Annotated in this window: 88 protein-coding genes and 1 riboswitch (1 of these 89 cut by a window edge); of the genes, 62 read left to right on the top strand and 26 right to left on the bottom strand. The window is 52.7% G+C overall.

Annotated elements, in window-relative coordinates; translation table 11 throughout:
• From ACMHXI_RS21300 to ACMHXI_RS21285, 4 genes are all read left to right on the top strand, one after another.
• A partial coding sequence (locus tag ACMHXI_RS21300; RefSeq protein WP_413734348.1) for a transposase occupies nt 1-543 on the top strand: 543 nt, incomplete at its 5' end.
• A 227-nt stretch (nt 544-770) separates the two neighbouring features.
• Nucleotides 771-1,277 (top strand): hypothetical protein, encoded by a 507-nt coding sequence (locus ACMHXI_RS21295; RefSeq protein ID WP_413736108.1) that lies wholly within the window; start codon nt 771-773, stop codon nt 1,275-1,277.
• 749 nt (nt 1,278-2,026) lie between these two features.
• Complete coding sequence (locus ACMHXI_RS21290) at nt 2,027-3,322, top strand: motility associated factor glycosyltransferase family protein (protein ID WP_413736106.1); 1,296 nt, start codon at nt 2,027-2,029, stop codon at nt 3,320-3,322.
• Nucleotides 3,319-3,576 (top strand): hypothetical protein, encoded by a 258-nt coding sequence (locus ACMHXI_RS21285; RefSeq protein WP_413736104.1) that lies wholly within the window; start codon nt 3,319-3,321, stop codon nt 3,574-3,576. The genes ACMHXI_RS21290 and ACMHXI_RS21285 overlap by 4 nt, the downstream gene beginning before the upstream one ends.
• On the opposite strand, the gene ACMHXI_RS21280 is transcribed toward ACMHXI_RS21285, so the two are convergent.
• Nucleotides 3,568-4,587: a ketoacyl-ACP synthase III gene (locus tag ACMHXI_RS21280; protein ID WP_413736102.1), complete on the bottom strand. Its 1,020-nt coding sequence runs from the start codon at nt 4,585-4,587 to the stop codon at nt 3,568-3,570. The genes ACMHXI_RS21285 and ACMHXI_RS21280 overlap by 9 nt on opposite strands.
• A 132-nt stretch (nt 4,588-4,719) precedes the next feature.
• Between ACMHXI_RS21280 and ACMHXI_RS21275 the strand changes: the two genes are divergently transcribed.
• From ACMHXI_RS21275 to ACMHXI_RS21210, 14 genes are all read left to right on the top strand, one after another.
• Nucleotides 4,720-5,811 carry a 3-oxoacyl-ACP synthase III family protein gene (locus ACMHXI_RS21275; RefSeq protein ID WP_413736100.1) on the top strand — a complete coding sequence of 364 codons (1,092 nt, stop codon included), beginning with the start codon at nt 4,720-4,722 and terminating at the stop codon, nt 5,809-5,811.
• Nucleotides 5,811-6,563 carry an SDR family NAD(P)-dependent oxidoreductase gene (locus ACMHXI_RS21270; protein WP_413736098.1) on the top strand — a complete coding sequence of 251 codons (753 nt, stop codon included), beginning with the start codon at nt 5,811-5,813 and terminating at the stop codon, nt 6,561-6,563. The genes ACMHXI_RS21275 and ACMHXI_RS21270 overlap by 1 nt, the downstream gene beginning before the upstream one ends.
• Complete coding sequence (locus ACMHXI_RS21265) at nt 6,553-7,611, top strand: PseG/SpsG family protein (RefSeq protein WP_413736096.1); 1,059 nt, start codon at nt 6,553-6,555, stop codon at nt 7,609-7,611. The genes ACMHXI_RS21270 and ACMHXI_RS21265 overlap by 11 nt, the downstream gene beginning before the upstream one ends.
• On the top strand, nt 7,608-8,717 hold the full coding sequence (locus tag ACMHXI_RS21260; RefSeq protein ID WP_413736094.1) for an aromatic ring-hydroxylating oxygenase subunit alpha: 1,110 nt from the start codon (nt 7,608-7,610) through the stop codon (nt 8,715-8,717). The genes ACMHXI_RS21265 and ACMHXI_RS21260 overlap by 4 nt, the downstream gene beginning before the upstream one ends.
• Before the next feature lies 1 nt (nt 8,718).
• A complete protein-coding gene (gene pseI / locus ACMHXI_RS21255; RefSeq protein WP_413736092.1) occupies nt 8,719-9,795 on the top strand; it encodes a pseudaminic acid synthase in 1,077 nt (358 codons plus the stop codon).
• The gene (locus ACMHXI_RS21250; RefSeq protein ID WP_413736090.1) at nt 9,796-10,533 is read left to right on the top strand and encodes a cytidylyltransferase domain-containing protein; all 738 of its coding nucleotides are present in this window, start codon (nt 9,796-9,798) and stop codon (nt 10,531-10,533) included.
• Nucleotides 10,534-10,615: 82 nt separating this feature from the next.
• Nucleotides 10,616-10,849, top strand: coding sequence for an acyl carrier protein (locus ACMHXI_RS21245; protein ID WP_413736088.1), 234 nt, complete (start codon nt 10,616-10,618; stop codon nt 10,847-10,849).
• 33 nt (nt 10,850-10,882) lie between these two features.
• Nucleotides 10,883-11,629 carry an SDR family NAD(P)-dependent oxidoreductase gene (locus ACMHXI_RS21240; protein ID WP_413736086.1) on the top strand — a complete coding sequence of 249 codons (747 nt, stop codon included), beginning with the start codon at nt 10,883-10,885 and terminating at the stop codon, nt 11,627-11,629.
• Nucleotides 11,630-11,638: 9 nt separating this feature from the next.
• A complete protein-coding gene (pseH, locus tag ACMHXI_RS21235) occupies nt 11,639-12,205 on the top strand; it encodes a UDP-4-amino-4,6-dideoxy-N-acetyl-beta-L-altrosamine N-acetyltransferase (protein WP_413736084.1) in 567 nt (188 codons plus the stop codon).
• The gene (locus ACMHXI_RS21230) at nt 12,202-12,447 is read left to right on the top strand and encodes a hypothetical protein (protein WP_413736082.1); all 246 of its coding nucleotides are present in this window, start codon (nt 12,202-12,204) and stop codon (nt 12,445-12,447) included. The genes pseH and ACMHXI_RS21230 overlap by 4 nt, the downstream gene beginning before the upstream one ends.
• Complete coding sequence (locus tag ACMHXI_RS21225; protein ID WP_413736080.1) at nt 12,447-13,592, top strand: AMP-binding protein; 1,146 nt, start codon at nt 12,447-12,449, stop codon at nt 13,590-13,592. Before ACMHXI_RS21230 ends, ACMHXI_RS21225 begins: the two co-directional genes overlap by 1 nt.
• Nucleotides 13,589-14,317 carry an SDR family NAD(P)-dependent oxidoreductase gene (locus ACMHXI_RS21220; protein WP_413736078.1) on the top strand — a complete coding sequence of 243 codons (729 nt, stop codon included), beginning with the start codon at nt 13,589-13,591 and terminating at the stop codon, nt 14,315-14,317. Before ACMHXI_RS21225 ends, ACMHXI_RS21220 begins: the two co-directional genes overlap by 4 nt.
• 9 nt (nt 14,318-14,326) lie before the next feature.
• Complete coding sequence (locus ACMHXI_RS21215) at nt 14,327-15,517, top strand: class I SAM-dependent methyltransferase (RefSeq protein ID WP_413736076.1); 1,191 nt, start codon at nt 14,327-14,329, stop codon at nt 15,515-15,517.
• Nucleotides 15,518-16,744 carry a class I SAM-dependent methyltransferase gene (locus ACMHXI_RS21210; RefSeq protein WP_413736074.1) on the top strand — a complete coding sequence of 409 codons (1,227 nt, stop codon included), beginning with the start codon at nt 15,518-15,520 and terminating at the stop codon, nt 16,742-16,744.
• On the opposite strand, the gene pseC is transcribed toward ACMHXI_RS21210, so the two are convergent.
• Nucleotides 16,733-17,881, bottom strand: a complete 1,149-nt coding sequence (pseC, locus tag ACMHXI_RS21205) for a UDP-4-amino-4,6-dideoxy-N-acetyl-beta-L-altrosamine transaminase (RefSeq protein WP_413736072.1) — start codon at nt 17,879-17,881, stop codon at nt 16,733-16,735. The genes ACMHXI_RS21210 and pseC overlap by 12 nt on opposite strands.
• Nucleotides 17,878-18,873 (bottom strand): UDP-N-acetylglucosamine 4,6-dehydratase (inverting), encoded by a 996-nt coding sequence (gene pseB, locus ACMHXI_RS21200; protein ID WP_413736070.1) that lies wholly within the window; start codon nt 18,871-18,873, stop codon nt 17,878-17,880. The genes pseC and pseB overlap by 4 nt, the downstream gene beginning before the upstream one ends.
• Nucleotides 18,874-19,434: 561 nt before the next feature.
• Between pseB and ACMHXI_RS21195 the strand changes: the two genes are divergently transcribed.
• The 3 genes from ACMHXI_RS21195 (at nt 19,435) to ACMHXI_RS21185 (ending at nt 23,098) form a co-directional block, all read left to right on the top strand.
• Nucleotides 19,435-21,888, top strand: coding sequence for a 6-hydroxymethylpterin diphosphokinase MptE-like protein (locus ACMHXI_RS21195; RefSeq protein ID WP_413736068.1), 2,454 nt, complete (start codon nt 19,435-19,437; stop codon nt 21,886-21,888).
• A 91-nt stretch (nt 21,889-21,979) separates the two neighbouring features.
• Nucleotides 21,980-22,459: a DUF2947 domain-containing protein gene (locus tag ACMHXI_RS21190; protein WP_413736066.1), complete on the top strand. Its 480-nt coding sequence runs from the start codon at nt 21,980-21,982 to the stop codon at nt 22,457-22,459.
• Between the two features lie 75 nt (nt 22,460-22,534).
• On the top strand, nt 22,535-23,098 hold the full coding sequence (locus ACMHXI_RS21185) for a chalcone isomerase family protein (protein WP_413736064.1): 564 nt from the start codon (nt 22,535-22,537) through the stop codon (nt 23,096-23,098).
• Between the two features lie 66 nt (nt 23,099-23,164).
• Here the strand turns inward: ACMHXI_RS21185 and ACMHXI_RS21180 are convergent, their stop codons facing one another.
• Together ACMHXI_RS21180 and ACMHXI_RS21175 are read right to left on the bottom strand one after the other, a co-directional pair.
• Entirely contained in the window at nt 23,165-24,055 is an 891-nt protein-coding gene (locus ACMHXI_RS21180) for a DUF6268 family outer membrane beta-barrel protein (protein WP_413736062.1), read from the bottom strand.
• Between the two features lie 44 nt (nt 24,056-24,099).
• Nucleotides 24,100-24,714, bottom strand: a complete 615-nt coding sequence (locus ACMHXI_RS21175; RefSeq protein ID WP_413736060.1) for a TetR/AcrR family transcriptional regulator — start codon at nt 24,712-24,714, stop codon at nt 24,100-24,102.
• A 236-nt stretch (nt 24,715-24,950) separates the two neighbouring features.
• Here ACMHXI_RS21175 and ACMHXI_RS21170 point away from each other — a divergent pair, with 236 nt between their 5' ends.
• Nucleotides 24,951-26,039, top strand: coding sequence for an efflux RND transporter periplasmic adaptor subunit (locus ACMHXI_RS21170; RefSeq protein ID WP_413736113.1), 1,089 nt, complete (start codon nt 24,951-24,953; stop codon nt 26,037-26,039).
• A complete protein-coding gene (locus ACMHXI_RS21165; protein WP_208184537.1) occupies nt 26,036-29,122 on the top strand; it encodes an efflux RND transporter permease subunit in 3,087 nt (1,028 codons plus the stop codon). The genes ACMHXI_RS21170 and ACMHXI_RS21165 overlap by 4 nt, the downstream gene beginning before the upstream one ends.
• Before the next feature lie 61 nt (nt 29,123-29,183).
• Here the strand turns inward: ACMHXI_RS21165 and ACMHXI_RS21160 are convergent, their stop codons facing one another.
• Nucleotides 29,184-31,901, bottom strand: coding sequence for a TonB-dependent receptor (locus tag ACMHXI_RS21160; protein ID WP_208184536.1), 2,718 nt, complete (start codon nt 31,899-31,901; stop codon nt 29,184-29,186).
• Between the two features lie 291 nt (nt 31,902-32,192).
• Between ACMHXI_RS21160 and ACMHXI_RS21155 the strand changes: the two genes are divergently transcribed.
• Nucleotides 32,193-34,199, top strand: coding sequence for a methyl-accepting chemotaxis protein (locus ACMHXI_RS21155; protein WP_413736058.1), 2,007 nt, complete (start codon nt 32,193-32,195; stop codon nt 34,197-34,199).
• 49 nt (nt 34,200-34,248) lie between these two features.
• Here the strand turns inward: ACMHXI_RS21155 and ACMHXI_RS21150 are convergent, their stop codons facing one another.
• The 3 genes from ACMHXI_RS21150 to ACMHXI_RS21140 form a co-directional block, all read right to left on the bottom strand.
• The gene (locus tag ACMHXI_RS21150; RefSeq protein ID WP_025889849.1) at nt 34,249-34,662 is read right to left on the bottom strand and encodes a YbaY family lipoprotein; all 414 of its coding nucleotides are present in this window, start codon (nt 34,660-34,662) and stop codon (nt 34,249-34,251) included.
• Nucleotides 34,663-34,673: 11 nt separating this feature from the next.
• The gene (tesB, locus tag ACMHXI_RS21145) at nt 34,674-35,537 is read right to left on the bottom strand and encodes an acyl-CoA thioesterase II (RefSeq protein WP_025889848.1); all 864 of its coding nucleotides are present in this window, start codon (nt 35,535-35,537) and stop codon (nt 34,674-34,676) included.
• Nucleotides 35,538-35,607: 70 nt separating this feature from the next.
• The gene (locus tag ACMHXI_RS21140) at nt 35,608-36,492 is read right to left on the bottom strand and encodes an SDR family NAD(P)-dependent oxidoreductase (RefSeq protein ID WP_413736055.1); all 885 of its coding nucleotides are present in this window, start codon (nt 36,490-36,492) and stop codon (nt 35,608-35,610) included.
• Between the two features lie 233 nt (nt 36,493-36,725).
• On the opposite strand from ACMHXI_RS21140, the gene ACMHXI_RS21135 reads away from it, so the two are divergent.
• Nucleotides 36,726-37,601: a 1,4-dihydroxy-2-naphthoate polyprenyltransferase gene (locus ACMHXI_RS21135; protein WP_025009392.1), complete on the top strand. Its 876-nt coding sequence runs from the start codon at nt 36,726-36,728 to the stop codon at nt 37,599-37,601.
• Nucleotides 37,602-37,693: 92 nt separating this feature from the next.
• Here ACMHXI_RS21135 and gndA read toward each other — a convergent pair whose 3' ends face one another.
• The 3 genes from gndA to ACMHXI_RS21120 all read right to left on the bottom strand — a co-directional run bounded on the left by gndA (nt 37,694) and on the right by ACMHXI_RS21120 (nt 41,851).
• A complete protein-coding gene (gene gndA / locus ACMHXI_RS21130) occupies nt 37,694-39,232 on the bottom strand; it encodes an NADP-dependent phosphogluconate dehydrogenase (RefSeq protein WP_413736053.1) in 1,539 nt (512 codons plus the stop codon).
• A gap of 157 nt (nt 39,233-39,389) precedes the next feature.
• Nucleotides 39,390-39,704 (bottom strand): quaternary ammonium compound efflux SMR transporter SugE, encoded by a 315-nt coding sequence (gene sugE, locus ACMHXI_RS21125; RefSeq protein WP_025889847.1) that lies wholly within the window; start codon nt 39,702-39,704, stop codon nt 39,390-39,392.
• Between the two features lie 230 nt (nt 39,705-39,934).
• Nucleotides 39,935-41,851, bottom strand: coding sequence for a propionyl-CoA synthetase (locus ACMHXI_RS21120; protein WP_208184532.1), 1,917 nt, complete (start codon nt 41,849-41,851; stop codon nt 39,935-39,937).
• 395 nt (nt 41,852-42,246) lie between these two features.
• On the opposite strand from ACMHXI_RS21120, the gene ACMHXI_RS21115 reads away from it, so the two are divergent.
• The 21 genes from ACMHXI_RS21115 to ACMHXI_RS21015 all read left to right on the top strand — a co-directional run bounded on the left by ACMHXI_RS21115 (nt 42,247) and on the right by ACMHXI_RS21015 (nt 63,077).
• Nucleotides 42,247-42,654, top strand: a complete 408-nt coding sequence (locus tag ACMHXI_RS21115; protein ID WP_025009395.1) for a MerR family transcriptional regulator — start codon at nt 42,247-42,249, stop codon at nt 42,652-42,654.
• Between the two features lie 60 nt (nt 42,655-42,714).
• Nucleotides 42,715-43,884, top strand: coding sequence for an isovaleryl-CoA dehydrogenase (locus tag ACMHXI_RS21110; RefSeq protein WP_025009396.1), 1,170 nt, complete (start codon nt 42,715-42,717; stop codon nt 43,882-43,884).
• 68 nt (nt 43,885-43,952) lie between these two features.
• Nucleotides 43,953-45,560: a carboxyl transferase domain-containing protein gene (locus ACMHXI_RS21105; RefSeq protein ID WP_107005715.1), complete on the top strand. Its 1,608-nt coding sequence runs from the start codon at nt 43,953-43,955 to the stop codon at nt 45,558-45,560.
• An 11-nt stretch (nt 45,561-45,571) separates the two neighbouring features.
• Complete coding sequence (locus ACMHXI_RS21100) at nt 45,572-46,426, top strand: enoyl-CoA hydratase-related protein (protein ID WP_243891856.1); 855 nt, start codon at nt 45,572-45,574, stop codon at nt 46,424-46,426.
• Between the two features lie 13 nt (nt 46,427-46,439).
• A complete protein-coding gene (locus ACMHXI_RS21095; protein WP_413736049.1) occupies nt 46,440-48,497 on the top strand; it encodes a biotin carboxylase N-terminal domain-containing protein in 2,058 nt (685 codons plus the stop codon).
• 2 nt (nt 48,498-48,499) lie between these two features.
• The gene (locus tag ACMHXI_RS21090; RefSeq protein ID WP_208125677.1) at nt 48,500-49,390 is read left to right on the top strand and encodes a hydroxymethylglutaryl-CoA lyase; all 891 of its coding nucleotides are present in this window, start codon (nt 48,500-48,502) and stop codon (nt 49,388-49,390) included.
• 64 nt (nt 49,391-49,454) lie between these two features.
• A complete protein-coding gene (locus ACMHXI_RS21085) occupies nt 49,455-50,156 on the top strand; it encodes a CoA transferase subunit A (protein ID WP_208183252.1) in 702 nt (233 codons plus the stop codon).
• A gap of 15 nt (nt 50,157-50,171) precedes the next feature.
• Nucleotides 50,172-50,828: a CoA transferase subunit B gene (locus ACMHXI_RS21080; RefSeq protein WP_025009400.1), complete on the top strand. Its 657-nt coding sequence runs from the start codon at nt 50,172-50,174 to the stop codon at nt 50,826-50,828.
• Between the two features lie 765 nt (nt 50,829-51,593).
• On the top strand, nt 51,594-52,769 hold the full coding sequence (locus ACMHXI_RS21075; protein WP_221052702.1) for a DUF5694 domain-containing protein: 1,176 nt from the start codon (nt 51,594-51,596) through the stop codon (nt 52,767-52,769).
• 57 nt (nt 52,770-52,826) lie between these two features.
• Nucleotides 52,827-53,135: a hypothetical protein gene (locus ACMHXI_RS21070; RefSeq protein WP_345850455.1), complete on the top strand. Its 309-nt coding sequence runs from the start codon at nt 52,827-52,829 to the stop codon at nt 53,133-53,135.
• Between the two features lie 18 nt (nt 53,136-53,153).
• Entirely contained in the window at nt 53,154-53,543 is a 390-nt protein-coding gene (locus tag ACMHXI_RS21065; RefSeq protein ID WP_221052701.1) for an NUDIX hydrolase, read from the top strand.
• Nucleotides 53,544-53,643: 100 nt separating this feature from the next.
• The gene (locus ACMHXI_RS21060; protein ID WP_044734032.1) at nt 53,644-54,057 is read left to right on the top strand and encodes a DUF1801 domain-containing protein; all 414 of its coding nucleotides are present in this window, start codon (nt 53,644-53,646) and stop codon (nt 54,055-54,057) included.
• Between the two features lie 65 nt (nt 54,058-54,122).
• Complete coding sequence (locus ACMHXI_RS21055; protein ID WP_109248497.1) at nt 54,123-54,560, top strand: hypothetical protein; 438 nt, start codon at nt 54,123-54,125, stop codon at nt 54,558-54,560.
• 76 nt (nt 54,561-54,636) lie between these two features.
• Nucleotides 54,637-55,677, top strand: coding sequence for a linear amide C-N hydrolase (locus ACMHXI_RS21050; protein ID WP_413736045.1), 1,041 nt, complete (start codon nt 54,637-54,639; stop codon nt 55,675-55,677).
• A 159-nt stretch (nt 55,678-55,836) separates the two neighbouring features.
• Complete coding sequence (locus ACMHXI_RS21045) at nt 55,837-56,415, top strand: hypothetical protein (protein WP_313906573.1); 579 nt, start codon at nt 55,837-55,839, stop codon at nt 56,413-56,415.
• Between the two features lie 266 nt (nt 56,416-56,681).
• The gene (locus ACMHXI_RS21040; protein WP_335900761.1) at nt 56,682-57,794 is read left to right on the top strand and encodes a glycerol dehydrogenase; all 1,113 of its coding nucleotides are present in this window, start codon (nt 56,682-56,684) and stop codon (nt 57,792-57,794) included.
• A 337-nt stretch (nt 57,795-58,131) separates the two neighbouring features.
• Nucleotides 58,132-59,523 (top strand): NAD-dependent succinate-semialdehyde dehydrogenase, encoded by a 1,392-nt coding sequence (locus ACMHXI_RS21035; protein ID WP_208223459.1) that lies wholly within the window; start codon nt 58,132-58,134, stop codon nt 59,521-59,523.
• A 240-nt stretch (nt 59,524-59,763) separates the two neighbouring features.
• Nucleotides 59,764-60,591, top strand: a complete 828-nt coding sequence (locus ACMHXI_RS21030) for a hypothetical protein (RefSeq protein ID WP_413736043.1) — start codon at nt 59,764-59,766, stop codon at nt 60,589-60,591.
• Between the two features lie 257 nt (nt 60,592-60,848).
• Nucleotides 60,849-61,148, top strand: coding sequence for a DUF3861 domain-containing protein (locus ACMHXI_RS21025; protein ID WP_025009408.1), 300 nt, complete (start codon nt 60,849-60,851; stop codon nt 61,146-61,148).
• 137 nt (nt 61,149-61,285) lie between these two features.
• Entirely contained in the window at nt 61,286-61,747 is a 462-nt protein-coding gene (locus ACMHXI_RS21020; protein ID WP_117200463.1) for a methyltransferase family protein, read from the top strand.
• A gap of 214 nt (nt 61,748-61,961) precedes the next feature.
• The gene (locus ACMHXI_RS21015) at nt 61,962-63,077 is read left to right on the top strand and encodes an FUSC family protein (protein WP_413736040.1); all 1,116 of its coding nucleotides are present in this window, start codon (nt 61,962-61,964) and stop codon (nt 63,075-63,077) included.
• Between the two features lie 13 nt (nt 63,078-63,090).
• On the opposite strand, the gene ACMHXI_RS21010 is transcribed toward ACMHXI_RS21015, so the two are convergent.
• Together ACMHXI_RS21010 and ACMHXI_RS21005 are read right to left on the bottom strand one after the other, a co-directional pair.
• A complete protein-coding gene (locus ACMHXI_RS21010; RefSeq protein ID WP_413736039.1) occupies nt 63,091-63,936 on the bottom strand; it encodes a tetratricopeptide repeat protein in 846 nt (281 codons plus the stop codon).
• A 262-nt stretch (nt 63,937-64,198) separates the two neighbouring features.
• Nucleotides 64,199-64,777 carry a thymidine kinase gene (locus tag ACMHXI_RS21005; protein ID WP_025009412.1) on the bottom strand — a complete coding sequence of 193 codons (579 nt, stop codon included), beginning with the start codon at nt 64,775-64,777 and terminating at the stop codon, nt 64,199-64,201.
• A 273-nt stretch (nt 64,778-65,050) separates the two neighbouring features.
• Here ACMHXI_RS21005 and ACMHXI_RS21000 point away from each other — a divergent pair, with 273 nt between their 5' ends.
• The gene (locus ACMHXI_RS21000; RefSeq protein ID WP_144164734.1) at nt 65,051-67,189 is read left to right on the top strand and encodes a M3 family metallopeptidase; all 2,139 of its coding nucleotides are present in this window, start codon (nt 65,051-65,053) and stop codon (nt 67,187-67,189) included.
• Between the two features lie 685 nt (nt 67,190-67,874).
• Nucleotides 67,875-69,197, top strand: coding sequence for a branched-chain amino acid transport system II carrier protein (gene brnQ / locus ACMHXI_RS20995; protein WP_413736036.1), 1,323 nt, complete (start codon nt 67,875-67,877; stop codon nt 69,195-69,197).
• 131 nt (nt 69,198-69,328) lie between these two features.
• On the opposite strand, the gene ACMHXI_RS20990 is transcribed toward brnQ, so the two are convergent.
• The 3 genes from ACMHXI_RS20990 to ACMHXI_RS20980 all read right to left on the bottom strand — a co-directional run bounded on the left by ACMHXI_RS20990 (nt 69,329) and on the right by ACMHXI_RS20980 (nt 72,944).
• Complete coding sequence (locus tag ACMHXI_RS20990; protein ID WP_190535165.1) at nt 69,329-70,900, bottom strand: Na+/H+ antiporter NhaC family protein; 1,572 nt, start codon at nt 70,898-70,900, stop codon at nt 69,329-69,331.
• Nucleotides 70,901-70,981: 81 nt separating this feature from the next.
• Nucleotides 70,982-71,180: riboswitch (Lysine riboswitch) on the bottom strand.
• A gap of 90 nt (nt 71,181-71,270) precedes the next feature.
• The gene (locus ACMHXI_RS20985; RefSeq protein WP_071237876.1) at nt 71,271-72,194 is read right to left on the bottom strand and encodes an electron transfer flavoprotein subunit alpha/FixB family protein; all 924 of its coding nucleotides are present in this window, start codon (nt 72,192-72,194) and stop codon (nt 71,271-71,273) included.
• Nucleotides 72,195-72,944 carry an electron transfer flavoprotein subunit beta/FixA family protein gene (locus ACMHXI_RS20980; RefSeq protein WP_025009414.1) on the bottom strand — a complete coding sequence of 250 codons (750 nt, stop codon included), beginning with the start codon at nt 72,942-72,944 and terminating at the stop codon, nt 72,195-72,197.
• A 319-nt stretch (nt 72,945-73,263) separates the two neighbouring features.
• On the opposite strand from ACMHXI_RS20980, the gene ACMHXI_RS20975 reads away from it, so the two are divergent.
• From ACMHXI_RS20975 to ACMHXI_RS20940, 8 genes are all read left to right on the top strand, one after another.
• Complete coding sequence (locus ACMHXI_RS20975) at nt 73,264-73,659, top strand: H-NS family nucleoid-associated regulatory protein (protein ID WP_025009415.1); 396 nt, start codon at nt 73,264-73,266, stop codon at nt 73,657-73,659.
• 293 nt (nt 73,660-73,952) lie between these two features.
• The gene (locus tag ACMHXI_RS20970; protein WP_413736033.1) at nt 73,953-77,063 is read left to right on the top strand and encodes an amidohydrolase family protein; all 3,111 of its coding nucleotides are present in this window, start codon (nt 73,953-73,955) and stop codon (nt 77,061-77,063) included.
• Nucleotides 77,064-77,095: 32 nt separating this feature from the next.
• The gene (locus ACMHXI_RS20965) at nt 77,096-78,364 is read left to right on the top strand and encodes an amidohydrolase family protein (RefSeq protein WP_413736111.1); all 1,269 of its coding nucleotides are present in this window, start codon (nt 77,096-77,098) and stop codon (nt 78,362-78,364) included.
• Between the two features lie 61 nt (nt 78,365-78,425).
• Entirely contained in the window at nt 78,426-78,806 is a 381-nt protein-coding gene (gene rcsF / locus ACMHXI_RS20960) for an Rcs stress response system protein RcsF (protein WP_025009418.1), read from the top strand.
• Between the two features lie 10 nt (nt 78,807-78,816).
• Nucleotides 78,817-79,551 carry a tRNA (N6-threonylcarbamoyladenosine(37)-N6)-methyltransferase TrmO gene (gene tsaA / locus ACMHXI_RS20955; protein WP_045282522.1) on the top strand — a complete coding sequence of 245 codons (735 nt, stop codon included), beginning with the start codon at nt 78,817-78,819 and terminating at the stop codon, nt 79,549-79,551.
• Entirely contained in the window at nt 79,548-80,201 is a 654-nt protein-coding gene (locus tag ACMHXI_RS20950) for an acyltransferase (protein WP_025887628.1), read from the top strand. Before tsaA ends, ACMHXI_RS20950 begins: the two co-directional genes overlap by 4 nt.
• Nucleotides 80,202-80,217: 16 nt before the next feature.
• Entirely contained in the window at nt 80,218-81,465 is a 1,248-nt protein-coding gene (locus tag ACMHXI_RS20945) for a GGDEF domain-containing protein (RefSeq protein WP_208142620.1), read from the top strand.
• 112 nt (nt 81,466-81,577) lie between these two features.
• Entirely contained in the window at nt 81,578-83,296 is a 1,719-nt protein-coding gene (locus tag ACMHXI_RS20940) for a proline--tRNA ligase (protein ID WP_109248481.1), read from the top strand.
• A gap of 159 nt (nt 83,297-83,455) precedes the next feature.
• Here the strand turns inward: ACMHXI_RS20940 and grpE are convergent, their stop codons facing one another.
• Nucleotides 83,456-84,073 carry a nucleotide exchange factor GrpE gene (gene grpE, locus ACMHXI_RS20935; RefSeq protein WP_025009423.1) on the bottom strand — a complete coding sequence of 206 codons (618 nt, stop codon included), beginning with the start codon at nt 84,071-84,073 and terminating at the stop codon, nt 83,456-83,458.
• Nucleotides 84,074-84,167: 94 nt separating this feature from the next.
• On the opposite strand from grpE, the gene nadK reads away from it, so the two are divergent.
• The 6 genes from nadK (at nt 84,168) to ACMHXI_RS20905 (ending at nt 93,233) form a co-directional block, all read left to right on the top strand.
• The gene (gene nadK / locus ACMHXI_RS20930; protein WP_025887624.1) at nt 84,168-85,046 is read left to right on the top strand and encodes an NAD(+) kinase; all 879 of its coding nucleotides are present in this window, start codon (nt 84,168-84,170) and stop codon (nt 85,044-85,046) included.
• A gap of 638 nt (nt 85,047-85,684) precedes the next feature.
• Nucleotides 85,685-87,331 (top strand): L-lactate permease, encoded by a 1,647-nt coding sequence (locus tag ACMHXI_RS20925; RefSeq protein WP_044734016.1) that lies wholly within the window; start codon nt 85,685-85,687, stop codon nt 87,329-87,331.
• Nucleotides 87,332-87,411: 80 nt separating this feature from the next.
• Nucleotides 87,412-90,216: an FAD-binding and (Fe-S)-binding domain-containing protein gene (locus ACMHXI_RS20920; RefSeq protein WP_107005697.1), complete on the top strand. Its 2,805-nt coding sequence runs from the start codon at nt 87,412-87,414 to the stop codon at nt 90,214-90,216.
• Nucleotides 90,217-90,528: 312 nt separating this feature from the next.
• The gene (locus ACMHXI_RS20915) at nt 90,529-91,272 is read left to right on the top strand and encodes a (Fe-S)-binding protein (RefSeq protein WP_025887618.1); all 744 of its coding nucleotides are present in this window, start codon (nt 90,529-90,531) and stop codon (nt 91,270-91,272) included.
• A gap of 10 nt (nt 91,273-91,282) precedes the next feature.
• Entirely contained in the window at nt 91,283-92,659 is a 1,377-nt protein-coding gene (locus ACMHXI_RS20910; protein WP_413736028.1) for a lactate utilization protein B, read from the top strand.
• A gap of 4 nt (nt 92,660-92,663) precedes the next feature.
• Entirely contained in the window at nt 92,664-93,233 is a 570-nt protein-coding gene (locus ACMHXI_RS20905; protein ID WP_117200455.1) for a LutC/YkgG family protein, read from the top strand.
• 71 nt (nt 93,234-93,304) lie between these two features.
• On the opposite strand, the gene ACMHXI_RS20900 is transcribed toward ACMHXI_RS20905, so the two are convergent.
• The 8 genes from ACMHXI_RS20900 to ribBA form a co-directional block, all read right to left on the bottom strand.
• On the bottom strand, nt 93,305-94,417 hold the full coding sequence (locus tag ACMHXI_RS20900) for an energy transducer TonB (RefSeq protein ID WP_117200454.1): 1,113 nt from the start codon (nt 94,415-94,417) through the stop codon (nt 93,305-93,307).
• 176 nt (nt 94,418-94,593) lie between these two features.
• Complete coding sequence (locus ACMHXI_RS20895) at nt 94,594-95,388, bottom strand: slipin family protein (RefSeq protein WP_413736025.1); 795 nt, start codon at nt 95,386-95,388, stop codon at nt 94,594-94,596.
• A 1-nt stretch (nt 95,389) separates the two neighbouring features.
• Nucleotides 95,390-96,835, bottom strand: coding sequence for an NfeD family protein (locus ACMHXI_RS20890; protein ID WP_413736024.1), 1,446 nt, complete (start codon nt 96,833-96,835; stop codon nt 95,390-95,392).
• Between the two features lie 245 nt (nt 96,836-97,080).
• Nucleotides 97,081-97,575, bottom strand: a complete 495-nt coding sequence (locus tag ACMHXI_RS20885; protein ID WP_144134436.1) for a phosphatidylglycerophosphatase A — start codon at nt 97,573-97,575, stop codon at nt 97,081-97,083.
• The gene (gene thiL, locus ACMHXI_RS20880) at nt 97,576-98,532 is read right to left on the bottom strand and encodes a thiamine-phosphate kinase (protein ID WP_144134508.1); all 957 of its coding nucleotides are present in this window, start codon (nt 98,530-98,532) and stop codon (nt 97,576-97,578) included.
• An 88-nt stretch (nt 98,533-98,620) separates the two neighbouring features.
• Entirely contained in the window at nt 98,621-99,028 is a 408-nt protein-coding gene (gene nusB, locus ACMHXI_RS20875) for a transcription antitermination factor NusB (protein ID WP_025009430.1), read from the bottom strand.
• Nucleotides 99,029-99,041: 13 nt separating this feature from the next.
• On the bottom strand, nt 99,042-99,518 hold the full coding sequence (gene ribE, locus ACMHXI_RS20870; RefSeq protein WP_144191080.1) for a 6,7-dimethyl-8-ribityllumazine synthase: 477 nt from the start codon (nt 99,516-99,518) through the stop codon (nt 99,042-99,044).
• 119 nt (nt 99,519-99,637) lie between these two features.
• Nucleotides 99,638-100,001: the final stretch of a bifunctional 3,4-dihydroxy-2-butanone-4-phosphate synthase/GTP cyclohydrolase II gene (gene ribBA, locus ACMHXI_RS20865; RefSeq protein ID WP_144191079.1), read on the bottom strand. The gene runs 743 nt beyond the window's last position; the window shows 364 of its 1,107 coding nt (coding positions 744-1,107); the start codon falls outside the window, past its right edge; its stop codon occupies nt 99,638-99,640.

Genomic DNA, 100,001 nt, shown 5'->3' with positions numbered 1-100,001 from the left:
AAGTGGCCTATGCTACCTGACAATATTGAAGCTCGCTTACTGACAAAGACGATAAAAGGTAAGTCGGTTTCCATTTTGACCTCATTAACAGACCCATTGCGTTATCCGGGGGCAGAGATAGCGGATTTATATGCCCATCGATGGGAGATAGAAGTGGGCTATCGGGAGATGAAGCAGCATCTTCTGGAGAGTCGCTTTACGTTACGCAGTCAATTGCCAGAGCTGGTTATCCAAGAATTGTGGGGGGTACTATTGGCCTATAACCTCATCAGATACAAGATGGTGTTGATGGCTAAGAGCTTACCGTCGTTACATCCGAACCAATTAAGCTTTAGAGATGCATCGAGTTATATCATTTTTAAACTGACTCAGCTGTCATCTCAAATGCCTGGGAATGTTCCGAGAGAGGTCTTGGATATAGTGCGTAACGCGAGGCAGTTCAAGCTTGATGGGAAACGGGATAGAGCCTATCCACGTGCGTTAAAAATGAGTAAAAACAAGTATCCCATTAAGCCTAAGAAAAATGCCGTTCACACTAAGTGAACGGCATTACGTACTTTCAGCATCTATCAACTGGCGGCGGGCTGTGGTCATAACCAACCTCGACTGAGTTTTGATGGGTATTTCAAAGCCTAGTCAAGGCTGGGCGAAACATCAAAAAGATATGGCTGTCCTGTTTTTTGTCGGGCATGAAGGCTGGCATATGTGCCGCTCCCCAAGCCTTGGGCAATTCTGCAATCAAGGTCAGCTCTCTCAAGGGTTCGACCCCGTTGTCCATCACGGAACTCTGGGTCTCAGCGAATGAAGGAGGGCCGAGTATCCCGGACGTGGACGGCCATGAGAAGGAATACAGTGGTGACGAAGACGTGCGCTCCTGTCTGACCTGCCAGCACCAACTCGACGACCTCGTAGAAAACCTCCGGAACACTTTAAAGCAGCAGGACGATCTCGCCGCCATCGAATCCGAGGTCAACAGAAACAGCATAGAACGCAAGCTGGAGCTGGTCACTATGGAGATTCATCAAATCAATGACGAGGATAGTCGTAGGGTACTTCTGAAACAAGTCACGAACGCGCGGCTACGCTATCCCAAAGCCAAGATCAGAAAATTCTTGCATAAGCAGTTAAGGACAACCGGGGACTTCGACCTGAACACCCTGCCGACCGAATTCATGACGGAGATCGAGGCCGTAATGTTGATACTTCAGCAAACGAGCAAACTTGTCCCTATTGTGCGCAAAAAAGGTCTGCGCCCCCGCCAGCGCTTCAAAAAGTAATAGGCTAAAACAATCCAAGGAAAAGAAAAAATTCACGAAATTTATTTGAAATCCAAGAAAGGCCTATAACAAAAACCAAGCAGCATTCAAATGTATTAGGGAAGGTGCGAATAAGTCCTCGTGGCCTTCTCTTAATGTAGAGAGTGGTTTGCACAGCCATTGGCGTTCAAGGCATCTGACTGAAGGCATGCCTGAGTCGGATAACGCCGAAAGCCGGTTGCAGTGAAAGTCCCGAAAGGCGCGTATGGGACTTGTTCGTATCTTCCTTAGTTCACCCATCCCTGGACAGCGCCAGCTTTTTGGCGTTTACTCTAGCCGGCCACAGCAAGGCGCACAGATAAAATCCCTTCCCCACCGACGCCGAATAACAGCCTTAAAACCCCATACCCAGGGGGATTGCAGCAGGTTGCGGCAAGATGATCCACCTTCCCATTGCAAGCATCATAGCCACCCAATGGCCACCAAAGTGGAAACTGGAACGCGACTTGCTTAGTCTTTGAACCCAAGTTAATCAGTCGCTGGGCAGCTTGCGGGAGGATTTTTGCAACCCTTGCGGCAGGTTAACGCTATTGTTGTCCGGATGATGGCCCTAGGGGCCAAAAGCTTTTTGAGCTTCAGTGTAAAACTTTAAAATCATGGTCTTAGTCACTAGTCTGGTTAGAGGCGAACCAAACGCTCAGTGGCAATGCCGATACGAGTTACCAAACCCGTTTTTAAAATTGAAACATTTCTTCAACGAGGTATTCTCCATGACAGAGCTGTTTGCAGCCAATCTGCAAATTATCCAGTCCAGATGGCCTATTGTGGCTTCAGCGCTTAAACATGCATCTTTTGAGTATCTGGATGCCTGTCTGGTTACCGCTCAAAACCAGACTATCAGTGTCAATGGCATTCAACTCAGTAGCCGATATGACAGGTTGGCAGAGGCTCGACTCCTTATCACTCAACTCCCCGAGCACTGTAAAGAAGTGACTGTGTATGGTATTGGAATGGGGGATGTTCCCAGTTTACTCATCGACAAACCTCAATTTAGCAAAATTATGGTCTGTCCACTGAATATAGACTTGTTTGCACTGCTGCTCTCCTACACGGATCAGAGTGAATGGTTGCTCGATCAGCGTGTTACCTTGGTACACCGACTTGAACCAAATAAACTGGCGCAAGATTATATCGCTATAACCCCAGATTTACTCTTGATTAAAGATGAGAATGCTAAGTTAAGAGACCTCTTGGTGTTGGAAAACAATCGTAAATATGCCAATAAACATCATGGTATCGACAATCCTGAGATTAGACAGAGATTGGATGAAAACCTCACCTTCATTGAGCAAGATCCAGATGCCGCAGCTTTACGCATGACTCACAGTCAACCTCAAGCACACATCATAGGCGCGGGCCCGAGTCTTGAAGAGCATTACCCATACCTGTTGCAACAGCAGAGCCAGCCTTTAAAGCAACTTCCTTTAATGATCGCCGTTGACACTGCGGTAAGGGCATTATTCGCGCAGGGGATAGTACCGGATATAGTCGTTTCCATCGATAGCAAGATCACATTGGCACATTTCCCTGAAGATCTGCCAAATAACCTCACCTTGGTTTACTTTCCAACCTTGTCGAGCGAGGTCATCACGGCCTGGCCAGGTCCAAGGTTCATGGCTTATTCCTCCAGTCCTATTTATGACGAATTGAACCGTAAACACCCCAAATTGAGGCTATATACCAATGGAAGCGTCATTCATCCCGCTATAGATTTAGCCGTACATTTGGGGATCAGGGAAATAATTCTATTCGGCTGCGACTTCTGCTATCCCAATAACAAGACTCACGCTCATTGGCAAGAGGGTCTGTTAGGACCTTCCACTCAGTTAGATAAAAAACATTGGGTGATCAATGGTCATGGAGAACGGGTGGCTACAGATCTGAATTTTAGGGCTTACCTTCGCAACTTGGAGCACTATATCTGTGCCAACCCTAACGTAAAGTTCTATCAATCAAGTTTAGAGAGTGCCAGAATATCAGGTGCCCAATACAAGGAGGTAAAATGATCGCGCGTAAAGCCTCTGTCACCTTAACGGATCAATTCATCACTGCAGCGCACGCCTTTCGGTTGGGCCATGAGGCGGAAGGCTCCCAACTGCTACGCGAATGTTTAGATCAATTAGAGCCTTTGCTCACCGAACTTCCTCATTCAGAGGCAATAATTCAATTACTTCCCCATATGCTGGCGGCACAGGAACGACATGACTGGCTGGGATTGGCTGACTATCTGGAGTATGAACTGAAAGCCCTTCTAAGCTAATTTAAGATCAATAACCTTACAGACTTTCAATTTTGGCAAAGTCAGGGCAACCGTCCCCCATGACCAGCCAACACCAAACCCAGATAACACCAACTTTGTCCTGTCGCTCGAAAGCCTTTTACTGAGGCTAAGACATAAAGCCAAGGGAATAGAGGCAGAGCTGGTATTCCCCACCTCTCCCATGGAGATGATTAGCTGTTCCGGGCTCAGGCAGAGTTTATCCCCTAGTCGTTTGAGCATCATTTCATTGGCTTGATGCAACACACAGTAATCTATATCTTGGATCTGCCATCCCTTTTCAGCCAAGCAAGCCATTATGGATGAAGGGACTTCCCTCAGAGTAAAGACAAAAACCTGCATGCCATCCATAAAGAGTTCAGGCGCAACACCGGGAGCCAGTGCCCCGCCCTGGGGTTGGATCAGATAAGGGGCACCGGCACCATCAGTGCCAAGCGAAAAAACCATCTCTTCACCGTGAGGATCTTTTTCAATCCCTATGGCACTTACCGCATCACCAAAAAGCGAAGAAACGGCACGATTGTTTTTGCTGTACTGATGACTCGTCGTATCGCCAACGACCAAGAGGGCTCGGCCCTTTGATAACCCGCTCAATAACTGCGATACCTGCCATAAACCATAAACAAAACCGGAACACCCAAGGTTGACGTCAAAGGCGATAGTTTCCTTGCTTAGGCCAAGTTTATGCTGCAGCTGCACCGCATTGCCAGGCAATGGATAATCCGGGGTTTGAGTCACAAAGACGATAAGGCCGATATCCGTAGGCTGCCATCCAATCTCTTCAATTAAAGATGCACAAGCTATGTTGCCTAGGGCCAACGCTGTCTGCTGCATAGATGCAATACGTCTTGAGCGTATCCCTGTTGAAGCAACAATTCGAGCCATTTCCTCTCCGGCGCTTACCGAGGATTCATCGACATTTTCACAACAGGTTTCAGGTAAGACAGAAACAATGCCTGTGATAGACACCTTGTTCACGGTAGTTACAGCCATTTCTTATCCCGGATTTTTCACTATAATAGCAAAAGGTTAGCTTACATTAGACATAAGGATGACACTTTCAAGCTATATTATTCAATGTTATAGTCAAAACCAACATTATTCGTTATTTCAACAGGGTTATTTATGGAAGCTGTGATTAAGTCAGTCAAAATTGCAGGTATGCAAGCCGCTGTCCCTCCCCATAGGCATTCATATGTAGAAACGCCCGATATTTTTACCCAGGAAGAAGCGGATAAAATTTACGCCAGTACCGGCATCCACAGTCGACGCATACTTCCCAAACACCTCTGTGCATCCGACATGTGCATCGCTGCTGCACAAAGATTACTCGAACGACTCAATTGGGCACCGGAATCCGTCGATGTGCTTATTTATGTCTCGCAGGATGCTGATTACGCCCTGCCGGCAACAGCTTGCCTGATGCAACACAGACTAGGACTGCCACAGACAGCAGCCTGCCTGGATGTCAGTTTGGGCTGTTCAGGGTTTGTTTATGCGACCTGGATAGCCAGTCAACTTCTTAATGGTTCCAACGGCCAACGAGCCTTGGTTTTATGCGGCGATACTTCCAGTCGTCACTTACTGCCGGACGATCGCGGCACCCTCCCCCTGTTTGGAGATGCGGGTGTCGCCACCGCACTCCAATACGATGAAAACTGGCCAGATTCTTATGCCGTCTTTGGCACTGACGGTACGGGTGGTCAGCATATTGCAGTCAAAGCAGGGGGGCGCCGGGTACCTACCATGCCCGAATTACAACCTCGTTCAAAAGAAGAGGAAGAGCGACTCTACAAAGAATCCCGGCTATATCTCAATGGTGCTGCGGTATTCTCATTTACCCTAAAAGTTGTTCCCAAACTCATCAAGGAAACCTTAGCCTTGGCTCAGCTCGAAGCTGATCGTTTAGATATGGTAGTGATGCATCAGGCTAACCAATTTATTCTCGAACACCTTCGGAAAAAAGCCAAAATTGCTGAGGATAAATACTTGATTGACATGACCGACTTTGGCAACACCTCAAGCGCGTCGGTTCCTTTGGCCATCTGTCATAAACTCACCCACTTTTTCGTTAATGGTCCCAAGAAGGTGATGCTGGGCGGGTTCGGTGTAGGCTGGTCCTGGGGGGCAATCATAACAGATATAGGTCCTATCATAGTGCCTGAGATCATAGAGATCCCGGACGACTTTGCCCCGCTAACCTTGGTGCAGCAGTGATGAGTGTAGCCAATAAACGCTATCTCATTACCGGCGCCGCTGCAGATTCAGATATAGGTTTGGCAATCTGCAAAAAACTGGATGAATGTGGCGCTAGGCTTATTCTCGTCGGACGTCGGGAACAGGCCTTAAATGAAACGCTTAATCAGCTCAAGGGTTCAGACCATGTGGTAAGCCCTTTTGATCTGAGTCATCTCCAAGATATCGCCGCTTGGGTAAAAGAACTGATAAAACAACACGGTGCCCTAGATGGTTTGGTACACAGTGCCAGCTATCAAGGTTACAGCCCGCTCAGAAGCATTAGCCCCAAACAGATTAATCAATATTTTGATATCAATTTCTCTGCCGCCGTGATGCTGACGGCTGCCGTATCGAAGGCTAAACATGTTAATCCGGGAGCCAGCCTTGTCTTTATTGGTTCGGCGGCAGGACAGAGGGGGCTAAAGGCACGTACTCTTTATGCCGCATCAAAGGCAGCACTATCCTCAATGGTACAATCGGCAGCCTTGGAGCTGGCGGCTAAACAGATTCGGGTTAACTGTGTTGCTCCTGCCGTCGTCAGCGGCAAAAAAGCCGAACAACAGTTTGCCACATTGGGCGAAGAACAGAGCCAGAAACTAAAAGATGCACACCCTCTGGGGCTCAGTAAACCACAAGATGTAGCCAACAGTGTTTACTTCCTTTTGAGTGACTTGAGTCGTAATACAACAGGCATCACGCTCGCCGTAGATGGTGGATTCCTTGCAGGCTAAACCCCAAATTGCTTTCTATGGTAATAACTCGGACAAAATTGGCGCTGGTCATATCATGCGCCTCTATGCCTTGGCTCAGGCGGCTGAGGACAGATTCGAAATCAACTTTCTCTATAAAACTTGCAGCGAAACTTTACTGAACAAGCTTAAGCAAGCAAATTTCAATAGCATTCAAGTCTCAAACACTTTAACGGCGAATGAAATAAAACATCATGATTTTAAAGCAATTATCATCGATGACTATGAATTAACGCCCTGTGAGTGGCACCAGCTTTCTGAACTTAACACCTATCTTGTCAAGCTCGATGATGCCCTTGATGATTCACCGATTATAGCCGATTTAATTGTTAATCCTGCGCCAAATTGTACGTCTGCCGATTACCGCTTGAGGGCTCCCCAGGCCAATTACTGTCTGGGACCGCAATTTACCTATTTGAGAAAAGAGTTTGCATTGCCTCAATTCATTCCGGTACTTCAACGCCCTCAGCTATTGCTCACTTTAGGTGGTACAGATGTAAAATCACTGGCACTACCACTATCCCAAGCACTGCTAAGAGTTCTCCCTCAGTGTCAGATTAAGCTACTTTTGGGTACAACCCACCAAGATCAAGCTTCCTTACAGAGGCTCTCCGGACAATATGGGAATTTCACACTTGTATGTGATCCTCCATCAGTTGCCGAAGTCATGATGCAAACGGGTCTAGCCGTATCCGCAGCCGGAGGAACTCTGGGAGAATTGGCCAGCCAAGGCGTTCCAACATTATCACTGGTAACGGTCGACAATCAGGTACCTGCCATGATCTCACCACTGAATAATACCTGGTACCAAACGCTAGATTGTCGGCATTATGCACCGGCAGAGGGGGATACCCAGAGTAATCAAGATATCATCAACACAATAGCCTTAAAGGCCAAGAGTATTTGGCATAATAAATGCTTAAGAGAACAGATGAGTGACCAGGCACGTCAACTGATTGACAGCCATGGATGCCAGAGAATAATAAAGAGACTTGTCATTGGCCTGAAAGAGAAATCGGAACATCAATGATCGCAAAACAATCCATACATCCGGAGCATTACTACCAAACGGCGATCCTGGACATCGAGCACACCCAGGTATTCGAAAAAAACTGGATATTCGTTGGTTTTAAAGATCAGCTTTCTCAACACCATGATTTTATTACTTTGCAAGTAGGCAACACCCCTGTGGTAGTGCAGAACTTTAATGGTGAACTCAGTGCACTACTCAACGTCTGTAGCCATCGCAAGGCAAAACTGCAGTCAGCATCCAGAGGCAATCGGCCCTTGCTTTGCCCATATCACTGCTGGAGTTACAAGAGTAATGGCGCTCTTAGCGGTGTACCACAAAATCGTACCGACTTTGGTTTAGACGATGAAGCCAAGAAAAAACTGGCCTTAAAACAGTTTCAGTTGGCCCATTGTGGGAACTTGCTATTCGTTCGTATCAAGCATCAAGGACCAACATTAGAGGATTTTTTGGGGCCTTACTTCAATATCCTGGAAGAGATCTCCCAAGCATTTCTGGATCCGGTTCAGCAAGGTAGTTTTCACTGGAATACCAATTGGAAATTAGCCTGCGAAACCGTACTCGAAGTTTACCACGTGGCAGGCACCCACCCGGAAACCTTTGCAAAATTTGCCAAGCCTGAAGTCGAAATGGCACATTTTAATGGCCACACAACAGGCCATACTCCACTGCTGGATACACCAAAAAAATGGTGGGCGGGTGCCAGAAAACACTTAAAAATTGAACAACATAAATCTTTTACTGAGTACAACCATTTCTTTATCTATCCGAATTTGGCCATAGGGTTGACCAATGGTTCCCTTATGTCATTGCAAACTTATGAGCCTAAAGGTGCAACCCAATCCCAATTGAATTTTCAACTGCGAATGATGCAAAGACGCGACGGAAGCAGGATCAGCGATGCCGTCAAAGCAGCCATTCAGGCAAACTTTACTGAATTTAACCACACTATCTTAGAAGAGGATCGCATCGTTGCCGAGTCCTGTCAGGCAAATATGCAATACATTGATGAGCCGGGGGTTTTAGGCAGATGCGAAGAAAGGATCCATCACTTTCACAACGCTTGGCGCAGCGATGTTCAACCCCACTTATCAATAAGGGACTAAGATGTTTACGCCCAGTATTTCAATTAACGGACGGTCAATTGGCCCTCAGCAGAAGCCTTATGTGATTGCTGAATTGTCGGGTAACCACAAGGGGAGCCTTCCCCGGGCGTTGAAGATGATTGATGCTGCAGCGGCCACGGGGGTCGATGCCATCAAGATCCAAACATACAGTGCTGACACTATTACGCTTGACCATGACGGCCCTGAGTTTTTGCTGCAAGGGGGATTATGGGCGGGCAGAACCCTGTACGACCTCTATCAAGAGGCGCATACCCCATGGGAATGGCACGAGGCGTTATTTGAAAGGGCAAGGCAAAATAACATCACTCTATTTTCATCACCATTCGATCTGACTGCGATTGATTTGCTTGAATCCCTTAATTGTCCGGCCTATAAAATTGCCTCTTTCGAGATCAATGATATAGGCCTTATCACTGCGGCTGCCAAAACAGGTAAACCGATAATAATCTCCACAGGACTAGCCACCTTGGCCGAGATTGAAGAGGCGGTAGAGACAGTTGCCAATGCAGGAGGGTATCAACTGGCATTGCTCCACTGTATTAGTGGTTATCCGACCCCTATTGAAGATTGTAACCTGCGCACACTGGCAGACCTTCGCCAACGCTTCGATTTCCCAATTGGTCTGAGTGACCATACTCTGGAGACGACAGCGGCAATTGCCGCCGTTGCATTGGGAGCCAGTATTATTGAAAAACACTTCACACTGGATCGAAATGATGGCTCTGTAGATGCAGCCTTCTCTTTAGAACCGGATGCCTTTAGCAAGCTAAAGCAAGAAGCGGACAAAGCTTACCTGGCCTTGGGTACTGCTGGTTATGAAATCAAACCAAGCGAAGTGGGTGGACGTGATTTTCGCCGCTCCCTTTACGTTAGTCGGGCCATTAAGAAAGGTGAAGTTTTCAGCACCGATAATATTCGCTCCGTCAGACCCGCTCACGGATTACATACCCGTTATCTTCCTCAGGTTCTGGGGCAAAAAGCTTCACAGGATATCGCCTTTGGTGAGCCAATGAGAGAAGCATATCTCTCCACGCCTTTGGTAAAACGGGAGGATTGAATGCGCGTAATCTGTATCACCCAAGCACGAATGAACTCCGGTCGCTTACCGGGCAAAGTACTGACACCTATTGCAGGTAAGCCCATGCTTGAATATCACGTTGAGAGGGTTGCCCAATCGACCCTCATTGATACTCATATCATTGCTACCACAGAACAAGAGAGCGATCAGGCAATTGCGGATTATTGTCGAGCCAAGCAGTTAACCTGTTTTAGAGGGGATGAGCAGGATGTCCTGAAGCGCTTCTACCAAGCCGCAATGTCGGTGGGGGCCAAAGATGATGATCTCATCATCCGCCTCACAGGTGACTGTCCACTCATTTGCCCGGAACTAATCGACCAAGCGGTTCGCAAACATCAGGCAGGGGATGCCGAACAATATACTCACATCAGTTTGGCCTATTACCCAAGGGGCTTCGATGTAGAGGTTTTTAGCATGGCCAACCTGAAACGGGCATATCATCAAGCCCATTGTCAAGCCCAGCGCGAACACGTTACGCTTTATCTGTATAGTCAACCCGGTGCAAAAATAGTTCCAATCGAAACAGGCCAAACGTCTTGGGGGGCATTCAGGCTTTGTGTCGATGAAATAGACGATCTAAGGCTGGTAGAGCAGCTTATTTACCTTTTAGGAGAAGATTGGCTCACTGCCGGGCCTGAAAAAATTTGTAATTTACTGATAGAACAACCGCAATTAGCCAACATCAACAAGCATGTAGCACAACGCATTGCACATTAACGTAAACCATTTTCCCCGACTGCCGATACACTGATAACGGCTGATATCATATTAAAAATACAAGTAACTTGAGGTAACTAAGATGAACAGACAAGAATTTTTAAATGCCCTGGAAGAAATCCTTGAGCTGGATGAAAATACTCTCAAAGGCGATGAAGTATTAATGGACATTGAACAATGGGACTCACTGGCTTTTCTGAGTGTCATAGCAATGGCTGACGAGCATTTTGACATTGTGATCCAAGGCGATAAGTTAGAAGAGATCAATACCGTTGGCGATCTGATCAGCCTGGTCGAAGAACATCTAACGGCATAAACAGGTATCGCTATTGTGATAAATGTTAATCCAATGGATCTCAGTGACAAGCGTGTCCTTGTCACTGGTGCATCAGCAGGCATAGGACGGGCATGTGCTGTACTTCTATCCCAACTCGGGGCCAAGGTTATTCTCAATGGTCGTAACCTCGCAGCACTTGAACAGACGGCTGCAGAACTATCGGGTGACGGACATGTATGCGCACCTTTTGACATGGCAGCAACTGACAAGCTTAGCGAGTGGGTCAAAGCACTGGCTAAAGAGCATGGCTATTTAGATGGCTTCGTACACTGCGCCGGCATACAAGTTACCAAACCCATACGTCTTTTCGATCAAGCCTTCTTTGACGAAACCATGCGCATCAATCTCGCCAGTGCCATGGCCATCAGTAAAGGATTCAGACTTAAACGTGATCGTTCAAAACAAGGTGCGATTGTTTTTGTCTCCTCTATCGCCGGACTAATAGGCCAAACAGGTAATACCCTCTATGGAGCGAGCAAGGCAGGCCTGATGTCCCTGACCAGAGGACTCGCGATGGAACTGCTCAGAGACAATATCAGAGTCAACTGTGTTGCACCGGCATTGGTGGCGACAGAGATGGCCAAGCGTACTCAAGTCAGCATGACTGAAGAACAGTTTCAGCATATGTTGGATCAACATCCCATGGGCTTAGGTCAGCCGGAAGATGTAGCCAATGCAGTAGCCTTTCTGTTGAGTGATGCCGCCAAATGGATAAATGCGGTGACCTTACCAGTAGAAGGTGGATATTTAGCAAACTAAGAAGAGAATATGGCATTAAATTTTAAACGTTTAGACATCAATGATGCCGAACTCCTATTGAAATGGCGTACGACACCCGAGATCACCAAACATATGTTTACCGATCTGGAAACCCCCTCGATCGAAAAACAACGTGCTTGGATTAGATCTTTGGAAACCCGTGATGACTATCGTGCATATATGATACAAGACGACGGTATTTCTATCGGCTTCCTGTGTTTCTCTGATATCGACCGTTTTCATCAGCGTTGCAGCACTGGCTCTTATATCTACGAGCGAAAAGCCAGATTGAAGTATGGCGTTACCATGCACACTTATATCTGCAACTACGTGTTTCACCAACTGAAACTCAATAAGATAGTGAACTATGTGCTCGATGCCAATGAGAAAGTGGTCAAGCTCCAAGCCTTACACAAGACAAGATTCGTTGGTTACCTGAAGCAGCATATCTATAAGAATGGCGAGTTTCTGGATGTCCATATTTTTGAACAACTAAAGCAAGACTGGCTCAACCAAAAGCAACATTTTAGCCTGGAAAAAATATCAGCCGCCTTTAACGATTGGAATAAAGCATGAGTAAAATCGCAGATATCATAATGAATGAAACCAGGCAGCTCATCGAAAATAAAGGAGAAACCTGTCCTGACTTTGATTTGAGTGCCAAATTTCTTTCCGACCTGCCGATGGATTCGCTGGATCTGGCCACCCTGATTGTCAGTCTGGAACTCAATACAGGAATCGATCCATTTCGGGATGGTTTCAAGCAATTTCACAGTGTCGCCGAACTAATTGCCCTATATGAAAGTGCGAGTGTTTAATGTTTACTATCCCCCGTGATTTCACATTAATTGAAAAAGGAACTCGCTTCGACAGTAAGAAGTTTCACTCTCAGCAATGCCCCAAGGCACCTAAATTCATCGAGATCACCGCACAAGCCACCGAAGTTCGGCAGTATCTGGTTAAAGATATGATCCAGGCAATAATAACCGGACAAGCGGCCAATATTCCCGTGATATTCAATCGTACTCAACAAGAGATTGATATTGCAACGCTGCCGGAACATTTTGCAATAGGGCTACTCACCTCAGGCACAACCGGTAAACCCAAACTGGTTTTTCATCGACTCGACAGATTACTCCCCCACAATGTAAAAAGCCGGGCCAGGGAAGTCTCTCGTTGGTTGCTTTGTTATCATCCCATGAGCTTTGCCGGGTTACAGGTAATCTTACAAGCTATAGTTTGCTCAGATATTCTGGTAGCTGATGTCAAGGCAAGTTTACGCGTTAAAGCACAACTTGCAATTGAACTGGATATCAATGCCATCAGCGCAACGCCATCCATGATGCGCGCCATGTTAATGAGCTGGAACGATACGCGGCCACCGCTTGCCATCATTAGCCTTGGGGGCGAAATAGCCGATCAGCAAACCTTGAATGCCATTAAGCAAGCTTTTCCCGAAGCGCAATTAAGGCACATCTATGCAACAACCGAGGCCGGCGTGGTTTTTTCAGTAAAGGATGGTCTGGCGGGCTTTCCACTGAATTGGTTAGACAAGCCCATCAATGGTTGGCAAATATCGGTAAATAACACGCTACACCTGAACAGAGATGATATTGAGATAGATACAGGTGATAGTGTCGAATTGACCCAGGATAGAGTTCTGTTTTCAGGTCGAGAAGATCATTTAGTCAATGTGGGTGGCGTTAAAGTCAATCTTGAAACACTGGAGCAGGAGATCCTGGCCCTTGAAGATATCATGGATGCCAGGGTGTTTGCGAAAGCCAACCCCATAACAGGTACCCTAGTCTGTTTGGAGTGTTGTGCAAAAGATGAAACAAAAGCCAGGCTCGCACTCAAAGCTTGGTCGGCAAATCGAGAACCTGCCGCAACACCACGTATTGTAATCTTCCGCGAACAGATTACGCTGTCAGAAAGTGGCAAAAAAGTGAGAACACGCCAATGAAGCACATCATTGTCACCGGTGGGAGTCGGGGACTGGGTTTGGCTATAGTCAACCACCTTTTGACTCTGGAGTACAAAGTCTCAACCTGTAGCCGGACTCAAACACCGGCATTAAAGGCTCTGGAACGGGACAATCCTCATTTTAAATGGTTTCCCTGCGAAATCGGTAATCCGGAGCATACATCATGGTTTGTCAAAGAGGCCTGCGCTTGGGCTGGTGATTCATCACTTTGGGGCTTGGTCAATAATGCGGGCATTGCAAAAGAGGGAGTATTGGCGACCTTTCCCAACATTGAATCTGACACTCTACTACAAATAAACTTACACGGTGCTCTCTATATGGCCAGAGAAGCACTCCGTGTTTTTCTTAGACAAAACAGTGCCGGCAGAATCATCAACATCAGTTCAATCATAGGAAGCCGCGGCTACACTGGTCTTGCAGCCTATTCAGCGTCCAAGGCCGGGCTGGATGGCTTGACTCGCGCCTTAGCCAGAGAAAATGGCCGTCGTAACATTACCGTTAATTCAATTGCTCCTGGTTATTTGGATACTGAGATGTCATCAACCCTGTCAGATAAGAAGCGTGACCAGATCATACGCCGCACTCCAATGCATCGGCTCGGCAGGGTTGAAGATGTTACACCCGCAATCAGCTTCCTACTCTCGGATGATGCCGCTTTTATTACAGGGCAGACCCTCACCATAGACGGCGGGATAACCACTTAGGGAAGAATTATGGAAAAGGCTTTGTGCCAACTTTGCCGACAACAAGACTGGCTCACATTTTCAACAATCTCCTTTGGTCTCTGGGATAAACAAAGCATGCAGCTTTCCCGGCAAAGTTCTGACTACCCACTTGGGAGGTGTCAAAACTGCGGGCACGTACAGGTCAATGTCGTTTATACGCCGGAGCTATTTGAACAGCTCTACTTTCACTCTACTCAAGAAGCCGTGATGTGGCATGAATCCCTTCTTGGCAGCGAGCTCCCTTACGAGGAGATGATGAACTTTGCCCTCAATGGTGAACAACCACAGACCATAGTCGATTTTGGTTGTGGAGAAGGCAAACTACTGGCGGCAGCAAAAGCTAAAAGCCCAGGCAGTTGCTTGATTGGAATAGATTTCAATAACAGATTCACGCAAGAAGACGTAACCTATCTTACCTTAGATCTCAATCAACTGAGCAGCCTATCCAATGACCATTGGCCAGAGGGGATCGACCTGGCTCTGGCCTCTCATGTGCTTGAACATCTTATTGACCCCGTCAGCTTTTTGAGCCACCTGAAATCCAGACTCAGCGATAACGGCGCAATATTCATTGAAGTGCCTGATTTCACGCATCACCATGATGAAAAATCAATAGGCATGAGTAACTTAGTTAACCTTCAGCACATTCACTACTATACAATCGACACTTTAACCTTTGCCGCCAAACAGGCAAGTCTGGCGGTTGTCAAGCAAGCTCAAGTTACCACAGGATATATTCCCAGGCTGCAGGTGCTGCTAAAACCAGAGAGAGTTTTATCCACCGCCCAAGTCAATTCAACATATGATGCAGCAGCGGTTATTCGTCACTATCAGAGTGGCTGTCGGAGCCTGAGAAGTCAGTTGGCACAGAGAGTCTGCTCCTCACTTAAAGAAAACAATCGGGTCGGACTTTGGGGGCTTGGTGCCGATTTTTATAACCTGCTAAACGAACATCCTCTTTTAGGTGAGTTCATCACGAATGGTAAGTTGGTGTTATTTGACTATGCTCTCAAAGGCAAAGCTTTTCAGCATCAGTCCATTCTATGCAGTGATGAAATACCCCACTTCCCCCATCCGGTCTTTATTGTTCCCCAACTTGCAGAAACCAGGATTAAGATGCGAGCCATCAGTCGTTATTGGTCCAATGTCATAGATCCCTTTTACAACGGAAGTAACTAAATGCCAACTCATCAAACGCAACAACAGACAAGCTGTAAAGTATGCGGAGAATCGTCATGGCAAGAGATAGAAACCTTGATGTCCGGTATATGGGATAAAAGCCAGACAGCGTTATGCAGACAAGTACTTCACTTCCCTATCGGTAGATGTAGATATTGCCACCATGTACAAGTCAGCATAAATTACACCCAGGAAATCTTCGCAGCACTCTACTTTTCCAATCAAGTTGAACCGGACATGTGGTGTGACACCCCTTTAGGTGAGAAATCTCCCTATGAGGAGATGCTTGAATTTATTCGACCCAGTATCAAAGAGGGAGCTCATATTGTTGATTTTGGGGCGGGTGCCGGTATAACACTCAAATACATTGAGGATTCCTGTAAGGCGTACTCACTGACTTTAGCAAGTGTTGATTTTCACAACCATATTCAATCGGAGACAATAAAATACCTAGGCGCCGATCTGAATAAACTTGAAGCCATACAGGGCAAATTTGATGCTAAGCCAATTTCACTGGCAATCAGCACTCATGTGCTGGAACATGTGGTCGAACCGATCCACTTTCTATCACAAATTGCAAAAATGATGGCCGAAAATGGATATATTTTTATTGAAGTCCCGGATTGTAGTCCTGACGCTTACACAGATCATTTAGCATTTACCAATCTGGTTCATGGACAACACATTCACTATTACTCTAAAGAGTCTTTGGCACAAATAGTAAGATTGGCAGGCTTGAGCGTAGTAAAGCAGCAGCAACTTACAACCGGGGATATCCCAAGACTGTTATTGTTGCTTAAGCAATCAAACTCAGCTTCCCCAAGAGCTATATCATCCATAGAGCATGATGCGTCAAAAGCAGTCACTAAACGCTTTAACGACTATCAAAGTTATCAGACATCACTGTTTAAACAGCTCCAGCAGGCACTGATTGATAATAAAAAAATAGGCCTATGGGGAGTGGGTGGAGATTTTTATCAACTGACTCAAAGCTACCCAGAACTTATCCAGTGGATAACATGTAACAGAGTCACTCTCTATGATTATGAGTTAGCTGGACATATTTTTGCCGGTGCGGAGATACTGTCCAGTTCAGAAATCAAATATGTCAAATATCCCGTTATCATACTCCCAATCTATGGCCCTACCAGAGAAAAAATGAAGCGAATATCAATGAACTGGAAAGTAGAGGTTATCGACCCATATTCATACCTATTATGCCAATGAATGAACCAAGACTTTGACAATATAATCCTGCTCTTTCCCTGCTAAAGATGGATACAGCGGCAACGTCAGGATCTGTCCATAAAACTGCTCGGCCTTGGGGAAATCTCCTGTTTTGAAGCCAAGAGACAAGTAATAGGGCTGCAAGTGTACCGGGAAGTAATGCACATGCACCTGCACCCCCTGCTCTCGCATGGCATCGAACACTTCTCGGCGCCGCTCGGCTTGCTTGAGACGTATCATATATAGATGACGGGCGCTGACACTATTGGGTAAGGGTTCAACACTCACTACCGGCTGCTGAGCCAGTTCTTGAGTGTAATAAGCGGCCAACTGATTGCGCTTACAGACAAATTCATCCAATCGCTGGAGTTGCGAAAGCCCAAGCGCTGCCTGCAACTCTGTCATACGGTAATTGAAACCCAGTGCATGCTGCTCGTAGTACCACCCCCCTTCGTCCGGGCGCAGCATTTTGAGTGGATCTTTGGTAATCCCATGGCTTCGGTACAATCCCAGCCTAAGCGCCAATTCGGGATCATTCGTCTGTGCAATGCCCCCCTCGGCACAAGTGATGATCTTGACCGGATGAAAGCTGAAAACCGTGATATCCGAGTAAACGCAGCTCCCAAGTTGATGGCCTTGATAACTGCCACCGATACCATGGGAGGCATCTTCGATGATCTTGAATCCATACGCTTTACCAAGCTCGGCAATAGCAGCCATATCACAGCTGTGACCACAGAGGTGAACCGGAATAACCACCTTGGGCAAGGTTCCCTGAAGTTTGGCCTGCTCAAGTTTGGCCCTCAATGCCCCGGGGCACATGTTACCGGACTCGGGATTAACATCGACAAAGTCTACTCTAGCGCCGCAATACAAAGCACAGTTGGCAGAAGCCACGAAGGTAATGGGGGATGTCCAAACCCTGTCGCCAGGCCCGACATCGAGTGCCAGGCAAGCAATATGCAAAGCCGAGGTGGCACTGTTTACCGCAACGGCGAATTGGGCGCCAGTATAGCCACATATCGCCTGCTCAAACGCCGGTACCTTGGGGCCCTGTGTCAACCAATCAGATTGCAATACTTCAATGACAGCATTGATGTCATCCTGGTTAATATCTTGTTGGCCATAGGGAATCATACTGAAGATTCCATTTTTAAAATCTCATCTGCCGTTAAAAATCTAGGATTGCTGCCCGAGTGATACTCAAATCCAGGCGCAACAACTTGCCCTTTTTCGCCAAGCGCATTGGTACGGAAATCCATATCCATACCAAAAAATTTAATACTTGGAGATATAACAAAATGATCAGTAAATTCAATTGTATGATGGGAGTCATCTGCTGGACACATGATTTCGTGCATTTTCTCCCCCGGACGAATGCCGATAATGTCATGCTCAAGGTTTGGAGCATATGCCTTGGCCAGATCGGTAATACGCACAGAAGGGATTTTAGGCACAAAGATTTCACCGCCCTGCATCCGCTCAAAATTCTTCAGCACGAAATCCACTCCCTGCTGCAGGGTTATCCAAAAACGGGTCATCTCGGGATGGGTTATCGGTAAGGACTCGGCACCATCGGCAATCAACTTCTTGAAAAAAGGCACCACAGAGCCTCTGGAACCCACCACATTGCCATAACGCACCGCCGCAAAGCGGGTCTTGCTGCCACCGACTATGTTGTTGGCGGCAATAAATAACTTATCGGACGCCAATTTGGTGGCACCATAAAGGTTGATAGGACTGGCAGCCTTATCGGTCGACAACGCAATCACTTTTTTCACTTTATTGCTGATCGCTGCCTTAATCACATTCTCGGCGCCATGGATATTGGTCTTGATACACTCCATCGGATTGTATTCAGCGGCCGGGACCTGTTTCATTGCCGCAGCATGGATCACATAATCCACATCCTGCATCGCCTGCATCAAACGGTCACTATCGCGCACATCTCCGATAAAATAGCGCATGCAGGGATCGTTGAACTGCTGCTGCATCTCGAATTGCTTCAGTTCATCACGGGAAAAAATGATCAAACGCTTGGGTTTATAACGAGACAACAGAGTTCTGGTGTACTTCTGCCCGAAAGACCCGGTTCCACCGGTAATGAGTATTGTTTGGTTGTTGAACATATATTATCCAGTCCTCTGTTTTTACACTGACGATAAACCTAAGGAAGGTGCTAATAAGTCCTCGTGGCACTCTGGCTTGCACAGCAATTGGCGTTCAAAGCATCTGACTGAAGGCATGCCGGGGCCTGTCAAAGTCGGATAACACAGAAAGCCGGTTGCTGTGCAAGCCCCAAAGGGCGTGGCTTACAGACCTGTCTGCTGTGTTGTGCTTCTTGCAAAGGACTAGGGCCATTTGCTGCGAACCACGCCTTGCATCCAGGTCCGTAAGCCGACGCAGAGCACACATGGGACTTGTTCGCACCTTTCCCTAAATGGCTTAACGTCATTCTCTTATCCCGGTCAATATACAAAATCTGAGCCAAACCAAGCCATTAACAGATAACTTAAAGTATGCACAGTGCAGGTTTCATTGTATAACAAAAACTTAGCACATAAACTCTAAAAGCGGCTTTCAATACCGAGATCACTTCACCTCTTTGAAAACTGGCACATATCTTGAGACTATGGACTCAAGCACAGTAAAACGTCAGACAATTGACGTTCAAGCCATCAGGAGCCCGGATGCAAAGTACTCCTTCAGCCATGCTCAATACCTTTGCCGTTAGTCGTTTCAACGAAACCTATCTGCCGGCAATCAACCGGCAGATGTTTGAGCAACTCAACTCGGCGAGCCAATATCGCAATAAGTTCGCCAACCTATTAAGCGCCGAAGATACCCTGTACATTTTCACCGGCATGGATTCAGGTCTACTGGCCAACTATGTATTATCCATGGAAATGCCAGCCGGAAGTCGTTTCATTTTCGTCGAACTGCCCGAAATATTAACCCTGCTGAATATTGACCTTCCTGAGTCGCTCGAAGGCAAGCTTTGGGTTATCACTGAAGCTGAGTTGCCGAACATCCTCAAGCAGGCGGGTAACGATATCTGTATCGCCAAAGGCCAATACCGTCATTATCACTCTCAGGCTGCGGCCGCCGAGACGCTTCCCGAGTACTCCTTGCTGAAAAGTGCCATCGCTCAGGCACTGGAGCATGAGTATTTCAATCAAGGCGTCAACTACAACCAGAAAGAGTTTGTCCAGCGCCAATTGGAAAATATCTGCGACAATCACTCACCGGCCAAGGTGCTGAGGGGGCAATTTGAAGGGGAAACCGCCATCATAGTCGCCGGCGGCCCATCAATGGATCAACAGCTCGACTGGCTCAAGGCAAATCAGTCAAAAATGACCATACTGGCGGTTTCCCGCATTGCCGCCAAACTCATATCTCATGGGATAAAACCGGACATAGTCGTGACCGTGGATCCACAGGCATTCAGCTTCGATGTCAGTAAAGAGATGATGCCATATTATCGGGATTTTCTTCTGGTTCATTCCTACCACGCCCACCCGTGGATAGTGGCTCAATGGGCCGGAGAAACCCTTTATCTGGGAGACCGTTTCCCTTGGCAAACCCAGCACAGCAATATCATCACTCAAGGGCCCACTGTGACCAACAGTTCGCTGTTATTGGCAATAGAGATGGGCTTTCGCCGAATTCTGTTTATCGGTATGGATCTGTGCTACTCAAGACAAGGGGTTTCCCACGCAGCCGGTTCTCAGGAAGCCAAGCTGGGACCCAGCTTGGGACATATCTGTGAATGGGTAGAAACCTACAGCGGCTATCTGGCGGAAACTCCCATTCAATTACTCCATGCCAAACAGGCAATTGAAGATGAAGTCGCCGCTCATCCTCAGCTTGAATACATCAACCTGGCTGAGGACGCCGCAAAAATAAAGGGGATTGGCTTTAGTGCCAGTGAAGAGATAAAGCTGCCGCAGGATAAAAAACCCCTGTCGGAGTTACTTTCAAGCCAACAATTAAAGCAAGCAGACAAAAGCACCGACCTGAGTTTGTGCTTCCGGCAACTGCAACAGGCACAGCAAAAACTGACCCGGATTGAAACTATCACCCATAAGGCATTCAAGGCCTGCCAAGTTGAAATCAACTCACCAAATCCGTCAAAAAAACTGCTTAAACAGCTGCAAACAACTGAGGCCCAACTCAACAAAGACTTCAGTGACATGGGGCAACTGATCAAATTCTATGGTTACCGGGAATTTTCAGCATTTTTAACCGCTCGCAGCAGCGACGAATGGACTCAAGCCCAGATGCAACAGATGAACCTGGACTACTATCAGGCTTATTGTGTCATCGCCAGGCACTTGAGAGATCTTGTTGGCAACGCCTTGACCAGAGTGAAATCCCGTCAGGAAGAACTCAACCCGGATGCCAGGCTCGAGTCACTTGCCAAGCAGTGGCAGCAGGACAACACCCCCGGCAGAGTGCGGATTTGGCAAAAAAATCATCCACTATTACCTCAGGAAAAAAAACTGGCAGATGAACTTGAGAAAAGTTTTCGCAGGATGTTGACTGAATCACGTCAGGCCTATCATCAGGTGCTGAATGATGGTAATACTCAGGAAAGAGTATTTGACAAGATAATGCTGTTTAAGAGTCAACGGCATCAACACGGTCTGCAGCAAATGGTGAATAACCTCGAATTCGTACTGCCGGAAAAACCCGAGCTCAAACGCCTCTATTGGCTGGCCAAAGCCAATTTGGAGGTGCTTAAACAAGCCCCTGAACAAGCACTGCATGCGCTGCAACAGATAGATCAGCAACAAATAACCGAAACCGAGCTCAGAATGATTTCAGTGCTGGCGCTGCAGCTCAACATGCTGCCACTGGCCGAAACCACGCTGGCGGAAATCAGCCAGCTGAATGATAGTTTTCTGCCGCAATACGCCCATGTTTTGCGCCTCGCCGGTAAAGGGCAACTGGCACTGGACATCTATCTGGATTACCTCGGTAAATACCCGCAAGACCAACAGGTATGGCTGAAATTGGCACTGTTTATGCGGGCAGTGCAGCAAAATGAGGCGGCGGTCACAGCATTTCGCAAAGTACTGGAACTCGATCCGGACAATCTCGGTGCCAAGCAAGGCTTGAGCGAATTGCAAACCAGTCAGTAGTCTCCAAAGGCCGCTGCAAGCGGCCTTTATTTTCCTCTTTCACCCCCGTTATAATGCCCCGGCAAATAAGCGCAGTCCCGGAGGACAGAACTTGAATCACAGCTATATTCCACTCGAACAGTATCGCCGTAAATGGATCTTCAATCATAAGGACCTGCCAGTGAGTGAGCAGGACAAGACAGCCATATTGCCGCTGGATCAGAAGAGTGCCATGGAAGTGTGGAATCGCTGGATAAGCAATAAAAGCAGCTGTGCCGAGGATTTTACCAAAGGAGACTGGGCCAGCCGTAGTTCCACCTGGCACCAAACGGAATACTGGCAAAGCCATTGGGACAGCGAAGACAACAGCCTACCGGAAACCCTGGCCGAATTTATCAATTGGCCGGCGGATGCCCCTGTGTATTTCTGTTATGAAAAGTATCAGGTGATCCAAACACGCTGGGAAGTCTTCGCCCGTAACTGGAAATGCTTTCTGTTTTTCGACGATGGCCCATTACTGATAAGCCCGAAACACAAGCAAGCCGTCTGGTTCAGTCAGGATGGCAATTTCAAAATGGGCCTGCGGAGCTAACAACCAGCCGTCTATGTTCGAATAAACCGTTGTCGAACCATTGACTTACAAACGACCAATACCAAAGAGAACAAGATGAAAAAAATAACCTTAACCGCCCTGCTGTTGGGATTGTCCCTATCCACCACAATCGATGCCCGTGAAATTGCCGGTGAAAATATCCCGGAAACCCTCAGCATTCAAGCTGCCGCGCCGCTTAAGCTCAATGGTGCCGGGGTACGCAGCAAGTTCTTTATGGATCTCTACATAGGGGGACTCTATCTGCCAACCCAAGCCAAGACCACAGCCGCAGTATTGGAGCAGCCGCAGGCGGCGGTCAGCTTGAAGATAGTCTCGGGTCTAATCACTGCAGATAAGATGCGCTCGGCCATCACCGAAGGTTTTCATGACGCCACAGGCGGTAAAACCGAAGCCATACAGGCCGATATCGACCGCTTTATGAGCCTGTTTCAGGAAGAGATCAAAGAGGGTGACAGCTTCCTCCTGTATACCAGCCAGAAAAACGGCGTCAGCGCCTACAAGAACGGCGAACTGCAAGACACTATCGCCGGAGAGAACTTTCGCCGCGCACTGCTGAATATCTGGCTCGGCGATGAACCGGCCCAGAGCAGCCTGAAAAAGGCGATGTTGGCTAACTGAGCCTCCTGAACGCCTCAAACCAATAAGCTGAGAAATACAACTTGCCCGCCACCGCGGGCAGGTCAATCAAAAACGATAGCTGAGGTGGATCGCCCCGGCCGGATAGTTATCCAGCTCTCGCTTGATCTCAGGCTCACTCAACTCAAGCTCGGGGTTGATGAAGTAGCCCACATAGGCATTGAGATTGAGCCCCTGCCCCAACCGCCAGCCCAAACGGACAAAGCTGCTGATCTGGGTCAGTTCCATTGTCTGCTCATCTTCCCCGACCAAAAATCGCTCGGTGCGTTGGGAGGTACCCAATCCCAACTCCATCTCCGGCGATATCCGATAACTGAACTCTATTCCTGCCGGACCGGTAAATCCGGCCTGGAAGGGGTTACCCACTCGCCATCTGTCACTGAGTTGCCAATCGACAAGCAGGTAAGGAACTGTACGTACCTCATTGATATCATTGAGATAAGCAACCCCAAAACCCAACATGTTACCCGAATCAAACCTGTGAACCGCACCGGCGATGACACCATAGCTCCTGGCGTCTGAAGAGGAGACCTCATCACTGTAGGCGTACTGCAACTGAGGCGCCAGCATCAAACTCCAATGTCGATTCAGGCTGTATCTCAGGCTGACAGAAGCCGAGTAACGCTGGGCCGAATCAAACCGGCTGGCGGCAAAGGCAATATCCGCAGCGCCACTGGTTGGCAAGGCAGAGAAATCCCAGTCCAGTTTGTCATAGCTGAGATTGACACCCAGTCCCCAACGTTGATCCAGTTGCCAGTCTCCCCGCACCCCCAGAAGATAACTGCGGCGCCCCAACTCTCCACCACCGTCAATATCCGAATCGGCATTTTCAATGGCCGCCAGGCTCAGGGTATAGCGGGAGGTTGGTGCTTCTGCCGCCAACAATCCGGTGCTGGCACTGATAGCGCCCAGTATGATAAGTGCGACCGTTTTTTTCATCTCATATCCTTTTGCCGTTGAAGAAAAGTCACCATAACCGTAGGCTATTCCAAGCTGTGCGCTTTGAGAAACAATCTCGCCGTCTCAATGCAATAATCCCTGTGCTGTGCCTCGAGTTGCCCTGTATCCAGCCCCAACTCTTTTCTGAGCCGCAGCTCACCAAACAACATTAGGCTCAGCCTCACCGCGGCCTGACGCTTGTTGCCGAAGTGATACCCGCCATGACGCTCAACCTGGGTAAAGAAATCCACCAACAGACCCAACATGTACTCGGGTCCGGCATCGAAATAAAGCTGCGCCGGTTCTGGATGAGTATCCACCTGGGAAACACAAGCGCGATAAACCGTAATGGCATCCTCACTGACGATCAGCTCGCCGAAATACTCAGCAAACACCGCCAGCGCCTGCTCCGGCCGGGCTGCGTCGGCCAACAGCACTTCAGCAATCTGGCGAACCACGCACTTGGATTCAATGGCCGCCACAAACAGCTCATCCTTACAACCAAAATGAGCGTAAACCGTTTGCTTCGACACCCCGGCGGTTTTAGCCACTTCATCCATGCTGGTATTGGGAAACCCTTGAGCGCAGAAGAGCTCGATTGCGGCTTCCAGTATCTGAGCCCTCTTCTGTTCACTACGACTTAATTGCTGAGTATTCATATCGTTATAACTAGTACCTAATTCGGCAACGCCTTGGCATGCATTAGACCACAAAATAGACTAGACAGTCCAGTTCCACCAAACTAGACTAGTAAGTCCAGTTTAACCTATCAATAACAATTATCAGTCAAAGCAGGGAGAGGACGTTGCAACAGACCATCAAGGACGCCGGAAAACCCAAGGTACCCCGGCCTGAAACCAAATACGTCAGCCACAGGAGCCTGGGCAAAGGTGCGCTGGTTGCCACCCTCACTTTGTTATTATCCCTATCCGCTTGCCAACCACAGCCATCTGAGCACAGTGAAACCAAACCCCCAGTGGTCAACAGTGCCAATCTTGTGTTAAAGCCAGGTTACACCAAGCTGCAGCAATTCAGTGGCAGCGTGCGGGCCGGCAATACCACAGGCATAGGTTTCGAACTCGCAGGCAAGTTGCAAAAACTCCTGGTAGATACAGGTGACAGAGTTAAACCCGGACAATTGTTGGCACAGCTGGATACCAGCTTGCTGGAAGCCGAGCAGACCGAATTACAGGCGGCACTGGATCAGAATCAGGCCGATATCTCGCTGGCCCGGGCAACCTTGAAACGCTCACTGGAGCTCAGTGCCAAACAATATCTTTCCGAGCAGCAACTCGACGAGCTCAAAGGCAAGCTAGCCAGCCTGGAAGCCGGGCACGCCAGGCTGGAAGCCTCACTGAAGGCCAATGAGCTTAAGCGGCAGAAATCGCTTCTCATCGCCCCCTTTGCCGGTGTGATAGCCGCAAGAGAGCATAATCTCGGCGAAGTCATCGCCCTGGGCAGCCCGGTCTTTACCCTGGTGCAGAGCGACAATCTGCAGGCACTGATAGGTGTACCGTTGAATATTGCCGAGCAGTTGCAACCGGGAGCCATTCTCAGTCTCAGAGTCGCCGAACACTACTATCAGGCCAAACTGCAAGGGATCAGCGGCCAAATCAACCCCGTCACCCGCACAGTGCAGCTCAGGTTCAGCATCACCCCCACATCGGAAACGACACCTATCAATGGCGAATTGGCTTATTTGCAGTACCGCCGTGAAGTTCCCCGTGAAGGCTACTGGGTTCCTGTATCGGCGCTCACCGACGGTATTCGCGGTCTGTGGAATCTGTACGTGCTCAAGCAAGATGTCGAAGGGTTTAAACTGCAGCGCCGCGATGTGGAAATTCTCTATACCGAAGGCGACAACGCCTTTATTACCGGTGCCATCAGCCCGGGAGAGCAGTTTGTCACCACAGGCCTGCATAAACTGGTTGCCGGGCAAAGGGTCTCACCGGGAGCGGCATTGACCGCAAGAGGTGGACAATGAACGCTGTTATCAAGGCTTTTGTCGAGAATGGCCGCCTCGCCAGCCTGTTGATAGCCCTGTTGTTGGTTGCCGGACTCGGCGCCATTTCCAGCCTGCCACGCACCGAAGACCCCCATATCACCAACCGCTTTGCCTCTGTGATCACCAGCTATCCGGGCGCTTCCGCCGAACGGGTCGAGGCACTGGTGACTGAAGTACTGGAAAATGAGCTTAGGCGACTTGAGGAACTCAAGCTTATCCAGTCTACCTCAAGACCCGGGGTCTCGGTGATTCAACTCGAGCTCAAAGATAACGTCATAGAAACCGAGCCGGTCTGGTCGAGAGCCAGAGATCTGCTGGCCGATAGCAGCGGCCGCCTGCCACAGAGTGTCAATCCGCCGGTACTGGACGATCAGCTGGGTTACGCCTACACCGCCATCATAGGCCTGGGATGGCACGGCGGCGGTGAAGCGCGCCCCGACATTATCAGCCGTTACGCCAAAGAGTTGCAAAGCAAACTGCGGCTCTTGAGCGGTACAGACTTTGTCAAACTCTATGGCGCGCCGACGGAGGAAATTCTGGTAACGCTGGATGGCGAGCGTATTAATCGTCTCGGACTGACACCGGGAGCCGTTGCCGGAATTCTCAATCAGGCCGATACCAAGGTGTCGGCCGGTGAAATCAACAACCAGAGCTTCCGGGCATTGGTGGAAGTTTCCGGTGAACTGGACTCGCTGGAGCGTATCCGCCAGGTGCCGCTGAAGACCGACAGTTTCGGGCAACTGATCCGCCTTGGCGATATCGCCGTTATCAGCCGCCAGCCCAAGGATCCGCCGGATAATCTGGCGCTGCTGGACGGTGAGCCCGGCATCATGGTGGCCGCCCGCATGCTCAACAACACTCGGGTGGATATCTGGAGTGAACAAGTCCGCCAGGTTGCTGCCGAGCTGGAACAGGGCTTCCCCGCCAATATCCGCATGCAATGGCTGTTTGAGCAAGAGGGGTATACCAATGAGCGTCTGCAGGAGTTGCTCGTCAACCTGCTGCAGGGGTTTGTGCTCATTCTCCTGGTGCTACTGGTGACTGTCGGCATGCGCAATGCGCTTATTGTCGCCTTGTCGCTGCCACTGACAGCACTGTTTACTCTGGCCTGCATGAAGTTTACCGGCCTGCCCATTCATCAGATGTCGGTCACCGGCCTGGTGGTGGCCCTGGGGATCATGGTGGATAACGCCATTGTGATTGTCGATGCCATTGCCCAGCGTCGCCGCGAAGGCATGAGCAAGCTGCAGGCGGTCAATGCCACCATCAGGCACCTGTGGCTGCCGCTCGCCGGCTCTACCATCACCACCATGCTGGCATTCGCACCGATAGTGCTGATGCCGGGCGCCGCCGGCGAGTTTGTCGGTGGCATTGCCATTTCGGTGATCTTTGCCCTGCTCGGCTCCTACCTCATCTCCCACACCCTGATAGCCGGTCTCGCCGGGCGCTTTAGCCGCGCCAGGGACAACAACCGCTGGTACCACCACGGAGTGAATCTGCCAAGGCTTGCCAGAGCCTATCGCCAGACTCTGCAACTGGCGCTTGATTACCCGAAAACTGCCGCGCTGCTGATTGGTATCTTGCCGCTGACAGGCTTTGTGGCCTCCGGGCAGATGACAGAGCAGTTTTTCCCGCCATCGGACAGAAACATGTTCCAGCTGGAGCTCTACCTCTCGCCCCATGCCAGCCTGGCGAGAACAGAGCAGAGAGTCAAACAACTCGATAGTGAGCTGCGCAGTACTGACGGCATAGAAAGCGTCAATTGGGTCATAGGCGGGAACGTGCCCTCCTTCTACTACAACCTGACTCAAAAGCAGCAAGGCGCCAGCCAATACGCCCAGGCAATGGTAAGAACCCGCGACTTTCGCACCGCCAATCGCTTAATCCCCGAGTTGCAACAGCGGCTGGATAAGGACTATCCGGATGCGCAGATCCTGGTGCGTAAACTGGAGCAGGGCCCTCCTTTCAACGCCCCTGTGGAGTTGAGGCTTTATGGCCCCAACCTCGACAGGTTGGCCGAGCTTGGGGATGAGGTGCGGCGAATGTTGGCCGAGACCCGGGATGTGATCCACACCCGGGCAACCCTGAGCCCGGGGGCGCCCAAGGTGTGGCTGCAGCTCGATGAAGATGCCAGCCTGATGGCCGGCCTGAATCTGGGAGAAATCGCCTCGCAGATTCAGATGTCCACCACAGGCATCACAGGCGGTAGCCTGCTGGAGCAAACCGAATCGCTGCCGGTGAGAGTCAAGCTGGGTGCCGGTGTCGGCGAGCAGCAATCCAGGCTGTCACAGATAAGTCTGCTGTCGCCCAATGGTGAGTCGATTCCACTTTCGGCCGTGAGTCAAAGCCATGTCAATGCCAGTCGCGGCGCCATTCCTCACTATAATGGCCAGCGGGTCAATATTCTCGAAGCCTATATCGCCTCTGGCGTGCTGCCGCAAAAAGTGCTGGAGCGAGTCAAACCCAAACTGGCCGAGCTTAAACTGCCCGCCTCCTACCGAATAGAGATAGGCGGTGAGAGTGCCAAGCGTGATGAAGCCGTGGGTAATCTGCTCTCCAATATCGTCTTGGTGATCACCGCATTGCTGACAGTGCTGGTACTCTCTTTCAACTCCTTCAGGCTGACGGGAATCATTCTGCTCAGCGCCCTGCAATCGGCGGGGCTCGGGCTGCTGGCGGTCTGGGCTTTGGGTTATCCCTTTGGCTTTACCGTGATAATAGGTCTGCTGGGCTTGATGGGCCTGGCTATCAATGCCGCGATAGTGATCCTGGCCGAACTCGAGTCCGAGCCTATGGCACGCGCCGGCGACACCGAAGTCATTCTCGCCGGGGTGATGAGTTGCAGTCGTCATATAGGTTCAACCACCATCACTACAGTAGGCGGCTTTCTGCCACTTATTCTGGGCGGCGGCGGTTTTTGGCCCCCCTTTGCCATAGCCATTGCCGGAGGCACGGCACTGACCACCCTCTTGTCTCTGGTTTGGGTACCTGTGGTCTACTCTCTATGGCTGAAACCTCGGCCAGAATGCTCCCGCGATTTGGCAATGGCGAACCAATTTTGATCAAAAAAGGCACACCCAAACGGGTGTGCCTGAAGATCCAACGAGGATCAAGGGAGCGGCGTTAAAACGCCTGACGGAAGCCGGCCCAGTAGGTTCGACCCCGGATATCGTACAGGTTGGAGTTATAGCTGCCGTCGTAGGCCAGCACTGGGCCCTCATCGGTGAGGTTGGTTACCCCCAGCGACAAGCTGTTGTTCCAGGGTAAGGTATAGGTGTAACTGAGGTTGTGATACCAGATACTGTCGAGTTCATAGAGCTTGCCGTCATCAATAGTTTGCCCCGTCGCCGGATCCCAACTGTCATCAAGAACATCCCAGCTGGTTTGACTACCGATAAAATTACTGAAATAGCTGACGGCATGGTCGCCATAGTTCCAGTCCAGCGTCAGATTCAATCTATCCTCCGGGGTGCCCTCTCGCCCGGCGACATCATCCCCCAGCACCTGTTCTCCGGCGCTGGCATAGGTATAGGTATACTTGAAGTAGTGTGACCAGCCGAGGCCCAACTTCCAGTCACCAAACTCTGTTTCCAGGGTGCCACTGAAGCTGAGATCCAGCCCCTCACGCTCACTGCGGCCGAGATTGAGTTTCTGACTCTGCACATAATCGATACGGCCATTACCCAAACGGGAAATCGCAGTGCCAGGATAGATATCGCTGACATCGGGTCTGGGCTGCCCCTGGGCATCTGCCGCCTGCCAGAGTCTTGCCTGGGTGCGGACGATTTCACTGGCCGACAACTCTTCGATCATATTGGTGATCTCCAGCGACCAATAATCTACCGAGACATTGAAATTGTCATTGATATCCCATACCAGCCCCAGGTTGTAGGATTCAGACTCTTCGGCTTTGAGTTCCAGATTGCCGCCTGTCAAGGTCGGTGCATTGTCGGTGCGGCTGCAAGAGTCGATATCTTCCTGATTATCGTAACAACTCAGGTAGTTGGTAATATCGCCATAGCTTTCGCTGGTGCCCTGATAGAGATCCGACAGAGTCGGCGCTCTGAATCCTGTGCCCCAGGATGCCCTCAACATCAAGGACTCCAGCGGCCGATAACGCAGCGACAACTGGGGGTTGAAGGTACCGCCGAAATCCGAGTAATCATCGTAGCGCCCGGCCAGATTCAACTCCAGCGAGTCAAATAATGGCAGCATAAGCTCGAAGTAGGTAGCCCAAACTTCACGCTCACCCTCGCCGCCACTGCCACCGTTGCCGCCGGTTATCATGCCGGCCTCAGCCAAGGCATCCACCTTGGAATCCAGTGATTCTTCACGATAGGAAGCGCCGACATACAAGGCACTGAAGCCACCGGGCAACTCAAACAAATCCATGGAAGCGCCGCCATTGATATCCAGATAGGTAGCCGTCATGCGCTTATCATAGTTGGCGGTAGCGCCACCGGGCATAGGGGAATTCGGGTCTCTGGGGTCCCAGCCGACAAAGCTGTTGCTGTTTGTGTCCCAATGGCCGATAAGATCTGAGCTGGCGCCCTTGAGTTGATAGCCAGTCCCCCAAGTGAAGTTGCTGTATTTATTGTAGTTGAATGCAAGATCCCAACTGATAAAGTCGGCAGTGCCGTTGAGCGCCAGCAGATAGTCAAAGATGTTGTCATGATGCTCGGCGACCCTGTCACCCGCGGTATCGAAGCGAAAGTTCATTCCGGCAGAAGGGTCGGCCATCAGCTCAACCAACTCGAGCCCCTCGGCCGTGGTATAGACGGGTAAACCATTGGGAATGCTGATCCAGGCCGGGACCGGCGCCGAAATATCCCGGGTTTCATTGGCGGCCCAATAGGCTCTGGCCGTCAGTTGCAGTGAATCACTCAGCTCATAGGTATAGTGCAACAGGGTATTGTTGCGGCTCTGATCCACTGTAGTGGCTGCGGCCTTGGTATAGTCATAGGCACACAGAGTATCGCCGGGATAATCGCTGTCGTTCAGCACACCGACAAACTTGTCACCATAAACATCGGCGCAGTCTCTGTCACTGTTGGCAAAGGGAGCCGAATAAACCCAGTTTCCTGCCGCCCCTTGGGTCAGCACCCTGCCGGTGGGCGAAATATTGACCCAATCCTGATAGTCGGATGCATCGCCACCCGGTACCACAAAGGGTTGGGTAAACCAGCGCTGCGACTGCATGATGGGTTTCTGCTCATAGTGTTCAAAGGTGAACACCAGGTGGCCCTTATCGGAATTGAGTCCACCGGTGAACGACAGATTGGAGGACTCACCGCCTTCATTGCTGGGCCTGTCCATACGACCGTCCAGCTGGATACCCTCGAAGTCCTTCTTGAGAATAATATTGACCACACCGGCAATGGCGTCTGTACCGTAAATCGCCGAGGCGCCGTCTGTCAGTATCTCAATCCGCTCGACCGCCGCCATCGGAATAGTATTGATGTTGGCCGCGCCTCCATCCAGCACGGGGGACTTGGCCATACGTTTGCCATCCAGCAGCGTCAACGTATTGAAGGCCGAAGCCCCTTTGAGTTGTACCGTAGCCTGGGAACCCCAACCATTGTTGGAACCACCGCCCCAGGAACCGAAGGCGTTGAGGTTGGAGGAACGCAAGGCATCGCCGACCGTGGCAAACCCGGACTTGGCCAGCTCATCGGCGGTAATAGTGGTGATCGGGGTCGCGCCTTCCATATCGACACGCTTAATCCTCGACCCTGTGACTTCAATCCGTTCCACCTGTTCCGCCGCGCTCTGTTCGGCCCAAGCCGATGCCGAAGCCCCCAACAGGCAGGAAATGGCGATAGCCAATGGCTGCATTCTCATACTCGTTCTCCCTTCCTCTAATATTAATCAATCAGTTAGCTCTATTTATCCTTCTACTCCCTGGCTTGCCCCACTTTTGTTTTAACCTGTAGCGGTAACAAAACCGCAACTTTTATATCACATACTTTATTTTGTATACAATATAAAGAACTAAAAACTTGCCCAAACTGTACTGCTGTAATCAAGCTTCCTCTAAAATAAAGGGGCGAGCCCATAGTTAGATTCAGGTCAAAACTTGTTTAACGTGAATGAGATAAAGTTCAACAAACCGGTCATACAGGAATAACGATAATGAATTACCGCAACTGGCCTATCGCCAAACAGATCGGCACACTGGCTTTTGTGCTGACGATTTTGGTGTTTGGCATCCTGAGTAGCATCTCCTACCTGACAGCCTCATCGACCTTGAAAGAGAAAGCGATAACCGCCATGGAGCAACAGATCCATGGGGTCGATGATCTGCTGGCATTGCAATACGAGAGCCTGTTGTCCCTGGCCCGTCGCAATGCCGATGTATTCAGGGCCATGTATCCAGGCCAATTCCATAAACCGGAAAACAAAACTGTCAGAGTCCTGGGGATAGATACCCCGGCATTGATGCATGAAAAGGAACAGCTCAACTCCTCCCGCAGTAAAGTCGACAGATATGCCAACCTCACAGGCGGGAATGCCACTGTGTTCGTTCGTGACGGCGATGACTTTCTACGTATTGCCACCTCACTGAAAAAGGCCGATGGCAGCCGCGCTCTGGGGACTTATTTGGGAACAAAACACCCGGGCTATCAAAAACTTATTCAGGGCCAGGTCTATGAGGGCTATGCCAAGCTATTCGGCCGCGACTATATGACGGTTTACCGTCCGGTCAAGGATGCTCAAGGGTCAGTGATAGGTATTCTCTATATAGGCTTCGACATCAGTGACTCTCTGGTGCAGTTGCAGCAGTCGGTCAAACAGCTGCGCCTGGAAGAAAGCGGCAACTACCTGCTGCTGCGCCGCGCCGACAAGGTGGTGGTGGCTCACCCCAGCCTGGCTCAGGGACAAACCGTGACAGAGGCAGAGCTCGATGGCTTGCCACTCGATGAGCTAATGAACAGTGAAGGGGTCAAGAGCTATCACAACAGCAAAGGCGTGGAGATGATTGCCTACAGCGCTACCATTCCCGGCTGGAACTGGGAGCTTATCGGTCAGGTCAAAGCCGCCGAGTTAAATGAGGAAAGCCAGACTCTTTTACTGATCAACGCCCTGGTTGCCGTGATTGGTATTCTGGTGATCACCGCCCTGCTCTCTGTCGTGCTGGTACGCACTGTCAGACCACTGCAAACCTTGCAGCGCCACATGGAAAACCTGGGCAAAGGCGACTTCAGCAATGATCTGCCCAAGCTAGACAGCCGCAGCGAAAACGAAGTGGTACGGATAAGCAACAGCGTCACCGAAATGACCCAGGGACTGAAACAGCTGATCCAGGCATTGCAGGGCTCAGTACAAACTCTGGAATACCAGGCCGAACAGGCCCAGGAAGTTGCCCGTCTCAACGGCGATGAAGCCCAGGCGCTAATGGCTCAAACCGATCAGATAGCGACTGCCATTGAGGAGATGTCCACTTCGATACGCGATGTGGCCAACCACGCCGGTGAAAGCGCCAACCAGAGCCAGCAGGTAGATGAAGCCTCCCGCGCCGGACACCAGCAACTGACCCAGGTGGTGCAAGGGCTGGAAACCCTCAGCAGACAGTTAAGCGAGAGCCATACCGCCGTCGAAGGGGTAGCCAAAGAGAGTGAAGCCATCAACACCATCACTGAAGTTATCAATGGCATCGCCGAGCAAACCAACCTGCTGGCACTGAACGCCGCCATCGAAGCCGCCCGCGCCGGCGAACAAGGGCGCGGTTTTGCCGTGGTGGCCGATGAAGTGCGCACTCTGGCAAGCCGCACTCAGGCATCGATTTCGGAAATCGGCCAGACCATCACCTCGCTGCAGGCCAAGGTCAAGGACACGGCTACACGCATGGATCAGAGTCATCAGTTGGGTAATCGCTCCGCCGAGCAGGGAGAGGAAGCCAACAATCAGTTGACCGCCATTGCCCAGCGGATTGCCGATCTGGCGGTATCTGTCAGCAGTATTGCCAGTGCCACAGAGCAGCAAAGCGCGGTGGCCGATGAAGTCACCCGTAATCTGCACCAGATAACAGATCTGGCCCGCGAAGGCGATATCCGCGCCACAGAAACCGTCAACTCCGCCAGAGAGTTGACCGAGCTGGCCGCCGCCTTGAAGAAACAGATAAGTATTTTCAGAGTGTAACAAGTAAAAAGGCGCCCAAGTGGCGCCTTTTCATATCCTGCGGCAACGCTTAACGCTGATCCAATTGCGGTAAAGGCACCGCCTTCATCAGCACTTCGGTGGTAAATTTGTCATTGTTGATCACAGGGTATCTGTCATAGGTCTGGAATATCACTCGCCCCTGATACTGGATCATGGCCACCACACCATAGTTGACATTGGACTCAACGGTTTCCGCCGGCAAAATGAATTTGAACGGCACCGGCGCCCTGGCAATATCAAAGCTCTTTTGCGCCACGATTACCCCTGGGGTATCCAAATCTATGATGGCAATTGTGATACTTGAGCCTTGAGGCAAGGCCACTCTTTCCAGGTAGCCCGCCGCCCCGTTGACGATAACCGGTGCCTTGGGGTCAACCGTAACACAGGCACCGAGAAAGACTATCCCGGCGGCAACGACCAGCCCTTTTACATATTTAATCATCTTTCATTCCCTTATTTGGCAGTCATACGTATCAGGCCTTCCTGAGTGGCCGAAGCCACCAGTTCTCCCTGTTGGTTGAAGAACTGCCCTCTCACATAACCCCGGCCACCACTGGCATTGGGGCTCTCTATGGCATACAGCAACCACTCGCCCATATTGACCGGACGATGGAACCAGAGTGAATGATCTATGGTGGCCATCCGCATCCCTGGGGTCAGAAATGACACCCCATGAGGCTGAGCTGCCGTCACCAAAAAGTTGAAATCCGAAGCGTACGCCAGCAGGTAATCGTGCATTTCATGCTCAGGCGGCAAGGCGCCATTGGCCCGCAGCCAAACATGGCGTACAGGTTCAGTCGCCGCAGGTGCCACAGGGTTGAGCGGATTGACCAGGCGCATCTCTATGGGGGCATCGGCCATGAACTTCTCCAGCATTCTGGCGGGCACCTTGTCCCTCATGGTCATCGCCAATTCCTGCTGATTGAGTATCCCTTCAGGGCCGGGAACCTCCGGCATTTCTGCCTGGTGGCTGAAACCCTCCTCCGGCTCCTGGAAGGAACAGGTCATGTAGAAAATCGGCCGCCCTTTCTGAATCGCCTTCACCTGACGGGCACTGAAACTGCCGCCATCACGCATGTTTTCGACTTCGTAGACTATCGGCAACTTTTCATCGCCTGCCCGTAAAAAATAGGAATGCAGTGAATGCACCTGGCGCTCTTGCGGCACAGTGCGACGGGCAGCGCTGAGGGCTTGGCCCATGACCTGACCGCCAAACACATGACCAAAACCCAGATCCTGGCTCTGGCCCCGATAAAGTCCAATTTCTATCTGTTCAAGCGCGAGCAGTGACAAGAGATCATCTAAAACCTGGCTCATAAAATTCTGTTAACTGGCTGACATATACCGCAAAGATTAACCCAGAACCGCCCTTCGTGACCAGAAGCCTTTATTCTATCTCTATATCATGCTCGGCTGCGGCCTGCCTGGCCCATTTGACGATTTGTGCCTCTCCGCTGTCGCTGAATCCCAGCGGAGTGGCCACACTCAGCTCCGGCCATGCTCTGGCCAAAAGCTCAGGCGTACAGGCGCCGGCATGAAAATAACCCGGCTCGGTTTCAGCCATTCTCACTCGGCTGATACTGCCGGCCGCCGCCAAAAGATGCTGGCCATTAGGCGCCTGTTCACTGAGCAGAAACAACCCGGCTGCCAAAGGTGCATTCCCCCCAAACAGGGGTTGCACCGGCAGTGCCAGATGTTTTTCCGTCATGGGAGTGGTGACCATGGGGCAGAGGCTGTTCACGCGGATATTGTGAATACTGCCTTCACGACTGAGACTATTGGTTAATCCAAGCAAAGCCATCTTGGCACTGGCCCAGGCACTTTCGAACAGATCGCCGAAAACACCGCTGACACCGCCGAGCAGCAGGATCCGGCCATACTCCTGTGCCTTCATTCGTGACCAGAGGCCGTGACAAAGGAAGAAACTGCCATCGAGATCCACCTGCAACTGCCGTCGCCACTGTTTGGCAGTCAACTTTTCAAATGAGCAGGGATGGTGGATCCCGGCGCAGGCCACCAGCAGCTCTATGGTACCAAAGTGGTCGCAGGCTTCCTGCAACACCTTGGCGACCCGCTGTTCGTCGGCAACATCACATTGCCAGGCTTTGGCATCGGCCCCCAAAGCAGAAAGCGCATTCAAGGTATCTTTACAGCTGTCGATATCCAGCAGCGCCAGGCTGGCGCCCCTTTGTGCCAATCCTATGGCAAAAGCCCGCCCCAAGCCCGAGGCGGCACCGCTGATAAGGGCTGTCCTGCCCCCAAACCCCATCATATTAACCTCTGCATTAGCATTAAGCCCATGAAATACCGGGTATTCTTTAACAATAAGAACACATAAAACCCAAGGGTAATTTGATTATGGCTGCATTTTTTTAATCCGCACGGGTACAAATGTGCGCTGACTCAAACTCTGTTAAATGCATTTATCCGATTGTGCTAACTTTCAAGTGGAAAATTGGTATCCTTAGCTTGTTTTTCCGTCTTTAACTCTGAAGAAAGGACAAGATGAACCCCTGGATTTTAGCCTCACGGCCGCGCACCTTGCCTGCGGCGATAGGACCCTTGCTGATAGGCAACATACTGGCTCTGCAACTGGAGAGCTTCAGTTGGGCCATTGCAGTGGCGTCCATGGTCTGTGCCCTGTTACTGCAGATTGCAGTTAATCTGGCCAATGACTATTTTGATTTTAAAAACGGTATAGATACCGAGGAGCGACTGGGGCCGATAAGGGTCACCCAGAGTGGCTTGCTCGATCCGCAGAAAGTACGCAACGCGATGATTTTTTGCCTCTTGCTGGCATTGGTAGTGGGGTCTTTCCTCATTTGGCACGGAGGCTGGCCGATTGCCATCCTGGCGGCGGCTTCCATTATGGGTGCCCTGGGTTACAGCGGCGGCCCATACCCGCTGGCCTCACACGGCCTTGGCGAAGTGGCGGCCTTTATCTTCTTTGGCTTGGTAGCCGTTGTCGGCAGTTACTACCTGCAGGCCGGTGATACCAGCACCGCAGCCTGGATTTTGGGTAGCGCCGTGGGCCTGCTCAATGCCGCCATCTGCCTGGTTAACAACACCCGTGATATCTATACCGACGAGAAAGCCGGCAAGCGCACTTTGGCGGTACGCATAGGTGAGGCCCAGTCCAAGGTGCTGTATCAGGCGTTGGTTTACTTACCCTTCGGCCTGATTATCGCAGGCTTCCTGCTGGGTTTGCTGCCTGGGCTGCCTGTGCTGCTGACCGGCCTCGCGCTGCTGATGGCCCGCAGGCTGTCCAGCGATTTCACGCAAGTATCGGGCGCGGCGCTGAATCCCCTGCTGGGACGTACAGCCAAACTGACCATGATGTTCAGTGCCCTGTTCAGCTTAGGCTTGGTGTTTACCATTTAACCCAGGGAAGCAATAACAAAGGCTTCCACTGCCATGCAGTTGGAAGCCTTTTTGTTGCCCGGCGATTATGTTCTGCCCGACCCGGTTTTACCTCAATCCAGCTTAATCAGCGGCCGCTTGGGGTCACTCCAATCCAGGTGATAATGCTCGTTGGCAGCTTGGTCTATGCGCTCAAAACTATGCGCTCCGAAAAAGTCCCGTTGTCCCTGCAACAGATTGGCCGGCAGCGTCTCACTGCGATAACTGTCGTAGTAAGAAAGCGCCGATGAGATGCAGGGCACAGGCACACCAGCAAGTACCGCCTTGGCAACCGTTTGCCGCCATGCCTGCTGGCGCGCCGAAAGCGTTGAAGCAAAGCCATCGGCCAACAGCAAATTGGCCAATTCCGGCTCGCTGTCGTAGGCTGCGGCTATGGATTGCAGGAATCTGGCGCGAATAATACAGCCGGCGCGCCAGATCCTGGCGATGGCGGCAAAATCCAACTGCCATCCCTGCTCCTGAGCCTGCATCGCCATCAACTGGAACCCCTGGGCATAACAGCTCACCTTGGCGCAATAGAGTGCACTCTCCAGGCCATCAATAAAGCTTTGTTGCTCGTCCGAGGCCGCCGATTGAGTGTCTCGCGCTTCGGGACCAGCCAACTTGCTGGCCAAACTCTGGCGCAGAACCTTTTGAGTGCTGATGGCGCGGGCATAAACCGCTTCCGCGATAGTGGGCGCCGGGCAACCTATCTGCAGGCTGCTGACAGCCGTCCACAGGCCTGTTCCCTTCTGCCCCGCCTTATCGAGGATCATCTCAACCAGAGGCTTGCCGCTCAATGGGTCCTGTTGCCGCAAGACCTCGGCGCTGATTTCCATCAGATAACTGGAGAGCACACCTGTATTCCAGCGCTCGAATACCTGGGCAATGGCGTAGGCATCAAGGCCCAGCACTTGGCTTAGCAAATGATAAGCCTCGCAAATCAACTGCATGTCGGCATATTCAATGCCGTTGTGCACCATCTTCACATAGTGACCGCTACCGGCCGGGCCTATGTAAGCCGTGCAGGGCTCCCCTTGGGTAACCGGGTTGCCGGGCTCGAATCGCTCCAGCGGCAATCCGGTGTCACCATCCACCTTGGCAGCTATCGCCCGCCAAATGGGAGCAACCCGCTCCCAGGCCTTGATGTCACCACTTGGCATCAGCGAGGGCCCGAATCTGGCCCCCACCTCACCGCCGGATACGGCTGAGCTGAAGAAGATAAACTGATCGCGATAGCTCTGCTCCCGCGCTATGGTGTCTGTCCACAGGCTATTGCCCGTGTCTATGACTATATCCTCGCGCTCAATCCCGGCATCGAGCAGGGATTGGCATACGGCGTCAACCGCCGTACCGGCCGGAATGGACAACAGCAGGATGCGCGGTGTTGCTAAATTTGCCATCAAATCAGTAAGATTATTACAGCCAAACAGCAATTGTTCCCTCTCGGTCACTTCCACCTTGGCCTGGTTTTCGGCAGCTGTCACTTTGCGACTGTCCAGATCGAACGCCGCGACCCGATAGCCGTTATCTATGATATTGAGAGCGAGATTCTTGCCCATAACACCCAGGCCTATGACCCCGATGTCAGAAAGATGCTTGTGGGTTTGCATTGTTGTTAATTCCACGGGTAGCAGAGGAGCCGGCCATTTTGTGAGCAAACAGCCGGCCTTGAGTGGATTAATTATACTGATTAACGAAAGTTAATTACCAGTCACCCTTGGCGATAACCTTGTTTGAAAAACACGATTAACAGGCAAACCTCCGGGTTCAGCTGGCCAGTTTCAGCCCCAAGACACCAATAAAAATCAACAGTAAACTGCCGATTTTCATCAGGCTGGCGCTCTCGCCGAACAGCCAGATACCCACCAATGCCGTGCCCATGGCACCTATGCCAACCCAAACACCGTAAGCCGTGCCTATTGGCAATGACTTGGTCGCCAGCCCAAGCAAACCGACACTGATGGCCATGGCGCCCAAGGTCAACAGACTCGGAGTTAACTTGGTAAAGCCCTGGGTATATTTAAGGCCTATGGCCCAACCGATTTCGAACAAACCAGCGAGGATTAAGAGTATCCAGTTCATGGACCCTTCCCTTTTTAAAAAGGGGTCGTCCCCGGTAATAGATAAGGCGCTTGCAGGGTCGTCCCTGCGGCCGGAATGATAAGCTTAAACTTTAAGAGTGTTCCAAACGGAGCAGCGGCATCTTAGCAAAGGCCGACTAAAAGGGCAAAGTGTAAGATGCGCGCCTTTGCAACATGAAAACAACTAAAAAAACGCCTGCCGACGGCAGGCGCAAAAGGAGAAAGTCAACCTCAGGCGTGCTCTTTCACCAGAGAATCGGCATAACCCATGCGGGTCAGCGCGGTGCGTACCAGATCCAGAGTAGCGGGATCCTCTATGGTTGCCGGCGCCTTGAACTCCTGGTTGTCGGCAATTTTACGCATGGTGCCACGCAGTATCTTGCCGGAGCGGGTCTTGGGCAACTTGGGCACGGCGCTCACCAAACGGAATGCCGCCACCGGGCCTATTTCCTGGCGCACCAGAGCCACCAGCTCCTTGTGTAGCTGCTCTTCGCTCAGGGTATTACCCATCTTGAGCACCACCAACCCCAGCGGCACCTGGCCCTTGAGCTTATCTTCCACACCGATAACCGCTGCTTCAGCCACTGCCGGATGCTGACAAAGCACCTCTTCAAAACGTCCGGTCGATAATCTGTGACCGGCCACATTAATGATGTCATCGATGCGACTCATGATGTAAAGATAGCCCTCTTCATCCATATAGCCGGCATCTCCGGTGAGATAATAGCCGGGATACATGGCCAGATAGCTGTCATGGTAGCGCTTATCGTTTTGCCACAGCGTGGTCAGGGTTCCAGGCGGCAGAGGCAATTTGATCACCACATTGCCCGACTGCCCGGGAGCCACCTGCTCACCCATTTCGTCCAATACTTCCACCTGATAACCGGGCACGGCTCTGGCCGGTGACCCGGCTTTGACCTGAATAGGGGCAACCCCCATCAGGTTGGCGGCAATCGCCCATCCTGTTTCGGTTTGCCACCAGTGATCTATTACTGGCTTGGCCAACTTCTCGGCCGCCCAGTTGAGGGTATCCGGATCACAACGTTCGCCGGCCAGAAACACATTTTTCAGGCAAGAGAGATCGCTTTGAGCTACATAGCTTGCCTCCGGGTCCTCACGTTTGATGGCACGAATCGCAGTCGGTGCGGTGAAGAAACTCTTGACCTTGTACTTGGATATGGTGCGCCAGAAAGTGCCGGGATCCGGGGTGCCCACAGGTTTGCCTTCAAACAGCAAGGTGGTGGCGCCTACCAGCAGCGGTGCGTAGACAATATAGGAGTGACCCACTACCCACCCCACATCCGAGGCTGCCCAGAAGACATCGCCTGCGTCTATGTCGTAAATAGCCTTCATCGACCAGGCCAGAGCCACGGCGTGGCCGCCATTGTCGCGCACCACACCTTTTGGCTGCCCTGTGGTGCCGGAGGTGTAGAGAATATACAGGGGATGAGTGGCTTCGAGCGCCACACAATCGGCCGGGCTCGCCTGACAGATGGCATTCTGCCAGTCATGATCCCGCCCGGGTTGTAACTCGGCCTGATACTGACTGCGGCCGAGAATAAGGCAATTTTCCACCTTGTGCTCGGACAGTTCCAGCGCCTTGTCCAGCAATGGCTTATAAGGCACAACGCCTGAGGGTTCTATACCGCAGGAGGCAGACAACACCAGTCTGGGTTTGGCATCGTTGATCCGGGTTGCCAACTCATTGGCGGCAAAGCCGCCGAACACCACTGAATGTATCGCGCCTATTCGGGCACAGGCCAGCATGGCAAACACGGTTTCCGGCACCATGGGCATATAGATAACGACTCTATCGCCCTTATTGATACCGACAGATTGCATCCAGCCCGCCAGGCGGCTCACCTGCTGCTGCAATTCGTTATAGCTGATGCCATACTCGGTATCTGTTACCGGGCTGACATATTGAATGGCGATCTGTTCGCCACGCCCTGCGGCCACATGCCTATCCACCGCGTTGTAGCAGGTGTTGAGCATGCCACCGCGAAACCAGCGGTAAAATGGCGCCTCACTCTCATCCAGCACCTGCTCCCAGGGCTGTTGCCAATCTATGGCACGGGCACACTCGCCCCAAAACTGTGTCTTGTCCTCGAGTGACGCCTTATGCAGGGCTAAACCCGGATCTATCATTATCTGTCCTCCCAAAGGACGCCGTTCTGCGACGGCACTGCGTTCCCTTCCTTCCTGGGACAATTAATAGTCTTTTTTGGCCCTTTCCCCAATTAGACGTTAGCCTAAAACCCTGCTCTAACTGCGCCTTTTGGCCTCAGGGCATTTTGCTGTTTATCCGCTCCGGCCTTCAAAACGATTGGAATGCAAACATAGGCATAGCGAAGGGCAGCATGCATTGCTATCTGCTGCTGTGAGATAAATGAACAGCCAACTGAAACGAGTGTTTCAATACGGGCAAAGGCCGATGGCAGCAGGGATTGACACCTCACAGTTCGCAAAATGCCACAACAAACTTTACCTTTACGTAAACTTCATATATCTTGCCAAACAAGTTCCATTTTATGGTGTTATCGATGAGCGCAAACCACAATCCACAAACCACTTACTCCATCAGTGATCTGTCAAAGGAATTTGATATCACCACCCGCAGCATCCGCTTCTATGAAGATCAGGGACTGCTCAAACCCAGGCGTCGTGGTCAGACCCGTATCTACAGTCTCAAGGACAGAGTCAGACTGAAACTTATTCTGCGCGGCAAGCGTCTGGGCTTTTCCCTAGCGGAAACCCGCCGACTGTTTGAACTCTACGATGCCGACAAGAGCAGCCATGCACAGCTCAATACCATGTTGGCCCTGATCGAAGAGAAGAAAACCTCACTGCAACAGCAGATGGACGATATCAAGGTGGTGTTGATGGAACTCAATTCTGCCGAACTTCAGTGCCGTCAGGCGCTGGATGACATGGAGCAGGAAAAAGCCTGAGCCATTGACCAAACACCATAATAATAAAATAAAAATATTAACTTACAGGACATCAAGCCAATGAACTCTCTCTACTCAAGCCTCAACTTTGGACTCGGTGAAGAAATCGATATGCTGCGGGATGCAGTCAACGGTTTCGCCGCCAATGAAATCGCCCCCATTGCCGCCAAGGTGGATCAGGACAACGCCTTCCCCAACGAGCTTTGGCCTCAGTTCGGCGACATGGGGCTGCTTGGGATAACAGTCCCAGAAGAGTTCGGCGGTGCCAACATGGGTTATCTGGCGCACGTAGTGGCCATGGAAGAGATATCCCGCGCTTCGGCGTCCATAGGTTTATCCTACGGCGCCCACTCCAACCTGTGCGTCAACCAGATCAACCGCAACGGCAATCAGGCCCAGAAGGAAAAATACCTGCCCAAACTGGTCAACGGCGAGCATATAGGCGCACTGGCGATGAGTGAACCCAACGCAGGTTCGGACGTGGTTTCCATGAAGCTGCATGCCCGCAAGGAAGGCGACCGTTACATTCTCAACGGCAATAAAATGTGGATCACCAATGGCCCGGATGCCCACACCTATGTGATTTACGCCAAAACCGACTTGGACAAGGGCCCGCACGGGATTACCGCCTTTATCGTCGAGCGCGGCTTCAAAGGCTTCTCCCAGGCGCAGAAGCTCGACAAGCTGGGAATGCGCGGCTCCAACACCTGTGAACTGGTATTCGAAGACTGCGAAGTCCCGGAAGAAAATATTCTCGGCGGCCTCAACCAGGGTGTAAAGGTACTGATGAGCGGCCTGGATTACGAGCGGGTGGTGCTCAGCGGCGGCCCTCTTGGGATAATGACCGCCTGCATGGACATAGTGATGCCCTATATGCACGAGCGGGTGCAGTTCGGCAAATCCATCGGCGAATTCCAACTGGTGCAGGGCAAACTGGCCGACATGTACACAGGCATGAATGCCGCCAAGTCCTATATCTATAACGTCGCCAAGTCCTGCGATCGCGGCGAAACCACACGTAAAGATGCCGCCGGTGCCATTCTCTACAGCGCCGAGCTCGCCACCAAGATGGCACTGGACGCCATTCAGTTACTGGGCGGCAACGGCTATATCAACGAATACGCTACAGGTCGCCTGCTGCGCGATGCCAAGCTCTATGAAATCGGCGCCGGCACTTCGGAAATCCGCCGCATGCTCATCGGCCGCGAGCTGTTCAACGAAACCAAGTAATGGCGAATGCCTGGGCCGTTCAAGCGGCCCTTCACGCTCCCCCATTCAGTCGAAAAGGATGACAAGCCGTGCCTCAAATCAGCAGTAGAATCAACGCCCGCAGCGATGAATTCAGGGAAAAACAAGCCGCCATGTCCCACCTGGTGGTCGATGTCCAACAAAAGCTCAACAAGATAGTCGAAGGCGGTGGCCCTGTGGCCATGGAGCGCCATCTGTCTCGCGGTAAACTGGCGCCGCGCACCCGGGTAGAGAAACTTCTGGATCCCGGCTCGCCATTTCTGGAACTGAGCCAGTTCGCTGCCTTCGAAGTCTATGACGAAGAAGTGCCTGCCGCCGGCATCATAGCCGGGATCGGCCGGGTCAGCGGAGTCGAGTGCATGATTATCGCCAACGACGCCACGGTCAAAGGTGGCACTTACTACCCGCTGACGGTGAAAAAACACCTGCGGGCTCAGGAGATAGCCGAGCGCTGTCACCTGCCCTGCATCTATCTGGTGGACTCGGGCGGTGCCAACCTGCCACGCCAGGATGAAGTGTTCCCGGACAGGGATCACTTCGGCCGTATCTTCTTCAATCAGGCCCGCATGTCCTCCAAAGGGATCCCGCAAATCGCCGTGGTCATGGGCCTGTGTACCGCAGGTGGCGCCTATGTGCCGGCGATGGCCGATGAATCGATTATTGTCCGTGAACAGGGCACCATCTTTTTGGCCGGCCCGCCGCTGGTGAAAGCCGCCACGGGTGAAGAGGTCAGTGCCGAAGAGCTCGGCGGCGCCGAGGTACACACCAAGATAAGCGGTGTGGCCGATCATCTGGCGCAAAACGACGACCACGCGCTGGAGTTGGCCCGCAATGCCGTCTCCCGCCTCAATCACCAAAAACAGATTGCCCAGACTCTGAGCCAGGTAAAGCCACCCAAGTACGATATTCATGAGCTCTACGGCATAGTCGGCACCGACTTGAAAAAGCCCTTCGATGTCAAAGAAGTGATTGCCCGCATCGTCGATGACTCGGACTTCGACGAGTTCAAGGCCGGTTACGGTGCCACTCTGGTGTGCGGTTTTGCCCGTATTCATGGCTACCCGGTAGGCATAGTGGCCAACAACGGCATTCTGTTTTCCGAGTCGGCGCAAAAAGGCGCGCACTTCATCGAGCTTTGCTGCCAGCGCAAGATCCCGCTGCTGTTTTTGCAAAACATCACCGGCTTTATGGTCGGCAAGAAATATGAGCATGAAGGCATAGCCAAACACGGCGCCAAGATGGTGACCGCTGTATCCTGCGCCACTGTGCCCAAGTTTACCGTGATCATCGGCGGTTCCTACGGCGCCGGTAACTACGGCATGTGCGGTCGCGCCTTTGAACCCACCATGATGTGGATGTGGCCCAACGCCCGCATCTCAGTCATGGGGGGCGAACAAGCCGCCGGAGTGCTGGCCACAGTGCGTAAAGACGGCCTGGCCCGCAAGGGGCAGACCATGAGCGCCGAGGAAGAAGCCGCCTTCAAGGCTCCGGTGATAGCCCAATACGATAAAGAGGGGCACCCCTACCATGCCAGCGCCCGTTTGTGGGACGACGGCATTATCGACCCGGCCCAGACCCGGGATGTGGTCGGCCTGGCATTGTCGGCGGCGCTGAATGCGCCCATAGAGGACACACGTTTCGGCGTGTTCCGCATGTAATGGAGGCCGGAATGGATTATCAATATCTGACCTTAACCACCGACTCCCGCGGCGTTTCATCCCTGGTGATGAATCGCCCTCAGCTGGCCAACGCCTTCGATGAGGTGATGATTGCCGAGCTCATTCATGCGCTGGAGTCCCTGGCCCGGGATCCCGCCTGCCGGGTGCTGCTGCTGAAAGCCAACGGCAAACATTTCAGCGCCGGCGCCGACCTGAACTGGATGCGCAAACAGGCGGCGATGGACTTTGACGACAACCTCAAAGACGCCGCCGAGTTGGCCCGGTTGATGGCCACTCTGGATCAATTCCCCAAGCCGTCGTTGGCCCTGGTGCAGGGCGCGGCCTTTGGTGGGGCGCTGGGGCTGGTGTGTTGCTGCGATATCGCCATTGCGACGCCCAAGGCCAGCTTTTGCCTGTCCGAGGTGAAGCTTGGCCTGATCCCGGCGGTTATCAGCCCCTATGTGCGCCGCGCCATGGGCGAGCGTCAGGCGAGACGTTATATGTTGACCGCAGAGCGTTTCGATGCCGAAGCCGCCATGACTTTACAACTGGTGCATCAGGTAGCAGACGATCTCGAGGCCGCCGCCGCGCCCCATATCGAGTCGCTGCTAGGCAACAGTCCGCAGGCGCTCAACTGGTGCAAACAGCTGATAAGCGATATCCGCCACGGACTGATAGATGAACAGACGCTGGCGCTCACCGGCGAGGCCATCGCCCGGATCCGGGTGTCTGCTGAAGGCCAGGAAGGGCTGAACGCCTTTTTCGAAAAACGCCCGCCGAACTGGCAAGGCACAAGTAACAACCCGGCCAACAACTCCAGTTGCAATCCAGGCAATAGCTCGAACCCGCCAGAGCGCCGTGACTAAGGAAGGATGTAAGATGTTCAACAAGATTCTGATTGCCAACCGCGGCGAAATTGCCTGTCGCATCATACGTACCGCCAGGTCATTGGGTGTGCGCACTGTCGCACTGTTCTCGGATGCCGATCGCCATGCCGCCCACGTGGCCATGGCCGATGAAGCCTTTTATCTGGGGGGGGCGGCGCCGGCCGACTCCTACCTCAAGGGCGATGCCATTATCGATATCGCCAAGGCCTGTGGCGCCGAGGCGATCCACCCGGGTTATGGTTTTCTGTCGGAAAACGCCGCTTTTGCCGCCGCCTGTGAACGGGCCAATATCGCCTTTATCGGCCCCAAGGCCGATTCCATAGAAGCCATGGGCAGCAAGAGCGCGGCCAAACTCATCATGGGCCGCGCCGGAGTGCCGCTGGTGCCCGGCTATCACGGTGATGACCAGAGCGATGAGCTGCTGTTCAGTGAAGCCGAAAAAATTGGTTTCCCGCTGCTGATCAAGGCCGCCTTCGGTGGCGGCGGCAAGGGAATGCGGATTGTCCGCAGCCTCACGGAAGTCAAGTCGGCCATCGACTCGGCCCGCCGTGAAGCCGCCTCCAGTTTTGGCAATGACAAGCTGTTGATGGAGCGTTACCTGGAGCAGCCGCGCCATGTGGAAGTGCAGGTATTTGCCGACACCCAGGGCAATGCCATCTATCTGTCAGACAGGGACTGCTCGATTCAGCGCCGCCACCAAAAAGTGGTGGAAGAAGCGCCGGCCCCCGGCCTCAGCGACGCCCTGCGTCGCCGCATGGGTGAAGCCGCCGTGGCGGCCGCCCGCGCCATCGACTATGTGGGCGCAGGCACGGTCGAGTTTCTGCTGGACACCCATGCCACAGAGGAAGACGGCAGCTTCTTCTTTATGGAGATGAATACCCGTTTGCAGGTAGAGCATCCTGTTACCGAGCTGGTGACAGAGACAGATCTGGTGCACTGGCAACTGCTGGTCGCCGCCGGAGAGCCTCTGCCCCTCACTCAGGAGCAAGTTGCCATTAATGGCCATGCCTTTGAAGTGCGAATTTATGCCGAAGATCCGGATAACGACTTCCTGCCCGCCAGCGGCAAGCTCAACTTCCTGCGCGAGCCCAAACCATCGCGCCATGTGCGTATCGACTCAGGGGTCCGTGAAGGCGATGAAATCTCCAACTTCTACGATCCCATGATAGCCAAGCTGATTGTTTGGGATGAGTCACGCCCAAGAGCGCTGCAGCGCCTGCAAAGGGCTCTGGATGAGTTCCAGCTCACCGGCCTGAAACACAATATCGGTTTCCTGGGTAAAATCGCCGCTCACCCGGCCTTTGCCGGCGCCGACTTCAGCACAGATTTTATTGAGCGTTATCAAGCACAGCTGCTGCCTCAAGCGAAAGACAGCGCCCTGCCCTTGCCACTGCTGGCCAAAGCCGCCCTGTATGAAATGCTGTGGCGCAAACGCGACTCCCGGGCCAAACAGGCAAACAGTCAGGACCCTTCCTCGCCCTGGGGCAGCGCCAGTGGCTTTAGACTCAACAGCGCCAAGCGCCACGATATTGCCCTGATGGACGATGAACACCATATTCATCACCTGCAGCTGACTGAGCTGGCCAAGGCCGATAGCTGGCAACTGACACTGGATGGCCAAACCCTGGTTATCGAAGGCGAGCTGAGCACAGATGAAGCCGGTGGTGACACGCTTCGCTGTGTGGTCGATGGGCATATCAGCAGCCAGCGAATCAGCCGCCAGGGCATGGACTTTACCCTACTTGGCCGCTCCGGCGAGCTTAGCGCCTGTCATTTTCGCGCCATTCAGAATGAGCTGGAAGAGGAGCAGGCCAACCACGCCGATCTGCTCAAGGCGCCGATGAATGGCACCATAGTCACCCATCTGGTGGCTGTGGGCGACAGCGTTAAGGCCGGCCAAGGGCTGATGGTGATGGAAGCGATGAAGATGGAATACACCATAGCCGCGCCTTTCGATGGCACTGTGAGTGAGTTTTTCTTCCAGCCCGGCGAACTAGTCAGCGATGGCGCCCAGTTGCTGGAGCTCAGCGAACAACTCAAGGAGGCTTAAAAATGCTGCCTCCCAAGGTAAGCCTGTTTGAAGTGGGCCCAAGAGACGGCCTGCAAAATGAAACCTCGGTCAGCACTCAGGCCAAGATAGCCCTGATTGAAGCCTTGGCCGATGCCGGGGTGAAGCGCATCGAAGCCGCCAGCTTTGTGTCACCCAAGTGGGTGCCGCAAATGGCAGACTCGGGCGAGGTGCTACGCGGCATTTCACGCCGCGCTGGCGTCTGCTACAGCGCCCTGACTCCCAATCTCAAGGGCCTGGAGTTGGCGCTGGATGCCGGCGCCGATGAAGTGGCGGTATTTGCCGCCGCCTCCGAAGGCTTCAGCCAGAAGAACATCAACTGCTCCATCGAAGAGTCCATCGCCCGCTTCGAGCCCCTGCTGAGCCGGGCCAAGGAGCAAGGCATTCGGGTTCGTGGCTATGTTTCCTGCGTACTGGGTTGCCCCTATGATGGTGAAATCGCCCCGGCAGAAGTGGCTCGGGTCGCCGACATTCTGCATCAATTGGGCTGCTATGAGATATCCCTCGGCGACACTATAGGCGTAGGTACACCGCTCAAGGCCCGCAAAATGTTGGAAACCGTGGCCGAGCGCGTGCCGGTAGAGCGCTTGGCGCTACACTTCCATGATACCTACGGTCAGGCGCTGGCCAACATTCTCGCCTGCCTGGAAACCGGCGTCAGTGTAATAGATACCTCGGTCGCCGGACTCGGTGGCTGCCCCTATGCCAAAGGCGCATCCGGTAATCTGGCCAGTGAAGATCTTGTCTACATGCTGCATGGTATGGGTATAGACACAGGCATAGATCTCAACAAACTGGCCCAGGCCGGACGGCAGATAAGCCAGCAGCTTGGACGGCAAACCGGTTCAAAAGTAGCCAGAGCCCTGGGAGCTTAAGGCCTCCAGGTGGCACAACAGATAAGCAGTATAACGACAGATAATAAACAGCAAGGACATCACTATGGCAGGACTCAATAAAGTCGTCGGCAGCTACGACGAAGCGCTCGCAGGTCTCACCAATGATATGACAGTCATGGTGGGCGGTTTTGGCCTTTGCGGCATTCCCGAAGGCCTTATCAATCAAATGGTCAAACTGAGCGTTAGCGGCCTGACCGCCATCTCCAATAACGCCGGGGTGGACGACTTCGGGCTGGGGCTGCTGCTGCAACATAAGCAGATAAGCACAATGATCGCCTCCTATGTGGGTGAAAACGCCACCTTTGAGCGGCAGATGCTCAGCGGCGAGCTCAATGTGATCCTTACCCCGCAAGGCACTCTGGCGGAGAAGATCCGCGCCGGCGGCGCCGGGATCCCCGCCTTCTTTACCGCCACCGGCTACGGCACCCCGGTGGCCGATGGCAAAGAGACCCGCGAAATCAATGGCCGCCACTATGTGCTGGAAGAGGCACTGACCGCCGACTTCGCGCTGATCCGCGCCTGGAAGGCCGATACCATGGGTAACCTGGTATTTCGCAAGACAGCCGCCAACTTCAACCCCATGATGGCCACCGCCGGCAAGATAACAGTGGTGGAAGTGGAAGAGATAGTCGAGCCGGGTGAGCTGGACCCGGATCATATCCACACCCCGGGCATCTATGTGGATCGCGTCATCAAGGGTGTGTTCGAGAAGCGTATCGAACAGCGCACAGTCAAACAGGCATAAGGGCAGGAGAGCAAAATGGCACTTTCAAGAGAACAACTGGCCCAACGCGTCGCCAAGGAACTCAAAGACGGTTACTACGTCAACCTGGGGATAGGTATCCCGACTCTGGTGGCCAACTATATCCCCGAGGGCATGCAGGTGATGCTGCAATCGGAAAACGGCCTCTTGGGCATGGGTGAATTCCCCACCGAAGACACTATAGATCCGGATCTGATCAACGCCGGCAAGCAAACCGTTACCGCCGTCAAGGGCGCGTCTTTCTTCTCCAGCGCCGAGAGCTTCGCCATGATCCGTGGCGGGCATGTGGATCTCACGGTACTGGGCGCGTTCGAGGTGGATGTCGAAGGCTCTATCGCCTCATGGATGATCCCCGGCAAGCTGGTTAAAGGCATGGGCGGCGCCATGGACTTGGTGGCCGGCGCCGACAATATCATAGTCACCATGATGCACGCCGACAAACACGGCAACTCCAAACTGCTGAGCAAATGTGAGTTACCGCTCACAGGTTACGGCTGCATCAAGCGGGTACTGACAGACCTGGCCTTTATCGAAATCAAGGACGGCGCCTTCCACCTGCTGGAGCGAGCGCCTGGTGTGAGTGTCGAGGAGATAGTTGCCAAAACCGCCGGCAAGCTTATCGTCCCCGAACATGTGCCAGAGATGGCACTGTAAATCAGACCCTTTGCCCTCACAGAGAAGTGATATCCCAAACACCCGCCGTTGCGGGTGTTTTTGTATTCAGTTAACAGGGACAATCCCCCCACCAACACTTGCAGGGCTTACAGCGGTGGATTTTCTCATTACCTGCCGCAAATTTTCGCACAGGCACATCTGTGACGCGGCGCGAGTTGCATAGCAAAGTGCATAGCAAGGTGCTTTCGAGCACAAACCAAGGAGGGTGAGCTGGCTCATTATCCCTCGAGGCTATGTCTCGGCCATACACTTCCCCGGGTATGAGCCAGCTCGGCGTCCATGCATCTCGTTCGTAGCCAACGCGATGCGTTACTCTCCATGCCTCGGAGGGGCAAAGTTCCACCTGCGCTTAGAAAATAAATGCACTAACTGAGTCTTATAGGTTCACTGTTCTGTCCCACCAGCATCCACAGTTTTTATATCCTCTTGTATCCCCTCTTGTATACACAGTGGCTATCCATTAACCTGAAACGGCATTGGCAATGGATGGCTTGACGCGAATCTGACGCCAGTCAAGAGCGGCTAACGCTTTTATACTTTAGAGCTTGGATGCTACGACTAAGGCTCGATTCTCTGCCTGTGACATCAGGCAGCTGCATGCGACAGGGAAAGTCGGGCTCTCTCCCCTCTTAGTGAAACCCCAAAATACTGCCCAGCCGATGTTGCAAAGCCCCTTAGTCCGATGCCGGTCGTATCCAACACGGATATAGGGTAAAAAAAACAATCATAATTTGGAGACTCAATTTGGCCACCAAAGTACTGCTTCTTCTTGCCTGCCTGGCGGCATCGAGTATTGCCCAAGTTCATGCAACCGCCACAGAAGCTGCCGCTTTAGGCACAGAGAGTACAAAGAGTGCACTGCAACAACTCAGTGCCAAGAGTAAGCTGCAAACCCAGGTGATGGTGCTTGGCAGCCTGCACCTGAGCAATATCAAACAGCAATTGGACAGCCGCTCTCTGTCCTCGATCCTCGAGCCACTCTCCCGTTACCAGCCTACGGCCATAGCGGTAGAGTCACTGCGGCCACAGGATATCGCCACCATGATCAACGGCTCAGGCGAGTATCAGACTGTGTTGGATCATTTTGTGGGACAAAGATTTCTGGCGCTGGCGATAAAGGAGCAGCAGGAGTTGCGGCTCTCGGCGCAAAAGGCGCTTGAGAGTCTGGAGCCCTTATTGGACGAGACAAGCCTTGAACCTGTGCAGCGAGCAAGGCTCATCAAGTTGGCCGTTGCCGCCTATCACAAAGAGGTAGCCCTGCTGCACTGGCATTATTTGGACAAAACCGCGGCAAGCCCAACGATTTCCACCGAGTTGCAGCACTATCTGGAGCAACTTGCCGCGAGCAATAACGAGAAAAACACCCTTGGCAATAACCTGGCCATGGCACTGAAGCTCAAGCGCATTTATCCGATAGATGATCATCTGGATAAAGATCTCTACCGCCCCATCGAAGCGCGGCTGCTTGAGTCTTACAATCAGTCGCCTCATGCCGCCGCTTTGGCCAAAAGCGACTATATCAACAAGCCGCAAAGGCTAAAGACAGAGGCGCTTGAGACAGGCAACTGGTTACCGCTCTTTTCCTGGCTAAACAGCCAGGAGTACCAGAGGGCCGTCATTGACCAGGAGTGGAGCCTGTTTATCGATAAAGATTTAACCCAGGATGCGGCGCTCTCCCGGGTTGCCCTTTGGGAGATACGCAATCTCAACATGAGCTCCCACATTATGCGCGTGGTGGCAGCTAACCCTGGAGGCCGGGTGCTGGTGATAGTCGGTGCCAGTCACAAGGTGTTTCTGGAGCAGTATTTGGCCAATATGTTAGGGGTTAAACTGATCCAACCGCAGCAGTATTTTGCCGCCCCAAAGACATCAAAGGGGCAATCACCACAGCACTTGCTCTCATATAAAGAGCAAAGATAGAGAGCATGAACTGCCCATAAAACCGATCCATAGCACACGGTCAATAAAGCATCGCCCATGAAACATAGCTCACGAAATAGAAACAGAGGCAAAGGGTCATCAACTGCGCGCAGCAAGAGCCACTCCGGTTGGCTTGTTGGCCTACTCATGGGGCAACTGGCCGCTCTGGTGTTTGCCGTGCCGACCGCGGCGCTGCTTTGGTTGGCAACCAATAAACATCTGGCCCTGTGGAGCAACGGCCAAGCCTTTATCGGCAGCCAGGGTTGGTGGCTGACACTGGCAGTATTTGCCCTGACGGCGCTGTTACTGCCGCGACTCTTCCCGAGTCTGCTGGGGAAAGTCTGGCAGTTATTGATTTGGTTTTAGTTGTAAACAAGGAACCCCATGAAACAATTGCAAAGTGTAGCCTGGCTACATGAAAAAGACGGTAAAGTCTTGTGTGTCAAATCCAAGGGCAAAGATAAGTACTTTATTCCCGGCGGCAAACCTGAACCGGGTGAAACCCTTGAACAAGCCCTGACTCGGGAGTTGAAGGAAGAGCTCAGCATAGATCTGCAGCAAGACACCATTTGCCACAGGTTCAGCATCACGGATAAGGCCTTCGGCTTCGAGAACACTGAGCTGACCAGGCATTGTTTCAGCGCGGGCTTTAGTGGCGACATCATTACCGCCGCCGAGATAGAAAGCCTGGACTGGATAGACATGGCAGGTATCATCAAGTGCGCACCGGCGGCGCAGCAGGCGATTGCAAGACTGCTGGGCAGTGACCATTGAGTTGACGTTCGCTGGAGCAGCTTTGTCCATCTTGGTCTATCCTGCTGCCAGATAACACAGAGTCAGGCTCGCACTCGCAAGCGAGCCAGGGAGAACACAAATGGACAAAAAATTGCAGCAAACCGACGGTAGTGTTTCTATCGACCACAAGATTGCCGCCCTGGGCGGCTGGCGCGCCGAGATGCTTGGCCATATCCGCGAACTTATCAAGGCAGCTATTCCCGAGGTAGTTGAAGAGTGCAAATGGGTAAAGCCAACGAACCCGTCCGGCGTACCTGTATGGTCAAGCCAAGGCATACTCTGTACCGGCGAGTCATACAAAGCCAAATTGAAACTGACATTTGCCAATGGCGCTTCGCTGCCGGATCCCCACAAGCTGTTTAATGCAGGTCTTGAGGGCAAACAGCGTAGAGCCATAGATATTACCGAGGGCCAATCCTTGGATGAAACGGCTTTCAAGGCACTGATACGTGCCGCTGCCGACTTCAACCACAACAAGGCTCTGAAACAGTAAAAAAGACTGCCAGAGCGGCAGCAAAGATGCACCAAGCTATAGATATACAAATCTAAGGAAGGTCAATGAATAACCCGTTTATTCGCCGTTTGGCACTATTGTTTTTCCCCTTGTTTTCCCTCTGCCTGGCGCCTGCGGCATTTGCCGAAGTAGATGAGCTTTTTAAGCAGTATCTGCAGGGCCATTATCAGCTGGTTGGCAAAGCCATTGACTCAGATGCCAGCTACACGGGCAAGATGAGCATTTATGAGCAGGGCGGCGAACTTAAGGTGCGCCGGGAGATAGAAGGCTTAAGCATTCAAGGAACAGCAGCCATAGAGCCGGTGCTGAACGGCGATGCCAAGGTGCTTAGGATCCGTTTTCAGCAACGAGAGCGGGATATTGAAGCCAGCTGCCTGTGGCGCGGCGATCTGGATAACTATGCCCGCATCAGCTGCTACCTGTATCATCCGGGGCAAGACACAGAAAACCCAGGTTTGGAGGCGCTGTTTCACTTGAGATAACCGCCAGAATTAACAACCCGGTTTGCCAGTACGCGTTCAACTTAACTCTCTTTAGCAATCAAACAGGGAAGTCACTATGAATCGGAAACTCATCACCTTAATCAGCAGCGCCTTCATGCTGGTTATCGGCACTACGGCGCAGGCCTGCACCCGCGCCGTCTATCACGGCGAAGAGCAGTTGGTGATCACCACCCGCTCCATGGACTGGCGCGACGAAATCCCGGCGAGCCTGTGGCTGTTTCCCCGCGGCATGCAGCGCCATGGGGCGGTCGGCGACAACTCAGTCACCTGGACCTCACGCTACGGCAGCCTGGTCACCAGCGCCTTTGATATCTCCAGCACCGACGGCATGAACGAGAAGGGCCTGGTGGCCAATCTGTTATGGCTGGCAGAGGCGAGTTATCCCGAGTACCAGGGTAAACGAAAAGGCTTGTCGGTCGCCGCCTGGGTGCAATATGTGCTGGATAACTTTGCCACAGTCGCCGAAGCCGTCGATGCACTGAGAGCCGAACCTTTTGTAGTAGTTTCCGCCAATATTCCCGGTACCCAACGCTTTGCCACCCTGCATCTGTCGATTTCCGATGCCGCAGGTGACAGTGCCATATTCGAGTACATAGACGGCAAGCTGGTGATCCATCACGACCAAAAGTACCGGGTCATGACCAACTCCCCCATCTTCGAGCAGCAACTGGCACTGAACCAGTATTGGCAACAGATTGGCGGCTTTACCATGTTGCCGGGAACCAACCGCGCCGCCGACCGGTTTGTCAGGGCCTCTTTCTATATGGATGCCATTCCCAAGACAGCCAATACCCGGGTGGCGGTTGCCGGCGCCTTCAGCGTCATTCGTAACGCCTCTGTGCCTTTCGGTATAGCTTCCGAGACTGAACCGAATATCTCTTCGACCCGTTGGCGCTCGGTCTCGGATCATAAAAATCGGGTGTATTACTTTGAAACCGCCTTAACCCCCAACACCTTCTGGGTCGATATGAAGGGCATCGACTTCAATAAACAGCAAGATGTGAAAAAGCTGACCATCAACAACAACAGCATTTACTCAGGTAACGCGCTGCCGGACTTTGTCACGGCCAAGCCCTTTACGTTCGCCGGGCTTTAATCTTTAAGGCAGGGAGCCAAGGCTCCCTGTCTATCTTTTTGACCTCACTGCCGAGCCTGCGTTCGCGCAAACCGTATCAAGGACTCGAAGCTGTTCAGCCCGGCTTAAGGCTGATGGCGGATACTGTGAACTCTGAGAATCTTTTCAGGAGTCCTGTGGATGAAGCTAGCCAACACCTTAGGCAAGTATTTCCCTAACCCCAAAACCGCTCTCTGGATGCTTTCGGCCCTGGCCCTTGGCACACTCTCCGGCTGCGGCTGGTTTGCCGCAGATGAAAAGGCGCAACTGGAGCAGCAGTGGCTCGCCAAAGATCAAGAGTTGCAACAAGCCATTGAGCAGATCCGCTCTCAAGGTCTGGATGCCATCAATCGCAGCGCCGAGGTCAGCTCGGTAACCGCCTGCGTCGCTGAAAAGCTCAGCCGCGATCCGCTTGGTGAGCTGATCCAGGTCGATGGCGTATTGGCCGAGCCCGCCAGGGTCAGCGAGCTGCTCGGCCAAATTCAGCAATTACTGGAGCAGGGCTTCAGTTTTGAAAACGCAGCCGCACTGCTGAATAAGGGAGCGGATCTCGCCGCCTATGTCAGCACACTTATCGAATCCCAGGGAATAGACAAGGCTTTGGCAGATGTCGAACAGCTACTGAAAAACGGCACTGATATCAAGGATCAGCAGCTCGGTGGCCACTTGCAAACCCTGCTGAACCAATGCCGTCAATCCCCTCCTAAAGGAAATGGATAGCGGCCGAACGTCATTCCTGCAAAAGACGGTGGCTGCAACCAACTTGCCGCCGCTCTCCCCTTGCCCGCCAAGGACTTGACCACTGGCGCCACAGACTCACCAGATAAAAGAAAAATCCCAGTTATTCAATTAGCCATTCAAACCAAAAGCCAGTTTTTATTGCCACCAACACAACAAAAACCAGACAGTTGCGCCATAGCTTTAAATCTTGGCTGTGATAGAGTCTCTTTGAACAAGGATCCGAGTCTGAATGTAATGGAGGCCATATGAGCACAGCAGTTCCACGTACCGTCACATCTCCCAAAAAGTTCATTATTGGCAAAGGCTTATTGTCGCAAATGCACGAATATGTGCATGACTTCGGCGACAATGCTTTTATTATTGCCGATGAGTTTATTCTCGGCAGGCTTGAGGATGAAGCCCTGGCGGGTCTTGAGCAAAATGACATCAGTAACCAACTGGAAAAATTCAACTACGAGTGCAGTGAAGCCGAGATCCAGCGGCTTGCCGCCCTGGCTGAGCAGGCTCATGCCAACGTAATAGTGGGTGTCGGCGGCGGTAAGACACTGGATGCCGCCAAGGCCGTTGCCTTTCACCTTAAGCACCCCGTCGTTCTCTACCCCACCATAGCGTCAACCGATGCGCCCTGTACGGCTCTGTCAGTGATTTATACCGAAGCGGGTGAGTTTGAACGCTATCTATTCCTGCCACAGAATCCGGATGCCGTGATTGCCGACACCAGCATCATCGCCGCAGCACCGGCGCGTTTCTTTGCCGCGGGTATAGGCGATGCCCTGGCCACCTACTTTGAAGCCAGGGCCTGTTATCAGGCCGATGGCGTTAACCTGGTGTTGAAAAAGCCCTCGCGTACCGGCCTTGGACTGGCGCAGCTGTGCTATCAATTGCTGAGTGAAAACGTTGCCGCCGCAATGGATGCGGTAAACAACAAGATAGTCACCCCGGCGCTTGAGCAAACCATAGAGGCAACCATCTATTTAAGCGGTGTCGGCGCCGAAGCCGGTGGCCTTGCGGCAGCGCATGCGGTCAACAATGGTATGTCAGCGGTTGCCGAGCTGCATGGCGCCCAACATGGCGAGAAGGTGGTCTTTGGCCTCTTGACCCAACTGGTGCTGGAAAACGCTCCACAGAGTGAAATAGACAATGTTGTCCGCATCATTAAAACCGCGGGATTGCCGCTGACTCTGGCAGATATGGGGCTGAAGCACTTTTGCGAAGAAGAGTGGCGCAAGGTCGCCGAAATCGCCTGCGCCGAAGGCGATACCATGGGCAATATGCCTATGGCTATCAGCGCCGATGATGTCTATCAGGCGATGATAGCCGCCAACGCCATGGCCGAGCGCTATCGCCGCCAGGACTGACAACAGCCAGAGCTGCAAACCCTCCGCGAGTTGGTTTGCAGCCTTCTTTAAATAACAGCAAGGCCCAAGGTTACATTTTTGTTAGTCAAAGATGTTTTTAAGTTTTTTAAAAACAAAGACCTAACAAAAAAGGATTAAAAATCACCGGCCGGCGGAACCCCGGGGATTTGCGTGACACTCATCACACAACTATCGCCATTTAAGGAGTAGAAAGGTTTGAGCTTTATTTCCAGCCACTCGCCTCTGAGGGCCGGAATCCACGATAAATCCAAACATTTTCACCCGATGCCAGGAGTTGGCATCAATACCCTATTACTTGCAACGCTGGGAGGAACACATGGCATATGCAACGATCAATCCCTTCTCGGGAGAGCTCATCAAAGAATTCCCCAACGCCACTGACGTCCAAGTCACCGAGGCGATTGAATCGGCCCACCAGGCCTTCTTGAGCTGGCGCAATACGCCCTTCGCCACCAAGGCTGAAATACTCAATCGGGCTGCAGCCCTGCTCAGAGACAGCAAGCGCCGCTATGCAGAGCTGCTGACTCTGGAGATGGGTAAAGTCATTGGAGAGGCGGAGGCCGAAGTAGAATTGTCGGCACAAATCCTCGAATACTATGCAGAGCATGCCGAGAGACTGCTGGCACCGCAGAAACTGCCGGTGGCCGATCCCGCCGAAGGGGAAGCCCTTTTAGTCAATGAACCTCTGGGGGTATTGTTGGCCATTGAGCCATGGAACTTCCCCTACTACCAGATTGCCAGGATCCTGGCACCACAGCTTTCAGCCGGTAATACCCTGCTGCTGAAACACGCCTCCAATGTGCCTCAGTGCGCCGCCGCCTTTGAGAGCCTGATGCGTGATGCCGGGCTGCCGCAGGGCGCCTTCCAAAACCTGTATGCCACCCGGGATCAAATCGAACAGATCATTAACTCACCCAAGGTGCATGGCGTGGCCCTGACCGGCTCTGAAGGTGCCGGCGCCGTTATCGCATCCCAGGCCGGCAAGGCGCTGAAAAAATCCACCCTGGAGCTGGGCGGCTCTGATGCCTTTATCGTGCTGGAAGATGCCGAACTCGAGAAAACCATAGATTGGGCGGTGTTCGGCCGTCACTGGAATGCGGGTCAGGTTTGTGTTTCATCCAAGCGAATGATCCTGGTGGAAGCCATCTATGACAAGTTTATGGAAGGCTATACCCAAGGTGTGGCCAAGCTTAAAGCCGGCGACCCCATGGATCCGAATACTACCCTGGCCCCACTGTCATCCCAGGGCGCAGCAGATGAAGTGAAGCAGAAAATTCGTGAAGCGGTTGAGCATGGTGCCACGGCTACCGAAGTCGGCCCCAAAGTGCCGGAGCAAGGCGCCTTTGTGCAGCCGACCATACTCACCAATGTCAACCCGGACAACCCGGCTTACTACTGGGAGTTCTTTGGCCCTGTCTCCATGATCCTCAAGGCCAAAGATGAACAGGAAGCGATTGCCATTGCCAACGACTCTCCCTTCGGCCTCGGTGGTTCGGTATTCACCGCCGACAAACAACGCGGTCTGGCGGTAGCCAAACAAGTCTCTACCGGGATGATGTTTGTCAACCACCCCACCATGGTCAAGGCCGATCTGCCCTTTGGCGGTATCCGCCGCTCCGGCTATGGCCGCGAATTGATCGACTTAGGCCTGAAAGAGTTCGTCAACCACAAGCTGATCAATGTGGTGGATATCGACGCCCCCTTCTGATCTCACTTGACTCACGCAGCTATCAATGACAGACCCGGCCATTTGGCCGGGTCTTTTTGTGTAAGTCCATGAACTGACACAGATACTGACAAGCAAGGCTTACAGGCTGGACCAGATTGCTTAAATGGACAGCATCGACTATAGATTTGTGACCCGGCATATCCCCGGCAACCGACAGCACCACAAGGACAAGGAAGCCCAAGGTTATCGCCACTTCAGCCATGTCATGGAGGACACCCTATGAACTCACAAATAAGCCAAGGTTTTGAAATCGCTACCTGGTACGATACCTGGAATCCTGTTGGCCTGAATAATCTGGTCAACAACCTGGTCCCACTGCACCTTGCCAGTCGCTACAGCCTGGCATTCGGCCAGTTGTCGGCAATTCACTCTGGTGGTTACTGTATTGAAATGAGTGGCAAATATGCCGATGCCATCAAAGATCAGCTGCTCTCTCAAGCGCCGGGTATCGAGCTTTATGCCGGAATTGGCAGTGAAGGCATACAGGCAAGCGTTGCCAGTAACAAGAGTGACAACAATCTCTCGACCCGCAATATTGTCTCCTGGCTCAAGGACAATCACTACACAGGGATAAACATAGACGCCGAAGAAAGAGAGGCGATGAAGCAAGTGGCCGAATTCGTCACTCAGTTGGGGCCTGAGTTTCGTGCCGCCGGTCTCGGAATTGCCGTTTCAGTCCCCTGGCCCGGGGAAGGGCCGAGTTACCTCTACGGAGAGGGAGCGATCCAGGCCTTTAACGATAATGTCGATGCGGTGGAAATGCAGGACTACTCCTCCATCAATACCGCCCGCGATGCTGCGGTTTGGCTCGATGCCGGTTTAAAAGCCGAGATATTGATGGGTGGAGTCTGCAGTGAAAACTCCCGGGTACAAACTCCGCTCGAACAAGTTGAGCAGTGGACTGAGTTCGCCATTCACAATGGCTTGCGGGGCATGTTCAGTTGGCGTCTGGATAACGATCACGGCTCAGACGGCACCCGGGAAGACGTAGGCCCCAACTTTGCCTGCACCAAGCGCCTCTACGATACCCTGATGAAAAACAGATAGGCAGCACCTATCCCGGCAGGCTCACCAAGCCAATGCTTGCCAGCATTGTTGCCTGAACGGTTTCAGAGCCGCTGCCGGGAAATCTATGTCACGCGGCCCGGCCGCTGCTGGCACTCTGGCATGTAAATTTAGGCAAATCCCTTATCCTTGAGAGCTCCCTGACAGTTAAAGTGTTTATTCGCAGCGCTTTTGCAATGCTGTCCCGGTTCATATCCACGCCGCTGCCGCGCGGCGGCTTCTAGTCAATGGAGTCCTCAATGAAACAACACAAATACAGTATCAGTGTCGAGCATCTCGAAGATCAAAACGGTATGCCATCAAGCTATCAACAGGCGCTCAAATTCGAAGTCGGCAATCACGACGATATCTTTGCCATAGTGGACAAAATCAAACAGCGACAGGACTTCGATGAAGATCAGGCTGCCGCCTTTGCCGTTGGCCTTAAACTCTTCAGTGAAGTGATGCTGGAGCAACGTAAAAATCCACTCTTCGATGAGTTTCGGCCTCACTTTATGCAGTTTATGAAACAGCTCAAGCAAGGAAACCGCAGCGCCTAAATAGCTTCATAGCAAGGAATGCAGTGTTATCACCCTGGCAAGAGCCCCAGGCGTTAACAACTTGTATTTAGTGCTTGTATTCACAGCTTGGGCCGTGTCATCTTAAGCGGCACCTGATACTCACAGCTGCATCATTCATGTCTGGACTGGAAAAGAAACTGCCGCCCCTGGCTCTCTTGTTGCTGTTTGCTCTTTTGCTGCAACTGACGTCCTATTGGCTGCCCTCTTCCGGCCTGCATTCCACCCTCAGCCTGAGCCTTGCTTTTTCTCTGTTGGCGGCCGGGCTGATTATCCCATTGGCGGGAGTGCTCAGTTTCAAACGCCATGGGACGACACCGGATCCCAGGGTGCCGGAGCAAAGTTCAACGCTGGTAACCTCGGGGATTTATCGCTGCTCACGCAATCCCATGTATCTGGGATTTGTGTTCTTGCTGCTGGCGCAGACATTTTTCCTCAACTCACTCTGGCTGCTGATCTTGGTCGCCCTGTTTATTGCCTATTTACAGCGCTTTCAGATCCTTCCCGAAGAGCGGGCGATGCAGCAGCTCTTTGGTGAACCCTACCGCACCTATTGCCAGAGAGTCAGACGCTGGATTTAACCCGGGCCTCCTCTTGTAAACCTGCCCCAGGCAAAAAACCACATTCGAATGATGCCACCAGGGGACAAGCTGTGATCCAGCGCATAAAGGCTTTGCCGTCAAGCAATTGTGGCTCCCAGTTTGCACCTTTCGCGGCCACCGCCGACTCCATCGCGATTCATCTCTGTCATAATTGCCCTTGACGGTCAACCCATACGCTTTTTGAGACACTGCCATGCCCCTGTTTGCCAGAGCCTCCGCCTTCGCCGATTTCATCTATCGCCATTCCCGCGCCGTACACACGGTAAAACTGGCCTTGGCGCTGTTTATTGCCGCCGCCATCAACGCCATCTGGTCTTTGCCTCACTTTGTCTGGAGCATGGTCACCATAGTGATCATCATGATGGGCCTGCCACAAGTGGGCGGCGCTATCGAAAAATCGCTGCAGCGGGCCATAGGCACCTGCTTGGGCTCGGCCTATGGGGTCTTGTTGGTGATCACCATGGGCGGCTATTGGGACTTGATGGGCTTACTGATCCTCGGGGTCAGCATAGTCTGTTATATCAATGCCGGCCGCTACAGCTATGCCTACCTGGTGGCTGGGTTCACCATGATCATAGTGATAGGTGACGCCAACCACGACACCTCGGAAGCCTTATGGCGCACCGCCAATATTCTCATCGGCTGCGTGATTGCCGTGCTGGTATCCCTGTTTGTGCTGCCAATCAAGGCCAAACAGGACTGGCGGGTCCAGCTGGCAAGCTCACTGAAAATCATGACCCAAGTGCTGGAGCAGCATCTCAATGCCGGCCAGGAAGAGCCGGAAAATGCCCGTAAGTCTCTGGAAACAGCGATGAAGGCGGTGCTGGCGCAGAAAAAACTGCTGTTTTCGCTGGAATGGGAAAGCCAAACCTTGAAGAAAGAGGCTGCTACTCTGACCGAGCTGGCCAACAAACAGATAAGGGTGATCACGCTTTTGGAGCTACTGCTGCTCACCCGCTGGAAGGCCGAAGAAGATGAGGCCTATGCCAGAGTCAAACTGGTGGCCAGCGGGCTGCAGCGAGAGTTTGCCTATCTGGCGGACTATGTGGCCGGCAACACACCCGACTGCCCCAAACTCCCCCTGGGACTCGGCTATCAATTGCAGCAACAGCTACTTAAGCAACTGCCATCTGAGCCGAGCGACGACTCGCCGGAATCGGCCCATCAAGGTTTCGCACTCAGCGGTTACAGTTGGCTTATCTATCAACTGGCCCAGGCGCTGTTGGCCATTCATGGCGAGCTGGCCAGCCTGGATCTGGCTTATAAGCGCAAAGCATCTTCCCAGCGCCAGTTGAATATTCCCGAGTAACTGGCCGCCGGCGTTACAGCCGCAACAGGTCCTGCTGATGAAAGTGGATCACCACTTCAGGGTCAAGCTCGAGTGCCAGATCCAGTATATGGCTGATGCTGATGGGTCCCTCTCCCATCTGGCTTAAGCTGTTGTAATAGCCCAGTAAGGGTAAGGCCCAGCCGCGGCGCCTTTCAATCAGCTGCTGGTACAACAGGGCGGCCTCTTGGTATTGTTTCTGCTCATAGCTCAGCATGGCTTTGAGATAGACAAGCTGAAAATACGCACGGCCCTGACGCTTTAATCCCTTATCGAGCTGCGCCAGAGCCTCATCGGATCGTCCCAACGCCCGCAAGCTGACGGCCTGATAAAACTGCAGCTTATCCAGATAGTCATACTGTCTCGCGGCTCGTTTATAACTCTTGAGCGCTGCCTCATGCTGGCCCACTTGTGCCAGGATATTGCCTTTGAGCATCTGGCCATCGGCCCAAAGCTGAGGCTTGTTATTGAGATAGCGGTTTATCTGCTCCAGCGCTGCCGGATAGTCCCGGGTTTCATAGAGTGTCCTGGCAATATCCAACCTGAGATCACGCTCCGATCCCAAAGCCTCGGCTTTGCGGTAATCGGCCAGTGCGCCGCTATAGTCCGGACGCAGGCGTTGGGAATAAGCGGACAGCACCTGAGCCTTGGCCGCGGCGCGGAAAAAATACAGTTCAGAGTCCTTGGACAGCATGGGCTCGGCCTTGTCATAGGCCGCCACCGCCTTGGGATAATTGGGGATATTGCTGAAGTAATAAAGCTGCCCAAGCAAAAATGCCAGCCGCCCGGAGTCCGGGTAATTTTCTATGGCCGCATCCAGTCTGGGCGCCGCCTCTGCCATCTTCCTTTCATAAATAAGCTTTTGAATCACTTTAATTTCTGAGGCGGGAACGGCTTTATCTGCGACGGCCTGCAATGGCAAAACTGAGCCCAGCAATAACAGCAACAAACCCGGTAACCGCTTCCTGGATATACGGCTTCCAGCAGGGGAAATAGACGACATAAGCTTCCTTTCTTTATCTCTTTATTTATATCTTTGGCTGTTCGCCTGGGCTTTTACTATTGAACTTGTCGCTTTGGGCTTGCAACCACGACGCCTCGCATCAGTCCCAAATCAATTCGCGGTAGTGCTTACGACAGACAGACTCATAACTCTCATTGCCGCCTATCGCCACCTGCTCACCCTCACGCACCGGGTTACCCGCCCCATCACGACGGATCACCATATTGGCCTTGCGACCACAGTGACAGATGGTTTTCAGTTCTACCAACTTGTCGGCCCAGGCCAACAAGTACTGACTGCCAACAAACAGCTCGCCCTGGAAGTCGGTACGCAAACCGTAACAAAGTACAGGAATATCCAGGATGTCGACCACATAGGCCAGCTGTTTGACCTGCTCTTTACTGAGAAACTGGGATTCATCAAACAGCACACAATTCAGGTGCTGACGCTCATGTTCTGCGCGGATCATCTCAAGCAGATTATCGTCATGGGCAAAAATACGTGCATCACATTCAATACCGATCCTGGAGGCGACCTTTCCCACTCCAAAACGGTCATCTATGGCGGGTGTCATCACCAGGGTATGCATGCCGCGCTCGCGATAGTTATAGGATGACTGCAGTAAAGAGGTGGATTTCCCGGCATTCATCGCCGAATAGTAGAAATAAAGTTGCGCCAAAACGGCTCTCCCCTGAGAAAAATTCCGGCCGCAATTTTACACTTTTTACCACATAAATACAGGATGCATGCCCCATGCAGCCAAACTTGAGCATTGATTCAGCATTCGCTGAATCTACCCATTAAAATCAATTTGTTACACTTCTTTATCAATAAGCTGCTGGCCTGCAAACGTCGCGATTATGTAGGCTATAAACATTAAATTCAGCCACTTTTAAGCAACAAGTGCTAAGTTGCGCTAAAAAACTCATAACTAAAGATGGAAGTCATAATAATGCGAAAATCTCTTCTGGCGCTGGCCGTTGGCGCCACACTGGCTATTTCTGGCTGCAGCACCCACAATCCTCAGGACACAAATCTGGCAAGTGCGGAAGCCACTCAAAGCAATCCACTTTTTGCCAAGAGCACCTTGCAATATCAGGCCCCGGATTTTCGCCTGATCAAAGATGAACACTTCAAGCCTGCACTCGAAGCCGGTATTGCCGAGCACTACCAGGAAGTGTTGGCCATTGCCAACAACCCAGAGAAACCCACTTTTGCCAACACCATAGTCGCCCTGGAAAAATCCGGTGAACTGCTAAGCCGCGCCTCAAGCGTTTTCTATAATCTGACCGGCTCCAACTCCAACCCTGAACTGCGTAAAATTCAGGGTGAAATGGCGCCCAAGATGGCGGCCCATTCAGACAACGTCAATCTCAACCCGGAGCTGTTTGCCCGCATCGACAGCCTCTACTCTCAACGGCAGCAATTGGGCCTGAGCAGCGAAGAAGTGCGCCTTATTGAGGTGTACCACCAACGCTTTGTGCTCGCCGGCGCCAAGCTGACCGAGAACGAAAAAGCCCAGATCCGCGCCTTGAACGAAGAGCAGTCCAAGCTGGTGAACGAATTCCAGCAACGACTGATGCGGATGAACAAAGAAATCGCCGTAACTGTTACTGACGTTGCTCAATTGGAGGGTCTGTCCGACTCGGCCATTCGCAATGCCGCGGCCGATGCCAAGGCAGCCGGGCTTGATGGTCAATACCTGATCAGCATCACCAACACCACTCGCCAGCCTGTGCTGGCTCAGCTGAAAAACCGAGAGCTGAGAAAACAGATTTGGGAAGCCTCGGCCTACCGCGGCCTTGAAGGTGAAAACGAAACCGCCTCTCTGGTGGCCCGCCTGGCGCAACTGCGCGCCGAACGCGCCGCCCTGCTGGGATTTGATAACTGGGCCAGTTACCGCCTGAGCCCACAGATGGCCAAGACACCCGAGGCCGTCTATGAGATGTTCGGCTCCATGGTGCCGGCCGTTGTCGCCAACACCCAGAAAGAAGCCGCCGATATCCAGGCGATGATCGACAAGACTGGTGGCAAGTTCCAGCTCAAGCCTTGGGACTGGGCCTTCTATGCCGAACTGGTGCGCCAGGAGAAATATGATCTGGATGAAGCCAGCCTCAAGCCTTACTTCGAATTCAATCGAGTGTTGGAAGACGGCGTCTTCTTTACCCTCAACCAACTCTATGGGGTAACCTTCAAGCCACGGCCGGATCTGCCGGTTTATCACCCTGATGTCAAAGCCTGGGAAATGTTCGATGCCGACGGCAGCAGCATGGCCATCTTCTATGGCGACTATTTCGCCCGTGAAGGCAAGCGCGGCGGTGCCTGGATGAGCTCTTTCGTCAACCAGAACCTGCTCAAGGGCGACAAGCCTGTGGTGGTCAATGTGATGAACATCAAGAAGGCACCGGAAGGCGAAGCCACCTTCGTCAGCTATGACGAAGTAACCACCATGTTCCACGAGTTGGGCCACGGTACGCACGGCATGTTCTCCAAAGTAACCTACCCCAGCCTGTCCGGTACTGCGGTATCCCGTGACTTTGTCGAGTTCCCATCCACCTTCGAAGAGGACTGGGCCGGTCATCCACAAGTGTTGGCCAACTATGCCAAGCACTACCAAACCGGCGAGCCTTTACCCAAGGCGATGCTGGACAAGTTGCTGAAGTCCCGCAGCTTCAACCAGGGCTTCGACACCCTGGAGTATATGGCAGCCGCCCTGGTAGACATGGAGTGGCACTCACTGGACAAGGACGCACCGCTGCAGAATGTCGCCGAGTTTGAAGCCAAGGCGCTTGAAAAGCACGGCCTGAACATTGAAGCCGTGCCACCACGTTACAAGTCGACCTACTTTGCCCATGCCTTCCCGGGTGGCTACAGTGCCAGCTACTACGCCTATATGTGGAGCGAAATCCTCGCGGCCGATGCCTTTGCCTATGTACAGACCCAAGGCGGCCTGAAACGGGATATCGGCATGAAGTATCGCAAGACTATCCGCGAAGTGGGTAACAGCGTGCCACCTATGGAAGCTTACAAAAACTTCCGTGGCCAAGAGCCGACAACCGATGCCCTGCTCAAGCGTCGTGGTCTGCTCTGATAAGTGAGCGCTGACAACAGTTTAAGTCCGAGGGGCGAGATTACACCTCGGACTTAAGCATAAAAAACACCTGAGTCTTCCGGCTCAGGTGTTTTTTTATGACAAGCTATTCGACTTCCAGCACCGGCAATCATTCTCCCCGTAATCTGGGCCGGATCTATTTTGCAACCCCTTGAAAATGGACATGTGATACCTAAGGAAGGTGCGAATAAGTCCTCGTGACGTTCTCTTTTGTAGAGAGTGGCTTGCACAGCAATTTGGCGTTCAAGGCATCTGACTGAAGGCATGCCGGAGCCTGCCGAAGTCGGATTGAATCGTTAATGTTTCTTTAAAGAATTTTTAGTGGCTTATTCCTGTGAGTGGAGAAAATGTTGAAATACACACTATCCACTATTTAAGGCTTGCCAGGTTCCAAGAGATAGGTTTATAAGGGATCCACGCAGGGAGGAGCCTCCTCCCGTATTTTCTGTCAGCCTGGATTCTGTATGTCATTGGTCGCTTCCACAAGTTGCTTGCAGCCTAGTCGCCAACAAGTGACCGTCGCCAATCTCCTCCTGCTCTCTCTGGAACTCAACCGGGGCTGACAGGCTATTATCTTTTATTTTCTGTCAGTGAGAGTCGCTGGCAGAGTCATCAAAACGCTCACTTGCTGGTTACTTCAAAGCTGACATACTTGAGGAAGACTATGTTAAGTGCACGCAATATCGCCGCTTTGGGTTTTATGACCTTTGCAATGTACTTGGGCGCCGGCAACCTTATTTTCCCATCATTTTTGGGTTATCAGGCAGGCGAAAACCTGTTTCAGGGCATGGCAGGCTTTCTACTGGCCGGTGTGGGCTTACCCGCCTTTGCTTTGGTCATTGTGGCCCTGGTGGGGGGCTCCGATAACCTGACTTCAGTACTTCCCCGCCCTCTGGCTACCACGTTCTGGATTATGGTATTTATCGTGATTGGCCCGGCATTTGTCATTCCTCGCGCCATCACAGTCGCTTACCAATTCGGTTTTAGCCCGTTTTTCGGGGACAACGCTCTGGGTCCTTTTTCAATTATCTTCTGCATTATCGCTGTGCTGTTTTCCCTGTATCCGGGCAAACTGGTCGACAACCTGGGGAAGTGGTTGACACCGGCGCTAATGGCTATCCTACTGGCAATGGCTATCGCCGCGCTGTTGTTTCCGAGTCAAGGCATTTCCCAAGCGACCGGCGCCTATGTAAGCAGCGCATTTGCCGAAGGTGTGACTCAAGGATATATGACCATGGACGCCTTGGGTTCTATCGGTTTTGGATGGGTTATCTTCCGCGCGATTAAAAGTATGGGTGTCACTCAGCCAAAGGCGATTACCAGGTACACCCTGATTGCCGCCTTGATGTACGCTGTGGCTATGGCACTGGTATACATCTCCCTGGCTTATATCGGCGCCAGCAGCGTCGGTGAATACAGTAACGGCGGGGATATTCTGACCACCTTTACCACAACACATTTTGGTATTTTAGGTACCTTGCTGTTGGGAGCTGTGATGATATTGGCTTGCCTGACGACGATAATCGGCGTGACGACTGCCGGCAGTGAGTTTTATAGCCGCACATTCAGTAAAGTGTCTTACCGTAACAGTGTGCTGGTCACCATGATAATTGGAGCGTTGGTTGCCAATATTGGTCTGGAGCAACTTTTGCAGATCACCCAACCCGTCGTGGTAGCCCTGCATCCGATTGCGATTGCCCTGTTATTGATTGCCCCGCTACGGCGCCTTGTGTCCATGTCTGGCGTACTTGCAACCTTAGCGGCAGCGTTGATTTTTGGCGCTCTGGACGCCTTGCATATTCTCGGCAGTATGCCTGCCAGCCTGGATGCAATTTTGAACCAATATCTACCCTTATACGCTTGCTATGCAGCTTGGATTGTCCCGACGGTTATTGTTCTGGCCATAGCGACGAGTTTGACTCTGTTTGCCCGCTCGGCATCGGCTCGCGTCATCACGGAAAACTCAATAGAGCTGCCACAAAAATAATTGGCGAGGCCAGTTTGAATCAATAGGTATTTAGCCTGAATATCCAAGACGAGAGTACGCCTCCAACTCAGATAGCCCTGAACTATAGGTAACAAAAAACGCTGCCGAGGCAGCGTTTTTTAATTGGCCGGCTAGGCAGCACTGTTTTTGGGCTGCTGCCACTTGAGCCACACCAGCCCCAGCATAAACAGCACACAACTGCTGGCAAGCCCAAGCCATACCGACTCGGTAAAGCCGAGTACTATATAGCCGCCGAGGGAAATAACTGCTACCAAGACCGCATAGGGCAACTGAGTCAGCACATGGTCGATATGATGGCAGCTGGCACCTGTGGATGACAGAATCGTGGTGTCCGATATCGGCGAGCAGTGATCGCCAAACACAGCCCCGGAAAGCACGGCGGCCAGCATAGGCAACATCATGCCACTGTGGCTGCCCATGGCCATATCGGCGGCAATCGGCAACATGATACCAAAGGTGCCCCAGCTGGTGCCGGTAGAAAAGGCGGTAAGCCCAGCCAAAATAAATAGCACGGCCGGCAACAAGGCAAAGGGAATATTGCCACTGGCGAGGCTGGCCATAAACTTGCCGGTTTCCAGTGAGCCGATGATCCCGGCTATGGTCCAGGCAAACATCAGAATATAGATGGCCGGCAACATGGAACGGGCACCCGAGGTGAGTGCCTTGAGGATCATCTTGGCTTCAATCTTCTGGATAAAGGCCAGCAGCAGCGTCACCACCAGGCCGATGGAGGCGCCGAAAAACAGTGACGAGCCCACATCGGTTTTCTCGAAGGCACCTATGATACTGAAAGGCAGGCTTTCTGCCGCCAGGGCATCGGCACCACTGGAAACCATAAAATAGAAGGTCGCCACCACCAAGACACCTATGGGCAGGAACAGGCCGTGCACCTGGCCGGTTTCCGCCTCGGGCAGATCGGCATTGGCACCGGGGGGCAACCCCTTGGACTCATCATAGAGATTGCCCTTGCGGGCGTTGAGCTCGTGTTTGCGCATGGCGCCAATATCCAGCTCCATAAAGGTGACACACAGCAAGAGCGCAAGGGCAAACAGGGCATAGAAGTTCATAGGGATCATCTGCACGAAAGCACTCAGATGTCCTACTTCAGTAAAACCGTGAGCGGTGAGAATGCCGCCGATAAGGGCGATAATATAGGCGCCCCAACTGGACACCGGCGAGATAACGCACACGGGTGCCGCGGTAGAATCCAAAAGATACGCCAGTTTGGAGCGGGAGATATAGTATCTGTCGGTCAGAGGCCTAGCGATACTGCCCACCACCAAGCTATTGAAGTAGTCATCGATAAACACCGCACAGCCGAGAAACATGGTCAGCAGCTTGGCATCACGGCGATTACGGATATGCTGTCTGGCCCAGTTGGCAAAGGCCCTGGCCGAGCCACTGACGGTGATCAGCGCAGTGATCATCCCCAGCAGCACCAGGAATCCCAGAATATACAGGTTCCAGGCATTGAAAGCGTCATCGTCCCATACCAGGGAAAGCACCCTTTGCCCCAGATAAACCCCGGTGTCCAATACCGACCATTGATTGAGCAACAGGGCTCCAATCAATATCCCCAGCCCCAGCGATAACAGCACCCGACGGGTGAGGATCGCCAATAAAATTGCCACAACCGGCGGCAACAAAGAGAGTGCCGAATCGGCATAACTTGTTAGTGTCATTGAGTCTTGTTCTTCGTTAAATACGAATGGAGGGCAACTGAACTGGTGGGAAAAGGCAATGGCATACCGAGTAGCACCTGTCCTTTCAGTAGCGCTCCATAGTAACGTCAATCTGTCATCCCGACAGAATATACTATGGCAGTGCTGCCCCTATTTGGTAACAGCCCCAGCGGTGGACCTTGATAAGTCGCAACCACTTCGGCACCAAATCCTTTCGCGATACATAAACGGAATCACCCTGCTTACCGCTACTGATATTTAGTGCGCCTCTACTTCTCAGGACGCCTGATGTCAGGCGTGAGGCACATAAAAACATAGGCGGCTTTGAGGATGCTACCCCAAAGCCGCCTATCGTGACCTAGATCACAGATTAAATCAACTCGTTCAATTTAGGCACAACATCAAACAGGTCAGCTTCCAGACCATAATCGGCAACCTGGAAGATAGGCGCTTCAGGATCTTTGTTGATGGCCACAATGACTTTTGAGTCCTTCATACCGGCCAGATGCTGAATCGCCCCGGAGATACCCACAGCGATATAAAGCTCTGGCGCCACGATTTTACCCGTCTGGCCAACCTGCAGGTCGTTGGGAACAAAGCCGGCATCCACTGCTGCCCGCGATGCACCTACGGCGGCGCCCAGCTTATCGGCCAAGGCTTCCAGCATGGCAAAGTTTTCGCCACTACCCATACCGCGACCACCGGAAACAATGACTCTGGCGCTGCCAAGCTCCGGACGAGCCGACTCGGTCAGGCTCTGGGATACAAAGCTGCTCTTGGCGTCAAAGACGCTATCGAGCTGATTGATTTCAGCTGAGCCTGTCTCGGCAACGGCGTCGAAGGCGCTGGCGCGCACAGTGGCCACTTTCTTATCGTCCAGACTCTTAACGGTTGCCATGGCGTTACCGGCATAAACGGGACGGACAAAAGTCTCGGCATCAATCACCTTGGTGATCTCCGAAAGTTGAGCCACATCCAGCAAAGCCGCCACTCTTGGCAGTATGTCCTTACCCTGGCTTGAAGCTGCAGCCAGAATGTGGCTGTAGTCACCACTCAGAGACAAGATGAGTTCACCAATATTGTCGGCAAGATGAGCACCATAGGCAGGGTTATCGGCCAGCAGTACTTTACTGACGCCTTCAAGCTTGGCGGCAGCATCGGCGGCGGCCTTACAATCCTGACCGGCAACCAAGAGGTGAATATCTCCCCCTATGGCTTTGGCTGCGGCGACAACTTTGGCTGTGTCCTGTTTCAGGCTGGCATTATCGTGTTCAGCTATTACTAATACGGCCATTTAGATCACCTTCGCTTCGTTTTTCAACTTGTCCACCAGCTCCTCAACGGAAGCCACCATCACACCCGCCTGACGGCTGGCCGGCGTTGCTACCTCCAACACCTGTACGTGCTGCTTGAGCGCCACTCCCAGGTCATCAATGCTCATGGTCTCCAGCGGCTTGCGCTTGGCTTTCATGATATTGGGCAAAGAAGCATAGCGGGGCTCATTCAGACGCAGATCTGCGGTGACCACGGCAGGCAGAGGCATGGACAGAGTCTGTAAGCCGCCATCCACTTCACGGGTGACCAGCAGAGTTTCGCCTTCCAGCTTCACTTCAGATGCAAAGGTTGCCTGAGGCATACCGGCGAGCGCCGCCAGCATCTGTCCTGTCTGATTGTTATCGCCGTCGATGGACTGCTTACCGAGCAGAATAAGTTGCGCCTGTTCCTTGTCCTGCACCGCCTTGAGCAGTTTGGCAATAGAAAGGGGCACCAGCTCTTCATCGGTTTCGATGTGAATGGCACGGTCGGCACCCAGAGCTAGTGCGGTACGCAGTTGCTCCTGTGCCGCCTTGGGACCTATGCTGACAACGACGACTTCAGAAGCACTGCCGGCTTCTTTCAGACGCACGGCTTCTTCTACCGCAATCTCACAAAATGGATTCAACGCCATTTTCAGGTTGGCTGTTTCAACGCCTGTGTTGTCGGCCTTGACCCTGACCTTCACATTGGCATCGACCACACGTTTTACTGGCACCAATACTTTCATAGGGTTTCCTTCCTACACCTTGTATCTAATGTGGGTTGCGTACCGATGATACCAGGGCCATCAGTACAGGATGGCTCAACTTTACGTGCTGTTGACGTTAACGTCAACAGCAACTTAAACGCTCGTTTGTCACTTCTGTCACACTTTAAGGCCAGTTTTTTGAACACTTGGCAACTTTCATGGTCATAGAATTGAGTTAAATAAAGAAATTAATGTCAATTGGCGTAAAAATATTTGATCCAGACTCTTATAGTTTCTATTATTTATAGCGATGTTCACCATAACCCAATTTATAAATTAGCGTGGGACCAAAATACTTATGAGCGATTTTCTTGATATATTGACTCACGGTCGTCGTTTTAAGGCCGCAGTAAAAGAGTTGAGCGTTGCAGATCTGCGCGATCTGGCTGCCAAATTGGATAAGATCATTATTGATCGTGAAGAGGAAGCCAAGGAAGAAGAAAAGGCACAAGCTGAACGTCTTTCTAAAATAGAAGATATCCGTAAGCAGATGGAAGCCGTTGGCCTGTCTGTTGAAGATCTGGGTAATGTTGCTGCCGCCAAGGCTGCTCCCAAGAAGCGTGCTCCTCGCCCACCAAAATACAAAATCGTTGTAGATGGTGAAACTATTACTTGGACCGGTCAAGGCCGTATGCCAACTGTATTCAAGAACGAAGTAGACAAAGGTCGTTCAATGGATGATTTCCTGATCTAATCAGGCATCTATTTACTTAAGCCTCGACAGTGTCGGGGCTTTTTTATGTCTGATAGACGTCTGGCATCTGTTAAAAAGCCTTACAATTACGCCTTGGCATTTACATTTTGACTGGGTTAACTTTTATGGACATCAGCACAGCCATGTATCCCGTCGGCCTCAGATACCTTTTTGTATTATGGATATCTGTAACTCTTTGGTAAAAAAGTAGTGAATATATACTGATGTTCATATCTTTTTACTGATAGCTGTGACTTTTCCCCAAAAGAATAATGACAAGGTAGCCACAACAGATGAAACCCTCTTTCCCCGCCGCAAAACTGCTGTTTATCAGCCTTGTGGCCTGCAGCGCCTACGCCGATGAAACGCAACTGACAGACAATACTCCGAGATTGACCGCCTTAACCCACGCCAAACTCATGCTCTCCCCGGGTAAGCAATTGGATAACGCTACCCTGCTTATTGAAAATAACCGGATAAAGCAAGTTATTTCCAATAATGAAATTCCACAAAATGCTTATAAGATAGATCTCAATGGTTACACCATCTATCCGGGGTTTATCGATCCCTTTGCCGAATATGGCTTGGAGTATTCAGAATCGCCGGCAACTATTGAAGGCCCTGTCTATCGGATAAACCCCAAAGGGGCTGTGGCTGCAAATGGGGCTATTCACGCAGAGAAAGAATGGTTTTCCTATGTATTGGCAGATAAAGAAGCCGCGTCAAATTGGATAAGCAATGGCTTTACCAGCGTTCAGAGTGCTCATCTTAACGGAATATTCAGGGGAATTGGTGTTTCACTGTCTTTGGCGGACAAGAATAGCAATCAACTGATATATAATCCCCAAAGTCGACATTTTATGGCTTTTGATAAAGGCAATTCACCACAGGACTACCCCAACGCCCTGATGGGAAGCATAGCGTTAATAAGACAGACTCTCAGTGATGCCAACTGGTATAACCAGAATAAAATGAAAGCAGCCGGCCGCGAGGATTTATTGTCACCGGAATTTAATATCGCCCTTGAGCGCTTGCACGATATAAAAAATCGTGGTGCGATATTTGACACCCGAAACCTCAATAACCAGTTGCGTGCAGCCAAACTCTTGAGCCAAGAAGATATCCAGCCAATCTTACTGGGAAATGGCCAGGAATATGCAAGAGTGAGAGAACTGCAAGAATATCGACCCGTGTTGATATTGCCGTTGAACTTCCCCGCTGCCCCTCAGGTCAGTGATGAAGACAATGCCAGGGAAGTACCACTCAGAACCTTGAGACACTGGGAGCGGGCACCGAGCAATCCTGCTGTGATGGCCGCCAACAATATCCCCTTCTCCTTCACCCAATACGGCATGGACGGTAAAGCCTTTTGGCCCAGGTTGAGAATGGCGCTGCAAGCCGGTCTCGACGAAGAAACCGCATTGGCAGCGCTGACCACAGAAGCCGCTGCGGCCGCCGGCATAGATAATTTGGTCGGTAAACTGGCGCCCGGCTATATGGCCGATCTGGTGATAGCCAAAGGCAATCTGTTTCAGGACGGCGAAATAGTCAGCGTATGGTTGCAGGGCGAAGAGCAAAAACAGCTGGCTCCGGAATTCCAGTGGCAAGGCAGTTATCGCCTGCATTTGGCTGAACTGGAATTGGATCTTGAGCTGCAACTGACCCAGCAAACGCCCCGAAAACTCAGGGGCAACCTCAGCAGTGGCGATCAACAGATAGCGCTTGCTCACCTGAAAGCCGACAGCAAACGCCTGAGTTTCAGCGTCAATTTGCAGGGTGCCGGCATAAATGGCATCAGTAGATTGACTCTATGGCAAGATGATGAAGGATTGAGAGGAAGACTCTTGAGTGCCGATGGCACCGTGACTCAACTGGCCGGCTCAAGATTGCCACAAGCGCTTTTAATGCAAGAGACAGAAGAGGATACGCGGACAAATAGTCAGGCAACAAGCCCCAAAACTGTGTCAAAGACCGGGCCAAAGACTGAACCCGAGTATCTCAGTCGTTTGACGAGTCCACTGCAAGCCTATGGCCGCAGTGAGCTGCCAGGTACGGAAAAACTGCATATCCGCAATGTCACCCTCTGGACTTCAAGTGAGGCAGGCATTATTGGCAACAGCGACCTGCTTATGGCCAACGGCAAGATTGAAAAGATTGGCACAGATCTCAGCACTCCGGCAGGTTATCAGGTCATAGAGGGAGCAGACATGCACCTGACTGCCGGGATCATAGATGAGCATTCCCACATTGCCGTGAACGGCGGCCTCAATGAGATGTCCGATGCCATCACCTCAGAAGTACAAATAGCCGATGTGCTTAACCCGGATGATATTGCCATCTATCGCTCCTTGGCCGGTGGCGTCACTACCGCCAATCTGCTGCATGGCAGTGCCAACCCTATAGGTGGCCAGTCGCAGGTTATTCAACTGCGCTGGGGTGAATCGGCCGAGGGACTCAAGTTCACCCGGGCCCATCAGGGGATTAAGTTTGCTTTGGGGGAAAACGTCAAACAGAGCAACTGGGGCGAGCGTTATACCCGCAGATTCCCGCAAAGCCGCATGGGGGTGAAGGCCCTGATGAGTGATGCTTTCAATGCCGCCAGAGACTATAAAGACGCCCAGGCCCAATATGCCGAGCTGCGCTCACGGGAGAAACGTAAGCAGCTCTCCCCTCGCCCCGATTATCGTTTACAGGCGATTGCCCAAGTGCTGAATGGCGAGCGCGATGTGCATATTCACTCCTATGTCCAGTCTGAAATCCTGATGTTCTTGCGCCTCGCCGAGGCCTACGATTTCAAGGTCACCGCCTTCACCCATGTACTGGAAGGCTACAAGCTGGCCCCCGAGTTGGCGGCTCATGGTGCCGGTGCTTCCACCTTTGCCGACTGGTGGGCCTATAAATTTGAGGTCTATGATGCCATTCCGCAAAACGCCTGTTTGATGATGAATGCCGGCGTGCTCACCTCGATTAACTCAGATGACTTTGAGATGCAGCGGCGCCTGAATCAGGAAGCCGCCAAGTCGGTGAAATACTGCGACATGTCCCAGGAAGATGCCTGGAAGATGGTAACCATCAACCCCGCCAAACAGCTCGGAATAGACGCCATAACAGGTTCAATTGAAGAGGGAAAACAGGCAGATTTGGTGCTCTGGGATGCCAACCCCCTATCGGTTTATGCCAAGAGCCAGGCAGTGTGGATTGGCGGCAAACGCTACTTCGACCGCGCTGAGGATAAGCAAATGACCCAGGCTATCGCCAGCGAGCGCCAGGCGCTGATCCAGAAAATTCTTGGCAGTGATCCGGCGCGGCTTCAAGGCGAAACGACGTCAGAAATCATAGAGCCCTTGTGGCAATGCGATACCCAATTCAACGCCTGGGGCCAGAATAAGGAGAGCCGCCTGTGACCAAGTTTCCTCTATTGCCACGCATGGCATCTATGCTGGCACATCTGCTGCTGGGTGGTTTGCTATTGATGTTCGCACCGGCAAAGGCCCATAACCTGATCCCGGCCGAGCGCCAGCAGCAAGCCATATTATTGAAAAACGCCACGGTTCACACCGTCAGCCAAGGCACACTCGAAAATACCGATGTGCTGCTCGAGCAAGGTGTTATCAGCGCCGTAGGCCCAGGATTAACGGCTGAAAATGCCCGGGAATTTGATCTCAGTGGCAAACACCTTTATCCCGGCCTCATAGCACTGGATACCACCCTGGGCTTGGTAGAGATAGCCATGGCCAGACCAACAGTCGACAGCCGCGATGTCGGCAGTGCCAATCCGCAGCTTGAAGCCGCCAGCGCCTTCAACCCGGATTCGGAATTGCTGCCCAGTGTGCGGGCCAACGGTATCACCCACGCGCAAATAGTGCCAAGAGGCACCGGCATTGCCGGGCAATCGGCGCTGGTCTCACTGGATGCCTGGACCATAGAAGATGCCCAGGTTCCATCCAAACCACAGTTCCACCTCTATTGGCCAACGGAGCCGCAAAAACAAGGTACCAGCGAGGCAGATAAGCAGGCACAAATGGCCTATCAGGACGCGCTGTCACAGATACACAAACACTTTGAAGCGGGTAAACGCTACGCCTTGAGTCAGCAAGGCAGTGAAGGCGCCCTTGAAGACAGCCGCTGGCAAGCGCTCTTGCCTCTGTATCGCCAGGAGGCGCGGCTATTTGTTCATGCCGACAGGCAGCGGCAGATAGAGGCTGCCATTGCCCTGGCCCGTCAGTATGGATTCAAGTTAACCCTGGTCGGCGGCTATGATGCCTGGCGCCTGGGTGCAGCGCTCAATGAAATAGAGGCAAGTGTCATCTATACCCATACGCTTGACTTGCCGCTACGAGAAGATGAGCCCATAGGTCAGGCATTTAGAGTGCCGGCCTTGCTCAAGCGCGCCGATATTCCCTTCGCTCTCGGCTTCAGCTCCGATTGGGACAGCCGTAACCTGCCGCTGGCCGCGGGCCAAACAGTGGCTTGGGGGCTCAGTAAAGAGCAGGCGCTCAAGGCCATTACACAAGATGCCGCCAAGATACTGGGGGTAGACAACCTAGGGGCGGTAGCGCCCGGGTTTCAGGCCAATATTGTGGTCAGCAGCGGCGATATTCTCGACCCGATGAGCAGCCGGATAGAGCTGATGTTTATCGACGGCAGACAGGTGGATCTCAACAATCGTCATCGGCAGCTTTATCAAAAGTATTTGAAGCGATAGAATTTCCCATACAGCTCCCGGGATGGCCGGGAGCATGGACGAATAACTATAAGGCCAGGCCATGAAACCGATTTTCCTCTCCACTCTGGTACTGCTGCTTGGCGGCTGCGCCGGGGAATACAGCTTCAATTCCAACCTGGACAGCCAGGCTATCCAGGAGTATTTCAAACCTTCGGAAGTACAGCTGTTCGATGGCAGCCGGCCAACAGGCCAATATGAAGTGCTGGGATTGGTTGAAGGCAATGCCTGTCAGTCTGAGCTCGATGGTGTACCGGCCACTATGGCCGATGCCCGCACTGAGGCGCGCCGGGCGGCGGCCGATATGAAGGCCAATGGTCTTATCATTAAAAACTGTGTCGAAACCCAGGAAGCCGCAGCCGGTTGCTACACCAGCGCCATGTGTGTCGGCCAGGCTATTCGCCTGGCAACCCCGAAGGAGTAAACCTGACGTTATGGGGTTTTCGACTCAGATAGAAGCGGTTGCCTATTGCCGGACACCATATAAACAGAAGTTTGGTATTCCTCGTCAGCCGGGCTTGGTGGATTTTGTTCGCGGTTTTGTAGAACTGACAGCGCCCTACAATCATATTGATGCGGTGCGTGGGCTGGAGCAGTATTCCCACCTCTGGTTACTGTTCTGCTTTCATGAAAATCTGGCCCAGGGCTGGAAAACCACGGTGCGCCCTCCCAGGCTCGGCGGCAATGAAAAGCTCGGGGTGTTTGCCACCCGCTCCACCTTCAGGCCCAATGGCATTGGCCAATCTGTGGTGAAGCTGCATCAGATCCACCAAGGCAAAGGCAAGGTGGTTCTGGAGATCTCCGGCATGGACCTGCTCGATGGCACTCCGATAATCGACATCAAGCCCTACATCCCCTTCTCGGATGCGATACCGGAGGCGATAGGCGGCATAGCGCAGCAGGCTCCCGAGCAGGTTGAGGTCAGCTTCAGCAATCTCGCAGTAGAACAACTGATCCGACTCGAGAAACGCTATCCCGGGCTGGATAAGCTCATTCAGGCGGTGCTGGCCCAGGACCCGAGACCCGCCTACAAGAAAGGCAAGCCGGATCCCAAACGCTATCAAGTAGCTCTGTATGATCTGGATATCTTCTGGCATGCCCAAGAGCAAGGCATTGAAGTCGAAACCATACAGCCCTTTTGTGCCAAAGCGTCCGGCGCCGGTGCATGAGTGATTTTACCCCCTCAGCTGATGACTATCAGGCGCAACACAAGAGGCGCCTCTCCTGGATGCCCTGGCTCTGGTATCGCCTCAAACCCAAACATCTCGAGTGGGCCCTTCCCTGGCAACAGGCGATTCAGGCCAGGCTCCAAGCCCTTGAAACCATCAGCATAGGGCAAAACTGCTTTATCGCCCCCGAGGCAGAGCTGTTTGCCGAACCCGGCAGGCCGATAACCCTGGGCGATGAGTCCATGATAGCCGCCAACTGCTTTCTGCATGGGCCGATACAGATAGGCCGGGAGGTCAGCATCAACCACGGCTGCTCGCTGGATGGCGGCAGTCGCGGCATAGTGATAGGTGACAAGACCCGTATTGCCAACAATGTCACCATCTACGCCTTCAATCATGGCATGGCGCCGGATATGCCCATCTATCGTCAGAGCAGCCAATCCAAGGGGATTGTGATTGGCGAGGATGTCTGGATTGGCGCCCAGGCCGGTATCGTCGATGGTGTTACCATAGGCGACTGCGCCGTCATTGCCATGGGCGCCATTGTCACAAAGTCGGTACCCGCGTTTGCCATAATGGCGGGAAATCCTGCTAGAGTAGTGGGAGATAGACGCGATAAGCCACTGACGGGTAGTGAAAAAAATCAATAAGAGGAAGTTGAGCGCCATGGATTGCCAAACCCGCCCAAACACACAAACACCAAGAAGCACGTCACTTGGCTTGCCGGGGATCCGCAGCCGGTTACTGCTGAGTTTTTTTCTGCTTGCCGGGCTGATAGTGTTTTTTGGCGGAGCCAGCCTCTGGGTGATGGAGCGTACAGGCAAGGCCCATATCGCCGAGCTCCAGGACCAGAAACTGCTGCTGCAAACCATCAAAGCCAACCAGATGCAGCATCTGGCACTGCTGAAACTCAAAAACAACTGGCCTACCTATCCCTCCAACGAGCGGGAGGCGATCCTCGACGAAACCAGGCAGAGACAACAACAGATTATAACCACCCTGAGTCAGTTTACCCTGGCGGCCAAAGAATATGACGAGGCCCTGGCTCTTGGACAACAGCTGTCAGTGATGAGTGGTCAGCCTTTGAGAGCACCACATATGACCGGCATGATAAGTGCCATAGATAATCTTTCTCTGCGCCTGTCCGGCATAGGGCTGACCCACCTGGATGCCCAGGCACAAAAGAACAGCAAGTCGCTGATGCAAACCCTGCTATGGCTGGTGCTCGGGTCACTGGCACTGATAGTTCTGAGTCAAACTGTGGCCTGGGCTGTAATTGGCCGCCACCTGCTCAAACCCTTGTTGCAGACCAGCCACAAGCTCAGCGAATTGGCGGAACAAAACTTCGGTGGCAACTCCCCAAATGCCGTGAATCGGGAAACACTCAAGATAAACCATGCGCTGTTGTCTCTTGAGGCCCAAATGAGTGCCTTGACCAGCGAGCAACAACAGGACGAACTCACAGGGCTCTATAACCGCCGCAGCTTCAACCAACTGTTGAAGCAGGCCTGGCACAAAGCGGTAGTGAAACAGCACAGGATAGGCCTGTTGCTCATTCAGAGCGATCAGGCCATTGCCAGCGAAACCCTGCTGCATTTGGCCCAAAGGCTGCTGGACTTTGAAGTTAGCGGTGAACATTTTCTGGCGCGATTGCAACAATCTCAGTTGGCACTGTTACTGCCAGACCGGGATCCGGAAGCCTGTATCCGCATTGCCCAGAGCCTCAATCAATTTGTGCTGGCGGCCAATCTGAGAGCCAAGGCCCAAAGCCCAAGACTGACAGTCTCTATCGGTGTGGCCAACATCCAACCGGCCAGGCAACTCGGTTGGGACACCCTGGTATTTCAGGCCGAAGAAGCCCTGCTCAGCGCCCAAAACCGCGGCGGCAACTGCAGCGCCAGTGCCAATCAGTAGCCGACAGGCTAAATTCGAGCAAGGAAAGGGGAATTTATCCGCCCTGGCCGCGTGACATCATCAAAGCAAGTGATAAAATGGCGGCCATTCAATTCATTTCGGACCCAAGGTAATGCGAGTCAGTCAATACCTGTTATCAACACAGAAAGAAAACCCTGCCAATGCAGAGATAGTCAGTCATCAGCTTATGCTGCGCGCCGGTATGATACGTCGCAACGCCTCAGGCCTCTATAGCTGGCTGCCGTCCGGCCTGCGCGTACTGCGCAAGGTCGAAGCCATTGTGCGTGAAGAGATGAACAAGGCCGGTGCCATCGAAATTCTGATGCCCATGGTACAGCCGGGGGATCTCTGGGTGGAAACAGGTCGCTGGGACAAGTTTGGCCCGGAACTGCTGCGCTTTGTAGACCGTCACAATCGTGACTTCGTTCTGGGCCCGACCCATGAAGAAGTGATTACCGATCTGGTGCGCAAAGAAGTCAGCTCCTACAAGCAACTGCCGCTGACCCTGTATCAAATCCAGACCAAATTCCGTGATGAAGTCCGCCCACGCTTCGGTGTCATGCGCTCACGTGAGTTCCTGATGAAAGACGCCTACTCTTTCCATCTGGATCAGCAAACCATGGATGATACCTATCAGGCCATGTACACGGCTTACAGCAACATCTTGTCGCGCATGGGCCTGGCCTTCCGCCCTGTACTGGCAGATACCGGCTCTATCGGTGGCAGCATGTCACACGAGTTCCATGTTCTGGCCAACAGTGGTGAAGATCTGATTGCCTACTCCAATGGCAGCGACTATGCCGCCAATATCGAGAAAGCCGAAGCGCCGCTGCCAACCACAGAGCGCGCCGCGCCCACTCAGGAAATGACCTTGGTAGACACACCCAATGCCAAGACCATAGACGAACTGGTTGAGCAGTTTGGCCTGGATATCACCAAGACGGTTAAGACCCTGATAGTCAAAGGCGCCACCGAAGAGGCCCCGCTGATAGCCCTGGTTGTCCGTGGCGACCATGAGCTGAACGAAGTCAAAGCCGACAAACTGGAACTGGTTGCCGCGCCGCTGGAATTTGCCTCTGAAGCGGAAATTCGTGACGCGCTGGGAGCCGGCCCTGGTTCTCTCGGTCCAGTCGGTCTGACTATTCCTGTGGTCATAGATCACAGTGTTGCCGTGATGAGCGACTTTGCCGCCGGTGCCAACCTAGACGACAAACATTATTTTGGTATCAACTGGGAGCGGGATCTGCCGCTGGCCAGCGCCGCCGATATCCGTAACGTAGTGGAAGGTGAAACCACCCCTGACGGCAAAGGCACTTACGCGTTCGCCCGCGGTATTGAAGTTGGCCATATCTTCCAGCTGGGCACCAACTACTCTGCCGCCATGAACGCCACTGTGCTGGACGAGAATGGCAAGTCTCAGACCCTGCTGATGGGCTGTTATGGTGTCGGCGTCAGCCGCATCGTTGCCGCCGCTATCGAGCAGAATCACGATGACCGCGGTATCATTTGGCCGGAAGCGATTGCCCCATTCACAGTGGGTATTCTGCCGATGAACATGCACAAGTCACACAGAGTAACTGATACTGCCGAGCAGCTTTACAAAGAGCTGACCGATGCAGGTATCGAAGTGCTGTTCGACGACCGTAAAGAGCGCCCTGGCGTGATGTTTGCCGATATGGAGCTCCTGGGTCTGCCTCACACCATAGTGATTGGCGACCGCAACCTGGATGCCGGTGTTTATGAATATAAGAACCGCCGCACCGGAGAAAAGCAGGAAGTGCCTATGGCGGAGATAGTGGACTTTATCAAAAAGGCCGCTGGCCAGAAGTAAGCTCCTGAATTCAAGAGCCCCCAGGCTCCAGAAAACCCAGGAACAAGAAAGCCGAGCTTAGCTCGGCTTTTTCATGGCTGGAAACCTGCTTGCAAATAAAAAACCGCAGATAAGTCTGCGGTTTTTTAGTCTCGCCGCTATGGGCGTTTTAGTGCGCTATCAGGCTTGGGTATCGACACCTTCACCACCCTTGGACACCATTACCATGGCAGGACGCAGCAGACGCTCATTGAGCTGATAGCCCTTTTGCATAACCAGCATCACAGTATTGGCCGGGAACTCGGCGCTTGGCTGCATGCCAATGGCTTGATGCTGCTCAGGGTTAAAGGCTTCACCCATAGGATCTATCTGCTTGACCCCGAACTTCTCCACCGCGGACAGGAAGCTTTTCAGTGTCAGCTCAACCCCTTCAAACAAAGGCTTGGTGGCTTCATCGGCCTTATCGGCACCCACCAGAGCACGCTCCATGTTATCGATCACAGGCAGCAGCTCATTGCTGAACTTTTCCAGGGCAAACTTATGCGCCTTCTCCACATCCTGCGCCGCCCGGCGACGGATGTTGTCAACTTCAGCTGCGGCACGGATGACAGAATCTTTCTGCTCCTCAACTGTCGCCTGTGCGTCAGATAAAGCCTGCTCCAGCTCCTCAATACGGAAGTTCGCCTGAGTCAGCTCGTCGATAATGCCGCCTTCCTCAGCTATGCCCTCGGTGGTTTCAACCTGGTCAACCACTTCTTCGACCTGTTCCTGCTCTGCTTTAAATGACTCTTTGTTCATTTCTACTCCAGCTAAAAATGCTTTGTTTCTGCATACTCTGGGCATATTATGGGGATCAAATTGACCGTTTCAACCCCCAGAGTTCCCAAAATCTATGTCCACTGAGTTTCATACTATAGGCCTGATAGGAAAACCCCACCATCAGGGGACCAACCTGACCCTCAAGCGCCTGCATCATTGGCTGAAAATGCAGGGCTATGATGTGCTGGTGGAAGAGAGAGTCGCGGCCGAACTCGGGAAAGATGTGCGCGCGGTAGACCTACTGGATATCGGCGAACACTGTGATCTGGCGATAGTCGTCGGGGGGGATGGCAATATGCTGGGCGCGGCCCGGGTTCTGGCACGCTTCGATCTCGGCGTTATCGGTGTCAACCGCGGCAATCTGGGGTTTTTAACCGATCTGCCGCCGGATGCCTTTGAGGAATCTCTGGCCAAGGTGCTGGATGGTGAATATGCCACAGAACACAGGTTCCTGCTGGAAGCCGAGGTTTATCGCCACGGTGAAGTCAAAGCCAGCAATACCGCCGTCAATGAGGCCGTACTGCATCCGGGCAAGATAGCCCATATGATCGAGTTTGAGGTCTATATCGACAACCAGTTCATGTACAGCCAACGGGCCGATGGCATGATAGTGTCTACACCGACCGGCTCAACCGCCTATTCGCTGTCGGCCGGCGGCGCAATATTGACCCCCAATCTCGAGGCGCTGATCCTGGTGCCCATGTTTCCCCATACCCTCTCCTGCCGCCCTATAGTGGTCGACGCTTCCAGCACCATCAAACTGGTGGTGTCACCGGAAAACGGCGAAAACCTGGAAGTGAGCTGTGACGGCCATGTCACCTTATCTGTAATGCCGGGCGATGAAATTATTCTGAGGCGCAGCAAGGAGCGGCTCAAACTCATCCACCCAAAGGGGCACAACTACTTTCACGTCTTGCGCAACAAATTGGGCTGGGGCAGTAAACTCTTTTGAAGCCGGCGCTTGGGCGATGTCAGCTTGCCACTCAATCCAACTTAGTTAAAGCACCTGAGAATAAAGGTGCTTTTTTGTTATTTATTTTCAAAAAATGTAAAACACTATTCACGTGACCAAGATCACAATTTACTGCGCTCGATAAAACAGTGATCTGCATCACTCATAAACAAAAGTCAGAACAATCACAACCTGTTGATTATTAACAATATAAGCAACAACACATAAAATCCAACTTCACCAAACACTCAATTAGTGTGATATAAATCACATTCAGATTTTACGATATAAGCCTGCGTTTCCATCATAAATGAAATAATAGGATCACTTTATTACCGTTTTGAGCAAAACAAAGCCATAATTCCAAGGGTTTTGGGTCATTTCCAAGATTTCTATTCTCCAAAGTTATATAAGAGCCCCATCAAATGTGATCTTGATCACATTTAGCTATTTTGTGGCGGAGATACTGCTCCCATAACCAAAAACTTAAGCCACATACGAAAGGCAAGATGATCCAGATCATTTTGGTTCCGGGTAAATTAACCATGATAAGCACGCACAACAACAAAAGGGAAAGGCGATAGCACTTTCTCAACACCACAATAAGCACAAGCAACATATGAAATGATGAGGCAACCATGACATTTCTACAGTTACTCGCAAGCCTGACACCCGTGATCAGCGTCATGCTGTTCCTGGTGTTGCTCCGGATGCCCGCATCCAGAGCTATGCCAATCTCCATGGTGATCACCGCCCTGGCCGCCGTTTTTATCTGGCAGATGGACACTACCCTACTGGCCGCCTCCGTGGTTGAAGGCCTGCTGTCGGCGATTACTCCTTTGACCATCATCTTCGGTGCGGTCTTCCTGCTCAACACCCTGAAATATTCAGGCGCCATGGATACCATTCGTGCCGGTTTTACCAATATCAGCGCAGATGCCAGGGTCCAGGTGATCATCATCTGTTGGCTGTTCGGCTCCTTTATTGAAGGCTCAGCCGGTTTTGGTACACCTGCCGCTATCGGTGCACCTCTGTTGGTACTCTTGGGTATCCCACCGGTTGCGGCCGCCGTGGTAGCCCTGATTGCCGACTCAACTTCAGTGTCTTTCGGCGCTATCGGTCTGCCGGTACTCTTTGGTATGGAGCAGGGTCTGCTCGAAGGCGGTACCAGCATGGCTGCGGCACAAATTGCCGAACATGGCGGTCACTTCAGCGATTATGCCCAGTTCATTGCCATGCATATGATCACCATAGATCTGATAACAGGTACGCTGATCCCCTTGGTAATGGTGTCTGTGCTGACAGGCTTCTTTGGTCGCAATAAGTCCTTCAAGGAAGGCTTTGCCATCTGGAAATTTGCCCTGTTCGCCGGTTTGGCCTTTACCATTCCTGCCTGGTTGATCAACTTCTTCGCCGGCCCAGAGTTCCCTTCCGTGATTGGTGCCCTGGTCGGTATGGCACTGGTTATCCCGGTTGCCCGCAAAGGCTGGTTACTGCCGAAAACCCCTTGGAATGACTTTGCCGAAAACGACAAGGAAGCAGAAACAGCCAAAGTGGAAACCAAGGCACGCTTCTCTCAGTTGGCCGCCTGGACTCCGTACCTGATCATGGCCGCTCTCTTGGTGCTTTCACGTGTGGTACAGCCACTGAAAGCCTGGCTGAACGGTTTCAATATCAGTTGGACCGGCCTGTTGGGCACTGAGCTCAAGGCCAGCTTCGCCACCTTCTTTGCACCGGGCGCCTTCTTTGTTGCCGTGTGTATTCTGGGCTTCTTCCTGTTCAGAATGAACTCCAAGGCCATTAAAGAATCGGTCACGGTTTCCTGCAAGTCCATGGTGCCAACCATTATCTCTCTGGGTGCCTCTGTGCCCATGGTAAAAATCTTCCTTAACTCAGGCACCAACAGTGCCGGTCTGCAGTCAATGCCGGTAGCACTGGCGGATATGCTGGCCGGAAGCCTCGGCAGTGTCTGGGCCTGGATTTCACCTATAGTCGGTATTTTCGGTGCCTTCCTGTCGGGTTCGGCTACCTTCTCCAACATGATGTTCTCCGGCCTGCAATACAGCGTGGCCGATAATATAGGAGCCAACCACGCGTTGATCCTGGCACTGCAAGGTATTGGCGCCAACGCCGGTAACATGATGTGCGTGATGAACGTGGTCGCGGCGGCAACTGTGGTCGGTATGGCCGGTCGCGAATCTGAAATCATCCGCAAGACTATGCCCGTGGCGCTTGGCTATGCTTTACTGGCCGGTACCCTGGCGGTGATCTGGGGCGGATTCTAAAAACGATAATAATCCTTCGATAAGGCAGCCGCCTTTAGCGCTGCCTTTATTATCAAATTTAATGTGTAGAGAAATGTCTTATGTCTATCAACTATGAAGCCGTGATCCGCGACCTGCGTAAACAGTTGGGAGAAGCCGCCGTCAGTGATGATCCTGTGCGCCGCTTTGCCTGGTCAACTGATGCCAGCTATTTCCGAATAGTGCCTGAGGTGGTGGTACATGCCGAAGAGCTGGAGCAGGTAAAACGTACTCTGGCAGTGGCCAGAAGCTACGGCGCTCCGGTAACTTTCCGCGCCGCAGGTACCAGTCTGTCGGGTCAGGCCATAGGTGAAGGCATCTTGCTTATTCTGGGATTCGACGGTTTCCGTACTCTGGATATCAGTGAAGACAGCAACAAGGTCACCCTGGGTGCGGCTGTTATTGGCGCCGACGCCAACGCCGCCCTCAAACCTTTGAATAAGAAAATCGGCCCGGATCCGGCAACTCTGGCTTCGGCCATGGTGGGCGGTATCGTCTCCAACAACGCTTCCGGTATGTGCTGCGGCACGGCTCAAAACAGCTACCAAACCATCTCCTCAGTAAAACTGCTGCTGGCCGATGGCACAGAGCTGGATACCGGCAGCGAAGAGTCCAGAGAAGCCTTCCGTCAGTCACACCCCGAACTACTCAAGGCACTGGCAGATTTGGGTGCCATGGCTCGCGGTAATGAGACCCTAGCGGCGCGAATTCGTAAAAAGTTCGCCATTAAAAACACTACAGGTTACAGCCTCAACGCCCTGGTGGATTTTGAAGATCCCTTCGATATCATCAACCACATCATAGTTGGCGCCGAAGGCACCCTGGCGTTTGTTAACGAAGTCACCTATCACACAGTGGACGAAGCTAAATTCAAGGCCTCGGCCATGGCAGTATTCTTCAATATGGAAGATGCAGCCCGGGCAATCCCCCCTATTCAGGGCGAAAGCGTAGCCGCGGCCGAGCTGCTGGACTGGGCCTCCATCAAGGCGGTTACCGGCAAGAAAGGTATGCCGGATTGGCTGGCCGAACTGCCGGAAGGCGCTGCGATTTTGCTGATAGAATCCCGCGCCAATGATGATGAAACTTTGGAACGCTATACCCAGGACGTTATCGCCAAGCTGGCGCATATTGAGACCGAGCGCCCCATCAGCTTCAGCCGTGACCCGGCCGTTTACGGTAAATACTGGGCCATGCGCTCCGGCCTATTCCCCATTATCGGTGGTGAGCGTCCCAAGGGCACTTCGGTAATCATCGAAGACGTGGCCTTCCGGGTTGAAAACCTGGCCAGTGCCGCTCACGATCTGACCGAGCTGTTCCATAAGCACGGCTATCCTGAAGGGGTGATCTACGGCCACGCGCTGGCCGGTAACTTCCACTTTATCATTACCCCTAAGTTCGGCTCCCAGGCCGATATCGAACAGTTCCATCAATTTATGGAAGCGGTCGCCGATATGGTGATCAACAAGTACGACGGTTCGATGAAGGCTGAGCACGGCACAGGCCGCGCCGTGGCACCTTTTGTGGAGATGGAATGGGGTAGTGACGCCTACACCCTGATGAAAAACATCAAGCAGATCTTCGACCCCGAAGGACTGCTGAACCCTGGGGTGATCCTCAACGACGACAAGCAGGTACACATCAAGAATATCAAGCCCTGTCCCGAAGTGGATGACCTGGTCGATAAGTGTATCGAGTGCGGTTTCTGTGAAAAGACCTGCCCCACCTCGGCGCTGAATTTGTCACCCAGACAGCGGATAGCCACCTTGCGTGAAATCGAGCGTCTGGAACAGAGCGGCGACAAGGAAGCGGCCGAGAAGATGCGTGCCGCCGCCAAGTATGATGTGGTGGATACCTGCGCCGCCTGTCAGCTGTGTACCATTGCCTGCCCGGTAGACAACAGCATGGGCCAACTGGTCCGCAAGCTGCGTACTCCCTACATCACCACCACAGAGCAGAAGGTTCTGGACTTCCAGGCCAAGCACTGGGGCGCCGTCAACCAGGTGCTGAGCACAGGCTTTGATGCCCTGGGCACAATACACAAACTCACGGGCACGGGTATCACCTCTGGGCTGATGAACATGGGCCGGGCGATTTCCAAAGAAGTGCCTTACTGGAACCCTGACTTTCCCAAAGGCGGTAAGCTGCCCAAGCCTTCGGCGCCAAAAGCCAACCAGGAAACCGTGGTCTACTTCGCCGCTTGCGGCGGCCGCACCTTCGGCCCAACGCCGCTGGATCCCGATGACCGCACCCTACCTGAAGTGGTAGTGACCTTGCTGGAGCGTGCCGGCTATAACGTGATTACGCCGGCCAAGACCCGCAATCTGTGCTGCGGCCAGATGTGGGAATCCAAAGGGGATTTCAAAAATGCCGACATGAAGCGTGATGAGCTTATCGATACACTTAGTGCCATGACAGAAGGCGGCAAGCTGCCCGTGGTTGTCGATGCCCTCTCCTGTACCTACCGTGCCCTTTCCGGTAATCCCAAGGTTGAACTATTGGATCTGGTCGAATTCCTGCACGACAAGGTATTGCCGAAACTCACCCTCACCAAGAAGGTCAATGTGGCACTGCACCTGGGGTGCTCGGCGCGCAAAATGAAGCTGGAACCCAAGATGCAAGCCATTGCCGATGCCTGCTCCGACAAGGTACTGCGCCCTGCCGGCGTCGATTGTTGTGGTTATGCCGGTGAGAAAGGTCTCTACAAACCTGAGATCAACGCTTCGGCACTGCGGAACATCAAGAAACTCATCCCCACAGACTTCAAGGAAGGCTACTATGCCAACCGTATGTGTGAGGTGGGCCTGAGCCACCACAGTGGCATCTCATACCGCCACCTGGCCTATCTGCTGGAGGAATGCAGCCGCTGATAACCGAGAGAGGGAGCACTAAGCTCCCTCTTTTTTCATCTGTGTCAAATAATGGATTTCCGTTCGGATTACGAAACAAAAACCAAGATATTTAAGCAATAAAAATCAGCCAGTTACAATATTCTCATTTTTGCAAAAAAGATTTTACTCATTTACTGAATTAGCACTATTTATTGTGTGGTTATAGGCTTATATTCAAACATATTTACCCTGTGTCAGGTGATGTTCAAATACAGAGTCAGAAAGCATCTGGCCACACCGGACATAGATGATGTCGGTTAACGCAAGCAACATCCAATTAGGAAACACCAAATGAAGATAGCCTTGTTTATTCCCTGTCTGGTCAACCAGATGCTGCCGGATGTGGCCATCGCCACCTTGGAACTGCTGGAGAAACTGGGGCACCAGGTGATCCTGCCTGAAGGCCAAACCTGTTGTGGTCAGCCCATGACCAACTCGGGTTGTTTTAACGAAGCCCGCAACACTACTATGAAGCTGCTCAACGCCTTCAAGGGAGTCGAATGCGACGCTATCGTCTGTCCTGCCGCCTCTTGCCTGGTGGCAGCCAAGGAAAACTTCCATGAGTTTGACGACAGCCCGGAAGCCGCAGCCGTTATCGCCAAGCTGTACGAACTGACCGAGTTCCTGCACGATGTCGCCCCGGTAGAGAGCTTCCCCAAGGCCTTCCCCCACAAAGTGAGCCTGCAGTTGAGCTGTCACGGTATCCGTATGCTGGATCTCGCCAGCCCCAGCGAATATATGGGCCCACGTTACAACAAGATGGAAGCCCTGCTGGAACGCATTCCCGGCATAGAGATCACCTATCCGGATCGCCGCGACGAATGCTGTGGCTTCGGCGGTACCTTTGCGGTGGATGAAGGTGCAGTGTCGGCCAAGATGGGTAAAGACAAGGCTCAGGCCCATGCGGCTACGGGAGCAGACTTTGCCGTCGGTTTCGACCCATCCTGTCTGATGCATCTGGATGGCATGATCCGCCGCCAGAAGCTGCCGATTGAAACCCGCCATCTGGCGCAGATCCTCAACGCTGCCATTTAGGGAGATAGCCATGTCACAGACACAAGGGGCCAACGCCCACGCCAGCCAGGCAGAGATCTTCTGCCGTGATGAGTCCAGAGTCGATTGGCATTCCAAAGCCCTGTGGGTGCTGCGGGAAAAACGCGACCGCGCCGCCGGCAGCCTGCCCGAGTGGGAACAGCTGAGGGATCTGGGTTCGGCTATCAAGCTGCATACCCTGACCAATCTGGCCAAGTATCTGGAAGAGTTCGAAGCCAACTGTATCCAGAACGGTATTCAAGTGCATTGGGCCAAAGACGGCGCCGAGCATAACCGTATAGTGCATGAGATTCTGGCCAACCATCAGGTGAAGAAACTGGTGAAGTCCAAGTCCATGCTCACCGAAGAGTGCCACCTCAACCCCTTCCTCGAGAGCAAGGGCATAGAGGTTATAGACACTGACCTGGGTGAACGTATCATTCAGCTGAAAAAGCAGCCACCATCACATATTGTGGTTCCCGCCATTCACCTCAAGAAAGAGGAAGTGGGCGAGTTGTTCCATGAAAAACTGGGCACAGAAGCCGGCGCCAGCGACCCAACTTACCTAACCCGCGCCGCCCGAGCCCATCTGCGTGAGCAATTCCTTAGTGCCGATGCCGCCATGACAGGGGTGAACATGGCTATCGCCGACAAAGGTGCGGTAGTGGTCTGCACCAACGAAGGCAACGCCGACATGGGCTGTAACCTGCCCAAGCTGCAACTGCACTCCATGGGGATAGACAAGCTGATACCTTCAGTGGAAAGTGCCTCGGTTTATCTGCGCACCCTGGCCCGTAACGCCACGGGGCAACCGGTAACCACCTACTCCAGCTTCTACCGCGGCCCACAGGCCGGTGGCGAGATGCATGTCATCATAGTGGACAACGGCCGCACCGAGATGCTCAAGGACAAGATCCTTGCCGAGTCGCTCAAGTGTATTCGCTGCGGTGGTTGTCTGAACACCTGCCCTGTATATCGTCGCAGTGGTGGCTACAGCTACAACTACACCATCCCGGGCCCGATTGGCATCGCCGTCGGCGCCCAGCACGATGACACCAACTCCATCGCCTGGGCCTGTACCCTGTGCGGCTCTTGCTCCTATGTGTGCCCCACCAAGGTGCCATTGGACAAGATCATCTTCCGTCAGCGTCGCCTCAAGGCCGAGTCGGGTCAACTGCCATATGGCAAAGGCAGTTATATGCCTTTGGTCGGTAAGTTTATGGCCAGCACCACTATGCTGAACTGCTCCATGAGTATGGCAAGACTGGGCTTGAGAATACTGCCCGGCAGCCTGCTCAAGCCGTTCTCCGGCGCCTGGGGTAAATATCGTGAACTGCCCAAGGCACCCGCCTCCAGTTTCGAGGCCTGGTTCAAGAAAAACAGGAGCTAATCAGATGTCCAGCAAATCTCTTATTTTGGATGCCCTCAAGTCCTGTGCACTTGAAGGACACAATATGCCGACCATAGATGTGGCCCCCCGACTGGATGACCTGATTGGTCAGTTTGAAACCAATCTGGGAACCGTTGCCGGCAAGCTGCATAAGCGTGGTGGTTTTACCGAGCTGCAGCAGCAGGTCGATACCTTGATTGCCGAAGGCAAGCAAGTGATTTCTCAGGTGGAAGGGGTAACAGGTAACCGTGAAGTGCCCGCTGACAGTCATGATCTGCGTGATATCGATTATGCCGTGATCAAGGGTCAAGTGGGTGTTGCCGAAAATGGTGCCATCTGGGTCAGTCAGAAATCTCTGTCCCACAGGATCACGCCCTTTATCTGTGAGAACCTGTTTCTGGTACTGGAAGCCGATGCCATTGTCGCCAACATGCATGAAGCGGCCGACAAGATAATCCTGGACTCGGGTGAGTTTGGGGTGTTTATTGCCGGCCCATCCAAGACGGCTGACATTGAGCAGGCCCTGGTGGTTGGTGCCCACGGCGCCTGTAGCCTGAATGTCTTCCTTATCTAACTCAGGATGAGGATGACAAAAACGCCGGCAACTGCCGGCGTTTTTATTGGGCTACAATCAGCTCTGCAGCCTTAAAGCGTGAAGGAAATCTTTGACCACGTCTTGGCACTAACGGGCTTACCATCGACAAACTTGGGTGCATAGCGCCACTTTGACACGGCTTTGACGGTTTCAGTTTCAAACTGCTTGCCCCCCTTGGAATCCAGCACTTCCACATGGCTGACAAAGCCCTGTTCGTTTACAGTCACTTCCACGTTGACCCAACCTTCTCGGCTCATCCTGGCATACTGAATTGGATAACCGGGCACGGCACGAAACAAGGGCCGCTGCTCCTGATCCACACTCCAGGGGCGCATATTGCCTATCGCCTGACAGTGTTGAGTCGCTTTGTCTTCTTCTCCATTGCGGGAATAGAGTTCGACCAGATAGGCATGAGCCGACAGCGCGACAGGCGCATCAAAGGGTAATACCTTGAGCTGCTCTATCACTTCCAGCAACAGAGGTTCGGCCTTGGCGTACTTTTGCTCCGCCAGATAGATGGCGGCCACAGCTGTATCGGCATTGACCCGCTGCAATGAATCTTTTGGCGCAAGTTCGTGGTAAATCTTCTGGGCATTGATGGCATAGGCTCGAACCTCGCGGTCATAAACCTCAGTCACAACGAGATCGTTAAAAGCTTCGAGACGCACTGCGGCGGACAGCAGCCGGTCATTTTTGCCATCAGCCAAGGCTATGGCCTGCTGGTAAAGCTTAGCCGCCTCTTTGGGATTGCTGCTGTGCGCAAGCCCCATCATAGGGTCGAGCACTTCCAAGGCCTGTTCGCCATACAGAGCTTGATAGCTTTGCAACGCTTGCTGATATAAGACTTTGCTCCTTTGCTGATTGGCAATTCCCTGCTCATCCAACATCAGATTACGCGGCTGTTGCAGCGCCTTGGCCAGATTCATCGACAACGCCAAAGTCGTCCTATCGGTTGCACCCAATTTGGCTTTACCGTCGGCATAGGCCTGCTCGGCAGCACTAATTATCTGAGCCTTGTCACCCTTTTCCAACGCTTGTTGATAGGCCTGATAACTTTCATCCAACCCGGCTTGGGCAGTACCGAATATAAGAGGCAGGAGCAATAGCGACAGTTTGGATACTGAAACAGGGATAGATTTAGTAGATTGCGAGAAGTTGAACATGGCGCGTCTTCCTTAACACTGAGTATCTAGCACTTTTATGGATAATCGGCGCTTGGTGACTTCAAGTCACTGACTCGGCGGGCCTGCTGCCGAGCAAATCACAAACGCCAATAACTGCTCAAAGTAACAATATATAAACCTATTGTAAATAGCTGGTACTTTAAACAGCTCTCGGGCTAGTTTTTTGATTTTTCGGTTAAATCTTTAAATGCACCATTTAATTTGCTCAGTAACTCAAGCGGCAGCGGAAACAGGATGGTCGAATTGTTTTCCGCCGCCACTTCCGTCAGGGTATGCAGATAACGCAGCATGATGGCATTGGGTTCTTTCCCCAGCGTCTGCGCCGCTTCCACCAGTTTTTCCGAGGCTTCCATCTCCCCCAGAGCATGGATCACCTTGGCCCGCCGCTCCCGCTCGGCCTCGGCCTGACGGGCAATAGCGCGGATCATACTTTCATTGAGATCCACGTGCTTGATTTCCACATTGGCCACCTTGATGCCCCAGACATCTGTGTGGGAGTCGAGGATCCTTTGAATGTCGGCATTGAGCATCTCTCTGTTGGCCAACATCTCGTCCAGCTCATGCTGACCGAGCACGGATCTCAGGGTGGTCTGTGCCAGTTGACTGGTGGCAGCGAGGAAGTTCTCCACATTGATAATCGCCTTTTGCGGGTCGACTACCCGAAAATAGAGCACTGCATTGACCCGCACCGAGACATTATCACGGCTGATCACATCCTGAGAGGGCACATCCATCACTATGGTTCGAAGATCCACCCGCACCATCTGCTGCACCACAGGGATCAGTATGATAAGCCCAGGCCCCTTGACCCGGTAAAAACGCCCAAGAAAGAAAATCACCCCACGTTCATACTCCCTGAGGATGCGGAACATACTGATAAGCAAGGCCGCAAACAGCACCAATAACACCCCAAAGGAAATATTCAAACTACTGCTGATAGCTTCGCCCATGTCAGTCTCCTCTGCGTTGATTTTCAGTCGGCTCGATATCACCGCTTTTCACCTCAGCCAGCTTGAGTACCAGCCCCTTAAGCTCCAAAACCCGCACCCGTTGCCCGGGGTTCAAGGCCTGTTCGCTGTCACCTTGCCAATCTTCTCCCATAAAATGCACCCGGCCGCGCCCGGGAAAACCCTCTATCACCCTGGCATATTCCCCTACCATCCCCTCGGCGCCGGCCACTCCGGACAATTTGCGAGTTTTGAACACAAAGCTGATCAGTAGCAGGAAAAACAGCAGGCTCACGACGCTGACCAGGGCTATCACAGGCCAGGCGATACGAAAGGCTTCAACTTCACTGTCCACCAAAAATACCGACCCCAGCACAAAGGCGGCCAGGCCGCCGAAGCCTAAAATCCCAAAGCTCGGCAGCATGGCCTCGGCGAGCAGAAGAATAATTCCCAAGAGCAATAAACCACCACCGGCATAGCTGATGGGGAGCAGTTGGAAGGCATACAAGGCCAACAGCAGACAGATCCCCCCTATTACGCCGGGCAACATGGCGCCAGGACTGTAAAACTCCAGCAGCAAACCGTAGATCCCCAATAACATCAGTATGTAAGCGATATTGGGGTTGGTGAGCAGATTGATGAAACGGGCACGCCAATCCGGGCTGCGATCCAGCACTATGGCGTTTTCGGTTTTGAGTATCCTAATGCCGCCTTGCATGGCTACCGACTTGCCATCAAGTATGGCCAGGAGTTGCTGCGGCGTATCGGCGATATAGTCGATAACATTGGCCTCCAGCGCTTCCGAGGCCGTCAGGGTCGCCGCATCACGTACCGCCTTCTCGGCCCACTCGACATTACGCTGACGCAGCTCCGCCAGTGCCCGAATATAAGCAATGGCATCATTGAGCTGCTTGCGCTCAAGTTTTTGACTGTTGCTGTCGCCCACTGGTTTTTTGGCTTCATTCTCTGACGGCTTGGGCTCCGGTGGCTCATTTCCCATGGGACCAAGTTGCACAGGGGTTGCCGCCCCAAGACTGGTGGCACTCGCCATGGCGGTGATATGACAGGCATATAAGATGTAAGTCCCGGCGCTGGCTGCGCGGGCACCGGATGGATAGACCAGGCAGGCAACCGGCACCCTGGAGCCGAGAATCGCTTGATTGATATCCCGCAGGCTGGATACCAGGCCTCCGGGGGTATCCAGAGTGATCAACACCAACTGACTGCCTGGGGTTGCAGCTGCACTCTCTATCCCCCGGATCAGATAGTCGCTGACACCGGGCCCTATGGCTCCTTTGACACTGAGCAGGGTAATGGTCGGCGCTGCGGCCGGGGAGTAAGGCTTTGGCCGGACGTGGTCTGCACCTAAGCCAGGCAAGATCCACAACAGAGCCAAGAGTCCTACACAGCCGCAGCGCCGGAACAAAGTATTGGCCGGCCAGCCTTTCATAACGCCCCCGGGTGGGTTTCCCCATACCTTAAGGATAGTCGGCTTTGGGGATTAGGCATAAAGCACTCATGTGACGGCCTTAAACCGAGCCGGTAAAAATGAGCAGAAGGAGAGACCAATGAAAAAGGCGCCGAATCAACGGCGCCTGGTATTCAATGAGGGTTAGCGGACTATGCTGAGTCAACGGCAGGAATCAAGAGATTGAAACCTGCCACAAGGCTTATATATTTCAGCTCAAGGCTGTTTCAGCCTACCGCCCAAACAATCGCCTGCAGTGACAACATTGAGAAGATGCCGGCCAGAATATCATCGGCCATGATGCCAAGGCCGCCATGCACCTTGGCATCCAGCACCCGAATGGGCCAGGGCTTGAAGATATCGAAAATGCGGAACAACACAAAGCCCTGCAGCAACCAGAGTACACCGGCGGGCGCTGCAATCATGGTGATCAGTAACCCTGCTACTTCATCCCAAACTATGGCGCCGTGATCGTGCACCCCCATATCTTTGGAAGTCTTGCCGCACAGATAGATGCCACCGATACAGGCCAGCAGCGTCACGGCAATATACACCCCCAAACTGAACTGGGACAGCAACAGATATACAGGCACGGCTGCCAAGGTTCCAAAGGTCCCCGGCGCCTTGGCCGCGAGGCCGGAGCCAAAACCGAGTGCCAGAAAATGCACCGGGTTCTTGAGGCTGACCCTTGCGAGCGCCTCGTCATGAGCAAACCACTTCATCTAAAAATGCTCAAATCCTGTCTGTTGCGGCTCGAATACCTCGCCGTGATATTGTAGCCTGAGTTGATTACCGGCAAGTATCTGGCCGACTTGATAGAACTTGACTCCGGCATGGCCCAAGGCGGTTTCCAGCGCGCCGCGCTGCGCCTCCGGCACAGTGAACAGCAGCTCATAGTCTTCGCCGCCACAGAGGGCATAGTCGAGTGCCGCATCCGCTGTGACAGTATCTTTCATCGCCTGGGACAGCGGCAGCTTATCCACTTCAATAACCGCACCGACGGCCGATGCCTTGAGGATATGCTTGATATCCGACAGCAAGCCATCTGAGAGATCTATGGCGCTCGATGCCAAGCCCCTCAGGGATTGACCAGCCAGGACTCTGGGGGAGGGATGATAATGGCGGTTAACCAGATATTCCTTGTGCTCTGCCCTCGCCTTCAATTCACCGCGGATAATATCCAGCCCCAGGGCAGAATCACCCAGGGAACCTGTGACATAAATCCAATCACCGGCGCGGGCACCGCTACGGGTGAGCGCCTTGCCCTCCGGCACTTGGCCATGAACCGTGATATTGATGGCTCTCGGGCCGCGGGTGGTATCGCCTCCGACCAGAGAAATACCATAGTAATCAGCCGCTTCAAATAAACCGGTACTGAATTGCTCCAGCCAGGTTTCATCGACACTGGGCATGGTCAGTGCCAGGGTCATCCATGCGGGCTCGGCCCCCATGGCAGCAAGATCGGATAGGTTGACCGCCAACGCCTTGTAGCCCAATGCCTGGGCCGGCATGTCCGGCAAGAAATGGACATTTTCCACCAAGGTATCGCAGGAGATGGCAATGGATTTGTGTTCGGCGGGGTGCACCAGGGCACAATCGTCACCTATGCCGAGGCGGACATCTTTGCGCGCTTGGCCACGACCATGGAAATAGCGCTCGATAAGTTGAAATTCTTTCACTGTTGACTTGGCCACTGGTTCGCAGCCTCCCGGTTTTCCAATGAAAAAACGGTATCTTACGATACCGTTTGTCTAATTTCTTTCTGGTTCAGCGACGAGCTACCAGCTTGTCCAATATGCCATTGACAAACTTGTGGCTGTCCTCGGCGCCGAACGCCTTGGCCAACTCGATAGCCTCGTTGATTACCACTTTGTAAGGCGTATCCTTGCGGAAAGTCAGCTCGTAAGCCGCCAAACGCAAAATGGCCTTCTCCACAGGATCGACCTCCTCCATGGGACGCTGATCCAGATGGGGGGCAATTAACTCGTCCAGTTGAGCCTTTTTGGTTGCCGCTCCGGTGAACAGTTCACGGAAGTAGGCGACATCCACGCCGTCTATGTTTTGCTCGGTCAGAAACTCGTGCTCCACATCGGCAATATTGTTCCCGCTCAGTTGCCATGAATAGATGGCTTGAACCGCTAAACGGCGGGCTCTGCGGCGCTCTGAAGGCTTCATGCTTTTTCCTGTATTACAGCTGTTGCTCAAGTTGTTGCAGCACGTTCACCATTTCCAGCAGACCCAGGGCAGCTTCGCCGCCTTTGTTGCCAGCCTTGGTGCCGGAACGCTCAATGGCCTGTTCGATAGTGTCTGTGGTCAGTACCCCGAAAGAGACCGGGATATCGAATTCCAGACCCACTTGAGCCAGACCCTTGTTGCATTCACCTGCAACGAAATCAAAGTGTGGTGTACCACCACGGATCACTGCCCCCAGGGCGATGATACCGTCGAACTTGCCACTGGCGGCAACACGACGGGCGGCCAAAGGCAGCTCGAAAGCACCAGGTACGCGTACCACAGTGATGTTGTCTTCACTTATCTGACCGAAACGCTTAAGAGTGTCTACGGCACCCTCCAGCAGACTTTCAACCACAAAGCTGTTGAAACGGGATACAACGATCGCGACTTTGGCGTTTTTTGCTTCGATATTACCTTGAACTATGTTCATTATCTTACCTAACTTAGCTAAAGCACCCGGCCGGGGGCAAAAAGTGGCGCTATGATAGCACGCAATTTACCCCTTCGCCCTATGCAATTATTCGGAAATGGTTAATTAATTTGGTCGGCTCATTCGCCGGGAATATACTCAGTGACTTCCAGACCAAAGCCCCCCAAAGAGTGATAACGCTTGGGCGAGCTGAGCAGGCGCATTTTGTTGACACCAAGCGTCGCCAGAATCTGTGAGCCTACGCCAACCCTTTGGGAGGTTCCCTGCCATTTGGCGGTCACCGGCACTTCACCCTTGTCTTCGGCTTCGAAAGCCTTGACCTTGGCGATAATGCTCTCGTTAGGCTCCTGGTTACCCAGCAGCAACAGCACGCCACCATCGGCGGCAATCCGCGCCATGGCTTGCTCAAGCGGCCAGCTGCGCACTTCATCGCGCTCAGAGAACAGCAGGTCATTAATGGTGTTTTGCAGGTGTACCCGCACC

The organism is Shewanella sp. BJSY2023SW005, from assembly GCF_047314585.1.
Classification (GTDB): Bacteria; Pseudomonadota; Gammaproteobacteria; order Enterobacterales; family Shewanellaceae; genus Shewanella; species Shewanella algae.
Note: the sequence above shows the minus strand (reverse complement) of the source record. Positions and strands in the feature narration are given on the sequence as shown.

Excerpts from the sequence above, each read along its gene's own strand:
- ACMHXI_RS21290 (WP_413736106.1), top strand. The coding sequence starts at position 2,027 with ATGACAGAGCTGTTTGCAGCCAATCTGCAAATTATCCAGTCCAGATGG.
- ACMHXI_RS21285 (WP_413736104.1), top strand. The coding sequence starts at position 3,319 with ATGATCGCGCGTAAAGCCTCTGTCACCTTAACGGATCAATTCATCACT.
- ACMHXI_RS21280 (WP_413736102.1), bottom strand. The coding sequence starts at position 4,587 with ATGGCTGTAACTACCGTGAACAAGGTGTCTATCACAGGCATTGTTTCT.
- ACMHXI_RS21275 (WP_413736100.1), top strand. The coding sequence starts at position 4,720 with ATGGAAGCTGTGATTAAGTCAGTCAAAATTGCAGGTATGCAAGCCGCT.
- ACMHXI_RS21270 (WP_413736098.1), top strand. The coding sequence starts at position 5,811 with ATGAGTGTAGCCAATAAACGCTATCTCATTACCGGCGCCGCTGCAGAT.
- ACMHXI_RS21260 (WP_413736094.1), top strand. The coding sequence starts at position 7,608 with ATGATCGCAAAACAATCCATACATCCGGAGCATTACTACCAAACGGCG.
- pseI (WP_413736092.1), top strand. The coding sequence starts at position 8,719 with ATGTTTACGCCCAGTATTTCAATTAACGGACGGTCAATTGGCCCTCAG.
- ACMHXI_RS21250 (WP_413736090.1), top strand. The coding sequence starts at position 9,796 with ATGCGCGTAATCTGTATCACCCAAGCACGAATGAACTCCGGTCGCTTA.
- ACMHXI_RS21245 (WP_413736088.1), top strand. The coding sequence starts at position 10,616 with ATGAACAGACAAGAATTTTTAAATGCCCTGGAAGAAATCCTTGAGCTG.
- ACMHXI_RS21240 (WP_413736086.1), top strand. The coding sequence starts at position 10,883 with ATGGATCTCAGTGACAAGCGTGTCCTTGTCACTGGTGCATCAGCAGGC.
- pseH (WP_413736084.1), top strand. The coding sequence starts at position 11,639 with ATGGCATTAAATTTTAAACGTTTAGACATCAATGATGCCGAACTCCTA.
- ACMHXI_RS21230 (WP_413736082.1), top strand. The coding sequence starts at position 12,202 with ATGAGTAAAATCGCAGATATCATAATGAATGAAACCAGGCAGCTCATC.
- ACMHXI_RS21225 (WP_413736080.1), top strand. The coding sequence starts at position 12,447 with ATGTTTACTATCCCCCGTGATTTCACATTAATTGAAAAAGGAACTCGC.
- ACMHXI_RS21220 (WP_413736078.1), top strand. The coding sequence starts at position 13,589 with ATGAAGCACATCATTGTCACCGGTGGGAGTCGGGGACTGGGTTTGGCT.
- ACMHXI_RS21215 (WP_413736076.1), top strand. The coding sequence starts at position 14,327 with ATGGAAAAGGCTTTGTGCCAACTTTGCCGACAACAAGACTGGCTCACA.
- ACMHXI_RS21210 (WP_413736074.1), top strand. The coding sequence starts at position 15,518 with ATGCCAACTCATCAAACGCAACAACAGACAAGCTGTAAAGTATGCGGA.
- pseC (WP_413736072.1), bottom strand. The coding sequence starts at position 17,881 with ATGATTCCCTATGGCCAACAAGATATTAACCAGGATGACATCAATGCT.
- pseB (WP_413736070.1), bottom strand. The coding sequence starts at position 18,873 with ATGTTCAACAACCAAACAATACTCATTACCGGTGGAACCGGGTCTTTC.
- ACMHXI_RS21195 (WP_413736068.1), top strand. The coding sequence starts at position 19,435 with ATGCAAAGTACTCCTTCAGCCATGCTCAATACCTTTGCCGTTAGTCGT.
- ACMHXI_RS21185 (WP_413736064.1), top strand. The coding sequence starts at position 22,535 with ATGAAAAAAATAACCTTAACCGCCCTGCTGTTGGGATTGTCCCTATCC.
- ACMHXI_RS21180 (WP_413736062.1), bottom strand. The coding sequence starts at position 24,055 with ATGAAAAAAACGGTCGCACTTATCATACTGGGCGCTATCAGTGCCAGC.
- ACMHXI_RS21175 (WP_413736060.1), bottom strand. The coding sequence starts at position 24,714 with ATGAATACTCAGCAATTAAGTCGTAGTGAACAGAAGAGGGCTCAGATA.
- ACMHXI_RS21165 (WP_208184537.1), top strand. The coding sequence starts at position 26,036 with ATGAACGCTGTTATCAAGGCTTTTGTCGAGAATGGCCGCCTCGCCAGC.
- ACMHXI_RS21160 (WP_208184536.1), bottom strand. The coding sequence starts at position 31,901 with ATGAGAATGCAGCCATTGGCTATCGCCATTTCCTGCCTGTTGGGGGCT.
- ACMHXI_RS21155 (WP_413736058.1), top strand. The coding sequence starts at position 32,193 with ATGAATTACCGCAACTGGCCTATCGCCAAACAGATCGGCACACTGGCT.
- ACMHXI_RS21150 (WP_025889849.1), bottom strand. The coding sequence starts at position 34,662 with ATGATTAAATATGTAAAAGGGCTGGTCGTTGCCGCCGGGATAGTCTTT.
- tesB (WP_025889848.1), bottom strand. The coding sequence starts at position 35,537 with ATGAGCCAGGTTTTAGATGATCTCTTGTCACTGCTCGCGCTTGAACAG.
- ACMHXI_RS21140 (WP_413736055.1), bottom strand. The coding sequence starts at position 36,492 with ATGATGGGGTTTGGGGGCAGGACAGCCCTTATCAGCGGTGCCGCCTCG.
- ACMHXI_RS21135 (WP_025009392.1), top strand. The coding sequence starts at position 36,726 with ATGAACCCCTGGATTTTAGCCTCACGGCCGCGCACCTTGCCTGCGGCG.
- gndA (WP_413736053.1), bottom strand. The coding sequence starts at position 39,232 with ATGCAAACCCACAAGCATCTTTCTGACATCGGGGTCATAGGCCTGGGT.
- sugE (WP_025889847.1), bottom strand. The coding sequence starts at position 39,704 with ATGAACTGGATACTCTTAATCCTCGCTGGTTTGTTCGAAATCGGTTGG.
- ACMHXI_RS21120 (WP_208184532.1), bottom strand. The coding sequence starts at position 41,851 with ATGATAGATCCGGGTTTAGCCCTGCATAAGGCGTCACTCGAGGACAAG.
- ACMHXI_RS21115 (WP_025009395.1), top strand. The coding sequence starts at position 42,247 with ATGAGCGCAAACCACAATCCACAAACCACTTACTCCATCAGTGATCTG.
- ACMHXI_RS21110 (WP_025009396.1), top strand. The coding sequence starts at position 42,715 with ATGAACTCTCTCTACTCAAGCCTCAACTTTGGACTCGGTGAAGAAATC.
- ACMHXI_RS21100 (WP_243891856.1), top strand. The coding sequence starts at position 45,572 with ATGGATTATCAATATCTGACCTTAACCACCGACTCCCGCGGCGTTTCA.
- ACMHXI_RS21095 (WP_413736049.1), top strand. The coding sequence starts at position 46,440 with ATGTTCAACAAGATTCTGATTGCCAACCGCGGCGAAATTGCCTGTCGC.
- ACMHXI_RS21090 (WP_208125677.1), top strand. The coding sequence starts at position 48,500 with ATGCTGCCTCCCAAGGTAAGCCTGTTTGAAGTGGGCCCAAGAGACGGC.
- ACMHXI_RS21085 (WP_208183252.1), top strand. The coding sequence starts at position 49,455 with ATGGCAGGACTCAATAAAGTCGTCGGCAGCTACGACGAAGCGCTCGCA.
- ACMHXI_RS21080 (WP_025009400.1), top strand. The coding sequence starts at position 50,172 with ATGGCACTTTCAAGAGAACAACTGGCCCAACGCGTCGCCAAGGAACTC.
- ACMHXI_RS21070 (WP_345850455.1), top strand. The coding sequence starts at position 52,827 with ATGAAACATAGCTCACGAAATAGAAACAGAGGCAAAGGGTCATCAACT.
- ACMHXI_RS21065 (WP_221052701.1), top strand. The coding sequence starts at position 53,154 with ATGAAACAATTGCAAAGTGTAGCCTGGCTACATGAAAAAGACGGTAAA.
- ACMHXI_RS21060 (WP_044734032.1), top strand. The coding sequence starts at position 53,644 with ATGGACAAAAAATTGCAGCAAACCGACGGTAGTGTTTCTATCGACCAC.
- ACMHXI_RS21055 (WP_109248497.1), top strand. The coding sequence starts at position 54,123 with ATGAATAACCCGTTTATTCGCCGTTTGGCACTATTGTTTTTCCCCTTG.
- ACMHXI_RS21050 (WP_413736045.1), top strand. The coding sequence starts at position 54,637 with ATGAATCGGAAACTCATCACCTTAATCAGCAGCGCCTTCATGCTGGTT.
- ACMHXI_RS21045 (WP_313906573.1), top strand. The coding sequence starts at position 55,837 with ATGAAGCTAGCCAACACCTTAGGCAAGTATTTCCCTAACCCCAAAACC.
- ACMHXI_RS21040 (WP_335900761.1), top strand. The coding sequence starts at position 56,682 with ATGAGCACAGCAGTTCCACGTACCGTCACATCTCCCAAAAAGTTCATT.
- ACMHXI_RS21035 (WP_208223459.1), top strand. The coding sequence starts at position 58,132 with ATGGCATATGCAACGATCAATCCCTTCTCGGGAGAGCTCATCAAAGAA.
- ACMHXI_RS21030 (WP_413736043.1), top strand. The coding sequence starts at position 59,764 with ATGAACTCACAAATAAGCCAAGGTTTTGAAATCGCTACCTGGTACGAT.
- ACMHXI_RS21025 (WP_025009408.1), top strand. The coding sequence starts at position 60,849 with ATGAAACAACACAAATACAGTATCAGTGTCGAGCATCTCGAAGATCAA.
- ACMHXI_RS21020 (WP_117200463.1), top strand. The coding sequence starts at position 61,286 with ATGTCTGGACTGGAAAAGAAACTGCCGCCCCTGGCTCTCTTGTTGCTG.
- ACMHXI_RS21015 (WP_413736040.1), top strand. The coding sequence starts at position 61,962 with ATGCCCCTGTTTGCCAGAGCCTCCGCCTTCGCCGATTTCATCTATCGC.
- ACMHXI_RS21010 (WP_413736039.1), bottom strand. The coding sequence starts at position 63,936 with ATGGCAGAGGCGGCGCCCAGACTGGATGCGGCCATAGAAAATTACCCG.
- ACMHXI_RS21000 (WP_144164734.1), top strand. The coding sequence starts at position 65,051 with ATGCGAAAATCTCTTCTGGCGCTGGCCGTTGGCGCCACACTGGCTATT.
- brnQ (WP_413736036.1), top strand. The coding sequence starts at position 67,875 with ATGTTAAGTGCACGCAATATCGCCGCTTTGGGTTTTATGACCTTTGCA.
- ACMHXI_RS20990 (WP_190535165.1), bottom strand. The coding sequence starts at position 70,900 with ATGACACTAACAAGTTATGCCGATTCGGCACTCTCTTTGTTGCCGCCG.
- ACMHXI_RS20985 (WP_071237876.1), bottom strand. The coding sequence starts at position 72,194 with ATGGCCGTATTAGTAATAGCTGAACACGATAATGCCAGCCTGAAACAG.
- ACMHXI_RS20980 (WP_025009414.1), bottom strand. The coding sequence starts at position 72,944 with ATGAAAGTATTGGTGCCAGTAAAACGTGTGGTCGATGCCAATGTGAAG.
- ACMHXI_RS20975 (WP_025009415.1), top strand. The coding sequence starts at position 73,264 with ATGAGCGATTTTCTTGATATATTGACTCACGGTCGTCGTTTTAAGGCC.
- ACMHXI_RS20970 (WP_413736033.1), top strand. The coding sequence starts at position 73,953 with ATGAAACCCTCTTTCCCCGCCGCAAAACTGCTGTTTATCAGCCTTGTG.
- ACMHXI_RS20965 (WP_413736111.1), top strand. The coding sequence starts at position 77,096 with ATGCTGGCACATCTGCTGCTGGGTGGTTTGCTATTGATGTTCGCACCG.
- rcsF (WP_025009418.1), top strand. The coding sequence starts at position 78,426 with ATGAAACCGATTTTCCTCTCCACTCTGGTACTGCTGCTTGGCGGCTGC.
- tsaA (WP_045282522.1), top strand. The coding sequence starts at position 78,817 with ATGGGGTTTTCGACTCAGATAGAAGCGGTTGCCTATTGCCGGACACCA.
- ACMHXI_RS20950 (WP_025887628.1), top strand. The coding sequence starts at position 79,548 with ATGAGTGATTTTACCCCCTCAGCTGATGACTATCAGGCGCAACACAAG.
- ACMHXI_RS20945 (WP_208142620.1), top strand. The coding sequence starts at position 80,218 with ATGGATTGCCAAACCCGCCCAAACACACAAACACCAAGAAGCACGTCA.
- ACMHXI_RS20940 (WP_109248481.1), top strand. The coding sequence starts at position 81,578 with ATGCGAGTCAGTCAATACCTGTTATCAACACAGAAAGAAAACCCTGCC.
- grpE (WP_025009423.1), bottom strand. The coding sequence starts at position 84,073 with ATGAACAAAGAGTCATTTAAAGCAGAGCAGGAACAGGTCGAAGAAGTG.
- nadK (WP_025887624.1), top strand. The coding sequence starts at position 84,168 with ATGTCCACTGAGTTTCATACTATAGGCCTGATAGGAAAACCCCACCAT.
- ACMHXI_RS20925 (WP_044734016.1), top strand. The coding sequence starts at position 85,685 with ATGACATTTCTACAGTTACTCGCAAGCCTGACACCCGTGATCAGCGTC.
- ACMHXI_RS20920 (WP_107005697.1), top strand. The coding sequence starts at position 87,412 with ATGTCTATCAACTATGAAGCCGTGATCCGCGACCTGCGTAAACAGTTG.
- ACMHXI_RS20915 (WP_025887618.1), top strand. The coding sequence starts at position 90,529 with ATGAAGATAGCCTTGTTTATTCCCTGTCTGGTCAACCAGATGCTGCCG.
- ACMHXI_RS20910 (WP_413736028.1), top strand. The coding sequence starts at position 91,283 with ATGTCACAGACACAAGGGGCCAACGCCCACGCCAGCCAGGCAGAGATC.
- ACMHXI_RS20905 (WP_117200455.1), top strand. The coding sequence starts at position 92,664 with ATGTCCAGCAAATCTCTTATTTTGGATGCCCTCAAGTCCTGTGCACTT.
- ACMHXI_RS20900 (WP_117200454.1), bottom strand. The coding sequence starts at position 94,417 with ATGTTCAACTTCTCGCAATCTACTAAATCTATCCCTGTTTCAGTATCC.
- ACMHXI_RS20895 (WP_413736025.1), bottom strand. The coding sequence starts at position 95,388 with ATGGGCGAAGCTATCAGCAGTAGTTTGAATATTTCCTTTGGGGTGTTA.
- ACMHXI_RS20890 (WP_413736024.1), bottom strand. The coding sequence starts at position 96,835 with ATGAAAGGCTGGCCGGCCAATACTTTGTTCCGGCGCTGCGGCTGTGTA.
- ACMHXI_RS20885 (WP_144134436.1), bottom strand. The coding sequence starts at position 97,575 with ATGAAGTGGTTTGCTCATGACGAGGCGCTCGCAAGGGTCAGCCTCAAG.
- nusB (WP_025009430.1), bottom strand. The coding sequence starts at position 99,028 with ATGAAGCCTTCAGAGCGCCGCAGAGCCCGCCGTTTAGCGGTTCAAGCC.
- ribE (WP_144191080.1), bottom strand. The coding sequence starts at position 99,518 with ATGAACATAGTTCAAGGTAATATCGAAGCAAAAAACGCCAAAGTCGCG.